Source organism: Litchfieldella rifensis (genome assembly GCF_042646605.1).
Taxonomy (GTDB): Bacteria; Pseudomonadota; Gammaproteobacteria; order Pseudomonadales; family Halomonadaceae; genus Litchfieldella; species Litchfieldella rifensis.
On sequence record NZ_JBHRUG010000031.1, the window covers coordinates 1 to 110,673 of the forward strand.

The 110,673-nt window shown below is 61.6% G+C and carries 111 protein-coding genes, 2 tRNA genes and 1 pseudogene (1 of these 114 only partly in view); 72 read left to right on the top strand and 42 right to left on the bottom strand.

Going from position 1 to position 110,673, the window contains the following annotated elements:
* Window positions 1-324 (top strand): transposase (locus tag ACFOEV_RS15665; RefSeq protein ID WP_386775604.1); only part of this gene is annotated, 324 nt, incomplete at its 5' end.
* A 571-nt stretch (window positions 325-895) separates the two neighbouring features.
* Here ACFOEV_RS15665 and glnA read toward each other — a convergent pair.
* Both glnA and ACFOEV_RS15675 read right to left on the bottom strand, forming a co-directional pair.
* Window positions 896-2,308: a type I glutamate--ammonia ligase gene (gene glnA, locus ACFOEV_RS15670; RefSeq protein ID WP_449280243.1), complete on the bottom strand. Its 1,413-nt coding sequence runs from the start codon at window positions 2,306-2,308 to the stop codon at window positions 896-898.
* A gap of 402 nt (window positions 2,309-2,710) precedes the next feature.
* Window positions 2,711-3,130 carry a RidA family protein gene (locus ACFOEV_RS15675; protein WP_449280244.1) on the bottom strand — a complete coding sequence of 140 codons (420 nt, stop codon included), beginning with the start codon at window positions 3,128-3,130 and terminating at the stop codon, window positions 2,711-2,713.
* Between the two features lie 143 nt (window positions 3,131-3,273).
* Here ACFOEV_RS15675 and ACFOEV_RS15680 point away from each other — a divergent pair, with 143 nt between their 5' ends.
* The 4 genes from ACFOEV_RS15680 to ACFOEV_RS15695 all read left to right on the top strand — a co-directional run bounded on the left by ACFOEV_RS15680 (window position 3,274) and on the right by ACFOEV_RS15695 (window position 6,357).
* Window positions 3,274-4,200: a LysR family transcriptional regulator gene (locus ACFOEV_RS15680; RefSeq protein ID WP_386775608.1), complete on the top strand. Its 927-nt coding sequence runs from the start codon at window positions 3,274-3,276 to the stop codon at window positions 4,198-4,200.
* Between the two features lie 290 nt (window positions 4,201-4,490).
* Window positions 4,491-5,036 (top strand): DinB family protein, encoded by a 546-nt coding sequence (locus ACFOEV_RS15685; RefSeq protein ID WP_386775610.1) that lies wholly within the window; start codon window positions 4,491-4,493, stop codon window positions 5,034-5,036.
* A gap of 158 nt (window positions 5,037-5,194) precedes the next feature.
* Complete coding sequence (locus ACFOEV_RS15690; RefSeq protein ID WP_386775612.1) at window positions 5,195-5,614, top strand: VOC family protein; 420 nt, start codon at window positions 5,195-5,197, stop codon at window positions 5,612-5,614.
* Window positions 5,615-5,748: 134 nt separating this feature from the next.
* On the top strand, window positions 5,749-6,357 hold the full coding sequence (locus ACFOEV_RS15695; RefSeq protein WP_386775614.1) for a SagB/ThcOx family dehydrogenase: 609 nt from the start codon (window positions 5,749-5,751) through the stop codon (window positions 6,355-6,357).
* 80 nt (window positions 6,358-6,437) lie between these two features.
* Here ACFOEV_RS15695 and ACFOEV_RS15700 read toward each other — a convergent pair.
* A pseudogene (locus ACFOEV_RS15700) lies at window positions 6,438-7,125 on the bottom strand (NAD(P)-dependent alcohol dehydrogenase); the annotation flags it as partial.
* Window positions 7,126-7,324: 199 nt separating this feature from the next.
* Between ACFOEV_RS15700 and ACFOEV_RS15705 the strand changes: the two are divergent.
* From ACFOEV_RS15705 to ACFOEV_RS15730, 6 genes are all read left to right on the top strand, one after another.
* Window positions 7,325-8,089 carry an NYN domain-containing protein gene (locus ACFOEV_RS15705; protein WP_386775616.1) on the top strand — a complete coding sequence of 255 codons (765 nt, stop codon included), beginning with the start codon at window positions 7,325-7,327 and terminating at the stop codon, window positions 8,087-8,089.
* A gap of 174 nt (window positions 8,090-8,263) precedes the next feature.
* A complete protein-coding gene (locus ACFOEV_RS15710; RefSeq protein WP_386775618.1) occupies window positions 8,264-8,680 on the top strand; it encodes a VOC family protein in 417 nt (138 codons plus the stop codon).
* 27 nt (window positions 8,681-8,707) lie between these two features.
* A complete protein-coding gene (locus tag ACFOEV_RS15715) occupies window positions 8,708-9,049 on the top strand; it encodes a YbjQ family protein (protein WP_386775620.1) in 342 nt (113 codons plus the stop codon).
* Window positions 9,050-9,087: 38 nt separating this feature from the next.
* Window positions 9,088-9,471, top strand: a complete 384-nt coding sequence (locus ACFOEV_RS15720; protein ID WP_386775622.1) for a nuclear transport factor 2 family protein — start codon at window positions 9,088-9,090, stop codon at window positions 9,469-9,471.
* Window positions 9,472-9,690: 219 nt separating this feature from the next.
* Window positions 9,691-10,107, top strand: a complete 417-nt coding sequence (gene tsaA / locus ACFOEV_RS15725; RefSeq protein ID WP_386775624.1) for a tRNA (N6-threonylcarbamoyladenosine(37)-N6)-methyltransferase TrmO — start codon at window positions 9,691-9,693, stop codon at window positions 10,105-10,107.
* A gap of 83 nt (window positions 10,108-10,190) precedes the next feature.
* Complete coding sequence (locus tag ACFOEV_RS15730) at window positions 10,191-12,554, top strand: DNA polymerase II (protein ID WP_386775626.1); 2,364 nt, start codon at window positions 10,191-10,193, stop codon at window positions 12,552-12,554.
* 55 nt (window positions 12,555-12,609) lie between these two features.
* Here the strand turns inward: ACFOEV_RS15730 and ACFOEV_RS15735 are convergent, their stop codons facing one another.
* Entirely contained in the window at window positions 12,610-13,926 is a 1,317-nt protein-coding gene (locus ACFOEV_RS15735; RefSeq protein ID WP_386775628.1) for a sialidase family protein, read from the bottom strand.
* A 188-nt stretch (window positions 13,927-14,114) separates the two neighbouring features.
* Here ACFOEV_RS15735 and ACFOEV_RS15740 point away from each other — a divergent pair, with 188 nt between their 5' ends.
* From ACFOEV_RS15740 to ACFOEV_RS15750, 3 genes are read left to right on the top strand one after another with little or no spacing between them, the layout of a single operon-like run.
* Entirely contained in the window at window positions 14,115-14,585 is a 471-nt protein-coding gene (locus ACFOEV_RS15740) for a DM13 domain-containing protein (RefSeq protein ID WP_386775630.1), read from the top strand.
* Between the two features lie 8 nt (window positions 14,586-14,593).
* On the top strand, window positions 14,594-15,106 hold the full coding sequence (locus ACFOEV_RS15745) for a GNAT family N-acetyltransferase (protein WP_449280245.1): 513 nt from the start codon (window positions 14,594-14,596) through the stop codon (window positions 15,104-15,106).
* A 6-nt stretch (window positions 15,107-15,112) separates the two neighbouring features.
* Window positions 15,113-15,433, top strand: a complete 321-nt coding sequence (locus ACFOEV_RS15750; protein WP_386776318.1) for a VOC family protein — start codon at window positions 15,113-15,115, stop codon at window positions 15,431-15,433.
* Window positions 15,434-15,498: 65 nt separating this feature from the next.
* Here ACFOEV_RS15750 and ACFOEV_RS15755 read toward each other — a convergent pair whose 3' ends face one another.
* Both ACFOEV_RS15755 and ACFOEV_RS15760 read right to left on the bottom strand, forming a co-directional pair.
* Window positions 15,499-16,803 carry a glycerophosphodiester phosphodiesterase family protein gene (locus ACFOEV_RS15755; RefSeq protein WP_386775632.1) on the bottom strand — a complete coding sequence of 435 codons (1,305 nt, stop codon included), beginning with the start codon at window positions 16,801-16,803 and terminating at the stop codon, window positions 15,499-15,501.
* 143 nt (window positions 16,804-16,946) lie between these two features.
* Window positions 16,947-17,972 (bottom strand): GlxA family transcriptional regulator, encoded by a 1,026-nt coding sequence (locus tag ACFOEV_RS15760; protein ID WP_386775634.1) that lies wholly within the window; start codon window positions 17,970-17,972, stop codon window positions 16,947-16,949.
* Between the two features lie 116 nt (window positions 17,973-18,088).
* Here ACFOEV_RS15760 and ACFOEV_RS15765 point away from each other — a divergent pair, with 116 nt between their 5' ends.
* On the top strand, window positions 18,089-19,156 hold the full coding sequence (locus tag ACFOEV_RS15765; protein WP_386775636.1) for an SAM-dependent methyltransferase: 1,068 nt from the start codon (window positions 18,089-18,091) through the stop codon (window positions 19,154-19,156).
* 42 nt (window positions 19,157-19,198) lie between these two features.
* Window positions 19,199-20,518 carry a selenium-binding protein SBP56-related protein gene (locus tag ACFOEV_RS15770; protein WP_386775638.1) on the top strand — a complete coding sequence of 440 codons (1,320 nt, stop codon included), beginning with the start codon at window positions 19,199-19,201 and terminating at the stop codon, window positions 20,516-20,518.
* 200 nt (window positions 20,519-20,718) lie between these two features.
* Here the strand turns inward: ACFOEV_RS15770 and ACFOEV_RS15775 are convergent, their stop codons facing one another.
* The gene (locus ACFOEV_RS15775) at window positions 20,719-21,426 is read right to left on the bottom strand and encodes a winged helix-turn-helix transcriptional regulator (RefSeq protein ID WP_386775640.1); all 708 of its coding nucleotides are present in this window, start codon (window positions 21,424-21,426) and stop codon (window positions 20,719-20,721) included.
* 256 nt (window positions 21,427-21,682) lie between these two features.
* Between ACFOEV_RS15775 and ACFOEV_RS15780 the strand changes: the two genes are divergently transcribed.
* The 3 genes from ACFOEV_RS15780 (at window position 21,683) to ACFOEV_RS15790 (ending at window position 24,873) form a co-directional block, all read left to right on the top strand.
* On the top strand, window positions 21,683-23,128 hold the full coding sequence (locus tag ACFOEV_RS15780; protein ID WP_386775642.1) for an FAD-binding oxidoreductase: 1,446 nt from the start codon (window positions 21,683-21,685) through the stop codon (window positions 23,126-23,128).
* 70 nt (window positions 23,129-23,198) lie between these two features.
* Window positions 23,199-24,197: an outer membrane protein assembly factor BamB family protein gene (locus ACFOEV_RS15785; RefSeq protein WP_386775644.1), complete on the top strand. Its 999-nt coding sequence runs from the start codon at window positions 23,199-23,201 to the stop codon at window positions 24,195-24,197.
* A 133-nt stretch (window positions 24,198-24,330) separates the two neighbouring features.
* Window positions 24,331-24,873, top strand: coding sequence for a cytochrome P460 family protein (locus tag ACFOEV_RS15790; RefSeq protein ID WP_386775646.1), 543 nt, complete (start codon window positions 24,331-24,333; stop codon window positions 24,871-24,873).
* A gap of 73 nt (window positions 24,874-24,946) precedes the next feature.
* On the opposite strand, the gene thiI is transcribed toward ACFOEV_RS15790, so the two are convergent.
* From thiI to ACFOEV_RS15810, 4 genes are all read right to left on the bottom strand, one after another.
* On the bottom strand, window positions 24,947-26,422 hold the full coding sequence (gene thiI / locus ACFOEV_RS15795) for a tRNA uracil 4-sulfurtransferase ThiI (RefSeq protein WP_386775648.1): 1,476 nt from the start codon (window positions 26,420-26,422) through the stop codon (window positions 24,947-24,949).
* 155 nt (window positions 26,423-26,577) lie between these two features.
* Window positions 26,578-27,048: an aminoacyl-tRNA deacylase gene (locus ACFOEV_RS15800; protein ID WP_386775650.1), complete on the bottom strand. Its 471-nt coding sequence runs from the start codon at window positions 27,046-27,048 to the stop codon at window positions 26,578-26,580.
* Window positions 27,049-27,180: 132 nt separating this feature from the next.
* Complete coding sequence (locus ACFOEV_RS15805; protein WP_386775652.1) at window positions 27,181-30,225, bottom strand: transglycosylase domain-containing protein; 3,045 nt, start codon at window positions 30,223-30,225, stop codon at window positions 27,181-27,183.
* 176 nt (window positions 30,226-30,401) lie between these two features.
* Window positions 30,402-30,848, bottom strand: a complete 447-nt coding sequence (locus ACFOEV_RS15810; RefSeq protein ID WP_386775654.1) for a nuclear transport factor 2 family protein — start codon at window positions 30,846-30,848, stop codon at window positions 30,402-30,404.
* A 238-nt stretch (window positions 30,849-31,086) separates the two neighbouring features.
* On the opposite strand from ACFOEV_RS15810, the gene ACFOEV_RS15815 reads away from it, so the two are divergent.
* The 5 genes from ACFOEV_RS15815 (at window position 31,087) to ACFOEV_RS15835 (ending at window position 36,196) form a co-directional block, all read left to right on the top strand.
* Window positions 31,087-32,226 (top strand): acyltransferase family protein, encoded by a 1,140-nt coding sequence (locus ACFOEV_RS15815; RefSeq protein WP_386775657.1) that lies wholly within the window; start codon window positions 31,087-31,089, stop codon window positions 32,224-32,226.
* On the top strand, window positions 32,223-33,296 hold the full coding sequence (locus ACFOEV_RS15820) for a serine hydrolase (protein WP_386775659.1): 1,074 nt from the start codon (window positions 32,223-32,225) through the stop codon (window positions 33,294-33,296). The genes ACFOEV_RS15815 and ACFOEV_RS15820 overlap by 4 nt, the downstream gene beginning before the upstream one ends.
* A gap of 91 nt (window positions 33,297-33,387) precedes the next feature.
* Window positions 33,388-34,830: a phospholipase D family protein gene (locus tag ACFOEV_RS15825; protein WP_386775661.1), complete on the top strand. Its 1,443-nt coding sequence runs from the start codon at window positions 33,388-33,390 to the stop codon at window positions 34,828-34,830.
* Window positions 34,831-34,927: 97 nt separating this feature from the next.
* Window positions 34,928-35,134, top strand: coding sequence for a DUF6494 family protein (locus tag ACFOEV_RS15830; RefSeq protein WP_386775663.1), 207 nt, complete (start codon window positions 34,928-34,930; stop codon window positions 35,132-35,134).
* 69 nt (window positions 35,135-35,203) lie between these two features.
* Complete coding sequence (locus tag ACFOEV_RS15835) at window positions 35,204-36,196, top strand: Vgb family protein (RefSeq protein WP_386775665.1); 993 nt, start codon at window positions 35,204-35,206, stop codon at window positions 36,194-36,196.
* Window positions 36,197-36,213: 17 nt separating this feature from the next.
* Here the strand turns inward: ACFOEV_RS15835 and soxR are convergent, their stop codons facing one another.
* Window positions 36,214-36,675, bottom strand: coding sequence for a redox-sensitive transcriptional activator SoxR (gene soxR, locus ACFOEV_RS15840; RefSeq protein ID WP_386775667.1), 462 nt, complete (start codon window positions 36,673-36,675; stop codon window positions 36,214-36,216).
* An 84-nt stretch (window positions 36,676-36,759) separates the two neighbouring features.
* On the opposite strand from soxR, the gene ACFOEV_RS15845 reads away from it, so the two are divergent.
* The 4 genes from ACFOEV_RS15845 (at window position 36,760) to ACFOEV_RS15860 (ending at window position 40,352) form a co-directional block, all read left to right on the top strand.
* Window positions 36,760-37,770 carry an ABC transporter ATP-binding protein gene (locus ACFOEV_RS15845; RefSeq protein WP_386775669.1) on the top strand — a complete coding sequence of 337 codons (1,011 nt, stop codon included), beginning with the start codon at window positions 36,760-36,762 and terminating at the stop codon, window positions 37,768-37,770.
* A complete protein-coding gene (locus ACFOEV_RS15850) occupies window positions 37,767-38,528 on the top strand; it encodes an ABC transporter permease (protein WP_386775671.1) in 762 nt (253 codons plus the stop codon). Before ACFOEV_RS15845 ends, ACFOEV_RS15850 begins: the two co-directional genes overlap by 4 nt.
* 91 nt (window positions 38,529-38,619) lie before the next feature.
* Entirely contained in the window at window positions 38,620-39,618 is a 999-nt protein-coding gene (gene yejK, locus ACFOEV_RS15855; RefSeq protein WP_386775673.1) for a nucleoid-associated protein YejK, read from the top strand.
* A gap of 197 nt (window positions 39,619-39,815) precedes the next feature.
* Window positions 39,816-40,352: a DUF1269 domain-containing protein gene (locus tag ACFOEV_RS15860; protein WP_386775675.1), complete on the top strand. Its 537-nt coding sequence runs from the start codon at window positions 39,816-39,818 to the stop codon at window positions 40,350-40,352.
* An 18-nt stretch (window positions 40,353-40,370) separates the two neighbouring features.
* Here ACFOEV_RS15860 and ACFOEV_RS15865 read toward each other — a convergent pair whose 3' ends face one another.
* Window positions 40,371-41,186 (bottom strand): CmcJ/NvfI family oxidoreductase, encoded by an 816-nt coding sequence (locus tag ACFOEV_RS15865; RefSeq protein WP_386775677.1) that lies wholly within the window; start codon window positions 41,184-41,186, stop codon window positions 40,371-40,373.
* 224 nt (window positions 41,187-41,410) lie between these two features.
* Here ACFOEV_RS15865 and ACFOEV_RS15870 point away from each other — a divergent pair, with 224 nt between their 5' ends.
* The 3 genes from ACFOEV_RS15870 to ACFOEV_RS15880 are packed head-to-tail and all read left to right on the top strand — an operon-like array spanning window position 41,411 to window position 42,737.
* Window positions 41,411-41,860, top strand: coding sequence for a tellurite resistance TerB family protein (locus ACFOEV_RS15870; protein ID WP_386775679.1), 450 nt, complete (start codon window positions 41,411-41,413; stop codon window positions 41,858-41,860).
* A 14-nt stretch (window positions 41,861-41,874) separates the two neighbouring features.
* Complete coding sequence (locus tag ACFOEV_RS15875) at window positions 41,875-42,468, top strand: exopolysaccharide biosynthesis protein (RefSeq protein ID WP_386775681.1); 594 nt, start codon at window positions 41,875-41,877, stop codon at window positions 42,466-42,468.
* Between the two features lie 47 nt (window positions 42,469-42,515).
* Window positions 42,516-42,737, top strand: a complete 222-nt coding sequence (locus ACFOEV_RS15880) for a DUF1049 domain-containing protein (RefSeq protein ID WP_386775683.1) — start codon at window positions 42,516-42,518, stop codon at window positions 42,735-42,737.
* Window positions 42,738-42,740: 3 nt separating this feature from the next.
* On the opposite strand, the gene ACFOEV_RS15885 is transcribed toward ACFOEV_RS15880, so the two are convergent.
* Entirely contained in the window at window positions 42,741-43,655 is a 915-nt protein-coding gene (locus ACFOEV_RS15885) for a YihY/virulence factor BrkB family protein (RefSeq protein ID WP_386775684.1), read from the bottom strand.
* A 134-nt stretch (window positions 43,656-43,789) separates the two neighbouring features.
* Here ACFOEV_RS15885 and ACFOEV_RS15890 point away from each other — a divergent pair, with 134 nt between their 5' ends.
* Together ACFOEV_RS15890 and ACFOEV_RS15895 are read left to right on the top strand one after the other, a co-directional pair.
* Window positions 43,790-44,197, top strand: a complete 408-nt coding sequence (locus tag ACFOEV_RS15890; protein ID WP_386775687.1) for a DCC1-like thiol-disulfide oxidoreductase family protein — start codon at window positions 43,790-43,792, stop codon at window positions 44,195-44,197.
* A gap of 70 nt (window positions 44,198-44,267) precedes the next feature.
* Complete coding sequence (locus tag ACFOEV_RS15895; RefSeq protein ID WP_386775689.1) at window positions 44,268-44,855, top strand: hypothetical protein; 588 nt, start codon at window positions 44,268-44,270, stop codon at window positions 44,853-44,855.
* A gap of 10 nt (window positions 44,856-44,865) precedes the next feature.
* Here the strand turns inward: ACFOEV_RS15895 and ACFOEV_RS15900 are convergent, their stop codons facing one another.
* A complete protein-coding gene (locus tag ACFOEV_RS15900) occupies window positions 44,866-45,810 on the bottom strand; it encodes a hypothetical protein (protein ID WP_386775691.1) in 945 nt (314 codons plus the stop codon).
* A complete protein-coding gene (locus tag ACFOEV_RS15905) occupies window positions 45,797-47,182 on the bottom strand; it encodes a glycine cleavage T C-terminal barrel domain-containing protein (protein WP_386775693.1) in 1,386 nt (461 codons plus the stop codon). The genes ACFOEV_RS15900 and ACFOEV_RS15905 overlap by 14 nt, the downstream gene beginning before the upstream one ends.
* A gap of 300 nt (window positions 47,183-47,482) precedes the next feature.
* Here ACFOEV_RS15905 and ACFOEV_RS15910 point away from each other — a divergent pair, with 300 nt between their 5' ends.
* Both ACFOEV_RS15910 and ACFOEV_RS15915 read left to right on the top strand, forming a co-directional pair.
* Window positions 47,483-48,670: a M24 family metallopeptidase gene (locus ACFOEV_RS15910; RefSeq protein WP_386775694.1), complete on the top strand. Its 1,188-nt coding sequence runs from the start codon at window positions 47,483-47,485 to the stop codon at window positions 48,668-48,670.
* Window positions 48,671-48,825: 155 nt separating this feature from the next.
* Complete coding sequence (locus tag ACFOEV_RS15915; protein ID WP_386775696.1) at window positions 48,826-49,701, top strand: hypothetical protein; 876 nt, start codon at window positions 48,826-48,828, stop codon at window positions 49,699-49,701.
* 26 nt (window positions 49,702-49,727) lie between these two features.
* On the opposite strand, the gene ACFOEV_RS15920 is transcribed toward ACFOEV_RS15915, so the two are convergent.
* The 4 genes from ACFOEV_RS15920 to ACFOEV_RS15935 all read right to left on the bottom strand — a co-directional run bounded on the left by ACFOEV_RS15920 (window position 49,728) and on the right by ACFOEV_RS15935 (window position 55,125).
* Window positions 49,728-51,464 carry a sensor domain-containing diguanylate cyclase gene (locus ACFOEV_RS15920; protein ID WP_386775698.1) on the bottom strand — a complete coding sequence of 579 codons (1,737 nt, stop codon included), beginning with the start codon at window positions 51,462-51,464 and terminating at the stop codon, window positions 49,728-49,730.
* Window positions 51,465-51,595: 131 nt separating this feature from the next.
* The gene (locus ACFOEV_RS15925) at window positions 51,596-52,690 is read right to left on the bottom strand and encodes an extracellular solute-binding protein (RefSeq protein ID WP_386775700.1); all 1,095 of its coding nucleotides are present in this window, start codon (window positions 52,688-52,690) and stop codon (window positions 51,596-51,598) included.
* Window positions 52,677-54,416, bottom strand: a complete 1,740-nt coding sequence (locus tag ACFOEV_RS15930; protein WP_386775702.1) for a chloride channel protein — start codon at window positions 54,414-54,416, stop codon at window positions 52,677-52,679. Before ACFOEV_RS15930 ends, ACFOEV_RS15925 begins: the two co-directional genes overlap by 14 nt.
* 76 nt (window positions 54,417-54,492) lie before the next feature.
* Window positions 54,493-55,125 carry a phosphoribosyltransferase gene (locus tag ACFOEV_RS15935; protein ID WP_386775704.1) on the bottom strand — a complete coding sequence of 211 codons (633 nt, stop codon included), beginning with the start codon at window positions 55,123-55,125 and terminating at the stop codon, window positions 54,493-54,495.
* Window positions 55,126-55,314: 189 nt separating this feature from the next.
* On the opposite strand from ACFOEV_RS15935, the gene apbC reads away from it, so the two are divergent.
* From apbC to ACFOEV_RS15950, 3 genes are all read left to right on the top strand, one after another.
* Window positions 55,315-56,115, top strand: a complete 801-nt coding sequence (gene apbC, locus ACFOEV_RS15940) for an iron-sulfur cluster carrier protein ApbC (protein WP_386776319.1) — start codon at window positions 55,315-55,317, stop codon at window positions 56,113-56,115.
* 83 nt (window positions 56,116-56,198) lie between these two features.
* On the top strand, window positions 56,199-56,765 hold the full coding sequence (dcd, locus tag ACFOEV_RS15945) for a dCTP deaminase (protein ID WP_386775706.1): 567 nt from the start codon (window positions 56,199-56,201) through the stop codon (window positions 56,763-56,765).
* Window positions 56,766-56,955: 190 nt separating this feature from the next.
* A complete protein-coding gene (locus ACFOEV_RS15950; RefSeq protein ID WP_386775708.1) occupies window positions 56,956-58,884 on the top strand; it encodes an autotransporter domain-containing protein in 1,929 nt (642 codons plus the stop codon).
* Between the two features lie 52 nt (window positions 58,885-58,936).
* Here the strand turns inward: ACFOEV_RS15950 and purN are convergent, their stop codons facing one another.
* Both purN and purM read right to left on the bottom strand, forming a co-directional pair.
* A complete protein-coding gene (gene purN / locus ACFOEV_RS15955; protein WP_386775710.1) occupies window positions 58,937-59,674 on the bottom strand; it encodes a phosphoribosylglycinamide formyltransferase in 738 nt (245 codons plus the stop codon).
* Window positions 59,671-60,762, bottom strand: a complete 1,092-nt coding sequence (gene purM, locus ACFOEV_RS15960) for a phosphoribosylformylglycinamidine cyclo-ligase (protein WP_386775712.1) — start codon at window positions 60,760-60,762, stop codon at window positions 59,671-59,673. The genes purN and purM overlap by 4 nt, the downstream gene beginning before the upstream one ends.
* A 144-nt stretch (window positions 60,763-60,906) precedes the next feature.
* Here purM and ACFOEV_RS15965 point away from each other — a divergent pair, with 144 nt between their 5' ends.
* Window positions 60,907-61,983 carry an AI-2E family transporter gene (locus ACFOEV_RS15965; protein WP_386775715.1) on the top strand — a complete coding sequence of 359 codons (1,077 nt, stop codon included), beginning with the start codon at window positions 60,907-60,909 and terminating at the stop codon, window positions 61,981-61,983.
* Window positions 61,980-62,681 carry a DnaA regulatory inactivator Hda gene (gene hda / locus ACFOEV_RS15970; protein ID WP_386775717.1) on the top strand — a complete coding sequence of 234 codons (702 nt, stop codon included), beginning with the start codon at window positions 61,980-61,982 and terminating at the stop codon, window positions 62,679-62,681. The genes ACFOEV_RS15965 and hda overlap by 4 nt, the downstream gene beginning before the upstream one ends.
* A 15-nt stretch (window positions 62,682-62,696) precedes the next feature.
* Here hda and ehuB read toward each other — a convergent pair whose 3' ends face one another.
* The 4 genes from ehuB to ACFOEV_RS15990 form a co-directional block, all read right to left on the bottom strand.
* Complete coding sequence (gene ehuB, locus ACFOEV_RS15975) at window positions 62,697-63,566, bottom strand: ectoine/hydroxyectoine ABC transporter substrate-binding protein EhuB (protein ID WP_386775718.1); 870 nt, start codon at window positions 63,564-63,566, stop codon at window positions 62,697-62,699.
* Window positions 63,567-63,667: 101 nt separating this feature from the next.
* On the bottom strand, window positions 63,668-64,093 hold the full coding sequence (locus tag ACFOEV_RS15980; protein ID WP_386775720.1) for a secondary thiamine-phosphate synthase enzyme YjbQ: 426 nt from the start codon (window positions 64,091-64,093) through the stop codon (window positions 63,668-63,670).
* Between the two features lie 63 nt (window positions 64,094-64,156).
* Complete coding sequence (locus ACFOEV_RS15985) at window positions 64,157-64,723, bottom strand: carboxypeptidase-like regulatory domain-containing protein (protein WP_386775722.1); 567 nt, start codon at window positions 64,721-64,723, stop codon at window positions 64,157-64,159.
* 52 nt (window positions 64,724-64,775) lie between these two features.
* Entirely contained in the window at window positions 64,776-65,360 is a 585-nt protein-coding gene (locus ACFOEV_RS15990) for an NnrU family protein (protein WP_386775724.1), read from the bottom strand.
* Window positions 65,361-65,732: 372 nt separating this feature from the next.
* On the opposite strand from ACFOEV_RS15990, the gene fnr reads away from it, so the two are divergent.
* Window positions 65,733-66,488, top strand: coding sequence for a fumarate/nitrate reduction transcriptional regulator Fnr (gene fnr, locus ACFOEV_RS15995; protein WP_386775726.1), 756 nt, complete (start codon window positions 65,733-65,735; stop codon window positions 66,486-66,488).
* A gap of 305 nt (window positions 66,489-66,793) precedes the next feature.
* Window positions 66,794-67,480, top strand: coding sequence for a helix-turn-helix domain-containing protein (locus tag ACFOEV_RS16000; protein WP_386775728.1), 687 nt, complete (start codon window positions 66,794-66,796; stop codon window positions 67,478-67,480).
* A gap of 61 nt (window positions 67,481-67,541) precedes the next feature.
* Here ACFOEV_RS16000 and ACFOEV_RS16005 read toward each other — a convergent pair whose 3' ends face one another.
* The 3 genes from ACFOEV_RS16005 to ACFOEV_RS16015 all read right to left on the bottom strand — a co-directional run bounded on the left by ACFOEV_RS16005 (window position 67,542) and on the right by ACFOEV_RS16015 (window position 69,870).
* Entirely contained in the window at window positions 67,542-68,099 is a 558-nt protein-coding gene (locus tag ACFOEV_RS16005) for a hypothetical protein (RefSeq protein ID WP_386775730.1), read from the bottom strand.
* A 250-nt stretch (window positions 68,100-68,349) separates the two neighbouring features.
* Window positions 68,350-69,372 carry a GGDEF domain-containing protein gene (locus tag ACFOEV_RS16010; RefSeq protein ID WP_386775732.1) on the bottom strand — a complete coding sequence of 341 codons (1,023 nt, stop codon included), beginning with the start codon at window positions 69,370-69,372 and terminating at the stop codon, window positions 68,350-68,352.
* Window positions 69,373-69,501: 129 nt separating this feature from the next.
* A complete protein-coding gene (locus ACFOEV_RS16015; RefSeq protein ID WP_386775734.1) occupies window positions 69,502-69,870 on the bottom strand; it encodes a phasin family protein in 369 nt (122 codons plus the stop codon).
* A gap of 186 nt (window positions 69,871-70,056) precedes the next feature.
* Between ACFOEV_RS16015 and ACFOEV_RS16020 the strand changes: the two genes are divergently transcribed.
* On the top strand, window positions 70,057-71,433 hold the full coding sequence (locus ACFOEV_RS16020; protein ID WP_386775736.1) for a class II fumarate hydratase: 1,377 nt from the start codon (window positions 70,057-70,059) through the stop codon (window positions 71,431-71,433).
* 38 nt (window positions 71,434-71,471) lie between these two features.
* On the opposite strand, the gene glpD is transcribed toward ACFOEV_RS16020, so the two are convergent.
* Together glpD and ACFOEV_RS16030 are read right to left on the bottom strand one after the other, a co-directional pair.
* The gene (glpD, locus tag ACFOEV_RS16025) at window positions 71,472-72,977 is read right to left on the bottom strand and encodes a glycerol-3-phosphate dehydrogenase (RefSeq protein ID WP_386775738.1); all 1,506 of its coding nucleotides are present in this window, start codon (window positions 72,975-72,977) and stop codon (window positions 71,472-71,474) included.
* Between the two features lie 193 nt (window positions 72,978-73,170).
* A complete protein-coding gene (locus ACFOEV_RS16030) occupies window positions 73,171-73,929 on the bottom strand; it encodes a DeoR/GlpR family transcriptional regulator (protein WP_386775740.1) in 759 nt (252 codons plus the stop codon).
* 209 nt (window positions 73,930-74,138) lie between these two features.
* Here ACFOEV_RS16030 and glpK point away from each other — a divergent pair, with 209 nt between their 5' ends.
* The 3 genes from glpK (at window position 74,139) to ACFOEV_RS16045 (ending at window position 75,916) form a co-directional block, all read left to right on the top strand.
* Window positions 74,139-75,632 carry a glycerol kinase GlpK gene (gene glpK, locus ACFOEV_RS16035; protein WP_386775742.1) on the top strand — a complete coding sequence of 498 codons (1,494 nt, stop codon included), beginning with the start codon at window positions 74,139-74,141 and terminating at the stop codon, window positions 75,630-75,632.
* A gap of 99 nt (window positions 75,633-75,731) precedes the next feature.
* Window positions 75,732-75,808 (top strand) — tRNA-Val (locus tag ACFOEV_RS16040).
* 31 nt (window positions 75,809-75,839) lie between these two features.
* Window positions 75,840-75,916 (top strand) — tRNA-Val (locus ACFOEV_RS16045).
* Window positions 75,917-76,094: 178 nt separating this feature from the next.
* Here ACFOEV_RS16045 and ACFOEV_RS16050 read toward each other — a convergent pair.
* From ACFOEV_RS16050 to ACFOEV_RS16065, 4 genes are all read right to left on the bottom strand, one after another.
* Entirely contained in the window at window positions 76,095-76,574 is a 480-nt protein-coding gene (locus ACFOEV_RS16050; RefSeq protein WP_386776320.1) for a GAF domain-containing protein, read from the bottom strand.
* An 83-nt stretch (window positions 76,575-76,657) separates the two neighbouring features.
* Window positions 76,658-77,485 carry a MetQ/NlpA family ABC transporter substrate-binding protein gene (locus tag ACFOEV_RS16055; RefSeq protein WP_386775744.1) on the bottom strand — a complete coding sequence of 276 codons (828 nt, stop codon included), beginning with the start codon at window positions 77,483-77,485 and terminating at the stop codon, window positions 76,658-76,660.
* Between the two features lie 64 nt (window positions 77,486-77,549).
* On the bottom strand, window positions 77,550-78,203 hold the full coding sequence (locus tag ACFOEV_RS16060; protein ID WP_386775746.1) for a methionine ABC transporter permease: 654 nt from the start codon (window positions 78,201-78,203) through the stop codon (window positions 77,550-77,552).
* A complete protein-coding gene (locus ACFOEV_RS16065) occupies window positions 78,184-79,227 on the bottom strand; it encodes a methionine ABC transporter ATP-binding protein (RefSeq protein WP_386775748.1) in 1,044 nt (347 codons plus the stop codon). Before ACFOEV_RS16065 ends, ACFOEV_RS16060 begins: the two co-directional genes overlap by 20 nt.
* 441 nt (window positions 79,228-79,668) lie before the next feature.
* On the opposite strand from ACFOEV_RS16065, the gene ACFOEV_RS16070 reads away from it, so the two are divergent.
* From ACFOEV_RS16070 to upp, 6 genes are all read left to right on the top strand, one after another.
* Window positions 79,669-80,295 carry a riboflavin synthase subunit alpha gene (locus tag ACFOEV_RS16070; protein ID WP_386775750.1) on the top strand — a complete coding sequence of 209 codons (627 nt, stop codon included), beginning with the start codon at window positions 79,669-79,671 and terminating at the stop codon, window positions 80,293-80,295.
* A 250-nt stretch (window positions 80,296-80,545) separates the two neighbouring features.
* Window positions 80,546-81,850: an NCS2 family permease gene (locus ACFOEV_RS16075; protein WP_386775752.1), complete on the top strand. Its 1,305-nt coding sequence runs from the start codon at window positions 80,546-80,548 to the stop codon at window positions 81,848-81,850.
* An 8-nt stretch (window positions 81,851-81,858) separates the two neighbouring features.
* Entirely contained in the window at window positions 81,859-82,404 is a 546-nt protein-coding gene (locus ACFOEV_RS16080) for an adenine phosphoribosyltransferase (RefSeq protein ID WP_386775754.1), read from the top strand.
* A gap of 40 nt (window positions 82,405-82,444) precedes the next feature.
* Entirely contained in the window at window positions 82,445-82,933 is a 489-nt protein-coding gene (gpt, locus tag ACFOEV_RS16085) for a xanthine phosphoribosyltransferase (protein ID WP_386775756.1), read from the top strand.
* Window positions 82,934-82,958: 25 nt separating this feature from the next.
* On the top strand, window positions 82,959-83,699 hold the full coding sequence (gene ung / locus ACFOEV_RS16090; RefSeq protein WP_386775758.1) for a uracil-DNA glycosylase: 741 nt from the start codon (window positions 82,959-82,961) through the stop codon (window positions 83,697-83,699).
* 102 nt (window positions 83,700-83,801) lie between these two features.
* Entirely contained in the window at window positions 83,802-84,431 is a 630-nt protein-coding gene (gene upp / locus ACFOEV_RS16095; RefSeq protein WP_386775760.1) for a uracil phosphoribosyltransferase, read from the top strand.
* A gap of 90 nt (window positions 84,432-84,521) precedes the next feature.
* On the opposite strand, the gene ACFOEV_RS16100 is transcribed toward upp, so the two are convergent.
* The gene (locus ACFOEV_RS16100) at window positions 84,522-85,103 is read right to left on the bottom strand and encodes a cupin domain-containing protein (RefSeq protein WP_386775762.1); all 582 of its coding nucleotides are present in this window, start codon (window positions 85,101-85,103) and stop codon (window positions 84,522-84,524) included.
* 216 nt (window positions 85,104-85,319) lie between these two features.
* Between ACFOEV_RS16100 and mobA the strand changes: the two genes are divergently transcribed.
* The 7 genes from mobA (at window position 85,320) to ACFOEV_RS16135 (ending at window position 90,712) form a co-directional block, all read left to right on the top strand.
* The gene (gene mobA / locus ACFOEV_RS16105; RefSeq protein WP_386775764.1) at window positions 85,320-85,907 is read left to right on the top strand and encodes a molybdenum cofactor guanylyltransferase MobA; all 588 of its coding nucleotides are present in this window, start codon (window positions 85,320-85,322) and stop codon (window positions 85,905-85,907) included.
* Entirely contained in the window at window positions 85,904-86,488 is a 585-nt protein-coding gene (gene mobB, locus ACFOEV_RS16110; RefSeq protein WP_386775766.1) for a molybdopterin-guanine dinucleotide biosynthesis protein B, read from the top strand. Before mobA ends, mobB begins: the two co-directional genes overlap by 4 nt.
* A complete protein-coding gene (gene moeA / locus ACFOEV_RS16115; protein WP_386775768.1) occupies window positions 86,485-87,753 on the top strand; it encodes a molybdopterin molybdotransferase MoeA in 1,269 nt (422 codons plus the stop codon). The genes mobB and moeA overlap by 4 nt, the downstream gene beginning before the upstream one ends.
* Window positions 87,750-88,547, top strand: coding sequence for a cyclic pyranopterin monophosphate synthase MoaC (moaC, locus tag ACFOEV_RS16120; RefSeq protein WP_386775770.1), 798 nt, complete (start codon window positions 87,750-87,752; stop codon window positions 88,545-88,547). The genes moeA and moaC overlap by 4 nt, the downstream gene beginning before the upstream one ends.
* Before the next feature lie 2 nt (window positions 88,548-88,549).
* Entirely contained in the window at window positions 88,550-89,002 is a 453-nt protein-coding gene (moaE, locus tag ACFOEV_RS16125; RefSeq protein WP_386775772.1) for a molybdopterin synthase catalytic subunit MoaE, read from the top strand.
* Window positions 88,996-89,988: a GTP 3',8-cyclase MoaA gene (gene moaA / locus ACFOEV_RS16130; protein ID WP_386776321.1), complete on the top strand. Its 993-nt coding sequence runs from the start codon at window positions 88,996-88,998 to the stop codon at window positions 89,986-89,988. The genes moaE and moaA overlap by 7 nt, the downstream gene beginning before the upstream one ends.
* 433 nt (window positions 89,989-90,421) lie before the next feature.
* The gene (locus tag ACFOEV_RS16135) at window positions 90,422-90,712 is read left to right on the top strand and encodes an H-NS family histone-like protein (protein WP_386775774.1); all 291 of its coding nucleotides are present in this window, start codon (window positions 90,422-90,424) and stop codon (window positions 90,710-90,712) included.
* A gap of 89 nt (window positions 90,713-90,801) precedes the next feature.
* On the opposite strand, the gene ACFOEV_RS16140 is transcribed toward ACFOEV_RS16135, so the two are convergent.
* Window positions 90,802-92,382: a ribonuclease J gene (locus tag ACFOEV_RS16140; protein ID WP_386776322.1), complete on the bottom strand. Its 1,581-nt coding sequence runs from the start codon at window positions 92,380-92,382 to the stop codon at window positions 90,802-90,804.
* Between the two features lie 226 nt (window positions 92,383-92,608).
* On the opposite strand from ACFOEV_RS16140, the gene purU reads away from it, so the two are divergent.
* Window positions 92,609-93,463 carry a formyltetrahydrofolate deformylase gene (gene purU / locus ACFOEV_RS16145; protein WP_386775776.1) on the top strand — a complete coding sequence of 285 codons (855 nt, stop codon included), beginning with the start codon at window positions 92,609-92,611 and terminating at the stop codon, window positions 93,461-93,463.
* Between the two features lie 16 nt (window positions 93,464-93,479).
* Window positions 93,480-94,151 (top strand): energy-coupling factor ABC transporter permease, encoded by a 672-nt coding sequence (locus tag ACFOEV_RS16150; RefSeq protein ID WP_386775778.1) that lies wholly within the window; start codon window positions 93,480-93,482, stop codon window positions 94,149-94,151.
* Window positions 94,152-94,160: 9 nt separating this feature from the next.
* On the opposite strand, the gene dinB is transcribed toward ACFOEV_RS16150, so the two are convergent.
* Complete coding sequence (dinB, locus tag ACFOEV_RS16155) at window positions 94,161-95,222, bottom strand: DNA polymerase IV (protein ID WP_386775780.1); 1,062 nt, start codon at window positions 95,220-95,222, stop codon at window positions 94,161-94,163.
* A gap of 20 nt (window positions 95,223-95,242) precedes the next feature.
* Complete coding sequence (lexA, locus tag ACFOEV_RS16160; protein WP_386775782.1) at window positions 95,243-95,899, bottom strand: transcriptional repressor LexA; 657 nt, start codon at window positions 95,897-95,899, stop codon at window positions 95,243-95,245.
* Between the two features lie 179 nt (window positions 95,900-96,078).
* Here lexA and ACFOEV_RS16165 point away from each other — a divergent pair, with 179 nt between their 5' ends.
* The 5 genes from ACFOEV_RS16165 to ACFOEV_RS16185 are packed head-to-tail and all read left to right on the top strand — an operon-like array spanning window position 96,079 to window position 99,726.
* Entirely contained in the window at window positions 96,079-96,747 is a 669-nt protein-coding gene (locus tag ACFOEV_RS16165; protein WP_386775784.1) for a TetR/AcrR family transcriptional regulator, read from the top strand.
* 4 nt (window positions 96,748-96,751) lie between these two features.
* Complete coding sequence (locus ACFOEV_RS16170) at window positions 96,752-97,270, top strand: L,D-transpeptidase family protein (RefSeq protein ID WP_386775786.1); 519 nt, start codon at window positions 96,752-96,754, stop codon at window positions 97,268-97,270.
* A gap of 55 nt (window positions 97,271-97,325) precedes the next feature.
* A complete protein-coding gene (gene nagZ, locus ACFOEV_RS16175; RefSeq protein ID WP_386775788.1) occupies window positions 97,326-98,351 on the top strand; it encodes a beta-N-acetylhexosaminidase in 1,026 nt (341 codons plus the stop codon).
* 22 nt (window positions 98,352-98,373) lie between these two features.
* Window positions 98,374-98,952, top strand: a complete 579-nt coding sequence (locus ACFOEV_RS16180) for a hypoxanthine-guanine phosphoribosyltransferase (RefSeq protein ID WP_386775790.1) — start codon at window positions 98,374-98,376, stop codon at window positions 98,950-98,952.
* A 45-nt stretch (window positions 98,953-98,997) separates the two neighbouring features.
* Window positions 98,998-99,726 carry an S-methyl-5'-thioinosine phosphorylase gene (locus ACFOEV_RS16185; protein WP_386775792.1) on the top strand — a complete coding sequence of 243 codons (729 nt, stop codon included), beginning with the start codon at window positions 98,998-99,000 and terminating at the stop codon, window positions 99,724-99,726.
* Between the two features lie 202 nt (window positions 99,727-99,928).
* Here ACFOEV_RS16185 and ACFOEV_RS16190 read toward each other — a convergent pair whose 3' ends face one another.
* Together ACFOEV_RS16190 and ACFOEV_RS16195 are read right to left on the bottom strand one after the other, a co-directional pair.
* Window positions 99,929-101,644 carry an AMP-binding protein gene (locus ACFOEV_RS16190; RefSeq protein ID WP_386775794.1) on the bottom strand — a complete coding sequence of 572 codons (1,716 nt, stop codon included), beginning with the start codon at window positions 101,642-101,644 and terminating at the stop codon, window positions 99,929-99,931.
* Window positions 101,645-101,716: 72 nt separating this feature from the next.
* Window positions 101,717-102,166 (bottom strand): MerR family transcriptional regulator, encoded by a 450-nt coding sequence (locus ACFOEV_RS16195; protein ID WP_386775796.1) that lies wholly within the window; start codon window positions 102,164-102,166, stop codon window positions 101,717-101,719.
* A 248-nt stretch (window positions 102,167-102,414) separates the two neighbouring features.
* Between ACFOEV_RS16195 and ACFOEV_RS16200 the strand changes: the two genes are divergently transcribed.
* The 5 genes from ACFOEV_RS16200 (at window position 102,415) to ACFOEV_RS16220 (ending at window position 108,252) form a co-directional block, all read left to right on the top strand.
* Window positions 102,415-103,581 carry an acyl-CoA dehydrogenase family protein gene (locus ACFOEV_RS16200; protein WP_386775798.1) on the top strand — a complete coding sequence of 389 codons (1,167 nt, stop codon included), beginning with the start codon at window positions 102,415-102,417 and terminating at the stop codon, window positions 103,579-103,581.
* A gap of 48 nt (window positions 103,582-103,629) precedes the next feature.
* Window positions 103,630-104,748, top strand: coding sequence for an enoyl-CoA hydratase/isomerase family protein (locus ACFOEV_RS16205; RefSeq protein WP_386775800.1), 1,119 nt, complete (start codon window positions 103,630-103,632; stop codon window positions 104,746-104,748).
* A 48-nt stretch (window positions 104,749-104,796) separates the two neighbouring features.
* Entirely contained in the window at window positions 104,797-105,696 is a 900-nt protein-coding gene (gene mmsB, locus ACFOEV_RS16210; protein ID WP_386775802.1) for a 3-hydroxyisobutyrate dehydrogenase, read from the top strand.
* Window positions 105,697-105,832: 136 nt separating this feature from the next.
* Window positions 105,833-107,017 (top strand): acyl-CoA dehydrogenase, encoded by a 1,185-nt coding sequence (locus ACFOEV_RS16215; RefSeq protein WP_386775804.1) that lies wholly within the window; start codon window positions 105,833-105,835, stop codon window positions 107,015-107,017.
* A 5-nt stretch (window positions 107,018-107,022) separates the two neighbouring features.
* On the top strand, window positions 107,023-108,252 hold the full coding sequence (locus tag ACFOEV_RS16220; protein ID WP_386775806.1) for a CaiB/BaiF CoA transferase family protein: 1,230 nt from the start codon (window positions 107,023-107,025) through the stop codon (window positions 108,250-108,252).
* Here ACFOEV_RS16220 and ppsR read toward each other — a convergent pair.
* On the bottom strand, window positions 108,249-109,082 hold the full coding sequence (gene ppsR, locus ACFOEV_RS16225) for a posphoenolpyruvate synthetase regulatory kinase/phosphorylase PpsR (protein ID WP_386775808.1): 834 nt from the start codon (window positions 109,080-109,082) through the stop codon (window positions 108,249-108,251). The two genes, ACFOEV_RS16220 and ppsR, sit on opposite strands and share 4 nt — an antisense overlap.
* Before the next feature lie 248 nt (window positions 109,083-109,330).
* On the opposite strand from ppsR, the gene ppsA reads away from it, so the two are divergent.
* Window positions 109,331-110,673, top strand: partial view of a phosphoenolpyruvate synthase gene (ppsA, locus tag ACFOEV_RS16230; protein WP_386775810.1) — the 5' portion only. It continues 1,030 nt past the right edge of the window; the window shows 1,343 of its 2,373 coding nt (coding positions 1-1,343); its start codon is at window positions 109,331-109,333; its stop codon lies beyond the right edge, outside the window.

Genomic DNA, 110,673 nt, shown 5'->3' on the forward strand with positions numbered 1-110,673 from the left:
TGGAGTTCAGCCTGCCCGAGCTGTTCAAGGAAGCCACAATGCACCACGGGGATATATCGACGGATCAAGCGCTGGGAACATGAGGATGTGCTCGAGTCGGCACATTATCGACTGGATCAGAAGCCGGAAATGATGCGTCTCAGGCGCCAGACAGTCGAGCACCCGTTTGGAACCCTGAAGGCCTGGATGGGGGCGACGCATTTTCTGACCAAAACCCTCAAGAACGTCAGCACGGAAATGAGCCTTCACGTGCTGGCGTACAACATGAAACGGGTCATGAACATCCTCGGCACCAAGCGTCTGATTCAGGCGATGCGGGCATAATGTGCCTGCTGCCCTTGTCGCTTCTATAGCGGGCTCTGCCGCTCTCCAGAGAAGCTTTCTCGGGGAACATTATTTTGAATAACCTCGGATGTGGCGATGATGGAGGCGCTAAGAAGCGTCTCGTTGGCCGCTGTGAGTGGCTTCATCGCCAAATACCGGTATAGGCGGTGGGCTTTTGTGTTTTCACACAGCCTCGGCCGAATGAGGAATATTGGCATATGTAGATGGATGGTTGAGGTAGTTGACGACCCCCAAGCGGGCATCCCGAAGATGCTGCACGCACGCTTGCATCAAGGATATAGCGCCGGCCTTGTGCGAACTCCATTGATCCGGACATTGTTCACATGTGGCCGCGAGATGAGATCGTTCCGGGGTCCCTCCGACGGCCGGTTAGCTCCAACCTGTGTGCCAGGCATGGCACAGAACTAGAAAGATGGAAGTTCTCATGCCAGGTGTTCGCAGAACCGGAGGCTAGGAGAAGGGCAGGGGCGTCACCGCGAAGCCCTCCATCTGCGACAGGGGTGCTTTATAAATCGGGCGTTCAAGAAAGTGGATGTCCTTTACTTTTTCTTTAGGCGTCGAAATAGAGGGCAAACTCGTACGGGTGTGGGCGCAGCCGCAGGGCCGATACCTCGTTCCGCATCTTGTAGTCGATCCAGGTGTCGATCACGTCTTCAGTGAAGACATCGCCCTTGAGCAGGAATTCGTGGTCTTCGCGTAGGGCCGCCAGGGCTTCTTCCAGGGATGCCGGTGTCGACGGCACATCCGCCAACTCCTCTGGGCTCATCGCGTAGATATCCTTGTCCAGCGGGTCACCGGCTTCCAGCTTGTTATCGATGCCGTCCAGTCCCGCCATCAGCATGGCGGAGAACGCCAGGTAGCCGTTGCACATGGGGTCCGGGAAGCGCACCTCGATGCGTTTGGCCTCGGGGTTGCCCTGATACATGGGAATGCGCACCGCCGCCGAGCGGTTGCGTCTGGAATAGGCGAGGTTGATCGGCGCCTCGAAGCCCGGCACCAGCCGACGGTAGCTGTTGGTGGTGGGATTGGTGAAGGCTGCCAGGGACGAAGCGTGCTTGATGATGCCGGCGATATAGTGCATCGCCAGCTGGCTCAGGCCCGCATAGCCTTCCCCCGCGAATAGGGGCTTGCCTGCTTTCCAGAGGCTCTGGTGCACGTGCATGCCGCTGCCGTTGTCCTGGAACACGGGCTTGGGCATGAAGGTGACGGTCTTGCCGTGGCGGTGCGCCACGTTCTTGACCGTGTACTTGTACCACATCAGGGCATCGCCCATCTTGTCCAGGGGCAGGTAGCGCATATCGATTTCCGCCTGCCCTGCCGTGGCCACTTCGTGGTGGTGAGCCTCTATCCGGTATCCCAGCTCTGCCATGGTGAGCACCATTTCGGAGCGTATGTCCTGCATCGAGTCAGTGGGCGGCACCGGGAAATACCCTTCCTTGTACCGGGGCTTGTAGCCGAGGTTGGGAAACTCCTCCCGGCCTGTGTTCCACTGGCCTTCGGCCGAGTCGATGAAGTAATAGCCGCAGTGCTGGTTCTGGTCGTAACGGATATCGTCCAGGATGAAGAACTCGGCTTCCGGGCCAAAATAGGCGACATCGCCGATGCCGGTCGACTGCAGGTACTTCGTCGCCTTGCGCGCGATAGTGCGGGGATCCCGGCTGTACTCTGCACGGGTAAAGGGGTCGATGATGTTGCAGATTAGCGACAGCGTCGGGGCGCTGGTGAAGGGATCGAGCACTGCGGTAGACGGGTCGGGAATCACCAGCATATCTGAAGTGTGGATGGCCTGCCAGCCGCGGATCGAGGAGCCGTCGAACCCTACACCTGCGTCGAACACGTCCTCGTCCAACTCGCTGGCGGGGATAGAGAAATGCTGCCACTGGCCCAGAATATCGGAAAATTTCAGATCTACGATTTCGCAGTGCTGGTCCTTGGCGAATTCAATGGCTTGTGTTGGAGTCATGGTCAAACCTCGGTATGGCTAGATACCACAGGTAGACGGGCTTATTTAATCGTAGTTCGAAATGACGTCGCTTGCCATTGGCCAGGGGACGGATTTATGCTTTTCACCCAACATTTGGCATAGGTAACCCCTTCGCTATGGGTGGCGTATCGCGAAATGGGAACGCGAAAAGGGCACTCACTTTCTTGCTGATTGTATAGCCTACTGGACGAATTCCTATGGTGCCTAGCCGGCCAAACGATCAGCGGAAGGGATCAAGAAAGCGGATGTCATTTTCCAGCAACAATTCGACATCGATGTCCTGATCGCCTGGTCCGGGAGCTCTGAAATGACCACCTTCCAGAGCTGCACCAGCAAGTATCCACGTCCCACGGCGGGGGCAGTGGTAGCTATCGGCGTGGATCAACTATCCACTGATTCTGGTAGCTTCGCTATCACCTTGATTTCGAACTGGAAGCCATAGAGCCAGGTGACACCGACGGCAGTTAACGTCGGGTGCGGCGCGTTACCCCAGAACTCTGGCACGACCTTCCAGATCGTCTCGAACTTCGATTCTGGATCGACCATGAAAACAGTGACATCAATCACGTCGTCGAATGTGCAACCGGCGGTTATCAGGATCGCCTCTAGATTCTTGAAGGCGAGCCTGACTTGCGCCTCGAGGTCGGGCTCCGGTGAGCCGTCTTCTCTGCTACCGACTTGTCCTGAGACGAATAGAAATCCATTGGATCGGATCGCCGGTGAATAGCGATTGCGCTCATACAGCGCTTGGCGACCGGCGGGGAAAATAACGTCACGCGTAGTCATGTCACGCTTGGTCATGTAGTGCCTCCATCAATGGGTCAAAGCGACCTTGAATCAACGATGGTGGTACTTTAAGCGCTGGTGATTGGCGGATAAACAAGCAAACCTACTCATCACTGTTTGTAAAATACAAACAATCGCAAGGATCCCTTGGGGAAGGTATGGACCGTTTCGATGCAATGCAGGCATTTGCGCGGGTGGTGGAAACCGGAAGCTTCACCAAGGCAGCCGAAACGCTTCACATGAGCAAGACCAGCGTAACGCAACTCGTGCAGCAGTTAGAGGCACGGCTGCGTGTCAGGCTGCTGAACCGCACGACGCGCAAGGTTAACGTGACGGCCGATGGGGCCGCCTACTACGAGCGCGTGCTACGGCTGCTGGCGGATTTAGACGACGCCGAGACTAGCCTGTCCAGCGCCTCGACGTTGCCGAGGGGTCGCTTGCGGGTGGATGTCCCTAGTCCGCTGGCTCGTATGATTCTTGTGCCGGCACTACCGGCGTTCCATGCCCAATACCCGGAAATCCAGCTGGACATGGGGGTCAGCGATCGCATGGTGGACCTTATCGATGAGAATGTGGATTGCGTCGTGCGTGGTGGCGAGCTCACCGATCAATCGCTGATGGCAAGGCGCGTCGGCGACTTGCAGCTTGGCGTTTATGCGGCGCCAAGCTACCTGGAACGCGCCGGTTCGCCCTCGCACCCTCGAGAGCTGGAAAATTCGCATCACCGTATCGTGGGCTTCCTATGGTCCCGCACCGGTAAAACCTTCCCCTATGCCATGCACCGCAATGAAGACAGCATCAAGGTGCAAGGCCGCTATGTCTTGTCAGTAGACGATGGCAATAGCTACCTTGCTGCTGGTCTGGCCGGTCTGGGCATACTTTGGCTACCGGACTATATGGCCAAGGAGCACCTTGCATGCGGTGAGCTAGTGCGACTGTTCGAAGACTGGCGCCTCGACCCGATGCCGTTGTACGTGGCGTTTCCGCCAAATCGACATGTAAGCACCAAGCTGCGTGTGTTCATCGAGTGGGTCGCTGAGCTGATGGCGCGGCATGCGCCTATCATTGACCGACATCATTCGTGACCAGAGCGTTTGAAATGCAGCGAGGCGATCCGGCACTGCGCTGCTTTGGCCATTGCCGCTTTATGGCCGGAAGCGGAAGTTTTGACTATGTTGATGCAATTGCTGCGGCAGCACACGAGTCAAAGGGGGACGCCCGGCAAACGTGAACGTGCCCGCACAATAAAGCCAATGACAGAGTGCGCTGCCTAATCAGTGGTAGGTCGCACAACAGCTAATGGAGTCAGCATGAAGGTCAAGCGAGTTGTTACCGATGTTTCTATCCAAGATCCGGCTGAGGGGGATGCATTCTAATGAGTCTGAAGCACCATTTTGAACTGATGGCTTCCTACAACCAGTGGATGAATTCAAAGGTTTATGAAGCGGCGAGTCGTCTCAATGAGACAGATCTCGTCAAGGATCGCAGTGCCTTTTTCGGCTCTATCCTGGGTACTCTAAACCATATCGTTGTCGGCGACACTATCTGGCTCAAGCGGTTTGCTACACACCCGTCCTGTACGACTTCCTTGCGCGAGGTTGCTGATCTTCCGAGCCCAACTAGCTTGGATCAGATTGTTTCCAATGATTTCCGTAGCCTATCCGAACATCGTGTTTTCTTGGATGAGAAAATTATCGATTGGATCAGTGAACTTTCCGATAGCGATTTGGATTATGTCCTCAGCTACCACAACACCGAAGGAGTAGCAGTGAACAAGCGATTTTCGAGCCTTCTCCTTCACTTCTTTAATCACCAAACTCATCACCGTGGGCAGGTTTCCACTTTGCTATCACAGGCCGGTGAGGATATTGGTGTCACGGACCTTTTGGAGTTGATTCCGGAGGAGGTTGCCGATGTATAACAAGGCGTCGTTGCCGGACAATTTTTCCACCGCTGATGGCAACCTCGACGGCGTACAAAAGAATGTCTCGTGCCTGTCGAAACCAAGACTGGCTGTTCGACTAGGAGAAGACAGCCCATGAAGCTGTCGTGTTATCAGCAACCTGGAGAAAGCGAACAATGTCCCGGATGATCTTCGTGAACCTGCCCGTCACCGACCTCGATGCGTCGATGGCTTTCTACAAGGCCCTCGGCTTCGAGAACAACCCGCAATTCACTGACGATACGGCCGCCTGCATGGTATGGAGCGAGGCGATCAACGTCATGCTGCTCACGCATGCCAAGTGGCGCACCTTCACCGACCGTCCCATCCCACCCGCAACCTCTAGCGAAGTGATGCTTGCCGTGTCGTGCGACAGTCGCGATGCTGTCGACGCCATGAACGAGGCGGCTGCCAAGCATGGCGGCACAGCGGATATCAACCCTGCCCAGGATCTTGGTTTCATGTATAACCGGAACCTGTCGGACCCCGATGGCCATATATGGGAGGCCATGTGGATGGATCTCGAGGCGATTCCTACCGACGATCAGGCAAGTTAAAAAACGCGGCGAGTGGCGGAAAGCCTGCGCATGACAATGCCTTGCCGCCGACCTACATTATTCCGCTACCTGCTTTCGGTCATCCGCTCCATGCGGTTGGCTGAAGGCCGGCATTATGCATAAGGAGTCAGTGCATGATCCTCGACCTACCTGCACCGGAAGCATATGAATCCGAGTCGTTGGTGAGTTGCATCAGAAGTCGTCGCAGTATCAGGGAGTATCCGGGCACTCCCATATCCATTGCGTCACTGTCACAGCTACTTTGGTCTGCCCAGGGGATCACGGGAGCGGATCAACAACGAGCCACTCCCTCGGCAGGTGGGTTGTACCCGCTGCACCTCCACGTTGTGGTCCGGCGGGTTTCCGAACTTGAGCCAGGGATTTATGAATACCAGTGTCATGGTCATTCGCTGAAGCTACTGGACAGACAAGTCCCGGATGCGGCGATCCAAGAGGCGGGAATTGGTGATCAGCCATGGCTGGGTGACGCTGCCGTCGTCATCGGGGTGGCGGCAAGACTCGAAGATTCGATCAGGCATTTCGAGTCTCAGCCACCTCAAGGAGAGCGCGGGGCTCGTTATGTGTATATGGAATCCGGTGCTTTAGCGCAAAACGTCCATCTCCAGTGCACGGCTCTGGGCGCCGGTTGCGTTCTGGTGGCCGGTTTCGATGACTCAAAAGCCCAGCAAGCGCTTGGGCTTCCCTCGAATCTGGCGCCTACGGCGCTACTTTGTATCGGGTAGCGGCGGAGTCATAAGCAGAGCCGAGGGCGGGGCTGCCCGATGGGGGCAGCCGGCCGATGGCTGTATGGCTTTTCAAGACATCAACTCGCGCCGTTCTCCTTCAACGTGGCCATGTCGATGACGAAGCGGTAGCGTACGTCGCCCTTTTCCATGCGCTCGTAAGCCTCGCTGATGTTCTTGATATCGAGCATCTCGACGTCACAGGTGATGCCATGCTCGGCGCACAAGTCGAGCACTTCCTGGGTTTCGGGAATGCCGCCGATCAGGGAGCCGGCCAGCACGCGGCGCTTGAACACCAGGTTGAAGGCTTCGATGGTTGGCTCGATGGGTTCGAGCAAGCCGACCAGGATGTGGGTGCCGTCATACTTCAGTGACGCCAGGTACGGGTTGAGGTCGTGCTGCACCGGTACGGTATCGAGCATGAAGTCGAAGGTCTCGGCGACGGCTTCCATCTGTGCCGCGTCGGTGGAGACCACCACATGGTCGGCGCCGTTGCGCTTGGCTTCGTCCACCTTGGCCGCGGAGCGGGTAAACACCGTCACCTCGGCACCGAGCACCTTGGCCAGCTTGACGCCCATGTGGCCCAGGCCACCCATGCCGATCACGCCGACCTTATGGCCCGCTTTCACGCCATAGTGCTTCAGCGGCGAATAGGTGGTGATGCCGGCACACAGGAGCGGTGCGGCAGAGGCGAGGTCGATACCTTCGGGCGGTCATGGTGAAGCCTTTGAGGCAGAACTGCTCGACGCCGTCTTTACAGGCTTGGCATTGGTCGCCGTTGCAGCATCGCCGTCAATGGCAGGCGGCGGATGCCGCCGAGGCGTGAGGTGCCGGTCCGCCGAGAAAACGTTGCTGTCTTTCCTCTGTCAGAATGCTCGCGATGGATTCTAGCTTCCCATCTCACTGAGGGCAGTGCTTCGATATCTCCATTGGTCCAGATGACACCAGGTCGGCAAGTATTGAGATAATGCATGATTATTCTTTTAGGGGGTATCTAGTGGAGAAAAATAACAACCTTGCCGTCTTGATTGATGCGGATAATGCCCAGCCAGGCATAGTGGATGGTTTGCTGGCGGAAATTGCGAAATATGGCGTGGCTAATGTCAAGCGAATCTATGGCGATTGGACAGGGCCACAGTTGAAAGGCTGGAAAGAAACACTACTGCAGCATTCTATACAACCAGTGCAACAGTTTGGATATACGAAAGGGAAGAATGCCACTGACAGCGCGTTGATCATCGATGCCATGGATCTTCTTTATACAGGGAATTTTACGGGGTTTTGTCTGATTTCGAGTGACAGTGATTTTACCAGGCTGGCCTCTCGGCTTAGAGAGTCTGGCCTCACTGTGTTTGGGTTCGGTGAAAAAAAGACTCCGCTTCCCTTTGTGTCGGCATGTGACAAGTTCATTTATACAGAGGTCCTTCGTGAGAGTGAAGAAGAAGGGCCTGGGACGACCAAGAGCTCTAGCAAGGAGTTGAAATCGGATACGAAGCTCGTTAACTCGCTTCGGAAAGCTGTTGAGTCGTCCTCTGACGAAACCAGATGGGCTCCCTTGGCTGCAGTCGGGAGTAATATGGTGAAGCAGTTTCCTGACTTCGATTCTCGAAATTATGGCTATAGAAAACTCGGCGATCTGGTTTTTGCGACAGGGCTTTTTGACATTGAAGAAAGGCCTTCAAGGGATGAGAGCTCAAAGGTGATATACATCCATGACAAGCGGAAGAAATGAGATTTCTAGCGATCCTTTACGCCAGTTGAGAGTGCGGGCATCGCGCGAGTCCGGCTGTTGATTGACTTTCTCACTGAGCGGGTTGGTGATATTCCTGGGATCGAGACGCCGCACCCCGGTTGACGATACCTACAATGACTATGTCTCAACACGGCTTGTGTAGGGAGGGCAGGTATGGCGATAACACTGAACCACACTATCGTGCATGCGAAAGACCCTGAGGCGACGGCAGCGTTCCTGACGGAGATTCTCGGTCTAGCACCACCGCGCCAACTGGGGCATTTCACGGTCGTGCAAGTCGGCGACACATCCTTGGACCTGATACGCGGCGACGAACCCATTTCTCCACGTCATTTTGCATTTCTGGTCAGTGAAGACGAGTTCGATGACATCTTCGATCGTCTGCGCCAACGCGGGCTTACCTACTGGGCGGATCCTTTCCATAAGGAGCCCAACCAAATCAATCACTGGGATGACGGGCGGGGCCTCTACTTCGATGATCCAAACGGCCACCGTCTGGAGATCATCACGCGACCCTATGGTAGCGGTGGCCTCGAGGCCAAGCATCCCAATCCATTGCTGTCACGCTGATAACGAGCTAAACACAGGGAGCTTCCAATGTCTGACCGTGTCATTCTCACCACCTCCTCGCATCTCGAGGGCTATCGCGTTACCGAACATATCGACATCGTCTCGGCCGAATGCGTTTTCGGTATGAACGTGCTGAAGGATATGTTTTCAAGCCTTCGCGACTTCTTCGGTGGGCGCAACAAGTCGTCCCAGGATGCCCTCCGTGAGGCCCGAGTCGCTTGTTTGAACGAACTGCGCCGAGAGGCGGAGTCGATGGGGGCCAATGCCGTGATAGGCGTCGACCTCGACTACAGTGAGATTTCGGGTGGCGGCAAGTCCATGCTGTTCCTGGTGGCCACCGGGACCGCCGTGAAGGTGGCCAAGGCCTGAACTGAGGTTTCCGAGACCTCAAGGAGACGAGAGGCGTCATGACGGACAACACCCTATTCAAGGAACTCGAAGCGGTTGAAGAAGCTTTCAACCAAGCGGTCGTCTCGAATGACGTAGCCGAGATATCGGCATGTATCTCGGAAGACTGGGTCCTGGTGACACCCGAGGCGGGGCCGGTATCCCGAGAAGGATTCCTGCAGGCAATAGGAGAAGGCGTTCTTAGTCATTCCAGCATGACCAAGGACCTGGATCGTGTCCGTGTATACGGCAATGTCGCGGTAGTTACGGGGCGTGGTCGAAACACAGGGATGTTCAAGGGAGCCCCCATCAGTGCCGACGAGTGGGTGACCGATGTTTATGTGAAAACGGAAGGGCGCTGGATATGCGTTCTCACCCATTTGACCCCTGTTGCTGGGAACTGATGTGACATGCCCCATTCAGTGAGCTACTTGTAGATAAGCAGTGCCAAGAGCACGGTTGCCCAGAAGGACGGGGCAGCCTTCCTGCCGATCACTGTGCTGACGCTGGTCGTGCTCTCCTGATCGCGGCTGAAGCCGCTCCTGCCGGGTGGTGTCATGCTGCTATTCTCGGTAAGCCAGCGTGGCAACGAAAGTAGCAAGGCGCTTGAACAGTGAGGGACCATGAACGAAACCGACTACACGATTGAACCCATTGGGGTGATTCGTTCTCCACTGACGAGTCGCAAGGAGGCGCCCCGCCAGGCAGACGAGGGCGCGCCGGAGGCGTGGCTGGAGGTTTTCGATGCGGTGGCGGAAGGGCTTGACGGCATCGAGGTTGGCGACGAGATTCTCGTGCTGACCTGGCTGCATCACGGGCGGCGGGACGTGCTCAAGGTGCATCCGCGCAGCAGGGTCGAGGCGTCGTTGATCGGGGTGTTCGCCACACGCTCGCCGGATCGTCCCAATCCGGTGGGGCTGCATCGGGTGTCGGTGCTGGAGGTTGCCGGGCAGCGGCTGAGGGTGGCTGCCATGGAGGCAGTCGATGGCACGCCGATCGTCGATATCAAGGCCGTGCTCAGGAATATCGATGAACGGTGATAGGTGGCTGGGCCGGTAGGGTTCGACGCCCCTCACTTGGCGGGTAAACTCGCACTCTGAAACAGGTTGTTGAGGTGGCAGCGGTGGATCTACAGCAGGGGTTCGTTCTGACCCGGCACTGGCGCGATACGCCCGCTGGCACGCAAGTCGAGTTCTGGCTGGCGACCGATGACGGTCCCCGGCATATCCGCCTGCCTTGCCAGCCCTCGGTGGCCTTCCTGCCTGTCGATCAGCGCGAGCTGGCCGAGTCGTTGCTGCGCGGTGAGCACGGCGTCGAGCTTCGCCCGTTGGAGCTGCGCGATTTCCACCACCGGCCCGTGCTCGGCCTGTATTGTCGGCAGCACCGCCAGTTGATGCACCTCGACAAGCGATTGAGGCAGGCGGGGGTCGATGTCTTCGAGGCCGATGTCCGGCCGCCGGAACGCTATCTGATGGAGCGCTTCATCACCGCGCCGGTGTGGTTCGGTGGCACGCCGCACGCCAGCGGCATACTGCTTGACGCGCAGATGAAGCCCGCACCGGAGTACCGTCCCCGCCTCAGGCTGGTCTCCCTCGATATCGAGACCAATGCCCGGGGCGAGCTGTATTCCATCGCTCTCGAAGGCTGCGGCGAGCGCCAGGTCTACATGCTCGGGCCGGCGAACGGGGAGGGGGCTGCGATCGGCTTCCGGCTCGACTACTGCGACACCCGGGCGCAACTGCTCGAAAGGCTGAACCAGTGGCTCGCCCTGCATGATCCCGACGCCATCATCGGCTGGAACCTCGTGCAGTTCGATCTGCGCATCCTGCACGAGCATGCCGAGCGCCAGCGGGTTCCGTTGCGCCTGGGGCGCGACGGTGGCGTGATGGAGTGGCGCGAGCACGGCAGCCGTAGCAACCACTACTTCGCGGCAGCGGCCGGACGCCTGATCATCGACGGTATCGAGGCGCTGCGTTCGGCGACCTGGAGCTTCTCGTCGTTCAGCCTCGAAAACGTCGCGCAGATGCTGCTTGGCGAAGGCAAGGCGATCGACACCCCCTACCAGCGCATGGACGAGATCGATCGCATGTTCGCCGAGGACAAGCCTGCGCTGGCGCGCTACAACCTCAAGGACTGCGAACTGGTGACGCGGATCTTCGCCAAGGCCGAGTTGCTGGACTTCCTGCTCGAGCGTGCCACCGTCACGGGGTTGCCCGCCGACCGCAGCGGCGGCTCGGTCGCGGCCTTCAGCCATCTCTACATGCCGTTGATGCACCGCCAGGGCTTCGTCGCGCCGAACCTGGGGGAGCGGATGCCGGAGGCCAGCCCGGGGGGCTTCGTGATGGATTCGCGGCCCGGCCTGTACGACTCCGTGCTGGTACTCGACTACAAGAGCCTGTACCCGTCGATCATCCGCACCTTCCTGGTCGACCCGGTGGGGCTGGTGGAGGGCATGCGCCATCCCGCGGACAGCGAGTCGGTGCCAGGCTTTCGCGGGGCGCGCTTCTCGCGCACCCGGCATTGCCTGCCGGCCATCGTGGCGCGCGTCTGGGAGGGCCGCGAAGCGGCCAAGCGCGAGAACAACCAGCCACTCTCCCAGGCGCTGAAGATCATCATGAACGCCTTCTACGGCGTGCTCGGCTCCAGCGGTTGCCGCTTCTTCGATCCACGCCTGGCGTCGTCCATTACCCTGCGTGGCCACGAGATCATGCGCAAAACGCGCGAATTGATCGAGGCCGAAGGCTATACCGTGATCTACGGCGATACCGACTCCACCTTCGTCTGGCTCCGGGCGGCACATTCGGAGGATGACGCGGCGCGTATCGGCCGGAGCTTGGTGCAACACGTCAACCAGTGGTGGCGCGAGCACCTGCAGCGCGAGTTCGGCCTGGAAAGTGCGCTCGAGCTGCAGTTCGAGACGCACTACCGTCGTTTCCTGATGCCCACCATCCGCGGCGCCGAAGCGGGCAGCAAGAAACGCTATGCCGGGCTGGTCAGGGGCGCGGATGGCAGCGACAAGATGGTCTTCAAGGGCCTGGAAACGGTGCGTACCGATTGGTCGCCACTGGCCCAGCAGTTCCAGCAGGGGCTCTACCTGCGCATCTTCAAGCGGCAGCCGTACCAGGATTATGTGCGCGACTACGTGCGCCGCACCCTGGCGGGCGAACTCGATGACCTGCTGATCTACCGCAAGCGGCTCCGGCGACGGCTGGACGACTACCAGCGCAACGTGCCGCCGCACGTCCGCGCGGCGCGCATCGCCGACGACTACAACGACCGGCAGGGCCGGCCGCGGCAGTACCAGAATGGCGGCTGGATCAGCTACGTGATGACGGTCGCGGGCCCGGAGCCCTTGGAAACGCAGCATTCAGCGCTCGACTATCACCACTACCTCACACGCCAGCTACAGCCGGTGGCGGACGCTATCCTGCCGTTCGTGCAGGACGATTTCGCGAGACTGATCGACCAGCAGCTCGGCTTGTTCTGAGCCTGGCCCTATGAGCTGACCTATTCCCACTCCGGCGCCCAAGCCATTCGGATTCTCAGCGTTCGAGATGTCCATGAATCCATCGCACAACACTCCTCTCGCCTTGCTGGAAGGTGCTGTTCACCACGGCGATGTCCCCGGCATCGTTCACGGCAAGCTTGCGCATCAACATCCCCTGCAGGCTGCCATTGAATCCCGAAGCCGACACCCCGCTGTGCGGCACGATCACTGGTGCAGCAAAGTGTTCGCCGCCATCCGTCGAGCGCGTCATGCCCAATCCTCGGGATCGATGGCCAAGGCGAGGGAACAACTCCCACAGCACGTATACGTTATTGCTTGAGACGGCGAGCGACGGGAAGCCAACACTGTCGAAGCGTTCCGCATGGGCGGTCGAAATGTCCTGTGTCGATTGGAAACCCTCGCCTGGGCGTGCCTGGGTATAGCGAATATGCGCTTGTCGCCACATGCCTTCCGGACTTTCGGCGTATACCAGGTGCACGATGCCGTCGTCGTCCACCGCGAGCTTCGGCGCGTCCGCATGGCCATCTGTCTCGTCGACGGTGCGAGGCGCGTCGAACGCGTCGCTCTGGCTGTCGAAAACCATGTAGTGGATATCGGCTGCCGTATCTTCGCCGACGGTCCATGCCAGATGTACTCGTCCGTTGTCATCCGCGGCGATACTCGGTGCGCGAGCGGGGAGGGCGTCGTTACCGGCGATATGCTTCGGTTCCGAGAAGGTGTGGCCGCCATCGCTGGAACGGCTGATCCGTAGCCTGCCTTCATACTCCGTCCAGGCCGCCCAGAGTCCACCGTCAGGCCCTTCCGCCAGATCCAGGCTGCCGTTATCCCAACGCCGGGCGGTCAGCCGCCCCTTGCCGGCTCCATTCTGCGTGTTGGAGAGGTTGACCGGCTCGCTGAACGTCTCGCCGCCGTCTCGTGATTGGGCGAAGAGGATCTCGCCACCGTGGGTGCCACCAGAAAAGATGATTTCCTGCCAGAGCACGTAGACGGTATCCGGCTCGTTGGCGGCCATGACCACGCGTGGGAGCCAGGAGAACGTATCGGCGCTGCGCGAGATATTGACCGGTGTATCCAGCTGTGGCTCTCCACTGCGATCGTAGCGCTGGAGAAATACATCCTGTCGTGTCTGATCGGCCCAGACGACCGCAGCCATGCCGTCCTCGTGCAGGGCCACCGAAGGGTCGTCCACGTAGCGGAAATCCGATTCGTTCATGCGCCAGGGGCCCATATGGGCCTCTCCGGTGGCCACTTCCCGGGCATCTCCCCAGACGATGCCGGCGTTTTCTTCAGAGCCTGCCATTGGCGACGACAGCGCAAGCGCCAGCACGGCGACAACTCGAGAAGTGGCCACCGCTCTTCCGCGAAGTGAAGAGGAAGGCGATTTCCGATGCTGGTTCTGATCCTCCTGCATCGTTGCTTACCCGGCATGTAGACAAGGAATTGGGTGCTGATCCAAGTGTAGCGTTGCCCTAAAGCGCGTTCCGGTCGAGTCAGTCGATTCGACTATTCTGTAGTTGTCATGGCTCGGACGATTGACGAATGAAAAAAATTCTATTGCTGGTGCTTTCGCACTTGCTGGTTGGGGTGGTGGGGTTCGCCATCGGCATCTACACGCTACCGATTCTGATCGCGCCACCTTCGCCGTCGGAGCAGGAACTGGAGGCTCGCAACGAGCAGGCTCTGTACACGGCAGAGTTCCGGCGTGATCTCGAGGGAAGCGACATGCTGCACTGGGGTGAGGGCACCGTGTCGATCGGGCGGCAAAGCATCACCTTCGTCGGCAAGCTTGCGCCGGGGCCGGACTACAAGCTCTACCTCTCGCCCGAGTTCGTCGAAACCGAGGAGGAATTCGAGCGCTTGAAGGATCGGATGGCGCGGGTTGGCGATGTCAGGACCTTCGAGAATTTCATCGTCGCCGTGCCCGAGTCGGTGGATGCGGAGAGCTATAACACCGTGATCGTATGGTGTGAGTCGTTTGCCCAGTTCATCACCGCTGCACGCTATCGATAAGGAAGAACATGACGATGCGCATCACGATACGCAGTGAAACCCCACGGGACATCGAGGCCATCGAAGCGCTGACCGCCCTGGCTTTCCTCGATGCTCCACATGCGAGCCATACCGAGCAGTTCATCATCAATGGATTACGCAAGGCGGGGCAGTTGTCGGTTTCACTGGTGGCCGAAGACCGTGATGGCATCGTTGGGCATGTCGCGCTATCGCCGGTAACCCTCTCGGATGGCAGTGTCGGGTGGTATGGCCTGGGCCCGATATCCGTCACGCCGGAGCGACAGGGGCAGGGGATTGGCTCCAGGCTCATGGAGCGGGTGCTGGCCATGTTGCGCGAGAAGGGGGCTTCAGGCTGCGTTCTGCTGGGGGACCCCAACTACTATTCCCGCTTTGGCTTCAAGGCCGAGCCTTCCCTCGTGCTGCCCCGCGTGCCCGCCGAGTATTTCCAGGCCATTGCGTTCCAGGGAGCCATACCCGCCGCTACTGTTTCCTTTCATGAGGCGTTCGATACCCAGGGCTGACAATCCATACGCTGTAGCTCCGGCACCACCGCCCTTAACGGTGAGCCGGTGTTCCAGTTCAACGAGGCGATCTCGTTGCAGATCGATTGCGAGACCCGGGAAGAGGTGGACCACTTCTGGGAGACGCTTTCCGAAGGTGGCGACGAGAGAGCCCAGCAGTGCGGCTGGCTCAAGGACAAATACGGCCTTTCATGGCAGGTGGTCCCCAGGGTGCTGATCGAGATGTCGAGTGATTCCGACTCGGGAAAATCGCAGCGGGTGTTCCAGGCGATGCTGGGGATGAAGAAAATCGAGATTGCCGAGCTGGAACGTGCCTATGGCGGATGAGTGATCGCCGGCGTTGACCGAATGAATGCGGGCCGCGCTCTTGCGCGGCCCGCTCCGTTGGCGGCTCAGGCGTCCGGATTCACGCAGTTGTCATAGAAGGTCACGGTGGCCGGCCAGTCGGAGAACAACCCGATGATGCCGACGTCACGCGCCAGGACATCGAGCGTGAGCAGCTTGTCGCCGTCGTTGCCGATCACATCGTCGGTGGTCTGGTAGTACCAGGCGCCATCCTGGCTCAGCGGTGCCGAGCGCTCGAACGTCCAGGTGATGATGTCGAGACCGGCGTCGCGGGCGTGTTCGGCGTAGACCGAGGGGACGATTCGGTTGCCGGTATCGCCGGCCTCGGCATTGGCGGCGAGCAGCATCCACATCGGCGGGGCAATGATGTTCACGCCCTGTTCCGCCAAGGCCTCCATGCTCGGCGACCAGGTGTCCGGGTTGGTGTGGTCGAAGCCTTCAGCGTCGTAACGGCCATCGAGATATACCGCTTGTTCGCCGAATTCGGGTTCGTTGGCTATCCAGTAGCGCACGTCGTCGAGATTGAACGACTGGGCGTAGACATTACGGGGTGGTACGTCGGCGGCCTTGTACTCGTCGATCATCTTCTGGGCGTAGTCTTCCTGGCTCAATCCGTCGAAAGGCATTGCCACGCTGGGTTCCTTGAGCTCCGGTGTCATCTTCACACCCAAGGCCTTGAATAGCTCGATGCTCTCGGCATGGGTCATCAGTGTGCCGCGAGAGGCGTAGAGGTCGGTGCGCCAGCCGGGAGTGCCGGCCAGATAGTCTTCGATGCTGCGCGCCTCGGTGTTGGCGCCTTCCATCTTGCCTTCGAGCGTCTGGAACTCGGCCACTGTGATGTCACTGGTGCAGCATTGAATGTCCGCCGCGTTCATCAGTTCGCCGGTCGCCGAGTCGAACTCCGGCGGCACGCTGCACTTCTGGGCCAGGTCCGTCTCCAGGATGTTGGTGGTGGCATGCAGGTCGCATTGCGAGTGCCGGCAGACGAGCTCCTGGTCGGCGGTAAAGGCCACATCACACTCCAGCACACCAGCCCCCATCTGGGCGCCGGCAATATAGGACTCGCGGGTGTGTTCGGGAAACTGCATCGCCGCGCCGCGATGACCGATCGAGAAATCCGTTCTGCGCCAGTTACGGTTGCTGGAAGCGCAGTGCAGTAGGTCAGTCTTGAGCTCACGCTCGCGTTGCGTGTCTTCGTCCATGTTCTGGACCAGATAGAACGGACGGGGCCCGAGGGTCACGGAATCGGCGGCGGGCATCGCGCCGTTTTGTGGGGCGGCCCATACCGGGGTCATGAACGCTAGCATCGAAAGCAAGCACAGGGGGAGAAAGATCGTGATGTTCTTTTTCATGGGGAGTCTCGCTGTTTTCTTCCTGAAAACCGGATGCGGGAACCCTGAGTATCACCGGTGGCGTGTTACAGGGTAGTGATATCGCGTTGATGGCCCCTAACAGGGTAGAAGCTTTCTTTCATCCCTGGCGTGACGTTTCCTGGCTACTGAAGCTGCTTGCCACTCGGTACGTTGAACTTGCGCCGGTGCGCGCCGGGGGTGATGCCCACCTGGCGCTTGAAAAGCCGCCGAAAGGAGGCCGGGTCCTCGTAGCCCACCTCCCAGGCAATCTCGTCAATCGAATGCTGCGTGCGCTCGAGCAGACACTTCGCCTCGTTCAGGCGTAATTCCTGCACATAATGAATCGGCGTGTGGCCGGTCGCCTTCTTGAACCGCCGCTTGAAACTGCGATCCGAGATTGCGCAGTGCGCGGCCATCTTTTCCACCGGCGAGGGACAACCCAGGTTCTGGGCGATCCAGTACTGAGCCCGTTCGATCGCCACATCACCGTGATCGAACGACGGGGCAAACACGGTGTACGGTGCCATGCCGTCGGTATGGAAATCGAACGCGAAGAACTTGGCTATGGCTTGCGACATCGCTGTTCCGAGATGCCGGGCGACCAGATAGAGCGCCAGGTCGTGCCAAGACGAGGCCGCGCCGGACATCACCAGCTCGTGGCGTTCGCCCTCGGTGATCAGCGCCTTGTCCAGGCGGAGAGCGACCGCCGGGAAATGGCGCCGGAAGGTGTCGGCATACGCCCAGTGCATGGTGGCCGTGCGACCGTCAAGCAGCCCCGTCTCGGCCAGCAGCAGGGTGCCGGAACACGCCGAACACAGCTCCGCCCCCGTGGCGTGCATCGCACCGAGCCAGTCCACCAATTCGGGATGACGGCCCGTGTGCCACTCGCCGTCCACCACCATGATCGACGGCACGATGATGATATCCGTATGTGCTACGTCATGGATGCTGCGCGGCTGCGGGAGCGTCAGCCCGCTGTTGAGCGATACGGGGGCATTGCCCGAGGCCACGATGTCCACCTCGAGCGGCGGATGCCGGCCCAGCGACTCGTCAAACCACCCCAGGGCCCCGAAGCAGTTGAAGACGTCATGCAGTCCTCCCAGGGTGCTGATCATGATGTCCGGCGTTGCGACCAGGCTGACGTGTTTGGCAGGCCATGAATCTCTCATATTTATAACATGTGGCAGATATGGACCGATTTTGCCACATCCTCCTCTCAAAGGGCCGCTTCCACTGCGCGATCCTGATCCTGGCCGTGAGCCAACACCGAAGAGGAGGGAGCAACATGAGTCTGAACCAAGCCAAGCACCAGCAGTTTATCGACCATGCCCTGGGCGATCTCAAGGGCGGCATGATGATGCTGATGACCTATCTGGGCGACCGGCTCGGCCTGTTTCGTGCGCTCGCCGAGCGGCCGATGGGCAGTCAGGAACTCGCCGACGCCACCCACCTGCAGGAGCGCTACGTACGCGAGTGGCTGTCCGCGATGGCCTGTGGTGGCTACGTCGAGTACCACGCGTCCAGCCAGCGTTTCACCCTGCCGCTGGAACACGCGCCGGTGCTGGTGGACAGCACTAGCCCAGTGTTCTTCGGCGGGCTATACCAGGAGATGTATGCGCTGTGGCAGGTTCTACCGCGCCTGATGGAGAAATTCCGCAACGGCGGAGGGTTGGCGATCGACGCCTATGGCCGCGAGTGGTGGGACGGCATGGAGCGGTTCACCGCCACCTGGTTCGAGAACTTCCTGCTGCAGGAATGGGTACCCAAGGCCGACGGCCTGAAAGCGCGCCTGGACAACGGTGCGCACGTCGCCGACATCGGCTGCGGCCGCGGCCAGGCCCTGGTGAAACTGGCCCAGGCCTTCCCGAAGATGACCGCCGTCGGCTACGACCTCTCCGACACCAACCTGGAAGGCGCCAAGCGCCTGGCGGAGAAAGCCGGCGTGACCGAGCGCGTCCGCTTTTGCAAGCACGACGTCCACGAGGGGCTGCCCGAGCCTTACGATATCGCGCTCACCTTCGATGCGGTGCACGATTTCAAGGACCCGCAGCGGGCCTTCGAGGCCATCCACGAGAGCCTCCACGATGGTGGCGCCTGGCTGCTGTTGGAGTTCCGCGTGGGCGATCGGCTGGAAGACAATATCGGCCCCATCGGCGCGATGTTCTACGCCTGGAGCGTGACCTATTGCATGACCACTTCACTGGGCATGCAGGGCGCCGGCTTGGGCACCTGTGGTCTGCCGGAATCGCGGGTCCGCGAACTGGCCGGCAAGGCCGGATTCGCCCGGGTCGAGGTCGTCCCGTTCGACAATCCCTTCAACAAGGTCTACGTGGCCGAAAAGACGGCGGCGTGACCCGAAGCGGAGGCGGGCCCCGCCTCCGCTAGGAGGCAGACCATGAGACATCGCAATCTTTCACCCAAGGCACTGGCGGCTCCAGTGGGCATGGCACTGGTCCTGGCAAGCGGTTTCCCCCTGGCCTCGGAGAGTACCGAGGAGCATGGCGACACGCCGCGCGAGGCGTTCCTCTATGTGGTCGCCATCGACACGGGCGATGGGAACAACCCGGACATGCTGGCCATCGTCGGCGCCGACCCGGACCGTGGGGACGAGTATGGCGAGATCATTGGGGTGGAGTCTCTCGCGCACGCGGGCGACAACGTCCACCATTGGGGCTACTCGCTGGATCAGGAGCGACTCCTCATCCCGGGATTGTTCTCCGATCGCTTCTACGTGTTCGACATCTCCGAAGACCCGCGGGACCCGCAACTCGTCCGGGAGGAGGAAGGCCTGCGGCCGGACAGCGGCTACGTCGCACCGCACACGGTGAGCCCGCTGCCCGGCGGCGTCGCATTGGTGTCGATGCTCGGCGCCGACACTCCCAGCACCGGCCCCGGCGGTCTGGTGCTGATCGACGACGAGACCGGCGGGTTTGTGCGTCACTTCGGTCCGGGCCCCGAGCGGGCGGCGGATGATACCGGCCCCGAGTTCATGTACGACATCGCCTACAACGCCGACCTCAACCGATTGGTCACCACCACCTGGGGATACCCCGGGGACGTGCTGGAGAATCCGTACGGACCGAGTGGCGACACCGTCTCCGTGTGGGACGTGGAGAAGGAGGAGGTCATTCAGGTCGTGCACCTCGGCGAGCAGAGTGGTGCCACGGAGGCGGACTGGTTTCACGCCCCGGACTCGCGCTATGGTTACACGGTAGGCACCTCCGGGAACGCCTGGCTGTGGGAGGACGAGGACGGCAACGGCCTGCTGGACTTCCACGTGGTGCTGAGCGACCTCGCCCTTCCCTGCGACATGACCCTCTCGCCCGATGACCGCTACCTCTACATCGCGAACTGGTTCGGCGACAACGTGCAGCAGTACGAGATTAGCGATCCCTACCAGCCGGAACTGGTGGGTGAGGCATCCGTGCCGCACCCGTGCATGATGCGCCTGAGCCCCGACGGGGAGCGGCTGTACGTCACCAACTCGGTGCTGAGCACGTTGGATGACGACCCGGAGTTCGGTCCCCGCAACGACGCCTACGGCATCTATCTGCTCGAGGTGGACGCCGAGCAGGGCGGGCTGTCGCACGTGACGGAGGACGGCAGTGCCTGGGCGGATTTCTCAAGCGTGCAGAAGGAGAATGGCATCGGCCCGGCCGGTCCGCACATGATCCTGTTCGATCCCGGCGTCCCAATCGAGGCAGGACACCACTGACTCGGTCCCGGTGCAAGGCGGGCCATGCCCGCCTTGCACCGGGGCAATCCGAAAGCTCGGCGCCGCTTTGCCGGCCTTACGACCGTTTTCAATGGCCCATCGATGGCGCTAGCGTTATAGCGGCGCCCGCTTCTCCCCCCGATACGCGCCAAAGCTGGATGGTCGAGGGGGTGGTCGGCATCCCCCTTACGCTAGCCAGGTCACGCACTCACCCGCTTGGTTTCCGCGGCGAAGGCGCTCAGTCCCAGCCAGGTCTGCATACTGGCCTTCAGTTTTCGGTCGCCGGTCAGCTTGAGCTTGCCGGTGTCGATGGCTTCCTGCACGGACATCAGACCCATCCAGATCGCGGTCATGCTACGCAGATCGCAGACCACGTACAGGTCGACATCATGGCCGGGGTCCTTCTTGCAGAGATCGATCGGGCCTTGCTCGGATGTGTTATTGACGACCAGCCACCACTTCGCCTGACCGCGTGTCACATCGTGGTACAGAAACTGTATCGTGACCCTGTCTCGTGGCAGTGGTGTGGGGTTCAGGTTGCGCCGCATGTCCCACATCAGTAGCGACGGGTCGAGATTCTTCATGGAGAGCTGCGACTCCAGCCAGCGCTGCCCCCAGCTTCCCATCGACATGATCACGGGGCGAAGTTCTTCACCGGCTTCGGTGAGCTCGTAGAGTGGCGTGCCGGTATCGGGGTCGGCTTGGCGTCTCACGACTCCCAGCGCTTCCAGTTCGCGTAGCCGTTTCGATAGCAAGGCGGGTGAGATGTGGGGTAATCCCCGGCGTAAGTCATTGAAACGGTGACTCCCGCACAGGAGTTCGCGCACCACCAGGATGGTCCAGCGGGTTCCCAGTACCTCGGAGGCCATGGCCACCGGGCAGAATTGCCCATATCCCCAATCAGCCATTGTATCTCCTCCCAAATCACTACCGGAATCGTTGCCGCGCCGGCATCACGGGAGAGGGATCTCATGCGCAGCGCGAGGGCGGTACAGATGGTGAATCCATGGCCATCGAACGGCGCTGCTACTGTTGACTATACCACTTCCCCCCACTGGCGAGACACCTGGTGCAGGGACGCATAGGCGAGGTGGTTGCCACTCGGGAAGGGGGGTACCAAGGACCATTGCATATCTCTAAATTGCTTCGAGAGGAGTCCTGACCATGAGAGCGAAAACGCTGGATGGCCTTGAGATTGACGTGAAACCGGATGTGCTCAACCGCTTGAAAATGCAGCTACAAGGACCGTTGTACACGCCAGGCGACGCGGGCTTTGAGGAATCACGTAGTTTGTGGAATGCCATGATCGATAGAAAGCCCGCCATTATCGTGCGCTGTCTCGGCACGGCCGACGTAATGGCGGGCGTGCGCTTTGCGCGCGAGCACAACCTGCTGCTGTGCATCAAGGGCGGGGGACATAACATCGCGGGCTTGGCCGCGGCCGATGGGGCGTTGATGCTCGACCTGTCGCTGATGCGTGGCGTATGGGTCGACCGCGAGAGCCGGGTTGCCCATGCGCAGGCCGGGTGCATCCTGGGTGATGTGGATCGCGAAACCCAAGTGCATGGGCTCGCCGCAGTTCTCGGTTTCGTGTCGACCACCGGCATTGCCGGCCTCACCTTGGGCGGTGGGTTCGGCTATCTGACGCGACGCTGGGGGTGGACCGTGGACAACGTGACAGGGATGGATGTGGTGACCGCGGACGGCCGGCTGGTACATGCAAGCCACGACGAGCATGCGGATCTGTTCTGGGGCTTGCGTGGCGGTGGTGGCAACTTCGGGGTCGTGACCGGCTTCGATTACCGGCTCCATGACGTTGGCCCGGAAGTCGTCGGCGGCCTCGTGGCCTGGCCGGCGAGCGAGGCGCCCGAGGTGCTCGAGCTGTACCGGACGCTCGCCGAGCAGGCGCCGCCTGAACTCACCCTGGTGGCAATCATGCGCAAAGCGCCTCCCGCGCCTTGGCTGCCGCTGGAACGGCATGGTACGCCGATCGTGGCACTGCTCGCCTGTTACAGTGGCGATCCGGATGAGGGCGAGAAGGTGGTGGCGCCGATCAAGTCGTTCGGCAAGCCCATCGGCGATGTACTCGTGCGGCGGCCCTACGCGCAGATGCAGACGCTACTCGATGCGACGCAGCCCAAGGGGCGGCGTTACTACTGGAAAAGCGAGTACCTATCGAGTATCGAACCGGCCTTCTGTGAAAAGGCAATCGAGCACGCGGCAAGCGTTCGTTCGCCCCATTCGTCGGTGATCCTGTTCCAGATCGGTGGTGCCTTGCATCGACTCGATCACGATCACTCGCCCGTTGGCAACCGCGATGCACGCTATGTGTTTAACGTGGCGGGTTCATGGGAGCAGCCGGACGACGATCAGGCGAACATCGAATGGGCGCGCAACGCGTGGCACGACATGAAGTCGTTCTCCACCGGCGGGACCTACATCAACTTCCTGACCGAGGACGAAGGCGCGGAGCGCGTCGAGGCAGCGCTTGGCTCGGCACTCCAGCGGCTCGGCAAGATCAAGTCTCGCTGGGATCCGCAGAACGTGTTTCGCATCAATCGCAATGTCAAACCCGAACAAGTGAGTCGGGCTTCGCAGATTGCCTCTTGAGCCTGGGCGCGATCATGCAGTGTTGACACATGGCACTGAACCAGTGGAAGCGATCAATAGCGGAGGGGGGATGTCCAAGTTCGCGGTCGCCTTGGCGTGTGGAGTCCTGATGATGGTCGGCTCCTCGGCGGTGAGCGCGGCCACTCGGTACCCCAGTAACCCCTGGCTTACCGAGCATGCCGTCTTCGTCTCCCATGAGGGCATTGCCCGAATCGATCGCCGTAGCGGTAAGACGGTATGGACGGCGCTGACGGGAGAGCAGACATTCGAACCGGTCATTGCGGCCGGTTGGCTGCTCGCCGGCACCAGCTCCGGACTCGTGGCGTTGTCACCACACAGTGGTGAGGTGATCTGGCGGCGGTTCACCGACGAAGTCGTGTTCTCGCCGAGCGTGGCCGACAGCCTGGCCTTCATTGCCGGACGGGACGGGCGCCTGCGCGCTCTCGACCTGCCGAGCGGAGAGATACGATGGACACGCCAGTTCGACGGCTGGGTCTATCCGCCAGCCGTGCAGGGCGGCGTTCTCATCACCGGAGGGCAGGGTGCCAGACTGTGGGCCCTGGACCCGGCGACCGGGACCAGCGTATGGGAGCGAGCCCTTCGACAGGAGCTCGTTTATCGGCCCATCGCCGGCAAGATGCTGGTGTACGTAACGACCTTCGCCGGTGAATTGCTAGCCTTGAACCCTACCGACGGCAGCATCCGCTGGCGTTATCACGATGACGGGGTGAGCACCAGCCCGGCGGTGGATGACCGCTTCATCTATCTAGGGCGGTTCGACGGCGTTCTGCAGGTTCTCGATCAGGCGACGGGTGAGTTGCGATACCGGCAGCGATTGGGTCAGGGGCCGCTACGCCCACCTCATGTGGGCGATGGCAGGATCGCAGTGGCCGACAGGGAGCGTCTTGTCACCGTACTGGACACCGAGAATTTCGAGATCGCATGGCAGGGCAGGTTGTCGACCCCGTTGCTGGCCAGTCCCTGGTTCGAGCACGACGAAGTCGCCATCGCCGGTCCCGGGTATCGCCGGGATACCTTTGTCCTTTCGCAAGACCCGGGGAGCCGCTGACTCGCAGGAGATTGCAGATATACCTCCACGTCGGCATCTCGTATGTCGAGAAAGAGTGTAAGGTTGCGGCGATTCCCGCAACTAAAACAATCAGGCATGAAAACCGTCAACGACACGCAAGGAGGAGATAACCATGAAAACAACAACGCTCCTAGGGTCTATCGGTATCGGGCTCATGACGACAAGTCTGGTGGCATGGGCCCAGCCGCCCTTTGGTGGCGAGGAAGATGTCACTTACGCCGAAGCATTGTGGGAAACCATGAAAGACAGCAACCTGGTGGGCGAAAAGCGCACCATGTCGGCCCCTTACACAGGGCAGCATCCGCATGGCGCCATTCTCGACACCATAGATGGGGAGATCTCAGTAGAAGGCACCACTGGACCGGTGATCGTCAAGCGCAACTATGGCGGTGACGGCGTATCCATGGAAGCCGTCTGGAACGATCCCGATCAGTACCTGGTAGCCGTGACCATCATGTTCCAACGCGAAGGTTATGACCCGGACAACAATGACTGGTTCTGGGCCAAGTATCTGCCGGACGGCAGTCTTGACACGAACCCGGAGGGCAGGCCATTGGCCGGAAGAGTCGCCAAGGGAATGGAGCAGGGATGTATTGCCTGTCACTCCACTGCTTCGGGCGACGATCTGGTGTTCGGTCACGACCGCTTCCAATGACCCAGCGATAGCACGGGCGCCACGGTGGCGCCCGTTTTTTTCGGGGGCTGCCCTCTAAGCGGTCATATCCCGCTTAATCTTCCTGATATACCCCGAAGTTGGTCAACCCCTGATCGGCGAGGTGCAGGGCTTGCATATGACTCATCACGCCTTGTTGGCAGTAGAGCAGGTACTGTCTGTCGCCGGGTAGCGACCTGGCCTTGTCCTGGAGTTCGTAGAAGGGAATTTCCAGGAGTTCGACATTGGCCACCTCCAGCGGGGTGGCATCGCGCTCATCGGGATGGCGAATGTCGATCACGCTGCAGTTTTCCTGGGCCGCCAGGGCTTGCGGCGAGTCGATGACCTTGACCTCGTCGAGTGTTGGCAGGCTTCTCTTCGGCAAATCGTCGACACGGGAGACGTCGGCGCTGTCGACTGCGCGGTCTAGCACCGCGAAATCGAACTCGGCTTCCGCGGCTTCCACGTCGTCGCGGCGTGCCTGGGTGTTGGGGCGCTTGGAAATCACTCCGCAGTATTCGGGCATGTTTTCGGCGAAATGTGCGGTGTCGATATGCCGGGCTTCATTGATGATGTCCTGCTTGTCGGTGGCGACCAGCGGACGCAGCACCGGACGTTTGGCCACGTCGTCGATCAGGCCCAGGTTGGTCAGGCTCTGGCTCGAGACCTGAGCGATGGCGTCGCCGGTGACCAGGGCCGGAATCCGTCCTTTGGCGGCGACTCTGCTTGCCGCACGCAACATCATGCGCTTGAGTACCACGCCCATCAGGCCATCGGGGATCTTGGTGAGGATTTCGTTGACGACGCCGTCGAAGGGCACGGAGATGAAATTGACCCGGTGCGAGGCGCTGTAGCGCTGCCACAGGTGGTAGGTGACCTCGCGTACGCCGGCTTCGTGAGCTGGCCCTCCCAGGTTGAAGAACAGGAAGTGGGTCTTGAGGCCGCGGCGAATCATGCGGTAGGCCGCGACCGAAGAATCGAAGCCGCCGGAAACCAACGCCAGTACGGCACCTTGCGTGCCCAGCGGATAGCCGCCGAGCCCCGGGCGACGCTGCGTGATCAGGGTCAGCCGACTGCCCTTGAGTTCGAGGGCGACCACCACGTCGGGGTGCTTCAGGTCGACGCGGGCGTGGGGAGCGTCGCGCAGCAAGACGCTACCCAGGTAGCGCTCCAGGTCTTCGGAGTTGAAGTCATGCTGACCGCGACGTTTGACCCGTACGCAGAAGCGCTTGTTTTCGATCTGCGGCAGCCACATCGGCAGCAGCCGCTCGGCCGTTTGTGCGAAGGACTGGAACTGGCAGTCCTCGACGGTCAGCACTTCATGGATGCCGGAGGTGCGTGTCATCACGTCTTCGAGGGTAGCCAGGGTATCCGCGGGCAGGTCGGCGCTGGGAGTGACATAGAGGGCGTCCCAGCCGCCGCCGACACGCACGCCGCTGTCGTAGCGGCGCAGGGTGTTGCGGATATTGGTACGCAAGCCGCGCACCATCTGCTGGCGTACGGTGCGAGATTTGATGGTGATTTCCGGGAAAAGCTTGATCAAATACTTCATTGAGGTTAAAAACATTTAAAAACAATTGGTTATTATAATAGCAACGCCCATCGATCAGAACAATCGATGGGCGTTGTTTGTCGTATCGTCAACGCTCAGGCACAGGCGGATGGCTTCGCCGCCTGGCGACGGAAACGGTGCGGGGGGCCGATGAATCACAAATGCCGGCTGAAGTGGCCGTGCTCGACGCCGCTCATCAAGCGGTTGAATTCGCGTCCGCTCATGTGCACCAGGGTTTCGTGGTCGCCGGCTTCGAAATAGATGTCCGGTTGGTTGCGCAGTTCGTCGTCGACGAACACCTGCAAGCCATATGCCTGGCCCAGTGGTGTCAAGGCGCCGGGATCGCAGTCATCGAAGCTGCGCTTGACCTCGTCTTCCGAGGCGAGCCCGATACGTTCGTGGAGCATGCTCGACAGCCTGTCCAAATCCGCTTCGCAGGTGCTGGGTAGCACTGCGACGCGGTAGCCGGATTCACCATTGAGCAGTACCGCCTTGGCCAGGTGGTTACCGGCAATGTGCGTCAATTCGGCAATGCGGTTGGCTGTCACTTCGCGGGGATGCTTGATCTCCTCATAGTCGATGTCTTGCGACCTGAGGTATTCCCGCATCGTCATTGCCATGGCCATGACACGTCCTCCTGCGGCCCGAGTGGCCGATATGGTCTCAAACGAGGCATCCATGCGGCACTTCTCCCTCGTCTCATAAGAATAGCTGGAGTGCGTGACCTATGCCGCTCGTCACGCTATGGCTTGCGTGGATTATCGTCCCGCGAGCTGAGTGGCAGGGAGAGGGGGCTGGCATAGACTATGCCGGCCTGGTTGCAGGTACGGCCGCAGGATGGGCTCCATGCCTTTGAGCACCTGTACCGGCAGGGCCGAGGTGAAGCGGAAGTTGTCCGACTGGCTGCCCGCCACATAGGCGGTCAGCGTGCCGAAGTGGTCCTCGCCCAGGTAGAACACGAAGGTGGCGGTGCGATTGCGTGCCCGGGAATCGATGACATGACCGGAACGAGTGACGGTCTCGATGCGGTTGTCACCGGTACCGGTCTTGCCGCCCAGCGTCAGCGGGGTGCCGTCTTCCAGCGTGAAGCTGCCTTGCAGGCGTCGCGCGGTGCCACCATCGACGACTTGCGACAGGGCGTCGCGCAGTACCTGGGCGACTTCCGGTGCCATTGCCCGGCTGCCGCGTGGGACGTCATGGACGAAACGGGTATCGTAGGGCGTGTCCTCCGCGAAGTGCAGGCTGTCGATGCGCAGCGTGGGCAGGCGTATGCCGTCGTTCAGGATGATGCCCATCAATTCGGCCAGGGCGGCCGGCCGGTCGCCGGAACTGCCGACGGCGGTCGCCAGCGACGGGACCAGATGCTCGAAGGGATAGCCCAGGCGTTCCCAGCGCTGCTGGATATCGAGGAAGGCCTCGACCTCGAGCATGGTGCGGATGCGCACATCCCGGGCACTGCGGTGGCGAGTCCGGAACAGCCAGCCGTAGACCTCCTGGCGCTCGTCCAGGCTGGCGTTGGCGGCTTCCTGGAAGTCCGCCTCGGGGTGCTCCAGCAGATAGCCGAGCAGCCATAGCTCCAGCGGGTGCACACGGGCAATATAGCCTTGATCGGAAAGGTCGAAGGCACCTGGCCCATAGCTTCGGTAGAGCTCGTCGATGCGCTTGTCGCCGAGACGTTCCTGAGGCAATCGCTGTCTGAGGAAGGTGGCGAATTCCTCACGGTCGGCATCCGGCATCAGGTAGCGATGCACGGCGGCGAGACGCACTTGGGTGGTGCGCAAGCCATCGAGGAAGATAGCGAGACGTTCCGAATTGTCCTTGTCCTGATACTTGCGCCAGAAGCGCAGTAGAAACACGCGCCCTTCACGATCGGCGAAGCGGCGCAGGTATTCCATGCGACGCGGGTCCTGGTCGTCCTCGAGCAATTGGGCGCGGTTGACATTCTGGTAAGTACTGTAGCGCACCAGATCACGCAGCAGTCGCACGAAGGGCAGGTTGATCGATTCGCGCAGGGCTTCGTTCAAGGTTGGATGACGGCCGTTGTCCTCGCGGCGGAAGTTGCTGAAGGTGTGTCGCCCACCGCCGGTGAAGAAGGCCTCGTGAGGGCTTGCCGAGTAGCGGCGCTCCATGGCGGCCTCGAGCAGCGTCGTCAGGGGGATGTCCGGGGTGGTGATCAGGGTGTCCAGCACCCAGCGGCTCAGCGTGTCCTGGCGGTCGACCGCGATCTGGCGTAGGTCCTCGACCGGCTTGGCGGCATAGCGCTGGTGCAGTTCGGCGATCACTTCCAGGTAGGTGGCGAGCACCCGCAGTTTGGCGGTCGAGCCGAGTTCCAGCTTGCTGCCTTCGTTGATATCGAAGGGCTGGCCGGTGTTGTCGGTCTGGACCCGGACACGAAAGCCGTCGTCACTACGCTCGAGCAGGGTGAAGCTATAGCGTACCTCGTGGGTCTTTTCCGGGGACAGCAGCCGTTCGCCGAACAGGCCGATCTCGTCGGCGAAGTCGGGATCGGCGAGGCGCTGCAGGTAGTCGGTCACCTGCTGTTGCAGCTCGCCGTTCAGGGTAGTGCTGGCGCTGAGGTCGAGGCGGTCGAGGTCGTAGAACGACAACCCGAGAAGGCTGCCGAGTCGGCTGCGAGCCGTCTGCACGCCCTTGCTGCTGTCAATCCTTGTCAGCGCCGGGTCCTGAGCGAAATGACGAAACGTCAGTGTTTGCTCCAGGGCGGCATCGCGTAGCGCGGGATCGATCACTTCTGCCTGAGCCAGTAGGCGCAAGTAGCTGTCGGTGAGCCGTCCCAGTGCCTGACGGCCGCTCGACAAGTAATAGGAGGGACGGCGCTGGGCAATCATCAGGGACACCACCTGACGCAGTGCGAGCCCTTGTTCCGCCAGTGAACTGTTGCGATTGAACGCCGGTTCCAGCAGCTGGTTGACGGTGTCGAAGTCGGAACCAAACCAGACCCACAACCCGTCGCCGATACCATGCACTTCGCCGTAGCCGGGAGCTGCCGACAGGGGGACCGAGTTGAGGTAGTCGAGTGCCACGTCCCGGCGCGCCTGCAGGGTCTCGGGACCTTGCCGGTAGCTACGCACGCTGGCCGACACCATCTGGCGCAGTTTTTCCATCGCCGACACGGTCAGCCCGTGAGGTGAGTGGCGGTATTTTTCCACTTGGGTGGCCAGGGTGCTGCCGCCGGCGGCTTGCTCTTGCACATCCAGTGCCTTGCCGACCTGGGTCATGGCGGCCTTGGCGAAGCGAGGCCAGTCCACCGCAGGGTTGGTGAACGGGTGGGTATCGTCGAGCAGTTCGCGATTCTCGATGAACAGCAAGGCTTGCAGCACCAGCGGTGGAATCGCGTCGAAGTGCGGATAGTGACGCTGTGGGTGGTGGAAGCGATAGAGCGGCTCGCCGCGACATTCGCTGATGGTCAGCCCGGCTCGGGTCTTCTCCGGATAGGGGGGGAAGAAGCCACGCTGGGTATAGTCGAGCAAGGCAGGAGAAAAGCGCGCCTGGCGCTCGACGATGAAGTCGTGGCGTGACAGACGCTCCTGCAAGGCGGGAAGTTGCGTATAGCCAAGGCGGGTGTCGAAGGGACCGTGCTTGGGGAAGATGAGGCTGTTGCTGGGACCGGGTCCGACACTGAATGTCAGTGTGTCGGCGTAGCGCGAAAACTCATGGGCCTGCAGGCGTGACGTACGCGCCTCGGCAACCAGCAGTGTCGCCATGATGGCCGACAGCGATGCCAGCAGCCATAACGTCAAGGCACGCAGGCGAAGACGCGATTTCGTTTCGGGAAGCGTAGGCAAAGGCTGTCGCAGTATCTCCTGGTGGGAGAGATCGGGCGCCCTACGCGCTGAAGAATACTCGAATGCGCCCATACGCCACCCTCCAGCGCGGCTCCCACCATGACTCTCTAATTAAAGAGTAGCCGGGTGAGGCGGAAAGGGTGAGGGGGCCAGAATAATTTCTTTCCACGGTTTCTTTACACGCTCGGGTGACTTTCCCGCCCTGCCACTTGTTCGATCCAGTCATTGAGATTGTAGTAGTTGGTGACACGAGCCACCTTGCCATGACGGATGTCGAAGAAGGCGCCGGCAGGCAGTTCATAGGTCTGTCCCGCGGCCGGGGGCAGGCCCTCGTCGGTGGCCAGGTATTCACCGTGGACCACGAACTCAGCGGCACCGCGGCTGCCATCGGCGTTGACCATGATCACCATGTCGCTCAGCCGCTCCCGGTAGCAGTGGTTCATATGGGCCATGAAGTCGGCGAAGGCGGCCTTGCCGATCTGGCGTTCGCCCTGGTTGATGTCGTGGACCACTTCGTCATCGAGCAGGGCGAGGAACGTGTCCATGTCACCGGCATTGAAGGCCGTGTAATAAGCTTGGATCAGGTCATGGGAGGTCATCGCAGTATCGCCTTCCTTTATCATGGGTTGGACTCATGGTAGGACAAATCCGGCGAGGCAGGCTTGCCCCGTTGCGGCGTCGGAATCCTCCATGGCGTCCGTCGACCCTTTATCTCTTTTGACTCGGCTACGCTGGTACGGGAATTCTCGCAAAACCATCGAGCGATGGTACCCACAATCCTCTCTAGGCATAATCTCTGGATCGAGGAGCCCTATTTCCCGCCACAGTGGAAGGGACGGGGCAAGGCAGGGATGACATGGCATGGCAGAGCTTCAGGCGGGACGTGGTGGCCTACTTCTGACGACCCTGAGGGCTCGGCCCCACTTGCCAACCGGAGGAGGGCGAATCGAGGCCATCGATCTGGCCCGGGGGATTGCCATTGCCTTGATGATCCTGAGCCATGGCGTATCCGGCCTGCTGGGCATTCGCCAGGTTCCCGACTGGGGCATGGTGCCGATTCATCTGATCACCAAGTTCTCGTCATCGTTGTTCATCATGGTGTTCGGCATCGCCCTGGCAGTGGCCTTCCTGCCCTATACCGAGACGGAGGGCTGGCCTCGGCGACGGCGGAAACTGCTGCTGCGGGCGCTGGTGGTGTTGTTCTGGTACAAGCTGTTGACCATCGTCGAGATGCTGCCGGTCTACGAGCCCCAGGATATCGTCGATACGCTGCTGTATCGGCGTTTCCCGATCTGGGTGGAGATCCTCGGTTTCTACGCCATCGCCTTGCTGTGGGTGCCATTCGTTCTGCCGCTGTGGAAGCGTGCCCCACTGTGGCTGCGTCTGGCCAGCCCACTATTGATGGCGTTGGTGGCCTACCTGGTGGGCCGTTATGGCCCTTTCGGCGACAATGAACCGCTGCAGGCGATCCTGATCGAGCATGAAGACCACTACACCTGGGGCCAGTTGAGCCGCGGGCCGCTGGTGCTGGTGGGCTTGCTGATCGGTGAGTGGGTCTTGCGTTGCTATCGACAGCCCGAGGCGCGACAGCGGTTGGTCGCGTGGCTGGCGTTCGCTGGTGGCGCCTCGCTATTGGTCTTCCTGGTCCTGGCGTTGCCCTCTCTCGAGGAGCAACTGGAGGCGGTGGCGAGTAATGTCGGCAAACATCCGCCGGCGCCGATGTTCATGCTGTTCAGTGTCGGTGGGGCGCTGCTGATATTGGCCACGGTGCTGCTTGGCGGCGAACGCCTGGCGGCCTGGCTGCGTCCGGTCACCCTGGTCGGGTCGGATGCGCTCAAGGCATTCGTCTTCCATATCGTGGTGATCTTTCTGGTCATGCGCTACTTGCTTGGATATTGGCAGGTCTTCAGCTACCCGCAGGTACTGGGATTCAGCCTGGCATTGATCCTGGCCACGGGGCTGTGGGTCGGGCTGACCGCTTGGATACGGGTTCGTTCATGATGGCGAGGCCATGGCGCGTGGCGGCGCTGGTGGTGGGGTTGATCCTGCCCATGGTGGCCACTGCCACGTCTTCGCCGTCTTCCCCAGGGTGGCGTGAAGCCCTGCGTCAGCGCTTGGAGGCGTTGGCAGCCGATCATCCCGGGGAACTGGGCGTTTACGTCAAGGATATGCACAGCGGCGAGACGCTGTCCTTTCGCGGCGACGAGGTGTGGTACCTGGCGTCATTGATCAAGGTACCAGTGGCCATCGCGGTACTGCGCGAGGTCGAGCGGGGAGAACTGGCGCTGGATTCGACGCTGCGCCTGGAAGTGGCCGACTATGTGGATGGCGCCGGCGATACCAACTGGCAGCCACCGGGAAGCGAGTTGCGCATCGACTTTCTGCTCGAGCAGATGCTGACCGCCAGCGACAACACCGCTGCCGACATGCTGATGCGCCATGTCGGCCTCGTGGAGATCAACCGCCTTGTCCAGGCGCTGGTGCCGGAAGGCCTCGGCCCCATTTCCACGCTGATCGATGTGCGCCACCACGTCTACCGCCATCTGCACCCTCGTGCCTTCGAGCTCGACGGCATGGATTTCATCACCTTGCAGAAGGCCGCCGATGATCGGCAGCGGGTGGAGACCTTCCGCGAATTGTTGGGACTCCGCCGGGAGGAGTTGCAAATCGAGGATCTGGATAGTGCCTTCGCCGCCTACTATACCTCGCATCTCAATGCCGGCTGGTTGAGTGCCTACGGCCGGCTGCTCGAGGCGCTGGTCGAAGGGCGGGCATTATCGGCCGACGCCACGGCTTATCTTCTCGCGACGATGCGCCGAACCACCACCGGCGAGGCGCGGCTAAAGGCGGGGCTGCCATCCGATGTGGGGCTGGCGCACAAGACAGGGACACAACATCGTCGTGCCTGCGATGCCGGCATCGCCGAGCGGGGACGAGGAGCCGCCGCGCGCCGGGTGATCATCGTGGCCTGTGCCCGCGGCAGCCTGTCGACGCCGCAATCGGAAGCGTTACTGGCAGCGGTGGGGGCCGCGGTCGCCGCTTCCGGGGTGCTGGAGCCAGATCTTCGTTGATGTCTGCTACACAAGAACCGGTCGAGCATTTTCCAAGGAGGGAGAAGTGAAAGGGATTCGCGATACATCACCAGCCAGTCAGAGGTGGGACGTGTGGATAGGGTCATTGCTGGCCATGGGGTTCGCTGCCTATCTGGGCATGGCGGCCTATCAGGCATTCAAGCCGCTGCCACCGGGATTGAGCGTGGCCACCCCGTTACGCGAGGCCGGCGATATCGCCTTTCTCGTCGACGGAACCTACCGCGACGACACGGGGGCGCGCCGATTCGACCAGGCAATCTTCGATGAAGTCCTGGCGCTGGTCGGACAGGCCGAACGCCTGGTGGTGATCGACATGTTTTTGTTCAATGACTTCGCTGGCGCCGCGGAGGGCGACGATTTTCGGCCGCTTTCCGGGGAACTCGCCGGGGCGTTGATCCGCCGCAAGCAGGAGCGCCCCGATCTGACCGCGGTGGTCATCAGCGATCCGCTCAATACTCTCTACGGCGGTCTCGAGCTCGAGCATTTCCAGGCGCTTCGCGAGGCCGGGGTGAGCGTGATCCTGACCGATCTGACCCAGCAGCGGGCGTCCAACCCGGCCTGGTCGGGGCTTTGGCACCTGTGTTGCCGCTGGTTGGGCAATAACAGCAATGGCGGCTGGCTGCCCAATGCGCTGGGGCCGGGCAAGGTCACGCTGCGAAGTTATCTGAACCTGTTGAATTTCAATGCCAACCACCGCAAGACGCTGGTGGTGGACCACGGGAAAAGGTGGGTAGGACTTGTCACTTCCGCCAATCCACATGATGCGAGCAGCCGGCATGGCAATGTGGCGCTGCGTTTCGCGGGGCCGACGGCGTTGGATCTGTTGGGCACCGAGCGTGCCGTGGCGGCCATGTCCGGCGCCGGCATCGACTTTCCCCAACCCGATGCCATGCCGGGCATGGTGGCGCCGGCCAGCGACGAGGAACGAGCGCTCCTGCAGGTCCTGACGGAAAGCAAGATCCGCGATGCATTGCTGGCGGCCGTGGCGAGCACGAAGGCGGGAGACCGCCTGGACATCGCGGTGTTCTATTTCGCCCATCGGCCACTGGTAGAGGCCGTGATGGCAGCGCACCGGCGCGGGGTCTCGATCCGGCTCCTGCTCGACCCAAACAAGGATGCTTTCGGGCTGGAGAAAAACGGCATTCCCAACCGACAAGTCGCCCACGAACTGCATCAGGCCGGTATCCCGGTACGCTGGTGCGATACCCAGGGCGAGCAGTGCCATAGCAAGCTGTTGCTGAAAACCGCCGCCAGCGGCGAGTCGGAGCTGATCCTCGGCTCAGCCAATTATACGCGCCGCAACCTGGACGATCTCAATCTGGAAACCAGCGTGCGCCTGCTCGCCGATCGTCGCCACTCGGCTATCGAGGATGCCGGGCGCTTTTTCGAAGGTCACTGGCACAATCGCGACAGACGGCATTCCAGCGTGGATTACGCGGTGTTTGCCGACGACTCGCGCCTGCGCTACTGGCAGTATCGGATCATGGAAGCCTCAGGCCTCTCTACGTTTTGAGGCGACGTTCTGAGCGGCGCTCGTCCCGTGGCGCTCTCGACTACGCTTACGGTGAGTCGGTTACGCTTATTGGTGAGTCGTGGGAGGAGGACCAACGATGAACGAAGAAACCTTCAACCTCAGTATCCGCAAGTTCCTGAAGCAGGTCGGTGTCAGTTCTCAGCGCGAAATCGAGCAAGCCGTGGACAGGGCCATCGACGAGGGGGACATCGATGGGACGGAGTCTTTTCCCGCGGTGATGACCCTGGAAGTCGAGGGACTCAACCTGCGGGTCGAGTTCGACGGTGAAATCCGGCTCGAATAGCGATCGCTGCCGTGCATTCTCGGGCCATGGCAGCAACAGCGTGGCTTGATCGCGGTACGGGAGGTCGTGATGAAAGGCATTGCTTCTTTGGCGATGGTGCTGATGGTCGGTGGGCTGTTGGCCATGCCCGAAAACTCGCAAGCGGACTCGTGGGGTGAGCTCGAGATCACCGAATGGCGCGTACCCTGGAAGGCGTCGCGCCCGCGGGATCCATGGGTCTCGAGCCCGGAGCGGGTCTGGTTCGTTGGCCAGCAGGGCGACTATGTGGCGGCTCTCGATCCCGGCAGCGGTGACTTCCAGCGCTATGACCTCGAGACGGGGACCGGCCCGCATACCGTCATCGCCGATCACCGTGGTGTCTGGTATGCCGGTAACCGTGCGCAGCATATCGGGCGATTGGATCCCAGTAGCGAAGAGATCGAAAAGATCATGCTACCGGCGCCCGGGGATGCGCACAGCATGGATTTTACCCGACAGGGCGATATCTGGTTTACCCTGCCCAGAGCCAACCAGCTTGGCTTTCTGGACGCCGGCAACCGGCAGGTGACCCTATACGATGTGCCCACCCGGGGCGCGTATCCCTATGCGATGATCGTGGGTACCGACGATCGTCCCTGGTCAGCCCTGCTGGGTACCCACAAGCTGGCGACAGTGACCCGCGGAAAGATCGAGGAGATCGAGCTGCCACGTGCCGAGGCGCGCCCCAGGCGTCTGGCGGTGACCTCGGATGGTAGCGTCTGGTACGTGGATTATGCCGGTGGTTACCTGGGACGCTACGATCCCGACAACGGGGAGGTCGATGAGTGGCGGGCACCGGCGGCTGCCGATTCCAAGCCGTATGCGATGGCCGCGGACGATCGAGGGCGGCCGTGGTTCGTGGAAACCGGGGTGCAACCCAACCGCTTCGTGGGCTTCGACCCCGAGACCGAGACCTTCAGCGAGCCAGTCGACATCCCCAGTGGGGGAGGCACGGTACGCCACATGGTCTTCGATGCCGAGAGCCGGAGCTTCTGGTTCGGCACCGATGCCAATACCATTGGGCGGGCGCGTCTGGCCGAGTAAACTTTAGCCAGGCGGAGTCACTCCGGGTCCAGCAGTCGCGGCCCCGGCCCCTCTTCGGACAGCTCGTCCCAGGGGTTGCGCAGCGGGCAGTCGTCCAGCGACAGGCAGCCGCAGCCGATACAACCGCTGAGCTGGTCGCGTAGCTTGGTCAACCGGGCGATCCGGTCATCCAGTTCCGCCTTCCACTGGGCCGATAGCTGGCTCCAGTCATCGGTGGTCGGGGTGCGCTCGTCAGGCAGCGTGCGCAGTGCCTCGCGGATCGAGGCCAGGGGGATACCGGTGCGCTGTGCGACCTTGATGACGGCCACACGACGCAGTACATCGCGGGGATAGCGTCGTTGATTGCCGGCATTGCGGCGACTCTTGATCAACCCCTTGGCCTCGTAGAAGTGAATCGCCGATACGGCGAGGCCACTGCGCTTTGCCACTTCGCCTACACTGAGCTCCTTATGGAGACAACTTGGTGCAACTCTAGCCATCTTCGTACCTTCACTTGACCTCAACTTAACCTTAGGTTTTACGCTAAGGATCTTCGTTGAACAACCTTCAGGGATCAAGAAGCGATGACCAGCAATCTCGAAGCTCCCCTCCGACGCGCCGAGCGCGACACCGGGCGGGAGGTGGCGCCACCGATCGTGTCGGTGGAGAACCTTTCCAAGACCTATGCCTCCGGCTTTCATGCGCTCAAGGATGTCGACCTGGAGATCCGCCGCGGCGAGATCTTTGCGCTGCTGGGTCCCAACGGTGCCGGCAAGACGACCCTGATCAGCATCATCTGTGGATTGGTCAACGCCAGTCAGGGGCGGGTGCTGGCGGATGGCTTCGATATCGTGCGCGACTATCGGGAAGCGCGCTCGCGTATCGGCCTGGTGCCTCAGGAATTGACCAACGAGGCCTTCGAAACCGTATGGGCAACCGTCAGTTTCAGCCGCGGCCTGTTCGGCAAGCCACCCAATCCCGACCATATCGAGCGAGTGCTCAAGTCGTTGGCACTGTGGGACAAGCGCAACAATAAGCTGATCACGCTTTCGGGCGGCATGAAACGTCGCGTGCTGATCGCCAAGGCCCTGTCCCATGAACCCCGGATCCTGTTTCTCGACGAGCCCACCGCCGGCGTGGATGTGGAGCTGCGGCGCGAGATGTGGGAGGTGGTGCGGGGCCTGCGCGACAGTGGCGTGACCATCATCCTCACCACCCACTATATCGAAGAGGCGGAGGAGATGGCCGACCGCATCGGGGTGATCAGCAAGGGCGAGATCATTCTGGTGGAAGAGAAACAGGAACTGATGCGCAAGCTCGGCAGCAAGCAGTTGACGCTGCACCTTCAGCAGCCACTCGAGACGATACCCGAGTCGCTGGCAGCCTACGACCTGGAGCTGGCGGCCGACGGCAAGGAGTTGATCTATCACTATGATGCCAGCCGCGTCGTCGACTGCGAGGGTGGTGACGATGCGTCGGGGATCACCGCCTTGCTGGGTGATCTCGATGCGGCGGGCATTCGCTTCAAGGACCTCCACACCAAGCAGAGCTCGCTGGAGGAAATCTTCGTCAGTCTGGTGAGGGAGCGCCAATGAATCTCTATTCGGTTCGTGCGATCTATACCTTCGAAATGGCCCGTACCGCGCGCACGCTGTTGCAGAGCATCGTATCGCCGGTGATCTCGACCTCGTTGTATTTCGTGGTCTTCGGCGCAGCGATCGGTTCGCGGATCACCGAGATCGAAGGCGTCAGCTACGGGGCCTTCATCGTGCCGGGGTTGATCATGCTGATGCTGCTGACCCAGAGCGTGTCCAACGCGTCTTTCGGCATCTTCTTTCCCAAGTTCAGCGGCACGATCTATGAGCTGCTGTCGGCGCCCGTGTCGTCGTTCGAGATCGTACTGGGTTATGTCGGTGCCGCGGCGACCAAGTCGATCCTGCTGGGCCTGATCATCCTGGCCACGGCGGGCTTCTTCGTGCCACTCCAGATCGCCCATCCATTCTGGATGCTGCTGTTCCTGGTGCTCACCGCGGTGACCTTCAGCCTGCTGGGCTTCATCATCGGCATCTGGGCGGACGGCTTCGAGAAGCTGCAATTGGTGCCGCTGTTGGTCATCACCCCACTGACCTTCCTTGGCGGCAGCTTCTACTCCATCGACATGCTGCCACCATTCTGGCAAGGCGTGACGCTGTTCAACCCGGTGGTATATCTGGTCAGTGGCTTCCGCTGGAGCTTCTACGGCATCAGCGATGTGAGCCTGATCGCCAGCCTGGCCATGATCCTGCTGTTTCTGGCGTTGAGCCTGGCGGTGGTCAGTTGGATCTTCAGGACCGGCTACCGGATCAAGCCTTAGCAGGATTGTGCCCGCCTTGGGCACGAGAAATCCGTTACCATGACGCCTCGCGGCCTCGTTGCCATTTTTTCGTCCGAGCCTAGAGGCGTTCATGCCGATTCTGCACAGCATCGTTCATCGTATCGACAAGCCGTCCGACGAACAGCCGGCGGCATTGCAACTGGCCGAAGCCGAGCCTGCCGACTCGGATGCCATGGACAGTTTGCTGACCACCGTCAATGATCGTTACAACACCAAGCCCAAGGCCTGGGGGCATTTCGCAGAGACCGGGTCCGTCCCTTTCGCTGGCTGGTTGATGGCCTATGTAGAGAACGAGAGCGACTTCGTGACCTTTTCACACCGAGCCGCGGAAGGTTTCACGGCGCTGATCGATGACCAGTTGTCGGTGGGTGGGTACCTGTTGTTCGCCCATTATCAGCAGGGCGACGTTCAGTACTTGACCATGGCGCTGCTGCACCAGCGCCATGGTGTCGGCATCAGTGACGCGTTGGAGGCGGTAGCGGCACCACAGTTGAACCTGGGTCAACTGACGTTGGCGGCGCGTATCAACCTGACACAATGGAAAAGCGACACGCCTTCCCAGCAGTACCTTTCCTTTATCAAGGACCGCGGCGGCAAGCAGCTGGCCGAGCGCTTTGGTGAATGGCTGGGATGCCAGGAGGGAGTCGACGCTACGAGTGAAACACGGACCTTGTTGAAGGCCTTCAGCGATTACGTCGAGAGCGAGGATCTGGCCGAGGAGCAGACCCGCGAGAAAACCGATGCGCTAATCGAGTACGCCAGCGACCAGGCGCGTCGTGGAGAGCCGATTACCCTGGATGAACTGTCCGAACTGGTCGATGAGCAACAGCCGAAGGCCTTCTACGACTATATCCGGCATCAGGATTACGGTCTGTCCCCCGAGATCCCGCCGGACAAGCGGACCCTGAACCAGTTCCGGCGCTTCGCCGGTCGTGCCGGCGGTGTCTCGATCAGTTTCGACTCGCACCTGCTGGGGTCAGGCGTCGAGTATGACGAGGAGCGTGATCGGTTGATCATCAAGAAGGTCCCGACGCAGCTTCGCGATCAGATCAAGCGACGCCAGGAATGACCCTGCCGAGGCCCAGGGGCAATCGGTACTTGCTGACATAGCGAATATCGACAACCTTATTAGGGAGTACCTCAACAAGCGGGTTACGAGGATGTCGCGACATTACAAGACGAGAAACGAGAGAAGGAGATGTTGCACAGGGTAGGTCGTGTGCCTTGTAGTGCAGCTGCGCCCGCTTCGTGATAGGAGGGCGTAACATGAAACGCTTGTACTTCCTGACCCCTGATCTGGATACGACCGTCAATATCGCTCACGAATTGAGTGATCTGAACCTGACCAAGGACGAAGTTCATGTCATGGGGAGGGACTGGAAGCACCTGGAAGAACGGGGTGTCAACAACGCGACGCTCCGGCAGACCTCGGATGTCGTCAATGCGGCGATGCGTGGTCTCAAATATGGCGTTCCTCTGGGTGGCGTATTGGGAATGCTCGTGTACTTCATCCTCGGCGATGAAACCGGCGGCTTGGGTATCGTTTCGCTGACCGTTGGCATGGGGGTATTCGGGGGGCTGTTCGGTATCTGGACCAGCACCATGGTCGGGGTATCGGTGCACGATGTGAAAGTCGACAAGTTCGAGCGCGATATCAACAACGGGGCCTTTCTGATGATGGTGGACGTCCCCAATGACCGTGAGCGCGAGATCTATTCGGCCATTCATCGCCACCACCCGGAAGTGGTCATCGATAAGGTCACCCCTCAGGAACGCCGGCACCACTGGGGGGCCGGTGCCTGAGGGACGGGGCACGGGCACCTAGCCGAAGAAGGCCAGGGTGCGGACCTCGATGCTCTCGCGCGGTGGCGCATCCGGCGGTGTGGTCGGGTCCTGAAAAGCGGTATGTGGCGTAAAGCGGGCGCGACCGTCGCGACGGGAATCGTAGCCCTTGATCAGCAATGCCTCTTCACGACGCATGTCCGGGAAGTAGTACCAGCATTGCCGGGGGTGATAGGCCAGATGATAGATTTCCCCGACTCGCTGCGGATAGACCAGATCGGTGGCGAGCAGGTCGCTCGGATCGAGTGACGAGGCATCCAGCAGTGCCAGCGGGGAGCGCTTGACCGGTCCATGGATCGGACGCCAGAGATTGATCTGGGCTACCGGAACATCCGCCAGCGCCGTGGCCTGCTCCTCGCCCAGCACGTCGCGGATACGTTCCGGGCCGGAGTGCTCGGTATAGTCGTTGTGCGCGCGGCTGGCAGGGCCACGGATATTGCGTTGCTCGGCATCGGTGCGACGGGTGTGGTCGAAGATGACGACCCGAGTCGCGCCGGTGGCTTCCTTGATCAAGGCTTCGACCTCGGCGTAATAGTCGCGCTCGACCGCCGCATCGTCGTAGAGATCGGCGACCGCCGTGTCGTGCTGATGCAACTCGAAGCCCTGCTTGTCCAGGGAAAGAGTGCCTGCCAATGGACGGCCGTCTTGTATCGTGACCTCGTGCTCCCTCATCTCGGCGAAGTAATGCGGCTCACCGGCGCCGGTCAAGGCCTCGGTATGCACATAGGGTTTGCCGTGGCCCTTGACCATGTAGGTCAGCGTCGTGGCGACGGTGGCTGTCTGGCGGTCGTTCATGTGTCGTCCCTCCAGGAATGTTGGTAGCCACCCGACGAGGGTGGATACGACAGCCTGTTCAGGCTCTCTTTACCTGTATATGGTCTTGATCTCTCACTTTCAAATCGCACAGCAGTTGGCCGCTGGGTCGCCCGCCATCGCGAGGCGTGTCAATCACGGGCTGGTGAACCGCCTGTCCCGGACCAGTGTCGGATACTGATAAATGCTCAAGGAGACCGCTGACGATGCTCGATGCCATACAGCAATTCTTCCACCAGACCCTGGCCGACCCCACTACCACGCCCGATCGCACCTTGACCTTGGAGTTGGCCACGGCAGCCTTGCTGTGTGAGGTGATCCGTGCCGATTATCACACCGGCGACGCTGAGCTTGCAGCGCTCAAGGACATGCTGTCGCATCGCTATCATCTGAGCGAGGAGGCGGTGCAGGAGTTGATGGACCTGGCGGAACAGGAGGTCGAAGCGGCCGTCGATCACTACCAGTTCGTCAGCCTGATCAAGGAACACTACGGCTATGACGACCGGGCGGAGCTGGTGCGCTTGATGTGGGAACTGGCCTATGCCGATGACGACCTGGACCCGCTGGAAGAACATCGCATTCGGCGCCTGGCCGATTTGCTGTATGTCAGCCACCGGGATTTCATCCGCGCCAAGCTGCACGTTCGGTCGCAGTAGGGAGGTGTCGTGTCGTGAGCGAGCACGATCGTCCCGTCAGCCTGGTCCAGCTTCTCGAATGCATCGAGCATGCCGAACTTGGCCGCGATCGCGTAACGCTGGGCGAGATCCTCGATGCGGTGGGGCGCCGGTCGTTCGGCCCCTTGCTGCTGGTCGCCGGGCTTGTCACCTTGGCCCCCGTTATCGGCGATATCCCGGGGATGCCGACACTGATGGCCTGCATGGTGTTGCTGGTTGCCGGGCAATTATTGTGGCGACGCGAGCATTTCTGGCTGCCTGCCTGGCTACTCGAACGCTCGGTGTCGCGCACCGCCCTGGACAAAGGCATGAACTGGTTGTATTCGCCGGCCCGCTACGTCGACCGCTTGTTGCGGCCCAGGCTGACCCGCTTGGTCGGGGACGCCGGGGTGTTGGTTATCGCCTTGTGCTGTGTATTGATCGCCCTGGCCATGCCGCCGATGGAAGTGATCCCGTTTTCGGCCAATGGCGCCGGCTTGGCATTGACGCTCTTCGGCCTGGCCTTGATTGCCAGTGACGGGTTGATGGCCCTGGTGGCTTTCGCACTGACGTTCACGACCTTCGCAGTGATCGCTTTCAACCTGTTTTGAGGGGTTAGTGTCAGACACCGGTTGGTTACGGTAGGGAGAGCGAGACAATGGATAAGGTATATCTGGTTCTGAAGGCCGTCATTGCGTTGGTCGTGGTGATCCTGTTCGTGCAGAACATCCGCGTGGTGGAGGTCAACTTCCTGACCTGGAGCCTGTCATTGCCACTGGCGTTGTTGTTGGTGGTGATCTATGTGCTGGGCATGGTCAGTGGCAGGAGCCTGTGGGCGTTGATACGGCGCCTGCGTCATGGACCGCCTTCTGCGCGGTGACGCCTATTCCACAGACGTAACGGCTTGTCGACGAGAGTCGACATACCAGGGCAGTCCGGCCTTGGCATTGCGCTCCAACTCGGCGATCACCTGCCCTCCCAGGAGCAGGATGATGGCACCGATTTCCAGGCTCAACAGCAGGATGACGATGGTCGCCAGTGAGCCATAAACGGCGTTGACGAAGGAGATGTGGGCGAAATAGAACACCAGCAGCAGTCGTACTCCCTCCCACAGCAGGGCCGCCACGAAGCCGCCCACCAAGGCGCGATGCAAGGAGATCCTGACCACCGGCAACACCTTGTAGACGGCACTGAACAGTACGAACATGCCGATGAAACTCAACAGGTTGAGTAGTGCCACCGAGGCACCCGCCAGGGGCAATTCGCGGTCGAAGATGGCGATCACCAGATCGTTGAGGGCATCGGCCAGCGACACGATCAACGTCAGTGCCAGCAGCCCCACTCCCAATACCAGCATGAAGGCGTAGGGCAGCAGCGCCGAGACCCAGATGCTGCGTTTGGTGGAGTCATCGGGCTGATGAAAGATGATCGCCATGGCATCTTCCAGCATGCGAAAGGCGAAGGAACTGAATACCAGCAGCACCAGGGTCCCGACCACGCCGATCACGTCGCGGGAGTCGAGTATCGCGCGCACCGCATCGAGCAGCACCTCGGCGTGGGCCGGCGCCAGGTGCCGAGCCTGGATGGACATCACATTGAGTAGGTGCTGCTCGTCGACCACATGGGTCAGCATGACGCAGATCAGCGCGAACAAGGGCACGATCGACAGCAGAATGTTGTAGCCGAGACCACCCGCCAGCAGGATGCCGCGGTTGCGCAGGAAGGCTCCCAGTACGCGGAGCGCGAAGTGCAGGGTGCGTCCCGTCAGTGTGGCCGGGATCGGGTGGTGCCGGTTCATTGACAGTCCCTGCCCAATTGTCCTGCCATCGTCGAAGCCTCGCCATCGGCATTGGTATCCTGCTCATGATAGGCCCCGGGCAGGATGCGATACCATGATCATCGATGGTGCATCGAGGGAGGAGTTGTTTAGCGATGACCCGACAAGAGATGCTGCTGGTCTACGACAAGCAGTGCCCGTTCTGCGACCACTACTGCCGCCTGGTGCGGTTGCGCGACTCGGTGGGCTCGCTCACCCTGGTGGATGCTCGCGAGGACACCGAGATAAGGGACGAGATCACCGCAGCGGGGCTGGATATCGATCAGGGCATGGTGCTGAAGATCGGTGACCGGCTCTACTACGGCGACGATGCCATTCATGTCCTGGCCCTGATGAGCAGCCGTACCGACGCCTTCAATCGTATCAATTACTGGATCTTTCGCTCTTCCCGGCGGGCACGGTGGCTGTATCCCGTGCTGCGCTCCTGCCGCAATTTTCTGCTAAAGCTGTTAGGCAAGACGAAGGTGAATAACCTGGCGTTAAAGGACAATGAACGCTTCTGAGCGCAGTCTTGAGAAGGCCGGGAGTGCATGCCAAATAGCGTATCACTGGGTTTTTTCCCGAGTGTCTGACGTGAGGCGTGCTCTACGCTTGGGTGGATGGCTCGGTTTGCTGCTGCTCGCCGGCTGTGCCGGCCGTCTGATCCCTCCGTCGGACTTGAACGACCCGGTCGATTTCTATCTGGTCGATCATGGCCGCCATTCCAGCCTGGTGTTGCCGCGCGAGGAGGGCGTGGTGCGTTATGCCTATGGGGAGTGGCGCTGGTATGCCGAGGACCGCCGTGGCGTGCTGGCGGGCATGTCGGCGATGCTGTGGCCGACCCGGGGGACTCTGGGGCGAAAGGTGTTTCCGGATACCGACCCGACACCCTTTCCTGATCAGGTCGCGCCGGAGGGCGTCGAGGAGGTCTTTCTACTGCAAGCGGAAGCGACGCGGGTGACGCACCTGCAACGCCACCTGGATGCCATTTTCGACCAGCAACGTGATTCCCTGACCTATCATCCTAGCTATGATCTGGAATTCGTCTCCTATCCCCGTCCTTATTGGCTGATGCACCAGTCGAACGTGGTCACCGCCCAGTGGCTCGAGATGCTGGGCTTCGAGGTCAGTGGGCTGGCCTGGTTGTCGGATTGGCATATCGAGGAGGCGAATGCCCCATAGGCGATTTTCCTCAGGCGTCCACGGTGATGTTGCGGTGCTCGGCATCGACCCGGAAACGGCCCGCTTCCAGTGCCTGGCACCAGGCCAGGGTCTTGTCGATGCCACCGAAAGGATAGAAATGCAGCCTCAGGTGCCGGTCGGCATGGCTGGCCAGTGCCAGGACCTGGTCGACCGGCGGCCGTGGGCGCGCGAGTTGGAACATGCGGCTGCCCTGGTGCTGCAGCGCGGCCACCGAGGCGCCGATGCCGCAGGACAGGGCGTATTTCCAGAGCGTGGCCAGGTTCGCCGGTCCCGGCAGGCCGACACGCACAGGAACCTCGATACCTTGATGCCGCAGCCGTTGCCACCAGTCGAGCAACGGCTCGGCATCGAACAGGAACTGGGTGACCAGCCAGGCTTCGAGCTCCTCCCGTTCGGCATGGGCGAGTTTGGCCACCAGAGCCTGGTCGAGCGTCTCCTCGTCGGCGTGAGGATGTCCCTCCGGGTGGCCGGCGATCGCCAGCCGACGGATGCCGTGCTCGGCCAGCGAGACGTCATCGAGCAGGGCCAGGGTGTCGGCATAAGGACCGAGCTGCGTGGCCAGACTACCGGCGATCAGCAATACCGCATCGGCGCCGGCCTCGCGTGTCAGCCGGTCTAGCCAGTCGGTGAGTGTCTGACGGTCCGGCACCGCGCGTGCGACCAGATGTGGAATGGGGTCGTAGCCATGGGCCTTGAGCCAGGCCGCGGTGGCGATGACGTTCGCATAGGGCTGGCCGGGCAGGTGCGTGATATACACCTGGGTGCCCGCCGCCGGCGGTGACTCGATCGTTTCGAGATACGCGGCGGTCTTCGGCGTGACCTCCAGCGACCAGCCGTGGCACAACTGCTGGATTTGCCGCTCTAGGGTGCCCGTCTCCGCCGCCGCGGGCCTCGCTTCGAGCGGTTCGCTGTCGGCATGTTCAGCTTGAAGCATCTTGCCCCCTGGCTCTGGCGACTTCACGGGCGTTGGGGTTCACCGAGGTACGGAACGGCATCTCGACCACCTGGGCATCCACCGGGACTCCCGGCGTCTCGGCATAGGGATCCGGCAGCCAGACCTTGAGGCGAGTGCCGAGAGCCTGTAGTTCCACCGGCACATAGCCCATGGCGATATTGGTGCCGAGTTCCGGCGAGTACCACGGGGAGGTGACATAACCGACCGGGTCGCCGGCGTTCTCGTCGGAGATCAGCCAGAAATCCGGCGCGTAATCGTCGATCGGATTGCCGCCGAGTACCATGCCGACCAGGACATTGCGGAACGGGTAACGGCCCTGGTCGAGTTCGGCGCGCACCCGTTCCAGGGCGGCACGGCCGATGTAGTCGGCGTCCTTCTGGCGCGGGACCTGGTACCCCAGGTTGCACTGGAAAGGCAGGGTTTCCTGATCCAGGTCCTGTCCCCAGGACAGGATACCGGCGGCGATGCGCCGATGGTGGGCCGGCGCGATGACCCTGAGATTGTGCTTCTTGCCGGCCTCGAGCACCGCGTTCCACATATCGTCGGGGTAGAGGGTGGCGTTCTTGAGGTAGATCTCGTAGCCCTTCTCGCCGGTGAAGCCGGTCTGGGAGATGATCACGTCGCGCCCGCCGACCTTGGCCTCCATCAAGCCGTAATAGGGAATATGACGCACGGCGTCGCCGACCAGATCGACCATCAGTGCCTCGGACTTGGGGCCTTGGATCTGGACCGGTGCGACATCGATCTCGCCGATGCTGACGTTAAACCTCTTGCCGACATTGACGCCTCTCAACCACCATTCGAGGTCGCTGTCGGAGATCGAGAACCAGAACTCATCTTCGGCAACCCGCAGCAGCACCGGGTCATTGAGAATGCCGCCGTCCTCATTGCACAGGATCACGTACTTGCCATGCATCGGCTTGATGGCCGAGGCGTTGCGGGTGATCACATAGTCGACGAAGGCCAGGGCATCGGGCCCCTTGACCTGGATCTGGCGCTCTACCGCCACGTTCCACAGGGTGACGTCATTGACCAGGGCATCGTATTCGACCATGGCGCCGCCGTCTTCGGGGCGTACGTAGCCACGGGGATGATAGACCCGGTTATAGACGGTAGCCCGCCAACATCCCGCCTGATGGGACAGGTGCCAATAGGGAGACTTGCGTACCCGCGTGGAGATCAGCATCTCGACCGGCGTGGGACCGGATTGACGCAGGTTGACAGGTACCCGACGTTCGCGCTGGTCGACCGACGGGCATTGGTGGGTGGTGAAGTTCTTGACGATGGCATCGGTTCCAGGCATCGGGATGACACTATCGCTGGCTGACGTGGTGGGGTGGCGCGAACTCATGACGGCAGTCCTCCTGCTCAACGAGTACGTATCTCAAAAAGCAGTGTGGAAGTGAATGCTGCCGTGCTCCATGCTGTTTACGACGCGGCTTTCGGCAAAAATGTTCAGAAAGCGACAGGCACGAAATTAAGGGGTACGCGATCTGAGCGACAGGCAGCGCTCTCGAGAGCAAGAAGAACCTGGTCAGAACAGGTGGCTACGTGACAAGGTCGCCAGCTGGGCAGCCCCGTTGACGGCCACGAACCGCGTATCGTATCGGGTGGCTATATTGGGGATAGCGTTCATCCGTGCGGAGGCTTCATGAACCATCACGACTATCGCGCCATGTTGCAGAATACCCTGGCCGGCAGCGAATGCCCTTTCCCGGAGTCCGAGTTCCAGCGCCGGCACGTGGCGCTCAGCGAGGCGATGCGTGCCGAGTCGCTGGATGCGCTGCTGCTCACCGACCCGTCCGATATCTACTATCTGACCGGCTACAACACCTTCGAAGTGGCGGTACACACGGCGTTGGTATTCACACCACAACGTCAGGTGCTGCAGGTGCCATCGATCGAGACCGGGCCAGCGGTAGCCTGCACGCGTGTCGACGAGATTCTCGACTATCGCTGGGAGGGCGTCGAGGAGGTGCTGCTGCCGCTGGCCGAGGTGCTCGCCGATTGTGGCTCACGGATAGGCATCGACCGTTGGCACGGGTCGCTGCGATTCGGGGTGATGAGCGACCTGCTCGAACGCCTGCCCGGACATCGTTTTGTGGATGCCGGGCCGCTGATGGACAGGGTCCGTATCGTCAAGAGCGCTGCGGAACTGGACTGCCTGACCGAGAGCGCACGGATCACCGGGCTCGGCATCGAGGCCGCGGCAGCAGCGGTGCGGCCAGGAATCACCGATAGCGAGATCGCCGCTGTTGGCGCTCGGGCCATGCATGAGGCCGGCAGCGAATTCATGAGCATGCAACCGATCGTTACCACCGGCCGGCGCATCAGTATCATCCATACCAACCACCAGCGTCACCGCATCGCCGAAGGCGACCCGGTGTTTCTTGAATTCGGCAGCTCCTGGAAGCGCTATACCGCACCGATGATGCGCACGGTAGTCGCCGGGCGTCCTGCCGAGAAGATGCAGGCCGTCTTCGCTATCTGCCAGCGCCTCTACGCGACCTTGCTCGACACGATGCGGCCAGGGCAACGCTTCGATGACGCGGCACGGGCCGGCGAGCAGGTGCTGGCACCCGTGGCCGCGGAGGCCTTCTTTTCCGGCGTGTTCGGCTATACCGTCGGCGCCCAGTTTCCCCCCTCATGGGTCGAAGGGTCGGGCTTCATCGCCCGCGGTCAGATGCAGCGCTTCGAGGTCGGCATGGTCTTTCACCTGCCATTGTGCCTGCGTCTGCCTGGGCAATGGGGAATCGGCTGCAGCGATACCGTCCGCGTCACCGAGCAGGGGGCTGAACCGATCACAGCCAACCCCTGGCAACTGAGCGGAATCGAGTAAAGGACGGCGATGACGCTGGGTTTTTGTCGGTGAGAGGTAAGGAGATGTAGCGTGCTACCGTGTTTGCGTTAACGGACTATGCTGAGAGTGGAGTCACCTTTTGATACCGCCTGTATCGGGCGGTATCGTTTCGTAATCAAGTCGGGGGGAGTCCCATGCCGAATATATCGATGGCCGAGCTATCCAAGGACAATCGCGTTCGCGTCCTGGGTGCGATTGCGATAGTAGCGGTCATTTATGCGCTATTCGTCAGCGCCAATGCCAATTCGGCTCGCGAAGAGCGGGATCAACTGCAAGCGCGTGTCGAGACACTGGAAGGCGAGAATCAAGCGTTATCCCAGGAGGTGGATACCTTCAGCGAACGCTATGCAAGCATCGAGGAGGCCGAGGCCGAGCTCCAGACGCTACAGGAGCGGCGGGATTCCGCCGAGGCTGAATTGGCCAATGTCGAAGACCAACTGGCGAAGACCGAAGAGCGCCTGGCGACGCAGCAGACAGCGATCGAGGAGCAGCAGGCACGGCTGACCGAGATCGAGGAGCGATACGCGCAGCATCGGACGGAGTTCGAGACGCTCGAAGGGCAGGTCAGCGAGGCCCAGCAGGCTCGCGACGAGGCTCTACAGGCGCGCGACGAAGCGCAGGCAGCGCTCGACGAGATCGAGGCCGCTCGCACCGAGGCCGAGGGACGCCTTACCGAACTGGAAAGCCAGATAGAGGATCGGGAGTCGCGCCTCGAGTCATTGGATGCCGAGATCGAAGAGCGCGAAACCCGGCGGGACGCGTTGGATGCCGAGATAGAAGCCTCCCAGCAGACCTTCGACCATGTCGAGAAGGGCCTTGAGCAGACGTTGAACGAGTACGAAGGAACCCAACGGGAGTTGGAGAGCACCGAGACACGGCTTGCCGAACTGACCGAGCGTGCGCAGACACGCCGCGATCAACTCGATCGCCTCGACGCCCAGTTGGCCGAATGGCGTCAAGCATTGAATACCATGGAAGTCGGTACCGAGGAGGCGACGCAATCTCGATAGGCTGACGAGAAGAGCCGGTGTCCCCTCTAGGCATGGAGGATCGTGCAGTTGCGGTTACTGGCCTTGGCTCGATAGAGCGCATTGTCGGCACGGATCAAGGCGTCCTGCAGGCTCAACTGCTCGGTGTCTGTCAAGGCGGCGCAGAGGCCGATGCTGAGGGTGTGAGGAATGCTGCGACCCTGGTAGTGGGTGGGGGTATTGGCGAACTCCTGGCGAATGCGTTCCGCCACCTGACGTGCGGTTTCCTGATCGGGGACTTGCAGCAGCAGGGCGAATTCCTCGCCACCGAGGCGAATGCAGACATCGCTGACGCGGCTATGATGCCTGAGAATCCTGGCCAGGTCCCTCAGGATGCAATCGCCGGCATCGTGGCCGAAGGTGTCGTTAATGGCCTTGAAGTGATCCAGGTCGATCAACAGCAAGTAGGTCGGTATCCGCTGCTGTGGGAAGCCTTGCTGCCGGGTCGTATATTCCTGCGCCAACAGGCGGCGATTGCCCAGATTGGTGAGCGGATCCTGGGTGGCCAGCAGGATGGCCTTGCGGCGGTCCCCTTCGCGTACCGTCAAGCGCTCTGCCAAGGCCACCAGTAGCATCAGCGACTCCACCAGCCCGCCTATCTGGGTATAGATGAGAGGCTCCATGCCCCACGAGAAGACACTGCTGTAAGCGCTGGCGAGGCTGGCGATCAGCCCGACCGAGTAGAACAGCCAGGCCATAGCGAACCAGCGGGCATAGCTCACACCCCGGCGGTAAGACGACCAGCCAAGCGCCGGCAGCAGAAGTGACGGGATCAACAGGCCGAGAAAGGCGAGATGCAGGACCAGCGCGTATTCGCCGGCGAAACGCATGCCGATTCCCAGGGCCATGACAGCCTGGCAGCCGAGTATCACGCGATCACAGCGAGGGAACAACCGGCGGGTGTGCAGGAAGGCTCGTGAGAATTGCAGGGCAGCGATGCTGAATAGCAGGTAAAGAATGTGGAAGCCTTCGTTGTGCCAGAAGACCGCCGCGGGCCAGAGATACTGGAAGGCATAACCGTTGATCAGGGCCCACATCAAGGCACTGACTATCAGGAACAGGCCGTAGTACAGGTAGGTTGCTTCGCGCATCACGAAAGTGAACAGGAAGGTGATGAATATCAAGGTCAGCATGATGCCGAAGTAACCGCCGTACAGCAGGTTCTCCCAACGCACGCTGTCCTCGAACGCCTTTCGCTCCCAGAGGTGGACATTGAGGCTGATGGAGTCGGCCTCGTCGAAGTGGAGGCGTAGATAAAGATCGGTCCATTCCCCGGCCGGGGTCGTATGGTCGAAGGCGAGCTTGCGGTAGCCGAAGGGGCGGTCGTGGAATGGCACCCGGTCCGAGAGCGCGATGCGTTGGACCGGCTGGCCGGCGTCGGCGAGATAGATCGTCATGTTGTCGAGGTAGCTGGTTTCATGGTGCATCACCCAGCCGCGGTCCTCGGACGAGCCAGCATTGCTCAGGCGCAGCCGGAGCCAAAAGGTGCGGTCGCTGATGCCCTGGTTGACGTGCTGGCGGGTCAATGGCCTGAAATCACGAGGGATGATGTCTTCCAGGCTAGAGAGTTCCTCGGTTATCAAGAAGGCGGTCGGTGCGCGCAGCAACCGATGCTCCAAGTCGGCAATCCCCACGGTGCCCAGTGTGTGAGGCCCCGCCTGTGCCGCGGAAGCGAATAACACCAACAGCCAGGCCCAGGCATGGTAAAGGGGTGGTGGAAAGGGGCGACGACGGCTCTTGGTCACGTGGGCTCTTCAGGAAAGCGACGACCATGCCAGCATGTTGTCATGGTTGTCCCAGGTCAAAGGGGGACTTCAACGTTAGCCGGGGTTGTCGGTTCAGGGTAACGTAACATGATGATTATCCCGTTCGATGATTACGGCGACAACCACTCATGGAAGAGCTGTGAGACACGCTCATGGGTGCGGGCATACCAGTCATCGTCCTTGGTCACGGCGCGTTCGGCGTTCAACGGGTGGGTGGGTATATGCAGACGCATGTCCCTGCCGCTGCCGTGATGGGTGGTGACCTGCATGGCGGCTGAGTGGCGGGCCGGACCATAGGGGATGCGACGGGCGAGCTCGGCGAGCCGCTCCGTGCTGGTGGCGAAGCGGATGAAGTCCCTGGCGGCTTCGGGATGGCGGCTACCGCGCGGGATGACCCAGGTTTCGTGTTCCTGCACCTGGCCGTCCCACAGAATCTCGATGGGCACGTCGCGATTGACCATGGCATCGAAGAAACGCCCGTTGTAGCCCGAGGCCATCACCACCTCGCCATCGGCAAGCAACTTCGGCGGAACATCGCCTGCCTCCCACCAATGAATGTCGTCGAGACTCGCCAGGCGGCTCAGCGCCAGGCGCAGGCCACGCTGGGTGCTGAGCAGACCATAGAGCTCCTCGAGAGGCACACGATAGGAGAGAAGCGCCCATTCGAGGTTTGCCACCGGTGTGCGCTGCAGGGCGCGAGGCCCGGGGAAGCGCTGCTGGTCGAAGAGATCGGCGATCGAGGTGGGGCGCTTGCCGGGAAAGGCGTCGCGCCGGTAGGCCACCACCGTGGCGAAAACCGTATGGGTGATGCTGCAACGGTCGAAGGCGCCGGAAATGAAGTCCTGCTCAGGTGGCGTGCCGTCCGGGGCCGGTTCCACCAACGACGCTTCCAGGGGCAACAGCAGCCCTTCCTCGCAGGCAGCCAGGGCATCGCTGCGAGTCATGTCGATCACATCCCATGGCACGTCGCCGCTATCGACGGCGTGTCGCAAACCGTCGAGTCCGCCGTCATAGCGGGCGACCTCGACTGCCATGCCGGTGGCATCGCTGAAAGGGGAGAACAGCGCCTGCTGCTGGGCCGTTTCATAGGCGCCTCCCCAGCTCAGCACGGTCAAGGAAGCGTGCTCATTGCTTCCCACCGGTGCTGTCAGGCTGGCCAACAGCACGATCAGCGCTATCCGATAACCTCGCTCAACTCGTGCCATGCTCTTCCTGCCGTAGTTCATTGCTGTGTTGCAGGTAGGCGCGCGCGATGCTCGCTTCGTAGACCACTCCCAGGAAAGGCGCGTCGGCCGTGTCGTCGACAATGGCAATGGCTTCACCGGTGAAGTCCTGTAGCCGAGCCATGGCTTCCCAGAGCGACGTATCCGCTCTCAAGACCGGACGCTCTGGTTCCGCGTATTCGCTGGCTGCGTCCTGACCATGGCCATCTTCGCGGGCGGCTTCCAGGGTTGCGAGAGTGGCGCTGCCCTGGTAACGACCATTCCGATCGATCAGATGGGCCTCACCGTGACCGGCATGGCAGAGGGTGGTCACCGCCGCAGTGACGCTGACCTGGGGAGGCAATATCACGCAGTCGCGGGTCAGGTAATGGCGTACCGGTGCCTTCTGCAGCACCGCTCGACCTCGGCCGGCCGAGAGGTCCAAACCGCGGGTATTGAGCTGGATATCGAACAGTGACCGCCCGAAGAGCTGCGCGGCGATGGGACTGGCGAGCGTTACGCTGGCCAGTGCGGCGGTGGTCAGCGCGTAGCTGCCGGTCAGCTCGAAGACGATCAGCAAGCTGGTCAGAGGCGCACCGATCACCGGCGCAGTGACGGCTACCATGCCGCATACGGCGTAGAATACGAAGGTGTCTCGGGGCACGCCGGCCAGCTCGCCCACTAGGGTGCCGCACAGTGCTCCGAACAGGGTGCCGACCACCAGGGCGGGGCTGAAGACGCCGCCACCGAATCCCATGCCGAGGCATAATGCCGTGGCGGCGATCTTGAGCACCAGCACGACGCCCAGTTCGACGCTGCCGAAGGCGCCGGCGATGGTGGCGAAGCGCAGGGTTTCCTGGCCCATGCCGAGGATATCCGGTACCCACAGCGCGGTCAGCCCCAGCAAGGCACCGGCCAGTGCCGGACGCAGGGCGGGGCTGAGGGGCAAGCGCTCGGCCAAGCGTCCGACGCCCAGGATCGAGCGCATGTAGGCACCGGCCACCAGGGCTCCCAAGCCACCGACCGCGATGAAGACGGCGAACTCCCAGGGCGGGGGAATGGCAGTGTCGGTGACGTGAAACAGGGCTCCGCGCTCGAGCACGGTGGTGGCGATCACGTAGCCGACGAGGGCGGCCGCAGCCACGGGCGCGAAGGCGCGCAGGGCATAGTGGCGCAGCACCACCTCATGGGCGAAGACGATACCGGCCAATGGGGCGTTGAAAGCCGTCGCGATGGCCGCCGCCACGCCGCAGGCGATGGTGATGTTGTCGTCCGAGCGCCCCAGGCGCAGCCAGCGGGCACCCAGCGATCCCAGGGTTGCCCCCATGTGTACCAGCGGACCATATTGGCCAACCGAGGCTCCGGCGCCCAGCGAGACCAGGCCGCTCAGTGCCGACAGGCCTCCGGCTTTGGCCGGCAGGCGGCCGCGACGGGTCTGTACGGCAGCGATGACATCGGCAGGATTATGCGGGCGGTGTTCGGGGATTTGCCGGTGCAGGAGACCCACGATCAGGCCCCCCAAGGCGGGCACGGCAATGGTGGTCGCGATCAGGATGCCGGGGTGGGCGAACATCATGCGGCTGCGCGGCGAGATCAGCAGGACATCGTTGAGCCACAACACCGCAGCGACGAACCCCACCGCACAGAGCGCAGCGATAGCGCCAATCACCGTCCCCAGGATGACCAGCCCCAGGAATCGGACGACCGATAAAGGCCCCTTGGACGGCATCCTGTCTGCTTGGGTTGCGTCCATTCTCAAGGTGTAGGCGCGATAGCCGGTCAGGGCAAGCCCGGCCAAAAGCCCACTAGGCAGTTCCCAGCAGCTCTTTCACCTCGTCATCGCTGGTCTGACCGAAGTGCTGATACCACTGTCCCACCGAGCCGAAACCGGGTGGCTGCATCAAACACACGACTTCATCGGCGTAACGTTTCATGTCATCGGCGCTATCGGGGGGCGAGACGGGAACGGCGACAGTGATGCGTGCCGGCGATTGCTCGCGTAGTGCCTGAACGGCGGCTTGCATGGTAGCTCCGGTGGCCAGGCCATCGTCGACCACGATCACGGTACGGTCCTGGATGCGTGGTTTCGGGCGATCGCCGCGATAGGACGCTTCGCGGCGCTTGAGCTCCGTTGTCTCGTCGCGCACGATGTCCTCGATCTCGTCCTCGGGAATACGCAGCGAGCTAACCATGTCATCGTGCAATACGCGCACGCCATTACCGGCGATAGCGCCCATCGCGAGCTCCGGCTGCCAGGGGACGCCCAGCTTGCGCACCACCAGCACATCGAGTTCGGCATCTAGCGCCTGGGCCACTTCCCAGGCCACCGGTACACCGCCCCGAGGCAGAGCGAGTACCAGCAGGTCGGGTGTCTGGCGATAGGATGACAACGCCTCGGCCAGACGTTTCCCGGCATCATGGCGGTCCTTGAACGACATGGGTATCAACGGGTTCCAGGGAATTTTCTTCAGCTTAGGCCAGGGACGACGGCTTGGGCAAAGTTGAGCGTCGCACTTGGTTATCGGCCGCGGCGGCGGGTTATACTGCAGGCAAGCAAGGCATCGGGTAGCCTGTCGGGCATGACGGGCTGCGGGTGCCCATGAAGTCCGAGACAGGAGTGAACCGTGATCGAAGGTGTGAAGCATATTGTCGCCGTGGCGTCCGGCAAGGGTGGCGTTGGCAAGTCTACCGTGACCGTCAACCTGGCCCTGGCGATGGCCGCCGAAGGGTATCGGGTAGGCCTCCTGGATGCCGACATCTATGGTCCCAGTCAGGCGCAGATGCTGGGCATCGGCGAGGGCGTGCGCCCACAGCAGGCAGGGGAGAACCAGTTCAAACCGCTCGAGGCCCATGGCATTCAGGCCATGTCGATGGCGTTCATGGTCGATGTGACCGAGCCCATGGTGTGGCGTGGGCCCATGGTGTCCGGTGCCTTCCAGCAGCTTCTCAACCAGACCGCCTGGGATGACGTGGACTATCTGTTCATCGACATGCCGCCGGGCACCGGTGATATCCAGCTGACCCTGGCACAGAAAGTGCCGGTGTCGGGGGCCGTGATCGTCACCACGCCCCAGGACATCGCGCTGCTGGATGCTCGCAAGGGCATCGAGATGTTCCGCAAGGTCAATGTGCCGGTGCTGGGAGTGGTCGAGAACATGAGCCTGCACGTATGCTCGAACTGCGGCCATAGCGAGCCGATCTTCGGCGAGGGGGGAGGCGAACGTATTGCCAACCAGTACCAGACCAAGCTGTTGGGGCAACTTCCCCTGACCATGGCGATTCGCGAGCAGGCCGATGGGGGCCGGCCGACGGTGATCTCCGAACCGGATGGCGAGGTGGCCAGGACCTTCCGGGCCGTGGCTCGGTCGGTGACCGAGGGCGTCGAGAGCCAGGGGGACGAAGGGCCGACCATCTCATTCGACGAGTGACGTGGTGCTTTTCGCCGTGCAGAAGGGCCGTTATGATAACGGCCCTTATTTCGTCAATTCCCCGCCGTATTCAAGGACGCCCCATGAGCATCAAAGCCGACAAATGGATTCGCCGCATGGCGGAAAGCCAGGGCATGATCGAGCCCTTCGAGGTCGACCAGGTTCGGTACGTGGAGGGCGAGCGGGTCATCTCCTACGGGACGTCCAGCTACGGCTACGACGTGCGCTGTTCCGACGAGTTCAAGGTTTTCACCAATATCCACTCGGCGGTGGTCGACCCCAAGAGCTTCGACGAGAAGAGCTTCGTCGATATCAAGAGCGACGTCTGCGTGATCCCGCCCAACTCCTTCGCCCTGGCGCGCACCGTGGAGTATTTCCGTATTCCGCGTAATGTGTTGACCATCTGCCTGGGCAAGTCGACCTACGCGCGTTGCGGCATCATCGTCAATGTCACGCCGCTGGAGCCGGAGTGGGAAGGGCATGTGACCCTGGAGTTTTCCAACACCACCAACCTGCCGGCCAAGATCTACGCCAACGAGGGCGTGGCGCAGATGCTGTTCCTGGAATCCGACGAGGTCTGCGAGATCTCCTACAAGGACCGCGGCGGCAAGTACATGGGCCAGCGTGGGGTGACGCTGCCCAGAACCTGAATCCTCCTCTCTCCGGCCGAGCCATCATGGCTCGGCCGTGCTTGTGGTCGCAGCGCGGCCAGCCGGGGGAAGTGTCGTCATCTTTGTGTGGCGAATAGCCGGTGTTCTTCTACGCTGGAAATGACATGGCGCAGCGTGTCACAGCCATGGGTGTTCTTCCCGCTTGAGGCACCGTGCCATGATCTTGCCAATGCATTTCCGCACAGCACTCGCCGATAGCCGCTGGCGACTGGGAGGCCGGCGCCTGTTTAGCGTACTCGTTGGGTTGGCACTGTTTCCCGGCATGGCTTCTGCCTATTCGCAACTGATCGTGTTCGGTGACAGCCTGAGCGACTCGGGTCAATTTCCCGATGTCGAGAGTATCGCCTTGGGCGAGATTGGTAGCTTGCGCTTCACCAACCGGCTAGGGCCAAGCTATCAGGCTCCTTCGCCCTTTGGCGAGGTGAGCACCCAACGCCTGGCCGATGCGCTGGGACTGGCGCCATTGCTACCTTCCACTTCGATCGTACGCGGACAGTTGGGCCTTCCCGATGGTACCAACTATGCAACCGGGGACTATACGACCTCGCAGATACTGGGCTCGATCACTCAACCGGGTGGCTCGGTGGTCGACGCCGATCCGGTATCGCGCACGCGGGACGGTTATCTGGTCGAGGTAGGGACAGCCGACCCCGAGGCGCTGTACTACCTCAATGGGGGCGGTAACGATTTCCTCGATGGCCTGGTGACTGGCCCTGCTGAGGCAGCGGCAAGCGCAGGGACGTTGGCCGATGGCATCGATGCGTTGGTGGCGGCAGGCGCACGGACGATCGTGGTCTCGAATTTGCCGGACGTGGGAGCGACGCCGGCCGGGTTAGGGAGTGGGCAGCGAGACGCCTTCTCGACCTTGGTCCAGGTATATAACCAGGCGTTGGGCGAGCGCCTGACACGTTACGACGGCCAGGTGGATATCATTCGCCTGAACGTCGGCGCGCTGTTCGACGAGGTAGTGGCGGCACCGGCAGACTTCGGTTTGGCTACGGGCGTGCCGCTGACCGATGTCTGTTTCAGTGCTCCCGGCTGCGATGTCACGCCCTTCGGCCTGGCTTCGAACAATCCCGACCCCAGCAAGCTGCTCTTCAATGATGGGGTACACCCGACCACGGCAGGGCACCAGATCCTGGCCGATTACGTCTTCACGCTGCTCGAGGCCCCGCGCACCTTGGCGCTGGTCGACGAACTGACGGTCGGTGCCTTGAATGCTCAACAGCGGTCTATCGCCAGCGAATTGCGCCCGGGCGTGCAGAGTGAGAGCGTGCGTGTGTACGTTCACGGTGACCATCATGGCGACCAGCGCGACGGCTTTAGCGATAATGGCTTTAGCGAAGCGGGAAGTCGCGAAGCGTCGCAAAGCGGGGCCGGGGTGGGTGTGGTGGTGCCGGTCGGGCAAGGCTGGCTGGGGGCGGCGGTCACTCAGCGCCGTGCCGAGTTGGAGGCGCCGGCGGAGTTCGAGCTCGATGGCCAGGCGTTCAGCCTGTTTGTCCGCCAGCATCTGGGACCCGTGGGCGTGCAGGCCATCGCCAGTGGCGGCGATTTCGAGCTCGATCTGCGCCGCCATGTGACGCTGGGGCAGGCCGAGCGCACGCTGAAGGGCGAGACGGAGGCCGAGGGATGGGCCGCCGAGCTGCGTGCCGATTACCGGCTGACGTCGAGCGACTCGACTTGGTACACCGCCCCGTTCATCGCCTATCGCCATATTGACGCCGAGATCGATGGCTACCGTGAAGCGGGCTCGGTGGCCAATGCGTTGATCGTCTCGGATCGGGACGTCGAAGACCGCCAGTTGGAGGTGGGCCTGATGATGGATCGTTCACTGGCGGGCAGTTTCGGTGTCTTCGGCGAGTTTGCCTGGGGCGAGTATCTGGATGATGAGCGGGAGGGTGCCGAGGTGAGGCTGGCCTCCCTGCCGACCAACCGTTGGTCGGGTGAAGCTACCGAACGGGAGGATGACCATTACCTGCGCTTCGATACGGGGTTGCGCATTCCGTTGGGCAATGCCGTGCTGCAGGCTGGCGCGGGCGTGCAGGGCTGGGACTCGCTGAACCCCCATTTTCAACTGGGGGCTGGCTTCACCTTCTGACTTTTCACCCTGGCCGAGTGGCGGCCCCACTAACGGGGTGGCATCGGCGTGCTCATTCATCGTCCTCGTCCAGCTCTTCGGCGGCGTCGGCATGCGACAGGCGCAGGCCCTGGGGCGGCAGCGGTGTGCCGTCAAGCGTCGGGCCATTGACGCCGAGCTGCAGGCGGCCCTCGAGGAACCAGCGCACGGCGATGGGGTAGATCAGGTGCTCGCGGGCATGCACCTTATCCTTGAGGCTTTCCTCGGTATCGTCTTCGGTGATGTCCACCGCGGCCTGGATCACGACGGGGCCACCATCGAGCTCTTCGGTGACGAAGTGCACGCTGGCGCCATGCTCCCTGGCGCCGTCGGCCAGGACCCGGGCATGGGTGTTCAGACCCCGATAAGCCGGCAGCAACGAAGGATGGATATTCAGCAGACGGCCGTAGAAGCGTTGCACGAAGATCGGCGTGAGCATGCGCATGAAACCAGCCAGCACGATCAGGTCCGGCTCGTGGCGCTCGATGACCTTGATCAGGGCACCATCGAAGGCCTCGCGGCTTTCGTACTCGCGGTGTGGCAGAGCCACGGCGTTGATGCCGGCATCGCGTGCGCGCTTGAGTCCATAGGCGTCGGCCTGGTTGGAGACCACGGCAATGATCTCGCCGCCCAGCTCGTCATAGGACTGGGCATCGATCAGTGCCTGCAGGTTGCTGCCGTTACCGGAAATCAGCACCACGACGCGGCGTGGTTCGGTGCTTTCCGGGGTGAAACCGTTGAGGGTGTCGCTAGTGTACTGGTCATCGCTCATGCGTCGAGATTCTCCAGGCGGACCTGTTCTTCCGCTCCGTTACGCGTGACGATATCACCCAGGCGGTAGACGCTCTCGCCCTGCTGCTCGAGATGGGCCTTGGCGGCATCGGCGGCGTCGGCGGGCACCACGACGACCATGCCGATACCACAGTTGAGGACACGATGCATTTCATGCTCGGCCACGTTGCCCTGTGCCTGGAGCCAGTCGAACACCGCCGGACGTGGCCAGGCATGCGTATCGATACGCGCGGTGAGTGTCTCCGGCAATACCCGCGGGATATTTTCCAGTAAGCCGCCACCGGTAATATGTGACAGGGCGTGCACCGCAACGCCGCTTTCCTTGAGCAGCGACAGCAGCGACTTGACGTAGATGCGTGTCGGAGCGAGCAGGGCGTCACGCAGTGTCACACCGTCGAGTTCGGTGTCGAGATCGGCATGGCTGATCTCGAGAATCTTGCGGATCAGCGAATAGCCGTTGGAATGCGGGCCGGAGGAGGCCAGCCCAAGCAGGGTATCGCCCTCGGCCACCTTGCTGCCGTCGAGAATCTCGGACTTCTCGACCACGCCGACACAGAAGCCGGCCAGGTCGTAATCGCCACCCTCGTACATGCCGGGCATTTCCGCGGTCTCGCCGCCAACCAGGGCGCAACCGGACTGGGCACACCCCTCGCCGATACCGGTCACCACGTCGGCGGCGATGTCCACATCGAGCTTACCCGTGGCATAGTAGTCGAGGAAGAACAGCGGCTCGGCACCGGCCACCACCAGATCGTTGACGCACATGGCGACCAGGTCGATGCCGATGGTGTCGTGCTTGTCGAGATCCATGGCCAGGCGCAGCTTGGTACCCACACCGTCGGTACCGGATACCAGGACCGGTTCGTGGTAGCCGGTGGGTAACTGGCACAGGGCGCCGAAACCGCCCAGGGTGCCCATCACTTCGGGGCGAGCGGTACGCTTGGCGACACCCTTGATGCGTTCCACCAACGCATTGCCGGCATCGATATCCACGCCGGCATCCTTGTAACTGAGCGATGGTTGTGGCGTGGACGAAGAAGGGGAGGAATCGGACGTGCTGCGGGTCATGACGAGTCCTGTCGAAAGCGGCAAGGAATGAGGAAATCGAGAGCGCCAATTGTAGCACCCCCGAACGAGGCTCGCATCGCTGTCACATGAGCAATGAATCGGTCATCGGAATGCGGCGCACGGTATGAAGCAAAAGGAGATGTGATGCGCAGACAGTGGTGGATAGTGGCCGGATTGGCGGGCCTGGTATGGCTGTTGATCAGCCTCCAGCCGATCCTGACCCCGTTCTTCGTCAGTATGGTGCTGGCCTATCTCGGCGATCCCCTGGCCGATCGGCTGGAGGCCTGGGGACTGTCCCGGCGCCTGTCGGTGTCGGTGGTGTTCCTGTTGTTGTTCATGCTGCTGGTGTTGGTCCTGCTGCTACTGGTGCCGACCCTGGGGCGCCAATTGGGCCAACTGGTGGAGTCCCTGCCGGCGGTGCTCGGTTGGCTGCAGGATTCGGTGGTGCCGCGGATCCAGGCGCTGACCGGCATGGATCTGAGCACCGACTTCGATCAGATGCGCCAGGCCCTGATGGCCAACTGGAAGGAAACCGGGACCTTTGCCGCCACACTGCTGGCCCAGGTGTCGCGCTCGGGACTGGTACTTGCAGCCTGGGCGGGCAATCTGGCGTTGATTCCCGTGGTGACCTTCTACCTGTTGCTCGATTGGGACCGCCTGACCGCTAATTTGCGGGCTTCGCTACCACGTCAGTGGGAGCCCACCGTGCGGCATCTCGCCGTGGAATGCGACGAGGTACTGGCAGCCTTCCTACGCGGCCAACTGATCGTGATGCTGTGCCTGGGGGTGATCTATGCCGTCGGCCTGACGCTGCTCGGGGTACGCTTCGGCGTATTGATCGGGTTGCTCGCCGGCTTGGCGAGCATCGTGCCCTACCTGGGCGTGATCGTGGGCATTTCGGTGGCCGCCCTGGTCGCCTTCTTCCAGTTCGGCGAGATCCTCCCGCTGCTGGGCGTGATCGCCGTCTTCGCTTTCGGGCAACTCGTCGAGAGCACGGTGCTGCAGCCCAAGCTGTTGGGTGACAAGATCGGCTTGCATCCGGTGGCGGTGATCTTTGCCGTGCTGGCGGGTGGCAACCTGTTCGGCTTCACCGGGGTCTTGCTGGCGTTGCCGGTGGCAGCGGTGATCATGGTATTATTGCGTGAGCTCAACGACCGCTATAAAAACAGCACCTTATACGATGCTGCTCACAATGGCAGCCAAGACGAGGAGTCCCAATGAGTCCCGGGCCTGCGCAGCTTCCGCTCGGCGTGGGCTTGCGCGACGATGCGACCTTCGCCAATTATCTGTCCAGTGGCAATGCCACCCTGGTGGACAGGTTGCGTGCCCAACTCGATGAAGCTGGCGAGCCGTTCCTGTTCCTGTGGGGTGGCGAGGGCGTCGGTCGCAGCCATCTGCTGCAGGCGGCTTGCCACGAGGCCAGCGATCGCGACAAGCGCGCCCTCTACCTGCCGTTGGAGGAACTCGGCCACTTTCCACCGCATATGCTCGAGGACATCGAGCGCCTGGACCTGCTGGCCATCGACGACCTTGACCGTGTCCTGGGCCGCAAGCGTTGGGAAGAAGCGCTGTTCCACTGCTTCAACCGGCTGCGTGACGCCGGCAAACGCCTGGTGATCGCGGCGGGGGCTTCCCCCCGTCAACTGGATATCGGGCTGCCCGATCTGGCGTCACGATTGACCTGGGGCATGACCTTCCATGTCAAACCGCTCGACGATGATGGGCGGGTCGAGGCGCTCAAGTTGCGGGCACGCGTCCGCGGCATGCAACTCCCCGACGAAGTCGCCCGTTATATCCTCCATCGCGGTCCGCGGCGGCTGGGCGAGCTGTTCGAGGCACTCGAGACCCTGGATCGTGCCTCGCTCTCCGCCCAGCGCAAGCTGACCATTCCCTTCGTCAAGCAGGCACTGAACTGGTAGCGACGTCTCGCGAGTTCATTCGCTGCAGAGTTGTTCGGTGGTGTACTTGAATGAACTCAGGATGTCGTCCTTGGTGAAGCCGTACTGTGTCAGGGTCTGTTCCCAGGCTTCGGTGTTCTTGTAAGCGAGAAGCTGCTGATTGAAGGCATCACGCAGGGACTCGGAATCCTGGGCGAAGGTGAAGCCTCCCCAACTGCGCACTTCTTCGCCATTGAGGATGGGGTCGACGAAATTGAGCGCGACCTCTACCTGCGGGTCCTGCTTTTCCAGTTCGGAGACCGTCAGGCCCGTGCCCGCATAGGCATCGGCACGTCCATTGGTGATCGCCTCGATGGCTTCCGCATTCTCCTCGATGACCACCAGTTGCGAGTCGGGAACTCCCAGTGCTTGAAGTATCTCGCGCTGGTCGGCCCCCCCGAGGATCGCGACCTTGATATCGTCACGCTCGGCGAAATCGCTGTAGGCATGAATCTCCTCGGGGTTGCCGGCGGCTACCAGGAGCCCCTCGCCATAGGAGGTATTCGGCTCGGAGTAGATCACTCGTTGGCAGCGAGCGGGGAGAATGGCCATCTCTGCGGCGACCATATCGAAGCGATCTTCCTCCAACCCGGGAATCAGGTCACTGAACGCGGTCGATGTCCATTCGATCGTGTCGATGCCCAATTCCTCGAGAATCGGTTTGGCGACATCGGGGCCCGCCCCTGCGGCATCGCCGTCCTCGTCCAGGTAGCCATAGGGAACTTCGTTGGCGACCGCAATGCGGATACTGCCCTGGTTCTGGACTTCCTCCAAGGTCGCAGCATGGACGACGGCACAGGATAAGCCGGAAAATAACGCGGAGGCAGTCAGTGCCGCCATCATCCGCTTCTTGGTGTTGTATCGCATCGCCTGAAATCTCCCTTGCCATGATGGGCCTGGCCCGTGTCGATTTCTCTCATGGCCTAAACATAGGTGGCTAGACAAGAGGTTGCCAACACGTTGCCGACTCAGCGTGGCTCTCCATTCAGCGTGGCGATCAGCTTGCGTTCGCCACCATGGTCGCGATGCTCTCCTAGCCAGATACCCTGCCAGGTGCCGAGCACCAAGCGTCCCTCGCTTACTGCCAGCGTCAACTGGGTGCCAAACAGGCTGGCTCCGACGTGGGCTGGCATATCGTCCGGCCCTTCCAGGGTATGGCGGAAATAGGGCAGGTCGCCGGGGACCAGGTGACGAATGAAGGCCTCCATGTCATGGCGTACATCCGGGTCGGCATTCTCGTTCAGGGTCAGCGATGCCGAGGTATGCAGAAGCTGCAGGTGCAACAGCCCTACCTTCAGTTCGTTCAGGCGTGGCAAGGCCTCGATGACTTCGGTCGTGACCAGGTGAAATCCTCGCGAACGTGGTGTCAAGTGTATGGTTCGTTGATCCCACATCGTCGAGCGGCCTCCTGAAATGGCTGGATGAGGTTCAGTGTCGGGACTCGTCGATCGCATCGTTCAACGACTCAGCGTCACGCGTGCGGTCTGACCGGTACCGACGTGTACCTGATGGATGATGATGGGGCTACGCTGGCTGGTGCCCGGAAGACTGACGCTGCCTGCGACATAATAATCTCCGGCCGGCAAGCCGTTGACCGTGAAGTGTCCCTGACTGTCGGTACGCGCCTGACGGGTGAATGCCTGCGCTCTTGGGTCGGCGGGCTCGACGGCCCGGCCGGCCAGCGCCACTTCCGCGGCTTCGGCCGAATAGGTGGTCACCGGTGCGACCGAGATGGTTTCGTTGGCTCCATAGATCCGGTCGCCGCTGCGTGTCGTGAAGTACAGACGTCCGCTGATCGTCGCGTTGCCATGCTTGGACAACGCCGCGTATTCCTGTTCCGGGAAGGGCACTTGCCTGGCGACGCGTCCCGCTGGTGGAGAGGGGCGGGTGCCTGGCCCGGCAGCACGTTCGGTGTTCCGGTCGATGATCTCGATCCGCCGAGATGTCGAATCCACCCCGGGGCCCATGACTTGGCAGCCGGCAACCATGACCCCGATTACCATCAAGGCTAGCCACTTGTGCATGTTCGTTTCCTTCCTTACGTCCTTCTGGAGCATTCTATCCCTCCCTTTTTCCTTACCCTAGTGCCGGTACGCTGGTGATCCACACATGCAGGTGGAAAGCGAACAGAAAATAAAAAGCCAGGCCTACCACCACGGCAATCACGTCGCCACGAAACCGAGCCACCACGGGCCCCTTGCCGGCGGCTCGGTTTCGCTGGCGCGCGGCGCGAAATGCGACGATCGACCAGATCAGGAAGGCCCCGAAGAACAGGATCTCTCCGAAGTGACCATTGACCAGCAGATGGCTCAGCGCCCACAGCATGACGCTGAGCAGCATGGGGTGGCCCAGGGTACTGCGAATATGGTTGGCCGGACTGTAAGTGGCGACCAGCAGGATGAAGGCAGGGATCATCAGCAAGGCCACCACGTGCTGGGTCCACATCGGCGGGACCCAGATCACGATGGGGTCAGGGCTCATGCGCATTGCGCCGAAGCCCCAGATGGCCAGCGTCAGTCCGACAATGGAAACCAGTGAGTAGGCAATTCTCCAGGTGCGCTCACCGAAGCGTTCGATTTGTTCGCGACGCCAATCATCGGCAAAGACACGCACGGAGTGCATTCCCAGAAACAGCAGCAGGCCGAGAAGCATTACCGTCATGGTAGAGAAATCCTTTTGAGTCGGCCGATGGCAGGGGCGCCCGGCAGAGCAATTCTAGCCTATTACGAATGCCCTCACTGTGCCTTCGTCATGCCTTCTGCCACCTCCTCAGTCTGTCCTTTGACAACGGTGTCGCTTGCGTATGCGCCACCGCCTCGTAGGCGCCGGTGCTATCACCCCGGCGTGACTTCAACGTTGCGAATATCCGCAATATGCCGGCATCACCGCCATGACGAACCTCAAGCCGGGTAGGGATGCCACCAAAGGACCAGGTTTCCAGCTGGCGGACATGGCGGATCTCAGTTCGCGATTGCCCCGGGATTCTTTCATATTGAAGGAGGTGCCTCTAAGCTTATTTTGGGAGGTGTGACTATGACGAATCCCAGCAACGTAGTGAGCTTTGCCAGCCAGCACGGTGTGGATTGCCGGTCCTGTCACTTGAGTTCCCTGTGCTTGCCGCGGGGGCTGCCTCTGGAAGATATCGCTGAGCTCAACGGCATCGCCCAACCGCTTGCCCCAGTGAGGAAGCGCGAGGCCCTGTTTCTACAGGGCATGCCATTCACCAGCCTGTTTGCGGTACGCTCCGGGAGCCTCAAGCAGGTCACCACGACCGAAACCGACGAATACCTGGTCACCACCTTCTTCCTGCCGGGCGAACTGGCCGGCCTCGATGCCATCGCCGAGGGAAGCTATCCGGGCAGTGCCGTGGCCCTGGAGACCACGACGGTGTGTGAATTGCCTTTCGAGCAACTCGACGCTCTGTGCATGCGCGTGCCGGAGCTAAGGCAACGTGTCTATCGCAACCTGAGCCAGGATGTGCATAACGAGCGCCTGATGTTGCGCCTGTTGCTGCGCAGGACCGCCGACGTGCGGCTGGCCTGCTTCTTCGTTGCCATGTCGGCCCGTTTTCGGCGGCGCGGCTACTCGCCCTATCGCTTCCAGCTAGCGATGTCGCGCGGCGACATTGGCAACTACCTGGGCCTGACGATGGAAACCGTGAGCCGGACGCTGGCGCGTTATCAGCAGCAAAGACTGCTCGACATTCGCGGTCGTGACTTCCATATCCTCGATCTGGAGGCGCTTACCCGTTTTGCCGAGGAAAGCGGCCGGCGCGGGGTGAACGGTTGAATGCCGACCAATCCCCAGGCACCCGCCAAGGTGCCTGGCGGTGCCGCTTGCCACATGGCTGAGGACGGCGATTCCGGCCATGAACGGCATCAACTTTCGTGGCGGATGCCGCATAATGTCCCTCCGTTTCGGTCGTTATCCAGAATCAGGATGATAACCGTCAAGTTGCGAGACGAAAGGTGCTCACAAAATGCCACATTTGAGGCATGGTATAGGGCGTCTATGGGGCTCTCCCGCAGCGGGTGCCGCGTTGCGCGCCGCGAGGGCCTAAGCAAACCGTTCTTGGAGTTGAAGTATTTGCCAATATGAGCTGCTTGTGCCTGCCCATGGGGCTGCCTCTGGAGGACATTCCTGAACTCCACGATACCCACACGTTCACGCTGCTAAGGAAGGGCGAAGCGTTGTTCAGGCAGGGAATGCCGTTTACTGGTTTATTTCTGGTGCGCTCCGGCAGCCTCAAGCAGGTGTCGACGACCAGTACCGACGAGTCCCTGGTCACGGCCTACGCGATGGCCGGGGACTTGGTGGGGCTCGATGCCATCGGGCAGAGTCTCTATCCTGGTACTGCTATGGCGCTGGAAACCACCACCGTTAGCGTGTTGCCGCAAGAGCGACTCAGCGAACTCGGGGCGCAGCTGCCCGCGTTGCGTCAGCAGTTGTGCCGCAACCTGAGTCAGGAGGTGCACAACGAGCGCCTGATGTTGCGCCTGTTGCTGCGCAGAACCGCCGAGGCGCGTCTAGCGTATTTCCTTGTCGCCGTGTCGGCGCGTTTTCAGCGCCGCGGTTACTCGGCCTCGCGGTTTCGGTTGGCGCTATCGCGCAGCGACATCGGCAGCTACCTGGGGCTGACGGTGGAGACCGTCAGCCGCACCTTGGCACGCTTCCACAAGCAGGGGTTGCTCAAGGCCAACGGGCGCGACTTCCATATCCTCGACCTGGAGACGCTTTCCCGGGTTGCCGGGGCCAGCGGGCGGCGAGGAATGGGTGGTTGAGCACTGGCAACTCCCACCAGGCATTCGCCAAAGGTGCCTGGTGGGAGGTTGCCCTATAGGGTTAGCCAAAGGTGGAGAGATTCAACCGAGCGACTCTCGCGCGATGATGAGCTTCTTCAGGCCTTGGCCGTTGACCGCTGGCCAATCTCCATTGTTCTTGGCATTCCTGGAGGACACGGCATGCGACATGCTTCTGTCTGGCGAAAGTCAGGAAAGGCTCATGCAACTCCGGTGTGGCATTGGTCTCCAGCAGTCGATCGGAGAAGTGCCGTGAGTGGTGAGCGGCCTCCAGGGCTTGTTTCAGCGTCTGGTCTGCCATGACGTCATCGGTGATGAAGAAATGTCGCTGGGCGGCGGTGGCGGGAAGAGAGTGGTCATTCCTGGCCTCGGTCGTCGTGAGGCAGGCGCTCAGTCCCAATCGTTCGGCCACGTGACCTAGCGTGTCGAGCCGCTGTTCACACTCGCTGCCCAGTGCTGCCATGAGGCGGCTGATGTAGGTGGCATTGGGCAGAAAGCTCAGAGCGAGCCTCCGATAGCGATACATCTCCTGGTTTTCGTGGGTACTGGCCAGAACGAGTTGCTCCTGTGGCAAGAGGGTGAGGGGCGTCAAGTCGATCATGTGCTGTTGTCTCGCTGTCAAAGTTAGAGAGCCGGATGGCGTCAACAGCGCTCAGTGTAGGGAGGAAGCCGTAAACCCCACCTTGATTTGCATCAAATCGCGGTACGGATTCCCGCAAGGGGCGGCCATTCTTGATGGGTATCAAACAACGGTATGGCGCCGAGCGATGGACTGGCTATTCCAGGCAGGCGGGAGTGGCGTAGAAGTGTCCAGCAGAGGGGTGTCCGAGGTGGGGCATGAGACGAGGTACTCAACCCGGGGCAATGAGTTCCGCCATTTCCAGCCGGTTGCGTCCATTACGCTTGGCTAGCATGAGCATGGCATCGGCCCGGCTGAGCAGCTCGTCCAGGCTTTCATCTGTCGCCTGGCGCTGTGCTAGCCCCAGGCTGATCGAGCAGGACGTGGTGGCCTGCACGGCTGTGCGTAGCCGCTCGGCACTTTCTCTGGCGCCGGCAAGCGGGGTTTCCGGTATCAGGATCATGAACTCGTCGCCGCCATAGCGCCCGACCAGGTCGCTGTCGCGAAGCGTTTCCCTGATGACTTTGGCGACCTGGCGCAGGACGTGGTCGCCGGCGGCGTGCCCACAGCGGTCGTTGATGCCCTTGAAGTCGTCGATATCGAGCATCAGGGCGCAGAGCGGCAGATCGTAGCGGTTGGCACGACGCAGTTCGGCTTCGGCGAGTGTGACCATGTGTCGTCGGTTATAGGCATCGGTGAGAAAGTCGCGGGTGGCCAGGATCGCGAGGCGTTCATTGACCGCAAGCAGTTCCGCTGTACGTTCCGTGACGCGCCGTTCGAGTTCCAGGTTCTGTCGCTCGAGGGCTTCGCGTGCCAGGCGTAGCTCGGTGAGGTTTTGTGCGACGCCGAACAGGTGGGTGATAATGCCACCCTGGTTCTTGATCGGCACCAGCAGTGTCAGCCAGTGCCCATGCTGCCGAGTGCCATCGCTATCTATGAAAATACCGCTTTCCTCATAGCGAATCGGCGTACCGGCTTCGACGCAACGAGCGTAATTACGCAGCACATCGTGCCCGATGGGTCCAGGCAGCAAATCACCGATACGTTGGCCAAGGTTCTGAGTGGCTATGCCGATCGAGGTCTGCTGTGCCGGGTTGATCGCTTCGATGATGAAGTCTTCGGGACCTTCGACCCGAATGATGAACATGCGCTCGGGAAAGTGTTCCCAAAGTGTCCTGACGAAATGAAGACCTGCGTGAGTATCGAGCAGGGCGAGGAAATCGGGTGTGAGTGTCGGTGCTTGCTCCATGCGCATGGCTCGAGTGACCCCCAAGGCGGTATCACACAGCGTAGTCCAGCGACATCACGTCAACAGGCCGCCGATCGGGGATCGGCGGCCTGTTGACGACGGTGCTGACTGGCCGGAGCCAGCGGATACCGCGACTTACTTGCTTGCTTGGGTTGCAGCCTTGGAAGCGGTCTTGACGTTGTCTTCGACCATTTTCTGACCTTTCTGGACGAATTCCTGGTTCATGGCGACCACTTTCTCGGCATCGCCCTTAAAGCGCTCGCCCAGCTCCTTGACGACCTTGTTCTGGTCTTCGACGTAGGCACGCAGGCCGTCGGCATCCTTGATGTCGAAGAGGGCGCGCGCCTGCTTCAGGCTAGCGTCCGTGTAAGCCTGGGTGGCTTCGAACTGGGCGCTGATCAGCTTTTCGCTGTAATCGATAGTCAGGGCCGCATAGGCGCGGGCCGGACCGAAGAAAAGGGTTTCGAACTGTTCGGTAGCTTTTTCGAAATTGACGTTGCTCATGGCACACCTCCGTAGGTTTCTGGATTACGAAGGATTTCGACCTTCGCTGCAGTGCACAATAACAAACTCTTTGTTGCAGTGCAACAAGGGTTTTTCGCTACGCTCAAGAGGCTGTCCTTGAAAGCCCAGGCGCCGGGCGCAATCCTTTAGTCATGAGGCCTTGACACACAGGAGCAGGAGACGCTCATGAGTGATACCCGTATCGAACGCGATAGCATGGGGGAACTGGAGGTGCCGGCCAGTGCCCTGTACGGTGCCCAGACACAACGCGCGGTCAACAACTTTCCGGTGAGTGGCCAGCCGATGCCCAGTGCCTTCGTGCATGCGGTGGCACGCATCAAGTGGGCGGCAGCTGAGGTCAATGCGGCGCTTGGCCTGCTGGACGCCGCGCGTGCCGAGGCGATTGCCGCGGCGGCGCGGGAAATCGTCGAGGGGCAACACGACGACCAGTTCCCCATCGACGTGTTTCAGACCGGTTCGGGTACCTCGACCAACATGAACGTCAACGAGGTCATTGCCCACCTGGCCTCCGACGGACTGGAGGTGGGGCCCAACGACCATGTCAACATGGGGCAGTCGAGCAATGACGTGATCCCTACGGCGATTCATCTGGCGGCGGCCTTGGCGGTCAAGGACACCCTGTTGCCGGCGCTGAACCATCTGCGCTCGGCCATCGATGCCAAGGCGAGCGAGCTCGATGGCGTGGTCAAGACCGGCCGTACCCACCTGATGGATGCCATGCCAGTGCGCATGAGCCAGGAACTGGGAGGATGGTCCAGTCAGGTAGGGCAGGCCATCGAGCGTTTGGAGGATGGCCAGGTGCGTCTGGGACGGCTCGCTCAGGGTGGCACGGCCGTGGGGACCGGTATCAATGCCCATCCCGAGTTCGCCAGTCGCATGGCACAGGTCTTGAGCCAGCAGACCGGCCTGCGGCTCGAGCCCAACGACAGCTTTTTCGCCAGCCTGGCATCCCAGGATGCCGCCGTGGAGTTGTCCGGGCATCTGCGCACCTACGCCTGCGCGGTGATGAAGATCGCCAATGATCTGCGCTGGATGAATTCCGGCCCCTTGGCGGGACTCGGCGAGATCGAGCTGGAGGCCTTGCAACCGGGCAGTTCGATCATGCCGGGCAAGGTCAATCCGGTGATCCCCGAGTCCGCCGCCCAGGCGGCCGCCCAGGTGATCGGGCTGGATACTGCGGTGACGGTGGCAGGGCAGAGCGGCAACTTCCAGTTGAACGTGATGCTGCCGTTGATCGCCAATAACCTGCTGACCTCGATTACCCTGATGAGCAATGTCAGCCGGCTGTTGGCCGATCGCGCCATCGCCACCTTCAAGGTGCGCGAGGATAACATCCAGGCCCCATTGGCGCGAAACCCGATCCTGGTGACGGCGCTGAATTCGGTGATCGGCTACGATGCTGCCGCGGCCATCGCCAAGCAGGCCTACCAGGCCGGGCGGCCGATCGTCGAGGTGGCCGAGGAGGAGACCGACCTCTCTCGCGAAGAACTCGAGCGGCTGCTCGATCCGGCACAGCTTACCCGGGGTGGCATTCCGGAATGACGTGCCGGGGTGGCTTTGACGATGTCGAGATGGCGATTCTATGCCGCCATGACCTGACGGTGAGCGGCGATATGCGCCGCCAGGTGCTGTTGCTGGGCTTGATCGAGGCGTAGACCGAGCTTGGTGCGTCGCCACAACACATCGTCGGCCTCACGCGCCCACTCATGATCGGTGAGGTAGTCGACCTCGGCTTGTGTCAGGCCGGCACCGAAATCCTTGCCCATGTCTTCGGCCTTGCGACAGCCTTCGAGGAAGGTCAGGCACAGGCTGCCGTAGCTGGCTGCGTAGCGGCGGGCACGCGCCTCACCCAGGAAGGGATAGTCGCGCACCAGGCGTGTGGCGAAATCGTGCTGGTTACCGATATCGCCACCGGGCAGGGGCCGTGTGGCGGTCCAGGGTACGCCCATTTCGGGAAGCCTGTCGTGCAGTTGGGCAAGGGCGGCTTCAGCGAGCTTGCGATAGGTGGTGATCTTGCCACCGAAGACCGAAAGCAGCGGGGCGCTCTGGGCATCCAGATCGAGTGTGTAATCGCGGGTCATGGCCGACGGATCGGCGGATTCGTCATCGCACAGGGGGCGCACGCCACTGAAGGTGGCGACGATATCGTCACGTTTGAGTTGTTGCTGGAAGTGGGTGTTGACCACTTCCAGGAGGTAATCGGCTTCCTCGTCGCTTGCAGCGACCTTGTCGGGATCGCCGGTGTGGCGTCGGTCCGTGGTGCCGATCAGGCTGAAATCCTGCTGATAGGGCAGGACGAAGACGATGCGGCCGTCCCGATTCTGCAGGATGTAGGCGCGTTCGTCGGTATTGAGGCGCGGCACGATGAGGTGGCTGCCCTGAATCATGCGAATGCCATAGCGCGATTCACGCTGGGTCTGGCCACGAATGAAGCGTTCCACCCAAGGGCCGGTGGCATTGACCAATACCTTGGCGCGCCGTATTTGCCGGTGGCCGGTATCGCGATTTTCCAGGGTGATGATCCAGTGGCCGTTTTCCTCCCGGGCCTCGATGCAGCGCGTGCGTACCAGGATTTCCGCTCCCTGTTGCTGGGCCTGCAGCGCATTCAGGAGCACCAGGCGGGCATCGTCGACCCAGCAATCGGAGTACTCGAAGCCTTGGGTGATCTCGGGCTTGAGGGGGCTTGTGGTATCGAGGCGCAGGCGACGCGAACCGGGCAGGCTATCGCGCTTGCCCAGGTGATCGTAAAGGAACAGGCCGGTGCGAATCATCCAGGCCGGACGTAGGTGCGGTTGGTGCGGAAGGATGAAGCGCAGTGGCCAGACGATATGCGGCGCCTTCCTCAGCAGCACTTCGCGCTCACGCAGTGCCTCGCGTACCAGTCGAAATTGATGGTGCTCGAGATAGCGCAGCCCGCCATGGATCAACTTGCTGCTGGCCGAGGAGGTGGCGCTGGCAAGGTCGGCCTGTTCGCACAGGCCGACCTCGAGACCGCGCCCCGCGGCATCGTTGGCGATGCCGGTACCGTTGATGCCGCCCCCAATGACATAGAGGTCAAGCAGCTTCGGGGAGATCGCAGCGGACATGGGGTGCCCCTCCGGGAAAGGTTGGCGATTGCCTGGCATTATCGCAGCCGGCAGTTCATTCGATGTTTGAAAACGAACATAGACTAATTAAAATCGAACATCAAGGGGCGAGTGCGAACATCAAGCGATCGTCGAGCAGACCTGCTGCATGGGCGAAGAGCGTTGGAGGGTTGCGAGGATCGGGTGGCCAGACTCAGGCGAGGTACAGGGCGACGTCGTTGGCGTCCAGCAGGTGGCAGATGGGCTCAGGGGGACGGCGGTCGGTGAACAGGGCATCGAGTTGGGCGATGTTGCCCTGGCGGACCACCGGATTGCGATGGAACTTGGAATGATCGGCGGCGAGGAAGACCTGGCGGGAATTGCGGATGATGGCTTGGGCGACACGTGCTTCCTGGTAGTCGAATTCCAGTAGCGAGCCGTCTTCGTCGATGCCGCTGATGCCGATGATGCCGAAATCGACCTTGAACTGATTGATGAAGTCGATCGTCGCCTCGCCGATGATGCCACCGTCGCGGGAGCGTACCTGGCCACCGGCGATGATGACATTGAAGTCTTCCTTGTGCTGCAGGCTGGCGGCGACATTGAGGTTGTTGGTGATGACTTCCAGGCCCTGATGGCGCTCCAGTGCTGCGGCGATGACCTCGTTGCTGGTGCCGATATTGATGAACAGTGAGGCATGGTTGGGGATATGCTCGGCAATCCGGGCGGCGATGCGGTGCTTGGCCTCGAGATTGAGTGTCTTGCGGGTGCTGTACGCGGTATTGACGGTACTGGACTCCAGGCCGGCGCCGCCGTGGACTCGGCGAATCAGGCCTTCGCTGGCCAGGGCATTGAGGTCGCGGCGGATGGTCTGTGGGGTGACGGCAAAATGCTCGGTCAGTTGCTCGATGGCGGCATACCCCTGGCGTTTGACCAGTGCGACGATGGCATCCTGGCGTTCCTGCTGTGTCATAAGGCCTCCTGATGGCATGTCATGATTCTACGGCATTTTTCGCTGCTTGCGGCACTTTGGCGGGGCATGTCTGCGACTAAGGTCTTGGGAGTAGAGGGGCCTTTGCAATTGAGGCGACGCCATGGCTGGTTTAGTCTGAAATTATCGAAATCGAACATTTCTGTTTGAAATCGAACATTTTTGTTTGACCGTTATCGAGGAATCATGCCATGGCCTCTTATCTGCTCGCCATCGATCAGGGGACGACCAGCTCCCGTGCCATTCTCTTCGACCGCGGGGCCAATGTGGTCGCGGTGGCTCAGCAGGAGTTTCCGCAACATTTTCCCCAAGATGGCTGGGTCGAGCATGATCCCGAGGATATCTGGGCCTCGGTGGTCTCGACCTGCCGGGACGTCCTGGACCGCGCGGATACCGGTGCGTCGCAGGTGGCGGGCATCGGCATCACCAACCAGCGCGAAACCACACTTCTATGGGACCGCAAGACCGGCGAGCCGCTGCACAACGCCATCGTCTGGCAGGACAGGCGTACCGCCGAGACCTGCCAGCGACTGCGCAACGACGGCCATGCGGCCATGGTGCAGGAGCGCACCGGCCTGCTGATCGACCCGTACTTCTCGGCGACCAAACTGGCCTGGCTGCTGGAGCATGTGGCAGGGGCTCGCGAGCGCGCCGAGCGCGGTGAGCTGGCCTTCGGCACCGTGGATACCTTTCTGATGTGGCGTCTCACCGGCGGCCGCGTGCATGCCACGGACGCGACCAACGCATCGCGTACGGCGCTGTTCAATATTCACACCCAGCAGTGGGACGACGAGCTGCTCTCGCTGTTCGGGATTCCGGCTAGCCTGCTGCCCGAGGTCAAGGACTCCAGTGATGATTTCGGGCGTACCCGGGCTACGCTGCTGGGAGGCGAGATCCCCATCGCCGGCGTGGCCGGTGACCAGCAGGCGGCGCTATTCGGGCAGGCCTGCTTCGAACCAGGCATGGGCAAGAGTACCTATGGCACCGGCTGCTTCTTGATCCTCAATACCGGTGACAAGGCGGAGGTCTCGCGCAATCGTCTGCTGACCACGGTGGGCTATCGGCTCGACGGCAAGCCGACCTATGCCATGGAGGGGAGTATCTTCGTTGCGGGGGCGGCGGTGCAGTGGCTTCGCGATGGTCTCAAGCTGTTCGCCGATGCCGCGGAGACGGAGTCACTGGCTCGCCAGACCCGCAGTGGCCATAGTGTCTATATGGTGCCGGCCTTCACCGGACTGGGGGCTCCGCACTGGGATCCCCAGGCACGAGGAGCGATCTTCGGCCTGACACGCGACACCGGTATCGCCGAAATCGTCGCGGCGGGCTTGCAGGCGGTGTGTTATCAGACTCGTGACCTGCAGGTGTGCATGAACGATGATGTGGCCGCGACTACCGGTACCTTGCGCGTCGATGGCGGTATGGTCCGTAACAACTGGGTCATGCAATTTCTGGCGGACATGCTGGGTGTGTCGGTGGATCGTCCCACCGTCCTCGAGACCACGGCGCTGGGAGCTGCCTATCTGGCGGGGTTGCGTCTTGGTTGGTACCAGAGTCTCGACGAGATCGCCGGCTTGTGGCGCTGCGAGCGGACCTTTGTGCCGCAGATGCCCGAGGAGGAGCGAGAACGCCTCTATCGAGGCTGGCTGGATGCCGTCGAACGGGTGAAGTGCGGTCCAACTGATTGATTGGCTGGAATTTTTAATCAAGACTTGCATTCACGGTGCGAATACGTAAAATACGCATCCGTTGCCGGGGCAAGACATATTGGGCTTGCGGCGGGCTGTAGGACCATAGCTCAGTTGGTTAGAGCGCCACGTTGACATCGTGGAGGTCAGCGGTTCAAATCCGCTTGGTCCTACCAGATTTTCACCTCCCGGCAGCCAAATCGAGACAGGACCATAGCTCAGTTGGTTAGAGCGCCACGTTGACATCGTGGAGGTCAGCGGTTCAAATCCGCTTGGTCCTACCAAATACCTGGACGCCCCGCAGCTTTGCTGTGGGGCGTCTTTCGTTATGCTGATTCCGGGCTTCGGGCTTCGGGCTTCGGGCTTCGGGCTTCGGGCTTCGGGCTTCGGGCTTCGGGCTTCGGGCTTCGGGCTTCGGGCTTCGGGCTTCGGGCTTCGGGCTTCGGGCGTCGGGCGTCGGGCTTACAGCTTACCGCTGGTATCGAGATCGGTGTGGTGCTGGAACACTTCGACCAGTTGCTCGATGCCGGCTTGGTCCGTGGCGCTGAAACGTCTCTCGAGCGGGCTGTCGAGGTCCAGGACCCCCCATAGCCGGTCATCGACGACGACCGGTACCACCAACTCCGAGCGCGAGGCCGCATCGCAGGCGATATGATCGGCCACGGCGTGGACATCGTCGATGCGCTGGGTCTGGCGCAGGCGCGCTGCGGCACCGCACACCCCCTTGTCAAAGGGAATCGGGTTGCAGGCGGGCTTGCCTTGAAAGGGGCCGAGTACCAGGGTGTCGGGTTGGCGCTGGAGATAGAAGCCGGCCCAGTTGAGGTCGGGTATCTCCTGCATGATGAAGGCGCAGGTCTGGGCCATGTTGGTCAGCACGTCACGAGTGTCCAGCAAGGCTTCGAGTTGGCGAGCAAGCAGGGCATAGTCGGGTTGGGCATGCATCATGGCGGACTCCTCAACGAGCTGGGCCGGCGTAGTGCGCCGGCCCAATCAAACATGTTCTTGCAAGAAAATGCCGGTTTACGTCACTTCCAGCCGGGAATCGCCGACCCTTTAAACAGCTCATCGGCCTTGGCGACGACTTCCTCGCTCTGGTAGGCGTCGACCAGTTGGCGAATCGCCTCGCGGTCCTCGTCCCCGTCGCGCACCACGATCAGGTTGACGTAGGGCGACTCGGGGCCTTCCTTGATCAGCGCGTCGTCGAGGCTCAGGCCGGCCGGTTGGGCGAAGGTGTTGTTGATGAAGGCCATGTCCACGTCGGGAAGCACGCGCGGAAGCTGGGCGGCCTCGATCTCACGGAAGCGGAAGTCCTTCGGGTTTTCAACCACATTGATCGGTGTGGCTTCCAGGTTGGTTGGGTCGTCGAGCTCGATCATGCCCTTGTTGTGCATCAGGATCAGTGCGCGCCCTTCGTTGGAGGGGTCATTGGGCAGGGCGATGATGGCTTGTTCCGGCAGTTCCTCGATGCTGTCGTGCTTCTCGGAATAAGCCCCGATGGGGTAGACGAAGCTGCGACCGGCGATGGCGAAGTCGTAGCCACGGTCCTCGACCATGCTTTGCATGTACGGCTCGTGCTGGTAGGCATTGGCATCCAGGCTGCCGTCGGCGAGGGCCGCGTTGGGTGAAACGTAGTCGGTGAACTCGACGATCTCGACGTCCAGGTCGTGCTCTTCCTTGGCGATGCGCGCTGCCACTTCCATGACCTCGGTTTCGGGCCCGGCGACGGTGCCGACCTTGATCGAGCTTGTTTCGGCCCCGCCGCTACCGCAGCCGGCCAGCGCGACAGTGCCGAGCAGAGCGGCGGCACCCAGCAGCCGAGCGGGGCGTAGAAGATGAGCCAACGGGTTCGTCATAGTGATGCTCTCCTTGAAGGTTCGCGATGAACCGGGTGTTTGAGGAATAAAGGGCGTTACCCGCTTATTTATGGTCGGCCTTGCGCACCAGGTGATCGCCCAGGCTCTGAAAGCCTTGGACCATGACGACCAGGATTGCCACGGTGATCAGCATGATCATCGGATCGAAGCGATTGTAGCCATAGCGAATACCCAAGTCGCCCAAGCCTCCGCCACCCACGGCGCCGGCCATGGCCGAGTAACTCACCAGGGTGACCACGGTGATGGTCAGGCCGGTGATGATCCCGCCCTTGGCTTCGGGCAGCAGTACCTTGGTGATGATCTGATAGGGCGTGGCACCCATCGACTGGGCGGCCTCGATCAACCCGGGAGGTACCTCATTCAACGCGCCTTCCACCAGACGTGCGACAAAGGGGATGGCGGCAATGGTCAGGGGCACGATGGCGGCATTGGTCCCGATCGAGGTGCCGACGATGGTACGCGTGAAGGGAATGATCGCCACCATCAGGATGATGAAGGGCACCGAACGGCCGACGTTGGTGACCACGCCCAGCACCTGGTTGGTAAGCGGCTGGGCCAGGATCTGGCGGGGCCGGGTAACATACAGCAGCACCCCCAACGGTACCCCGAGCAGGGCGGCGATCAGGCCCGAGACGCCCACCATGTAGAGCGTGTCGAGAGTCGCCTGGAGAACCAGGTTAAGCATCGCGCTGGACATGGCCGAGCACCTCCACATGCAGATCGTGGCTTTCGAGATAGGTCAGCGCTTCGCGGGTCTTTTCTCGGGGGCCGATCAGTTCGGCGATCATCAACCCCAGGGTACGGTCCTGGATCGACTCGACCTTGGCCTGGAGAATGCTGACGTCGACATTGCAGTCGCGCGCCAGTCGCGACACCAGCGGCGTGGATACGGCATCGCCGGTGAACGCCAGGCGCACCACCGGATGGGTGTACTCGCCGGGACTCGCCTCGAGGCGTTCGACCAGGGCCTGGGGGGGCTCGAGTTCGAGAAAGTCGTTGAGAAAGTCGCGGCCCAGACGCGTGCTCGGAGCAGTGAAGAAATCGCCGACATCGGCCTCTTCGACCAGTTCGCCGGCGGAGATCAGCCCGACTCGATGGCAGATGGCCTTGACCACCTCCATCTCATGGGTGATCAGCAGAATGGTCAATCCCAGCTTGCGATTGATGTCCTGCAGCAATTCGAGGATCGAGCCGGTGGTCTGGGGGTCGAGTGCCGAGGTGGCCTCATCGCACAGCAGCACCTTGGGCCGGCTGGCCAGCGCCCGGGCAATGGCGACGCGCTGTTTCTGGCCCCCGGAGAGCTCCGCCGGATACTTGTCGGACTTGTCTTCGAGGCCGGTCAGTTCGAGTAGCGGCATCACTCGCTGGCGTATCTCGGCCGTGCCCATGCCCATCAGCTCCAGGGGCAGGGCGATATTGGCGAACACGGTGCGCGAGGCCAGCAGATTGAAGTGCTGGAAGATCATGCCGATCTGATGGCGCGCCTGATTGAGCTGGGGGCCGGACAGCGCGGTCAGCTCCTGGCCGTCGACGACGACGCTGCCCGTCGTCGGGCGTTCGAGCAGGTTGACGCATCGAATCAGCGTCGACTTGCCGGCACCGGAAAGCCCGATCACACCATGGATGCTGCCCTGAGGCACGTGCAGGTCGACGTTTTTCAGGGCGGCAATGGCGTTGGCGCCGCTGCCATAAGTCTTGGAGACGTTGGTGAGTCTGATCATGGTCCTGTCGGGTCGCTGGGCAGATTCGTTCCGGTCGCGGGCAGAACCGAAAGGGCGGTCGGAAGCAGTCTCGGTGTCCGGGTGAAAAAAAGGCCACCCTGGCGGGTGGCCATCAACGCTGGACACACCCTTTTAGCTGCACTTCCCGCCGACCATGGCGAAGGTACGCGATGATCGGCGAGGGCGCCCGCAATCCGGGTACAAATCGGCGCCTGAATAATGAGCGCAAATGGTAGGCTTCAGCTAATCCAGTGTCAACGATAATGGTGCATGTTTCGGCCTATCAGGTTGATGATCAGGCAATATCACTGCGTAGTTGGCTGCCGGCGTAAAAAATAGCCTAAACGGCATATCCGCGTGGACGACCCGGCCAGGCTTTCCTAGACTGGCGTCTTCGCTTTGATCAGTGCTCCCTTGAGGCGCACATATCGGGAGTCCGGCATGTTTACAGGTATCGTTCAGGGCACGGCGACCTTGGTATCGGTGGTCGAAAAGGCCGAGTTTCGTACTCATGTGGTCAGCCTGTCGCCAGAACTACGTGACGGGTTGGTCCTGGGGGCCTCGGTGGCGCACAACGGGGTCTGTCTGACGGTGACCGCCATCGACGGCGATCGTGTCAGCTTCGATCTGATGCGGGAAACGCTGCGCCTGACCAACCTTGGTGCATTGAATATCGGCGATCGCGTCAATATCGAGCGTGCCGCGCGCTTTGGCGATGAAATCGGTGGCCACGCGATGTCGGGGCATGTGATTGGCATGGCCGACTTGGTCGAGCTGGAGGAGACTCCCGACAATCGCCGTCTGTGGTTCGAGTTGCCCGAGGAGTATGGACGTTTCCTGTTCGACAAGGGCTATATCGGTGTCGACGGCATCAGTCTGACCATCGGCGAGGTGCTTCGCGGTGGAACGGGGCGAGTTCCGCGCTTTTGCGTCAACCTGATTCCCGAGACGCTTTCGCGTACTACCCTCGGAGAGCGGGGGCCCGGGGACCGCGTCAATATCGAGATCGATCCCCAGACCCAGGCCATCGTCGAAACCGTCGAGCGGGTGTTGGCCAGCCGTCCGTGAGCACGACGAGCAAAAGACCCTGACCGCTTCGTCAAGTCTTCGTTGGTGACAAATCTAGCATATGGCGCATGGCTTGCTTATATCTGTAGAGCTTATATAGCGAATTCTACCGGAATGCGCAGGACAAGATGCTACCCGACCAGGGTCGCCATGAGCCCGAAAAGCGTCTCGCGCCGTGCGGCGCCTTTGGGTACCATGTGCGGCTTTTCTCGCACCCAGGACGATACCGTCCGCGCGAAGGACCGAGCCGATGCTGACACGATTACTCGACGACCACTTCAAGCTGGCCGAACACAACACCAATATCCGCACCGAGGTCATCGCCGGGATTACCACCTTCCTGACCATGGCCTACATCATTTTCGTCAATCCGAGCATTCTCTCCGAGACGGGGATGGACTACGGCGCCGTGTTCGTCGCCACTTGCCTGGCAGCGGCCATCGGTACGCTGATCATGGGGCTCTGGGCCAACTATCCGGTCGCTCTGGCACCGGGCATGGGCCTCAATGCCTTCTTCACCTATGGCGTGGTGCTAGGCATGGGATACTCCTGGGAAGCGGCGCTGGGTGCGGTATTCTTCTCCGGTGTGATCTTCTTCCTGCTGAGCATCTTCAAGGTGCGGGAGTGGATCATCAACTCCATCCCGCAATCGTTGCGCCTGGGCATCGCGGCCGGTATCGGTCTGTTTCTGGCAATGATCGCGCTGCAGAATGCCGGCATCGTGGTCGATAACCAGGCAACGCTGGTTTCGTTGGGTAGCCTCACCGAGCCGCCGGCGATCTATGCCCTGCTGGGCTTTTTCGCGATCTCGGCACTGGCGCATCTGCGCGTCACCGGTGCGGTGATGATCGGCATCCTAGCGGTGACACTGGTGGCGACTCTGCTCGGTCACAACGAATATGGGGGCATCCTGTCGATGCCGCCATCGTTGGCGCCGACCTTCCTGGCCCTGGATCTCGCGGGGGCTTTGGATATCGCAATGCTCAGCGTGATCTTCGCGTTCCTGTTCGTCGACCTGTTCGACACCTCGGGTACCCTGATAGGGGTGGCGCAGCGTGGCGGGCTGCTCGACAAGGACGGCAAGCTGCCACGCCTCAAGAATGCCCTGATGGCCGACAGCAGCGCTTCGATGGCCGGTTCCTTGCTGGGCACCTCGACCACGACCAGCTATATCGAAAGCGCCTCGGGAATCGCCTCGGGTGGACGTACCGGTCTCACCGCAGTGGTGGTGGCGGTGCTGTTCCTGGTCAGCCTGTTTTTCGCCCCCCTGGCGGGGTCGATTCCAGCCTTTGCCACAGCCGGTGCACTGCTCTATGTCGCGGTATTGATGGCCGGCAGCCTGGCCCATGCCAACTGGGACGACGTCACCGATGCCGGCCCGGTGCTGATCGCTGCCCTGGCCATGCCGTTGACGTTTTCGATCGCCGAAGGCATCGCGCTTGGTTTCATCAGTTATGCTGTCATCAAGACGCTGTCCGGTCGCTTCAGCGACCTCAACCCGGCGGTGGTGGTATTGGCGATTCTCTTCGTGCTGAAATTCCTGTTCCTGGATTGAGACCTTAGATGAGCATTTACGGCGATTACATCAAGTCTGTCATACGCACCGTCCCCGACTGGCCACAGCCGGGGGTCAACTTCCGCGACATCACGCCGCTACTGCAGAACAGAGGCGCCTTTCGCAAGCTGATCGACAGCTTCGTGCATCGTTACCAGGAGATGGAACTGGATGCCATCGCCGCCATCGATGCGCGGGGTTTCATCATCGGGGCGCCGGTGGCCTATGAACTGGGCTGTAGCTTCGTTCCGGTGCGCAAGAAAGGCAAACTGCCATTCAAGACCATCAGCGAGACCTATACCCTGGAATACGGGCAGGCCGAGGTGGAGCTTCACTCCGATGCCTTTCGCGAGAACGATCGCATCCTGATCATGGACGATCTGATTGCCACCGGGGGAACCATGCTGGCCGCCGCCAAGCTGATCTCGCGCACCGGTGGCGAGGTGGTGGAAACCGCCACCATCATCGAGCTCCCTGAGCTTGGCGGGGCGCAGAAGATCCGTGATGCCGGCTATGGCGTCTTCGCCGTGTGTTCCTTTACCGAAGACGAGTGACCCTCGTCTTCCCCATCATTTCGCTATCGGTATCGTTACCATGAGTGCCAACCGTTATCAGCAGCACTTCACCGTCTCCTGGGACCAGCTGCATCGCGATGTGCGAGCCCTGTGCCACAAGCTGGTGGAGCGTGACTTCCAGGGTATCCTCGCCATCACTCGTGGTGGGCTGATCCCCGCTGCCTTGATCGCCCGTGAACTCAATGTGCGGCTGATCGACACCGTCTGTATCAAGAGCTACGAGCACATGGATCAAGGCGGTCTGGAAGTGATGAAGGGCGTCGAGCATGACGGCGCCGGTTGGTTGCTGGTCGATGACCTGGTGGATACCGGCAAGACCGCTCGCGTCGTTCGTGACATGTTGCCCAAGGCCCATTTCGTCACCGTCTACGCCAAGCCGGAAGGCCGGCCGCTGGTCGACCAGTGCCTGACCGAGGTGGCCCAGGATTGCTGGATACAGTTTCCCTGGGACATGGGGATTGCCTATGTCGAGCCGCTGGTCGACCAGGTTCGCAGTCAGACTCCTTAAGGACTCATTTCCCAAGGACTCAGCAATGCATGACTCACCGCTTCCCGATAGCTGGAACCGCTACCTGGGTGCCGAGTTCGACGCGCCCTACATGCAGGAGTTGCGCGAGTTTCTCGTGCGAGAGAAAGCCGCACGCAAGGTCATCTATCCGCATTCTTCGCACTGGTTTCGTGCCTTCGAGCTGACGCCGCTCGACCAGGTGCGGGTGGTGATTCTGGGGCAGGACCCCTATCACGGGCCGAATCAGGCCCATGGCCTGTGTTTCTCGGTGCGACCCGGCGTGCCGGCGCCGCCGTCATTGCAGAATATCTACAAGGAACTGGCCCAGGACGTGGGGTTTACCCCCGTGAATCATGGGTTCCTGGAGAGCTGGGCGCGCCAAGGGGTGTTGTTGCTCAACACCTCCCTGACGGTGGCGCAGGGGAATGCCGGCTCCCATCGCGGCAAAGGCTGGGAAGCCTTTACCGACCGCGCCATTGCCGCCGTCAGCGAGCAGGGTCTGCCTACGGTATTCCTGCTATGGGGCAGCCATGCTCGACAGAAAAAGGCGCTGGTGGACACTCGGCGCCACCTGGTGCTTGAGTCGCCGCACCCGTCGCCGTTGTCGGCTCACCGTGGCTTCTTCGGCAACCACCACTTTTCCCGCGCCAATACGTTCCTGGCCGAGCATGAGCGCGGAGCCATCGACTGGCAATTGCCGGCCGAGCCGGTTGAGTCAGGGCAGGCTCCCGTGAATATGCCCTGCTCGCGCGGCGGCTTAACCTGAATGCCCGATCAGGCTAGAATAGCGCGCAATTTGTTGCCCGCCATCGCCGGCGATTCCGGCGAGAGAGCAGCGTACCGTCTATAGAATCGAGGGCCGTCAGCCATGAGTGTTCATGCCATCAACCATCCCCTGGTCAAACACAAGCTGGGGCTGATGCGTGCCGCGGATATCAGCACCAAGAGCTTTCGTGAGCTCGCCGGGGAAGTGGCCAAGCTGTTGACCTACGAGGCGACCCAGGATCTCGAGGTCGAGGCCTCGAGTGTGGAAGGCTGGAGCGGCGAGCAGGTTCCGGTGGAGCAACTCAAGGGCAAGAAGGTTACCGTGGTGCCGATCCTGCGTGCCGGCCTCGGTATGCTCGACGGCGTCACCGATCTGATCCCCAGTGCACGCATCAGCGTGGTGGGGCTTTATCGCGATGAGGAAACCCTCCAGCCGGTGCCGTATTTCGCCAAGTTCGCCAATGACATCGAGGAGCGCCTGGCCATCGTCATCGATCCGATGCTGGCGACCGGTGGTTCGATGGTGGCGACGCTGGACATGCTCAGGGCACGCGGGTGTCCGCAAATGAAGGTGATCGTGCTGGTTGCGGCACCGGAGGGCATCAATCGCGTTCAGGAGGCCTATCCGGAGGTCGAGATCTACACCGCCGCCATCGACGATCACCTGGATGAGAATGGTTACATCGTTCCCGGGTTGGGCGATGCCGGTGACAAGATCTTTGGTACTCGATAAGTAGATCGTGGCGTGAATCCTGCCCCTTGCACCGTCGACGTTGGGGGCATTTGAAACGAAGCCGAATACGACAATGGCTGCGTGATGATTTCAGGCATGGTGCTGGGCATTCCCGCCGTCCGAGAAGGAGGGCGGGTTATTGGCGCTGACGATGATGCACTCACTGTCGCTGACGTTGCGGAAGCGATGCGGCAGGCGTGAGTCGAAGTAATAGGCGTCGCCCGTCGTCAGTAGCCGGACTTCTCCGCCCACGGTGAGTTCGATGGTGCCGGAGATGATGATGCCACCTTCCTCACCGTCGTGCTCGAGCATGTCTTCGCCGGTATCGGCGCCGGGAGGGTAGCGTTCGTGAAGGATCGACATGCTGCGGTTGGGGCGTCGCGCGCCGATCAAGCGCCAGGACAACACGCCATCGCCGATTTCGGTGAGTTCGTCGGCGCGATAGAAGACCTGCTCATGCGAGATCTGCTCGCCGGCGAAGAACTCGCTGATCGATACCGGCAAGGCATCGAGGATCTTCTTCAGGGAGCTGACCGAGGGGCTGACGCTGTTCTGCTCGATCAACGAGATGGTGCTGTTGGTCACTCCGGCACGCTTGGCCAGCTCGCGCTGCGAAAGGTCACGCTGCACGCGCAGGTACTTGAGCCGGCTACCGACGTCGAATCCGCTCATCAATCAGCCTTTGTCATCGTTGTTGAAGATCTTTGACATCATCATACCGGCTTGTCGCAACCGGGAAAACTTTCGTCTTGATTCAGTCGCTTGGCGCTGTGAGCGAGAGGCCGCCTTGAGGTAGGCTAGACTTGGGGCAGTGGGCCGAATTGACCACTTGGACAAATCCGGGGTGTTGCCCGTATTATCCTATTCATAGCGTCCGGAGATGTTGTCATGCTCCCAGAGCAAATTAGCGGCCTGATTCTCGCCGGTGGCCAAGGACGGCGCATGGGCGGTCGTGACAAGGGCCTGGAACCTTTCGCCGGGCAGGCGTTGATCGATCATGTGTTGTGCCGTCTGCAGCCACAGGTCGCCGAGGTGCTGATCAACGCCAACCGTCACCTCGATGCGTATCGGCGTCTGGGACCACGGGTGGTCAGGGATCGCGAGGGAGGCTATCAGGGGCCGCTGATGGGCATCTGGAGCGGACTGTCGGTGGCCACGACACCGTGGGTGGTGGTGGTGCCTTGCGACAGTCCGGCCCTCCCGGAGGACCTCGTGGCAAGGTTGGTGGCAGGGCACGATGGGCACGCTATCGCGGTGGCGCATGACGGCGAACGTGCCCATCCCGTGGTGGCGTTGATCCGTCGCGACCTGGTCGAGGACCTCGGTGAGGCCCTGGCCGCCGGGGAGCGCAAGATCGACCGCTGGTATGCACGCCATGCCTGGTGTCATGTGGATTTCAGCGATTGTCCGCAGGCCTTTGCCAATCTCAATACCGAGCAGGACAAGGCTCGGCTCGAACAATACTTGAAATCATGATGCAGTCGTCCCCGATGCTCGACAACGAACCATTGCCGCTACTGGGCATCGCCGCCTGGAGTGGCACCGGCAAGACGACCTTGCTCGAGGCCTTGCTGCCACGGCTAAGGGAGCGCCACCTGCGGGTCGCGGTGATCAAGCATGCCCATCATGGCTTCGACGTCGACCAGCCCGGCAAGGATAGCCATCGTCTGCGCCAGGCCGGTGCCAGCCCGATGCTCGTCGCCTCGAGAGCACGCTTCGCGCTGATGATGGAGACCCCGGATCAGGATGAGCCGGATCTGATGGCGATGGTCGAGCAGTTGCGCCCACTGGCGCCTGACCTGGTACTGGTCGAGGGCTTCAAGGCGTGGCCACTGCCCAAGCTGGAACTCCATCGTGAAGCGCTCGGCAAGCCGTTGCTGGCACCGCAGGATCCCTGGGTGCGTGCCGTGGCCAGTAATAGCGCGCTGGTGTTGCCGCACGGTGTCGAATCGCTCGACCTCGATGATGTCGCAGGCCTGGCCGACTGGATCGCCGGCTGGCCTGAGCGGTGGCCTCGTATGCGGCTGGCTCCCAGGCCCATGGAGGCGAAGCCATGAGCCTGTCCTGCTTCGATCTCGGTGAGCGGATGCTGTCGGTGGACGAGGCCCTGGCGGCATTGAGGGGCTTCACGCCGACGATGCTGGAAAGTGAGTCTCTGGCACTGGAGGCGCTACCGGGACGCGTGCTGGCCGAGGACATTCACGCGTTGATCGACGTTCCCCAGAATACCAATGCCGCCATGGACGGTATCGCACTCGCCTGGCCGGATGGCGAGGCGACGCCTGTCACGCAATGGCGGCTGGTGGGCGAGGTGCTGGCCGGCCATCATCGCCCGGAGCCGGTGGCGCCGGGCTGTGCCGTGGCGATTACCACCGGGGCGCCGCTACCGCCGGACACCGATACGGTCATCATGCGTGAGCAACTGCAGGAAACGTCCCGAGAGGGGCAGGAGTGGGTGGCGATCGAGCGTGCGGAGACGGTTCGCCGTGGCCAGAACGTGCGCCGGGCAGGCGAGGACATCGCACGCGGCAGTCTCGTGTTGGCACGTGGCACACGGCTGAGGCCCCAGCATCTGGGCTTGCTGGCATCGCTGGGGGTGGCGGGGGCGAAGGTCCAGCGCCGCCCGTTGGTGGCGATATTCTCCACCGGCGATGAAGTCACGGCACCCGGTGAGGCTCTGGACCGTGCCGGTATCTTCGATGCCAACCGTTTTTCATTGCGTGGCCTGTTGACCGGGCTGGGCTGCGAGATTCGCGACCTGGGCATCCTCCCCGATGATCGGGCCAGCATCCAGGCCGCACTCGAGGCGGCCGCCCGACAGGCCGATATGGTGATCACCAGTGGTGGCGTATCGGTGGGGCAGGCCGATTGGATCCGGCCAGCCCTGGCCGACAGTGGTGATCTCGGCTTCTGGCGCATTGCCATGCGTCCCGGCCGGCCGCTGGCCTTCGGTCGCCTGGGGCTTCGCCAGGTGCCCTTCTTTGGCCTGCCCGGCAACCCGGTGGCGGTCATGGTGACCTTCCTGCAGTTCGTGCAGCCCATGTTGCGTCATCTGCAGGGTGAGGCGAACTGGTCGCCACGGCGGCTGACGGCATTGGCCGAGGCGCCCCTGGCGAGCCGCCGTGGACGCGTGGACTTCCTGCGTGGTGTCTATCATGCTGATGACAAGGGACAGCTCTGGGTGCGCAGCACCGGTCGCCAGGGCTCGGGGATCCTGTCGTCGATGGTCGCTGCCAACTGTCTTATCGAGATCACGGCCGACCGCGACGGCGTCGCGCCCGAAGAGCCTGTGATCGTGCAACCCTTTGGTGAACTGACATGAGCCTGACCCATCTCAATACCCGCGGTGAAGCCCATATGGTGGATGTCGCCGACAAGTCGGAGAGCCGACGCGAAGCGGTGGCCAGCGGTCACATCGCCATGCACCCCAGCACGTTGGCGCTGCTCTCCGAAGGCGGTCTGCCCAAGGGTGACGTGTTGGCGACTGCCCGAATCGCCGGGATTCAGGCGGCCAAGCGTACCCATGAACTGATTCCGCTGTGCCATGCCCTGGCGCTGTCCAAGGTGGCGATCGACTTTCGTCTCGACGAGGAGGCCTCGCGGGTGGAAGTTACCGCCACCTGTCGCCTGAATGGTCGCACCGGGGTGGAAATGGAGGCATTGACGGCGGTGTCGGTAGCCTGTCTGACGCTCTATGACATGTGCAAGGCGGTCGACAAGGACATGCAGATCGGCGCCATCCAACTGGACTCCAAGACGGGTGGCAAGTCGGGCGACTACCATCGCGTTGTGGAGGAGGCGCCGATCGTCGCCGCTGAATGTCGCAGCGGTGAGGTGAGCGTGGGATTGCGTCCCTTGGTGCCGTGCGTGCGTGTCAAATGCCTGGCTGAATTGCGCGAACGCCTCGGGGTGAGTGATCTGGACGTACCCTTCGATAGCCTGGCGTCGCAGAACGTGGCTGGCTTGAAGGCCGCATTGAAGGAGCAGGACGTGCGTTTTGCCAAGCTCGATGATTCGCGCACGCTGTGCGCCGTCAATCAAGTCATGGGTAGCGATGTCACACCACTGACTGCCGACGATGAAGTGGCGTTCTTCCCTCCGGTCACGGGAGGTTGACGATGATTCGCGTGCAGCACGAAAGTTTCGACCCGGGACGAGAACAGCAGGCTCTGGTCGGTGGGCGCCGCGATATTGGGGCGGTGGTGAGTTTCACTGGCTTGGTGCGCGATTTCAACGAGCGCCCCGAAGTCGAAGCGCTGACCCTGGAGCATTATCCCGGCATGACCGAGTCGGCTCTGGGTGATATCGTCGAGGAAGCCGAGGCTCGTTGGCCGCTACAGGGGGTGCGTCTTATCCATCGGGTTGGGCGCTTGGTGCCGGGAGACCCGATCGTGCTGGTGGTGGTCGCCAGTGAGCATCGCCGGGCGGCCTTCGAGGCATGTGACTTCATCATGGACTACCTCAAGACCCGCGCTCCTTTCTGGAAGAAAGAACATACCGCCACGGGCCAGTATTGGGTGTCCGAGCGAGCAAGCGATCATCAAGACGTCAGGCGCTGGGAGGAATCATGACAACCCTGATCGACGATTTCGATCGCCGGGTGCGCTATGTGCGCATCTCGGTCACCGACCGCTGCGATTTTCGTTGTGTCTATTGTATGAGCGAAGACATGACCTTCTTGCCACGGGCACAGGTATTGACCCTGGAAGAATTGGCGATGGTCGCTCGGGCTTTCACCGAACTGGGAGTGGAAAAGGTACGCTTGACGGGAGGCGAGCCTCTGGTGCGACGTGGCATCGAGCAACTGGTCGGTGAGATCGGCACGTTACCGGGGCTCAAGGATTTCGCCATGACCACCAATGGAGCTGGATTGGTCAAGCATGCCCAGGCGCTACGCGATGGTGGTCTCAGGCGTCTCAATATCAGCCTGGATTCGCTGGACGCCGACAAGTTCCGCCAGCTGACTCGTACCGGCGATCTGAACAAGGTGATTGCGGGGATTCGCGCCGCTCGCTCAGCTGGTTTCGAGCGTATCAAGCTCAACGCGGTGATCCTGAAGAACCGCAACGATGGTGAAGTACTCGACCTGGTCGAATTTGCCCGTGGCGAGGGGCTGGATATCAGTTTCATCGAAGAAATGCCGCTGGGTGACGTGTCCGACCACTCACGTGCCGAAACCTATTGTTCCAGCGACGAGGTGCAGTCGATCATCGAGCAGCGTCATGCGTTGCTGCCAACTACCGAAACGACGCTGGGGCCATCGCGGTATTTCCGCATGCCCGATAGCGAGACTCGGGTCGGCTTCATTTCGCCACATAGCCATAACTTCTGTTCGACCTGCAATCGTGTGCGAGTCACGGTGGAAGGGCGCTTGTTGCTGTGCCTGGGCAATGAACACTCAGTGGATCTTCGTGCCGTCCTGCGTCATCATCCTGGCGACATGGAGGCGCTCAAGACGGCGATCATAGAGGCAATGCCGCTCAAACCCGAACGCCATCACTTCACCACCGATGGTGACGTTCAGGTGGTGCGTTTCATGAACATGACTGGTGGTTGAGGATATTTCCTCGGCAATGCCCCGGCGGTGTCCGGGGCCGCTTGCAGATGGCTTCCCTGCTGGCTGTTAGTCGTTTCCCTTCTTGTCCATGCTTGCCCGATAAGGGCGTTTTTGCACTCGAGCCAACGCGGTTCGAGTGTCGCATGCTATCTATATTGTTAGTCAGGAAAGTGTCTTTTGGCAGCCGCGAACAACCATATTCTTCTGGTCAGAGAAGGCAATGGGTGGCTATGCTATTATTGATCCAAGTCGGTTTGCGGGCGATATGCCAACCCCATACCTTTGGCTTTCCGTTCTTTTCGTTCGAAGTGGATCGTCGTTGTGGGGCAAGTTATTGATGTGATTTTCTTGCCAAGTTGGTATAGATACATATACTTTTTACGATAAAACTGTAGTACCCCCTTTTTCCCGACCCTCAGAATGGAGGAGGCCAATGTCTTCCGAAACCTTGGAACGCATCGCTCGCAACAAGAACGTCGCCCGTGCCGCGGCACGTCAGCTCAGCATGGAACAGTTGCACAAGCTGGCGGAAGTGATTGGTGAAGTCATCGAACAGAAGCAGGAAGAAGAAAAACAGCGCCAGGAAGAGGAGGCACTCAAGGAGCGCAAGCTGGCGGAAATTCGCGAAGCGATCAATGATGCCGGCTTGTCATTGGATGACTTGGTTTCCGAACAGCCCAAGCGTCGCCGTGGTCGGCCACCGAAGAATGCCAGCAAGTCCTGACGTGAGCCGGTGTCACATTCACCGGAAAAAGCGGACTTGAGTCCGCTTTTTTCTTGGTTATCACGGTAACAGCCGTGGCCGGATTGTCATCAAGGAGGTTCGGCTGCCAGAAGGTGCAGGTGTACCGCTGGCATATGCCGTAGGCGCTGCGTCAGGTACTGCATCAGCGGAGGATGCAGTTGGTGGCGTAGCTCGATAAGGCTTTCCGCCGACAGGTTGGCCAATCGTTCATCGAGCCAATCGGAGAAGGCGTCTTCATCCAAGGTGGTGGAGGCGCTGGAATCGAGCAATAGGCGCCCGATACGTGTCCATCCCCGCTCGAGAGGAGCCACTGGCAGGGCGAGAAAGATGTTGCCATGCCGCTCGTTACGGTGGTCATTGGCGTTGGCAAGAGCGGGTAAGGGGGCCACGGCATCCTGGCTGACAATGCAGGGGGGTTGAGGATGGCGGACTTCGCACGTTAGGCCCTCATGGTCGAAACGGATCATGTCGCCATTGACCGGTATCAGGGGCGCATGAATGCCGCGGCTTTCGGCCAGTGCGCAGTGGGCCTGCTGGTGGCGATATTCACCATGTACCGGCAATAGATGACGTGGTTTGACCCACTCATAGAAGGTATGGAGTTCGTCTTGTGCCGGATGCCCCGAAGCATGAAGCTCGGGATGTCGCTGCTCATCGTAGAGCGTGACGCCCAGACGCTTGAGGCTGTGCTGCAGGCGCCTGATCAAATGCTCGTTACCGGGAATGGCCTTGGCAGAAAATATCACCGTGTCATCCGCCATTAGTTCAAAATGAGGGTGACTGCCTTGTGCGAGCCGTGACAGGGCGGCCCGGGGTTCACCCTGGCTTCCGGTAGCGATCACCAGCACCTCTTGTGGGGGGAGGTAGCCCAGGTCGCGGACAGGTACCAGTGGCGGGAGGTCATCCAGATAACCCAGGCCACGGGCGATACCCACCATGCGTTCCATGGATCTCCCCATCAGGCTGACGCGCCGGCCACATTGCGTTGCGGCCCGCGCCGCAGCCAATACCCGCGCCAGGTTGCTGGCGAAGCAGGTCACGATGACGCGGCCTGGGCACGCGGCCAAAGTGCGTTCCAGCGCCCGTGCCACCTCGCCTTCGCTGCGTGAGTGACCTGAAGATGGGGCATTGGTGGAATCGCCGACGAGCAGGTCGACGGGGGCCAGGGCACGAAAGGTTTCCTCATCGATCGGGGGGCCGATCAGTGGCTCCGGATCCAGTTTCCAGTCACCGGTATGCAGCACCCGGTGATGGGGAGTGGCGATAAGCAGAGCGCAGCTCTCGGGTATCGAGTGTGTCAGCGGCAGGAAGCGCAAGGTGAAGGGAGCGCATTCCAGCGCTTCGCCGGGCTCGATGATCTGGATGGCGTCGGTGGCCAGACCGCGGTCATGGAATTTGGCGCGCAGCAGACCGGCGGCCAGTGGCGTGGCATGAATGGGACAACCCCAGTGGGGCCACAGCCAAGCCGCGGCTCCGATATGGTCTTCATGGCCATGGGTAATGATCAAGGCGCGCGGGACAATTCCCAAAGGGCCGAGACTCGACAGGTTAGGCACCTGTAGGGGGCTGTCGGGTAGGTCCTGACGAATCATCATGCCGCAATCGACGGCGATCCAGTGCCCATCGTAGCCATACAGATTGAGGTTCATGCCGATCTCTCCGCAGCCGCCCAGCGGCAGGAAATGCAAGGGAGGGTGGCGGCGGGGACGAATCTGTACGCGGGGTTGCAACATGGTCGGCACGGGCCTGTGAACGAGGGTGTCATCATACGGGAAGGGGGGGAGGGGGCACAACGCATGTCCCTGACGCGCATGTCCCGACACTGCCGAATTCGCTACACTAATGGCCCCTCTCCATTCCTTCAGCGGTTATGCGATGTCACATTATTATCGTCTAGTGGTGTCCTGTCCTGATCGTGTGGGTATCGTGGCGCGTGTCTCTGGTTTCATCGCCAGTCAAGGCGGCTCGATCACCGAAGCGAACCAGCACTCCGACCTGGCTACCGGCCGCTTTTTCATGCGCTATGAGATCCTGGCCGACTCCGTGGCGCTGGATGCCGAAGCGCTACGGCGTGCCTTCGCGCCGATTGCCGCAGAGTTCAGCATGGACTGGGCACTGACCGATACTGCCAGGCGTCCACGGGTGGTACTGATGGTTTCCAAGGCCAGCCATTGTCTGGTGGATCTGTTGTACCGCTGGACGGCTAGAGAACTCGATTGCGATATCCCCTGCGTGATTTCCAATCACGACGATATGCGAGCATTGGTCGAATGGCATGGCATTCCCTATCACCATGTTCCCGTGGAGGCCGATGACAAGTCGGCAGCATTCGCCAAGGTGGAGAGTCTGATCGAGTCAGCCGAAGCCGATACCATCGTGCTGGCTCGCTACATGCAAATCCTGCCGCCCGGACTCTGCGAGCGCCATGCTGGGCGAGTGATCAACATCCATCACAGTTTCCTGCCGTCCTTCGCCGGTGCCAAACCCTACCATCAGGCCTATGAGCGTGGCGTCAAGCTGATCGGAGCCACCTGTCACTATGTCACTCAGGAGCTCGATGCGGGACCGATCATCGAGCAGGATATTCACCGTGTCAGCCATTGCCATACTGCCGATGACCTGGTGCGTTTCGGGCGTGACGTGGAGAAGTCGGTGCTGGCACGCGGCCTACGCTGGCATCTGCAGGACCGCGTCCTGATTCACGGTAATAAGACCGTGGTCTTCGCCTAAGCTCGAGTTGTCCGTCATGACCTTCTCCGAGGTGGTGCTGGCGCCCTGGATGTTGGGGGTATGCGCCTTGTTGAGTCTGGTGACCTTGGGGCTGGCAATGAGCCGGCGGCCATGGCGGCTTCTGGCCGCGAACCATGCCCTGCAGCATCGTCTGATGGCCGCCGGGGTGGCGGTCATGCTGTTGTGGCAACTCCGGGCTCAGGCGGTGGACTGGTTGAGTCTGCATCTGATGTTCACGGCGCTGCTCACGTTGGTGTTCAAGGCACCGTTGGCACTATCGATCAACCTGACGGTGAACCTGGCCATGGTAGCGATCGGCAGGGTGGCGTGGCCGATGCTGGGGGTCAATCTGCTGATCAGCGGCGTGGTGCCGGCCATGGTCATGGTCGTGGTCTGGCGTCTGGTGGATCGGTATCTGCCCGACAATTTGCCGGTCTTCCTGTTCGTGTGCGGGTTCTTCGGTAGTGCGATGGCCACGCTGGCTAGCGGTCTGACGATGGTCGTCATCGTGTGGCTGGCGGCCGTCGATGCTCAGGTGCTGTTCATGATCCGCGAGTATGCGCTCTTCCTGCCGCTGCTGATGCCGTCCGAGGCCTTTATCACCGGCATGTTGTTGAGCTTGCTGCTGGTGTATTACCCGCACTGGGTCGCGACCTTCAATCGCCACCGCTATATCGACACCAAATGACAGCTTCCTTTACTGCGATGACAGCGGCAACGTCAATTGACGCCGTGCATCGCGAGACACCAGGCGAACGCCTACGCCGAGCAGGCGCACTGGCCGTCTGGCGCGTTGCCAGGCCTGGGCGAGCAGCAATACAAAGCTTTCGCGACTGGTGGCGTGTCCGCTGGTCTCCAGCGTGGTCAGGCTGAAATCGTCGAAACGGACCTTGACGAACAGTTTGTCCAGGGACGGATGACCATGCTGTTGCAGGCGTGTCTCGAGGCGCTCGACGAGCGGTGTCAGTGCGTCCTTGCAGGCCTCGAGATCGGGCAGGTCACGCTCGAAGGTGGTCTCGACACTCACCGACTTGCGCTCATGCTCGACCTTGACCTCGCGGTCGTCGATGCCGTGCGAGAGTTCGTGGAGCCGCTGGCCGAACTTGCCGAAGCGGGTGATCAGCGACTCGAGGGACCAGGCACGCAGGTCTTCGCAGGTCGTGATGCCCATGGCATCGAGCTTGGCGGCGGTGGAGGGGCCCACTCCATGCAGACGCTTCACCGGCAACCGGCGCACGAAGTCATCGACCTGATCGGGAGCGATCACGAACAGTCCATCGGGTTTGTTCCAGTCGCTGGCGATCTTGGCGAGAAACTTGGAGGGGGCCGCACCCACGGAGATGGTGATGCCGGTGCGCCGTAGCGTCTCCTCCTTCAGCCAGCGTGCCATCCAGGTGGCGCTGCCTTGAAAGCGATCGACGTTGCTGACGTCGAGGAAGGCTTCATCCAGGGAGAGGGGCTCCACGAGGGGGGTGAGTTCGGCGAAGATGGCCTGGATTTGCCGGGATACCGCCCGATATCGGTCGAAGTCGCCCGGCAGCAGGACCAGCTCGGGACATAGACGCAGGGCGCGGGCGGTGGGCATCGCCGAGCGCACTCCGTAAGCGCGTGCCGGGTAGTTGCAGGTGGCGACGACGCCGCGTCGCTCGACGCTGCCACCGATGGCCAGCGGCACTTCGCGCAGTGCCGGGTTGTCACGCATCTCGACTGCGGCATAAAAGCAATCGCAGTCGGCATGCAGGATCTTCCTCGTGTTCATGGCGGACAGCGACAGTCGCGCTAGTTGAGGGCTTGGCCATTGCCACCGCGAATCACGCCCACACCGATCCCTTCGATTTCCAGTGCCTGATGGCGCAGGTCGATCTCGATCGGCGCGAACTCGGTATTCTCGGCGATCAGCCACACCCTGTGACCTTGGCGCTTGAAGCGCTTGACGGTGACGTCATCCTCCAGGCGCGCCACGACGATCTGGCCGTCACGCACGCGGTTGGTGCGATGCACGGCCAACAGGTCTCCTTCGAGGATGCCGATATCCTGCATCGACAGGCCGCGCACCCGTAGCAGGTAGTCGGCCCGCGGGGTGAAGAAGTCCGGCGAGAGAGGGCAATGGCGGTCGATATGCTCTGCGGCCAGGATCGGGCTTCCCGCCGCCACATCGCCAACGATAGGCAAGCCATTGGCGTTCGCGGTATCGGTCTCGTCGCCGCCGCTCTCGTTCTCCTGGCTGGCCAGGCGAATACCGCGAGAGGTGCCGGCAACCATGCGGATCACTCCCTTCTTGTTGAGGGCGCGCAGGTGTTCTTCGGCGGCATTGGGCGAACGGAATCCCAGCGCCCTGGCGATCTCGGCTCGGGTCGGGGGATAACCCAGCTCATGCATGGTCTTGACGATGAAGTCGTAGACGTTCTGCTGGCGTGGCGTGAGAGGGCGGGTCATGCGGCCTCCGCTTCGATGTTGGGATTTGTTCAAGTATACAGCATGTGTTTACATCCAGTAATGGTCATTTGCACATACGCAGCTTCGTTTTAAACGGGGCGGATTGTGACAATCGGCAATGCAGCGTAAACTCTACAATGTTTAAAACAGATGTTTATAGATAAGCAAGAGGCTAGCCGATGGCCCAGACCGATACCGTGACGCGGATTCTCGATACCGCCGAAGTACTGTTTGCCGAGCGTGGCTTCGCCGAGACCTCACTGCGCAATATTACCAGCAAGGCCAAGGTCAACCTGGCGGCGGTGAACTATCATTTCGGCTCCAAGAAGTCGCTTATCCAGGCAGTGTTCGCGCGTTATCTGGATCCTTTCACCGAACGTTTTCACACCGCACTCGATGAGCTCGAGGCCAAATACGAAGGGGAGGTCATCCCCCTGGAAGAACTGCTCGAGACCATGGCGCGCTGCGTGCTGGAGGTGCCTGCCGAACGCAACAGCCTCAAGGTCTTCATGAAGCTCCTGGGGTTGGCCTACAGTCAAGCGCAGGGTCACCTGCGACGCTATATTCAGGAACACTACGGCAGTGTCTTCACCCGTTTCACCGGGTTGGTACGCCAGGCCACCCCGGATCTGCCCGATGCTGAACGCTTCTGGCGCCTGCACTTCATGCTGGGTACGGTGATCTTTACCTTGTCGGGGCTCGACGCCTTGCGTGATATCGCCGAGCAGGATTATGGCGAGCATGTCAGTGTGCGCGACCTGATTCGCCGTCTGCGGCCAGTGGTGGTGGCCGGGATGAATGCTCCGATACCGGCGTCGAGTGGCGATATGCTGCCGGCAGCGGGGTGAGACGATGCACACGCCGAGGCTTGCCGAATTGCCGCCGCGCGATGCCCCATGGGTGGAGATCGACCTCAGTCGCCAATGTCTGGTCATGTGGCGGGGCGAGGAGAGGGTGGGGCAGCATGCCATATCCAGTGGCCGTGCGGGGGCGGGGCAACGCGAGGGCAGTGGTCAGACACCGCTTGGCTGGCACTACGTGCGGGCCGCGATCGGCGACGGCCTGCCGCGTGGCACGGTGTTCCGCGGACGGCGACCCACCGGCGAGATCTTCGATGAGACGCTGGCAGCGGCCCATCCCGAGCGAGACTGGATCCTGACCCGTATCCTGTGGCTGTGCGGTCTCGAGCGGGGCATCAACCGAGGCGGCGACCGTGACTCTCAACGACGCTATATTTACCTGCATGGCACCCCTCCCGGCGAGCCGATGGGAATGGCGGCTTCGCACGGCTGCATTCGGTTGCGTGACGATGCCTTGCTCGAGGTCTTTTCCCTGGCGGTGCCAGGCACGCCGGTATGGGTGCACGATTGAGTGCCGCTGTGCCGGGCGCTAGAATCTCCCTCCTTCAAAGCCAAGGAAGCAGACCATGACCCAACCTCTCGGCCCGGTGATGCTCGATCTGGAGGGGCCCAGCCTCAAGCGTGCGGAGCGTGAGTTGCTCCAGCACCCCGAGGTGGGTGGCGTAATCCTTTTCGCTCGCAACATCGAAAGTGCCGCTCAGGTGCAGGCACTGTGCGCGTCCTTGCGCCGCTTGCGTCCCGACCTGCTGTTGGCCATCGATCAGGAGGGCGGTCGGGTCCAGCGCCTGCGTGAGGGCGTGACGCGTCTGCCGGCCATGCGTCGCCTGGCCCAGGGCTATGACGATGACCCGCATGCTGCCGTGCAACGCTGCCAGGACGCCGGTTGGCTGCTGGGCATGGAAATGGCTGCCTGTGGCCTGGACCTGACCTTCGCCCCGGTACTGGATGTCGACGGCGGTGCGTCGACGGTGATTGGCGATCGCAGTTTCTCCGCGGACCCCCGGGCCGTGGCGGTGTTGGGGGGCGCGTTCATCGCGGGCCTGCACGAGGCCGGCATGGTGGCGGTGGGCAAGCATTTTCCGGGCCATGGCGGGGTGGCCGCCGACTCACACCTGGAACTCCCGGTCGATCCACGGCCCCTCGATGACCTGCGTCACCATGACCTGGTGCCCTTCACCGAGTTGGCCTCGCGCCTGGATGGCGTGATGCCGGCGCATGTGGTGTATTCGGCCTTCGATGACCGGCCGGCCGGTTTTTCTCCCAGTTGGCTGGGTTTTCTACGTGAGGACCTGGGATTCAAGGGAGCGATCTTTTCCGACGACTTGTCCATGGCCGGCGCCGCGCTGGCGGGGGACCCCGCCAGCCGTGCCCTGGCGGCATTGAACGCCGGCTGCGACATGGTGCTGGTATGCAATGATCGCGACGCAGCATTGGCCGCCGTGATCGCTTGCCAAGGACGCGCCAGCAAGCGCCACGCCAAGCTGCGCTATGGGCGCGCTCGCCCCCAGCTCGATGCCTTGGCGGCGCTGTCACGCTGGCGCCGCGTGCATGCCCATATGGAAGCGCTGGCTGGCCACCCTTCCTCCACCTGATCTGCTGTTGATGATGGATTCCATGCCTAAACTCGATCCCCAGTTCCATGAATCGCTGACCACGATGCGTGGTGTCATGGAGCACGCCGACTGCTTGATTTCCCAGACCGAGGTCGAGCGTGCGCTCGATCGCATGGCCGAGGAAATTACCGCCCATCTGGGTGACAAGTTGCCAGTGTTCTATTGCGTGATGAATGGTGGCCTGATTACCACCGGCCACCTCTTGACGCGACTGGGTTTCCCTCTCGAGGTCGACTATCTTCACGCCACCCGTTATCGCGGCGGCTTGCGTGGCGGTCAACTGTTCTGGCGGGTGTCGCCGGAGATTCCCATGGCCGGGCGTCATGTGGTGATCGTCGATGACATCCTCGACGAGGGGACGACGCTCGCCGCCATTCTCGACTATTGTCGCGAGGCCGGGGCAGCGAGCATTTCCACTGCGGTACTGGTCGACAAGCGCCATGATCGCAAGGCCGTGCCGGGGCTCAAGGCCGACTACTGCAGCCTGGAGGTCGCCGACCGTTACGTGTTCGGGTTCGGCATGGACTACAAGGGCTACTGGCGTAATGCGCCGGGTATCTTCGCCCCCAAGGGGTTGTAGGGTACCGAACGCAAGCTATTCGTGGTGCAAACAGGGAGCTTCAGTATGCTGGCGATTATCGGCGGTACCGGCTTGGCCGAAATGGAGGGCCTGGAGATCATTCGGCGACATGGTGCCGAGACACCGCTGGGGGCGGCATCGTGTGGGGTCATCGAGGGGGTATTGAATGGCCATGAGGTGCTGTTTCTGCCGCGCCACGGTCAGCCGCACAAGCTGCCGCCGCACCGGGTCAATTACCGGGCCAACCTATGGGCGCTCAAGCAGGCCGGCGCATCGCGCATCGTCGGTATCAATGCCGTGGGCGGGATCGATCCCGAACTGGTGCCTGGCGCGTTGGTGGTGCCGGATCAGGTGATCGATTACACCATCGGTCGTGAATCGACGTACTTCGATGGTCGCTTCAAGCCACTGGCGCATATCGACTTTTCCTGGCCCTATGACGCTGAGTCGCGCCAGACGCTGTTGATGGCCGCGCAACAGGCCGGTGAAGCGATGGTGGATGGGGGCGTCTATGGCTGTACCCAAGGCCCTCGCTTGGAAACCGCCGCCGAGATCGCCCGCATGGCTCGCGACGGCTGTTCCCTGGTGGGCATGACCGGAATGCCGGAGGCCGTGTTGGCCAGGGAGTTGGAGATTCCCTATGCCTGCCTGGCGCTGGTGGTCAATCCCGCCGCCGGCGTGGTCGATACCGAGATCACCATGGCCGAGATCGAAGCCGTCCTGGAGAGCGGCCTCGAACGGGTCAAGAAGGTGATACGGGCGCTGCTCGGCTAGTTATTATGGGCTACGGGCTACGGGCTACGGGCTACGGGCTACGGGCCGCGAGCATGCTAGCCATAAAGGCAACCAGCCATCACAATCCCTGCTCGAAGCTCGAAGCTCGAAGCTCGAAGCTCGAAGCTCGAAGCTCGAAGCTCGAAGCTCGAAGCTCGAAGCTCGAAGCTCGAAGCTCGAAGCTCGAAGCTCGAAGCTGCCGTCAAAGCCCTAACTCGTGGGTGGCTTCCTCACGCATCTTGAATTTCTGGACCTTGCCGGTGACGGTCATCGGAAAGGCGTCGACGAACTTCACGTAGCGCGGGATCTTGTAATGGGCGATCTTGCCCTTGCAGAATTCCTTCAGTTCCTCGGCGTCGAGGGTTTCGCCGTCGCTGAGCTTGACCCACGCCATGATTTCCTCGCCATATTTCTCGTCGGGTACGCCGATCACCTGGACATCGGAGATCGCCGGGTGGGTGTAGAGGAAGTCCTCGATCTCGCGCGGGTAGATGTTCTCGCCGCCGCGGATGATCATGTCCTTGATGCGCCCCACAATGGCCACATAGCCGTCGTCGTCCATGGTCGCGAGATCCCCGGTGTGCATCCAGCCGGCGGCATCGATGGACGTGGCAGTGGCCTCCTGGTTTTCCCAGTAGCCGAGCATCACGCTGTAACCACGGGTGCACAGCTCGCCTTTCTCGCCGCGTGGGACCACGGCGCCGGTAGACGGGTCGACCAGCTTGACTTCCAGGTGGGGGTGGATGGTGCCCACCGTGGTTACACGCTTGTCGAGCGGCGCGTCCATCTGGGTCTGGAAGCTCACCGGGCTGGTTTCGGTCATGCCATAGCAGATGGTCACGCCATCCATGTGCATCTTGTCGATGACCTGGCGCATCACCTCGATGGGGCAGATGGAGCCGGCCATGACGCCGGTGCGCAGCGTGGAGAGGTCGAACTCCTGGAAGCGCGGGTGTTCGAGTTCGGCGATGAACATGGTCGGTACGCCATACAGGGCTGTCGCCTTCTCGTCGGCAACGGCCTGCAGGGTCGCCTCCGGGTCGAAACCGTCGCCGGGATAGATCATGGCCGCGCCATGCGTCATGCAGCCCAGGTTGCCCATCACCATGCCGAAGCAGTGATACAGCGGTACCGGGATCACCAGCCGGTCCTGCTCGGAGAATCCCATGGTACGGGCGACGAAGAAACCGTTGTTGAGGATGTTGTGATGCGACAGGGTGGCGCCCTTGGGCGCCCCGGTGGTGCCGGAGGTGTACTGGATGTTGATCGGCTCGTCGAACTGCAGGCTGGCCTGCAGTTCGGCCAGGCGCGCGGCCTCGACTTCGTCGGCGCGCTCGAGCAGTGCCTGCCAGGTCAGCATGCCGGGCAGGGCGCGAGCGGCATCCAGGCAGATCACCCGCTCGAGAGAAGGCAGGCGTGAGCAGGAGAGCCCATGCGCACGCTGCTGGGTGAGTTCGGGGACCAGTTCCGCCACCATCGCCACGTAGTCGGAGGCCTTGAAGGCGCCTTGCAGGATCAGTGTCGAGGTGCCGGACTGCTTGAGTGCATATTCCAGCTCGTGGGTGCGGTAACTGGGGTTGATGTTGACCAGGATGGCACCGATCTTGGCGGTGGCGAACTGGGTGATGGCCCATTCGGCACAATTGGGCGACCAGATGCCGACCCGGTCGCCTTTCTTCACTCCCACCGCCAGCAGGGCCCGGGCAGCCTCGTTGACAGCCGTCTGCAGTTCACGCCAGCGATAGCGCAGGTTCTGCTGCAGGCTGAGCAAGGCGTCGCGCTCGGGAAAGCGCTCGACCGTTTCGTCGAAGCATTCACCAATGGTCTGGCCCTTCAGCGGGGTATCGCTGATGCCGCTGACATAGCTGTTGCGAGGGGCGTGCGGAGAGCTGTCATAGGGTGAGTTCTGGCGTGGCATGGTGTTTCTCATCTTGTTGTCGGTCGATAGCGGATGGTGAGCGACACGCTGAGAGACATGGTCGGCCGTCCTTCAACGCGATGGTTGTCGGCGCAGGTTATCGAGCGCCTCCTGGCAGCGTATTTCCACATCATCGAGTTCACGTTGCATCAGGCGGATGTCCTCGAGCTGACGCTCCATGTTGGCGCGCTTCTCGGCGAGAATCTCCAGCAGGCGTTGCAACTGTCGGGCATTGCCGTCGGGCATGGCGTCGTAGAGTTCGATGACTTCACGAATTTCCGCCAGCGAGAACCCCAGTCGCTTGCCGCGCAGGGTGAGCTTGAGCCGGACGCGGTCCTTGTCGTGGTAGATTCGAGTCTGTCCGCGCCGTTCCGGTTCCAGCAGGCCTTCCTGCTCGTAGAAGCGGATGGTGCGCGGTGTGACTTCGAACAACTTGGCCAGTTCGCCGATCGAGTAGGTGCGACGTTGCCGTGCCGGTGATGGCGCATCGGTCAGCATGGCTTCCCGGGTGGGGTCGTTCATGGCGGAATTCCTTTACGAGGCCGGGACGAGAAAGGAATGATCTCCGATCCCAATCGTGCCTTCCAGCCTAGTTGTAGTTGACGTTTACGTAAAGTGCCTGTAGACCAAGGGCTGACTTGCCCCGAACCAAGCAAGTGCTAGGTTGGTGGCATCGAAACCAGTCCTTACGCAGGATGGCCCTGTTGGCCCCTGCCATGAACGATCGCTTGCGGGCGTGCCGTCCGCTCAAGGCGAGAGAGGAGACCGACATGGATTTTTCCCTATCAGACGATCAGCGAGCGCTGCAGCAGGCGGCAGCGGATTTCTCCCGTGCCGAACTCGTCGAGCACGCCGCGCGGTGGGATGCCGAGTCTCACTTTCCCGTGGATGTCATCAAGCGGGCCGGTGAAGCGGGCTTCCTGGGGATCTACATTCCCGAAGACCGTGGTGGGTTGGGGTTATCGCGTCTCGATGCCGCATTGATTTTCGAGCAGCTCGCACAAGGCTGCATTTCGACCACGGCGTATCTGACCATTCACAACATGGCAAGTTGGATGGTCGCCAACTGGGGGAGCGAGGCACTGCGCGAGACCTGGTTGGCACGGCTGATCAGCGGTGAGCTGTTGGCCTCCTACTGCCTGACCGAGCCGGGCTCGGGGTCGGACGCCGCCAACCTGCGGACCAAGGCGGTGCGAGAGGGTGACGAGTATGTGCTCAGCGGCTCGAAGATGTTCATCTCCGGCGCCGGAGCCACCGACATGCTGGTGGTGATGGCTCGCACCGGCGCGGCGGACAGCGGTGCGGCGGGGGTTTCGACGTTTCTGATTGCCGCCGACAGCCCCGGCATCGAATACGGCAAGAACGAGGACAAGATGGGCTGGAAGAGTCAGCCGACACGCCTGGTCAGCTTCGACGGCGTCCGGGTACCGGCCGGTAATCGCCTCGGCGAGGAAGGAGAGGGCTTCAAGATAGCCATGAAGGGCCTCGACGGGGGGCGGCTGAACATCGCCAGTTGCTCGCTGGGGGCGGCCCAGCAGGCACTGACGCTATCGCGCGACTATCTGCGCGAGCGTCGTCAATTCGGTCGGGAGCTGGCCAGCTTCCAGGCTTTGCAGTTCAAGATGGCCGACATGGCGACCGAGCTGACCGCGGCCCGCTGGATGGTACGCCAGGCCGCCTGGCGGCTGGACCAGGGCGACCCCGAGGCCACCGCTCATTGTGCCATGGCCAAGCGCATCGCCACGGACATGGGCTTTCAGGTCTGCAACGAGGCCCTGCAGCTACATGGCGGCTACGGTTATATCAAGGAGTATCCACTCGAGCGCCTGGTGCGCGATACACGGGTGCACCAGATTCTCGAGGGAACCAACGAGATCATGCGCGTGATCGTCGCACGCCGCCTGTTTACCGATGGCATGATCGAGTCACTGCAGTAACGAGTCACAGTAGTAATGGGTGCACCGCTATCACAAGGAGACCTGTGAATGTCAGGACTTGCCGTACGCTTCGATGAACTGCCGACCCGCGACGGTGGCTATATCGGGATAGCCACTCTCAATGCCCCGAAGACACTCAATGCCCTGTCGCTGGAAATGATCCAGCAACTCGACGTCAAACTGAAGAACTGGGCGGCGGATCGCAACGTGGTGGCCGTGTGGCTGGAAGGCGCCGGCGACAAGGCGTTCTGCGCCGGCGGCGACGTCGTCGCCTTGTATCGCGCCACGACCGATGATGCCAAGGAGGTCAACGCCTTCCCCGAGACGTACTTCGCCGCGGAATATCGCCTCGATTACCGGATCCATCGCTATCCCAAGCCGCTGCTGGTATGGGCTGACGGGATCGTCATGGGCGGTGGGCTGGGGCTGATGGCCGGCGGTGGACACCGCCTGGCGACCGAGACCAGCCGTATCGCCATGCCCGAGATCACTATCGGCTTGTATCCGGACATCGGCGCGAGCTGGTTTCTCAATCGCATGCCGCCGGGAGTCGGGGCTTATCTGGGGTTGACCGGCGCCCAGCTCAATGCCCGCGATGCCCTCGACCTGGGGCTAGCCGATCGCATCGTGCCACGTGACCGTCGCGAGGCGCTGCTGGGCGCACTGGAAGAAGCCGATTATGGATCGCGAAGCCTATGCGACCTTCACTCGGGAGTGCATGGCGTGCTGAACCGTTTCGAGAATCGCGAGATTGCCCCGGCCGCTCAGGTATGGCCGCGTCTCGATCATATTCAGTCGCTCACGGCCTGTGCCGATGCCGCCACGGCGACGCGGCGCATCCTGGCCGACCGCAGCGACGATGAGTGGCTCGTGGCCAATCGTGCGCGGCTCGAGGTGGGGTGTCCGCTGACGGCGCAACTGGTATGGCGAATGCTTGCGCGACACCGTCATGGCAGCCTGGCCGACGCCTTCCGCGACGAGCTGACGCTGTCGGTGCAGTGTTGCCGACGGGGCGATCTGGTCGAGGGGGTCAGGGCGTTGCTGATCGACAAGGACAAGAATCCGCGCTGGTCGCATGTCAGTGTCGCGGCGGTGCCGGAGGCCGATATCGAGGCCATGCTGGCGCCCTTGTGGTCTCCGGACGAGCATCCGCTGCACGACCTCTGAGTGTCATGCCTCATCCTTACCAACAATAACGCTACACAGGAGTCCGCTATGCAAATCGCCTTTATCGGTCTGGGCAATATGGGAGCCCCCATGGCCACCAACCTGATCAAGGCTGGCCACCAGGTCAGCGTCTTCGATCTGGTGGAAAGTGCCATGCAGGCACTCGAAGCCGAGGGCGCCCACCGCGCCAACAGCGCTGAACATGCCGCTTCCGGGGCCGAAGTGGTGATCTCGATGCTACCTGCCGGCCAGCATGTGCGGCAGTTGTACCTGGGAGACGACGACGCGCCGGGCTTACTCGATCGGCTTGAGGGCAAGCCACTGATCATCGATGCCTCGACCATCGCCCCGGATGATACCCGCCTGGTGGGCCTGCGGGCCGCCGAGCGGGGTCTGACCTACCTGGATGCGCCGGTGTCGGGAGGGGTCGGTGGTGCCAAGGCCGGTACCTTGACCTTCATCGTCGGTGGCTCGAGCGAGGGGTTTGCCGAGGCGAAGCCGGTGCTCGAAGGCATGGGCAAGAACGTCTTCCACGCCGGTGACATCGGTGCCGGTCAGGTCGCCAAGATCTGCAACAACATGCTGCTCGGTATCCTGATGAGCGGCACCGCCGAGGCACTGGCCCTGGGGGTCAGGAATGGCCTCGATCCGGCGGTGCTGTCCGAGATCATCAAGCAGAGCAGCGGCGGCAACTGGGCGCTCAACGTCTACAATCCCTGGCCGGGAGTGATGGAAAAGGCGCCGGCTTCCAACAACTACCAGGGCGGTTTTCTCACCGATCTGATGGCCAAGGATCTGGGCCTGGCCTGGGAGCTGGCCTTGAAGTCGAAGTCGACGGTACCGATGGGTTCCCAGGCGCGCAATCTCTATGCGCTGCATGCCGCGCAGGGCAATGGCGGCCTGGACTTCTCCAGCATCCAGAAGCTCTACCGAGGATTGGAGGAGTGAGCAGGGACATGCTGCCGTCGTAACGGGGAATTTCCGACCAAAGATGGGGAGGCAAGGCTAGCAATCGATGCGCAATTGATCTACATTTCGTAAAAATGTAGAAATTATTGTCTTGCTGACCCCTTGGAGTCCAACCATGAGCCAGATTACCCCCATCACCTGGGACGACCCCTTCCGGCTGATCGATCAGCTCGGTGAAGACGAACGCATGGTGCAACAGACTGCCCATGACTACTGCCAGGACAAGCTGCTGCCACGCGTGCTGGAAGCCAACCGCTACGAGCGCTTCGATCGCGAGATCATGAACGAGATGGGCGAGCTGGGCCTGCTCGGGGCAACCATCGACGGCTATGGCGGTGCCGGCCTCAACTATGTCAGCTACGGGCTGATCGCTCGTGAGGTCGAGCGTGTCGATTCCGGCTATCGCTCGGCCATGAGCGTGCAATCGAGCCTGGTGATGTACCCGATCCATGCCTTCGGCAGCGAAGCGCAGCGCGAGAAGTATCTGCCCAAGCTTGCCAGTGGCGAGTGGGTGGGGTGCTTCGGGCTGACCGAACCCGACCATGGTTCCGACCCCAACGGCATGAGCACCCGCGCGGTGAAGGTCGACGGCGGCTGGAAGCTCAACGGCACCAAGACCTGGATCACCAATTCGCCGATCGCCGACGTGTTCGTGATCTGGGCCAAGGACGACGAGGGCGTGCTGCGGGGATTCATCCTCGAGAAGGGCATGAAGGGCCTTACGGCACCCAAGATCGAAGGCAAGTTCAGCCTGCGAGCCTCGCTCACCGGCCAGATTGCCATGCAGGACGTGGAAGTCAGCGACGATCAGCGCCTGCCGGGCGTAGAGGGGCTCAAGGGGCCGTTCTCATGCCTCAACCGGGCGCGCTTCGGTATTGCCTGGGGCAGCATGGGGGCTGCCGAGGCGTGCTGGCATGCGGCACGGCAGTATACGCTGGACCGCAAGCAGTTCGGGCGTCCCTTGGCCGCCAACCAGTTGATCCAGAAGAAGCTTGCCGACATGCAGACCGAAATCGCCCTCGGCTTGCAGGCAGCGCTGCGGGTGGGACGCATGATCGACGACGGCCAATTGGTCCCGGAGGTGATCTCGCTGATCAAGCGCAACAACTGTGGCAAGGCGTTGGATATCGCTCGTGTGGCGCGCGACATGCACGGCGGTAATGGCATTGCCGATGAATACCATGTGATTCGCCATATGATGAACCTCGAGGCGGTCAACACCTACGAAGGGACGCACGATATCCATGCGCTGATCCTGGGTCGCGCCCAGACCGGGATCCAGGCCTTTTCGGCGGATTGAGTGCGATGCCAATGTCTAAGGAGATGGTCACGCCGGGCCCCCTGAAGGGACGGCTGGTGCTGGATATGTCGCGAGTGCTGGCTGGCCCCTGGGCTGGTCAGCTGCTGGCCGACCTGGGGGCGCGGGTGATCAAGATCGAGCGTCCCGAGCGCGGCGACGATACCCGTGGTTGGGGGCCGCCGTGGCTGGAAGATGTCGTCGGCGACCCGGTGGAGGCGGCCTATTACCTGTGTGCCAACCGAGGCAAGCAGTCGCTGGCCGTCGACATCACCCACCCCGATGGTCAGGTGTTGATTCGTGAATTGGCCGCTCGCGCCGATATCCTGCTGGAGAATTTCAAGGCCGATGGCTTGCGCAAGTACGGCCTGGATCGTGCCAGCCTGGCCGAACGCAATCCGCGCTTGATCTACTGTTCGATCACCGGCTTCGGTCAGGATGGCCCATATGCCCACCGCGCCGGCTACGACTTCATGATCCAGGCCATGGGCGGATTGATGAGCGTCACCGGCGATCCGGATGGCATGCCGATGAAGACCGGGGTGGCGATCACCGATGTGATGACCGGGCTCTATGCCACCATCGGCGTGCTCGCGGCGCTCGACGAGCGTGAACGCACCGGTCGCGGACGTCATGTGGACGTGGCGTTGCTGGACGTCCAGGTGGCCTGCCTGGCCAATCAGGCACTCAATGCCCTGGTCGCGGGGCGCGACCCGCAGCGGCACGGCAATGCCCATCCCAATATCGTGCCTTACCAGGCCTTCGCCTGTGCCGATGGCTACCTGGTGCTGACGGTGGGCAACGATGCCCAGTTCGCGCGGCTGGCCGCATTGCTTGGCCGCCCCGAATGGGCCAGTGATCCGGCCTATGCCACCAATGGAGCACGGGTGGCCAATCGTGAACGGTTGGTACCCTTGATCGCTGAGTGTCTGCTGTGCCGGGAGCGTGATACGTGGTTGAGCGCGTTTGAGGAGCAGGGGATCCCCGCGGGGCCGATCAATACCGTGAGTGAGGCCCTGAACGATCCACAGGTGCGCCATCGCGGCATGGTCGCCTCGCTCCAGCGAGACGATATCGCCATCCCTCAGGTGGCCAATCCCTTGCGCTTCGACGGCGACTCCCGGACCAGCCCAATGCCACCCCCGGCACTGGGGCAGGACAGCGATAGCGTGCTGCGCGAGATGGGATTGTCGGATGACGATATCGCCCGGCTACGGCGCGAAGGTATCGTCGGTTAACGAGGGGAGAAGCGGCGTTGTAACCCCGCCTCGGCGATCATCCGCGTGGAGATCTCCTCGATGGAGAAACGCGTGGTGTCGATATAAGGGATATGCATCTGGCGGTACAACGCCTCGGCCTGCTGGATTTCCTGCAGGCATTGGTCGAGCGAGCAATAGCGGCTGTTGGGGCGGCGTTCGTTGCGGATTGCCGACAGGCGCCGGGCATCGATGGTCAAGCCGAACAGCTTGTGGCGGTAGGGGGCCAGGGCGCGAGGCAGCTTGAGAGTGCCGTCATCGTCCAGATCGTCTTCGGTGAACGGGTAGTTGGCGGCACGGATGCCGAACTGCAGCGCCAGGTATAGCGAGGTCGGCGTCTTGCCGCAGCGCGATACCCCCACCAGGATGATATCCGCCTTGTCGTATTGATGGGTGCGCGCGCCGTCGTCGTTATCCAGCGCGAAGTGGACCGAGTCGATGCGGTTCATGTAGACGTCGTCACGACCGATCGAATGCGTGCGACCCACGGTATAGGTCGAGTGGGTCGCCAGCTCTTCTTCCAGGGGCGCCAGGAAGGTCGAGAAGATATCGATCTTGAACCCCGGTGCCCGGGTGATCACCTTGCGAATGGCCACATCGACGATGGTGTCGATGATGATCGGTTGTTCGCCATCGCGCGCCGCCGTGGCCGTGATGATCTCGACCAGCGCCTGGGCCTTGTCGGTGCTGTCGATGTAGGGCTTGGTGATCATGCGGATCTCGACTTTCTCGAACTGGGCCAGCAGGCTTCGGCCCAGGGTTTCGGCGGTGATGCCGGTGCCGTCGGAGATGAAGAAGGCGGTGCGGGTCATGGCGGGTCTCATCGGTAATCGTCATGCTGGAGTGTTGTGCCGATTGTCGGGGCTGTTCCCCTATCCGGCAAGCGCCCAGGTGAGTCGACTACAGGAATGCAGAGAATTCGCCGATTGTTGTAAAAATTCTCCACTGACTTCGCTGTTAGACCAATGGCGAATATGGTCCCCGCTTGGTAGGGTTACGAGCATCTGACGACGGCGCCCATATGCCTTGCATCGGTGTCGAATGAAACGAAGGGGGTCTCGTGGAACCGTATATCCTGTGGTTCGATCAGCTCGGTATGGACGACGTCGAGCGTGTCGGTGGCAAGAACGCCTCGCTCGGCGAAATGATCTCCAATCTGGCGCATGCCGGGGTCAGCGTGCCTGGCGGTTTCGCCACCACCGCGCATGCCTACCGCGAATTCCTCGCTCACGAGGGGCTCAACGAGCGCATCAATGCGGCACTGTCGGCCCTCGATGTCGACGACGTCGCGGCCCTGGTCAAGACCGGTGCCGAGATTCGCCAGTGGGTCATCGACACACCGCTGCCGCCGGCCTTCGAGGCCGAGCTGAGGGATGCCTACCAGACGCTGGCCACCAAGCACCCCCATCTCAAGGCTGCGGTACGCTCCTCGGCTACCGCCGAAGACCTGCCGGACGCGTCCTTCGCCGGTCAGCAGGAGACCTTCCTCAATATCGAAGGCTTCGACAACATCAAGCGCGCCGTGCACGAGGTATTCGCTTCACTGTTCAACGATCGCGCCATTTCCTATCGTGTGCATCGTGGCTATGCCCACGAGAATGTCGCGCTTTCCGCAGGTATCCAGAAGATGGTGCGTTCCGAGACGGGGGCGAGTGGCGTGATGTTCACCCTGGATACCGAATCCGGCTACCGTAACGCCGTGTTCGTCACCGCCTCCTGGGGGCTGGGTGAGACGGTCGTGCAGGGGGCGGTCAATCCCGACGAGTTCTATGTACACAAGCCGACACTCGCCGCTGGCCGCCCGGCGGTGTTGCGCCGCAACCTGGGTTCCAAGCTGATCAAGATGGTCTATACCGACGACGCCAGTGCCGGCAGGTCGGTGGCTACCGTCGACGTGCCGCTCGCCGAGCGCGGTCGCTTCTGCATCAGCGACGACCAGGTGATGGATCTCGCCCGGCAGGCAGTGATCATCGAGCAGCACTATGGTCGCCCCATGGACATCGAATGGGCGCTGGATGGCGACGATGGCAAGCTGTACATCGTGCAGGCGCGCCCCGAGACCGTGGTGTCCCAACAGGAAGGCGGCAAGCTCGAGCGCTTCCAGTTGAAGGAGAAGGGCCGCACCCTGGTGGCCGGCCGGGCCATCGGCCAGCGCATCGGCCGTGGGGCGGTCAAGGTGATCCTGACATCCGACGAGATGGACAAGGTCAATGCGGGCGACATTCTGGTCACCGACATGACCGACCCGGACTGGGAGCCGGTCATGAAACGTGCCTCGGCCATCGTCACCAACCGCGGTGGGCGCACCTGTCATGCAGCGATCATCGCCCGCGAGCTGGGCATTCCGGCGGTGGTCGGTTGTGGCGATGCGACATCGGTGCTTGCCGACGGCCGCGAGGTCAC

What these genes read in the sequence shown, in the direction of transcription:
- ACFOEV_RS16215 (WP_386775804.1), top strand. Translation starts at nt 105,833, where the DNA reads ATGAGCCAGATTACCCCCATCACCTGGGACGACCCCTTCCGGCTGATC.
- ACFOEV_RS16140 (WP_386776322.1), bottom strand. Translation starts at nt 92,382, where the DNA reads ATGAACCTCAATCTGTATGGCTACGATGGGCACTGGATCGCCGTCGAT.
- ACFOEV_RS15835 (WP_386775665.1), top strand. Translation starts at nt 35,204, where the DNA reads ATGAAAGGCATTGCTTCTTTGGCGATGGTGCTGATGGTCGGTGGGCTG.
- ACFOEV_RS15845 (WP_386775669.1), top strand. Translation starts at nt 36,760, where the DNA reads ATGACCAGCAATCTCGAAGCTCCCCTCCGACGCGCCGAGCGCGACACC.
- ACFOEV_RS15745 (WP_449280245.1), top strand. Translation starts at nt 14,594, where the DNA reads ATGACGATGCGCATCACGATACGCAGTGAAACCCCACGGGACATCGAG.
- mobA (WP_386775764.1), top strand. Translation starts at nt 85,320, where the DNA reads ATGCTCCCAGAGCAAATTAGCGGCCTGATTCTCGCCGGTGGCCAAGGA.
- ACFOEV_RS15685 (WP_386775610.1), top strand. Translation starts at nt 4,491, where the DNA reads ATGAGTCTGAAGCACCATTTTGAACTGATGGCTTCCTACAACCAGTGG.
- glnA (WP_449280243.1), bottom strand. Translation starts at nt 2,308, where the DNA reads ATGACTCCAACACAAGCCATTGAATTCGCCAAGGACCAGCACTGCGAA.
- ACFOEV_RS15915 (WP_386775696.1), top strand. Translation starts at nt 48,826, where the DNA reads ATGCCGAATATATCGATGGCCGAGCTATCCAAGGACAATCGCGTTCGC.
- ACFOEV_RS16055 (WP_386775744.1), bottom strand. Translation starts at nt 77,485, where the DNA reads ATGACGAACCCGTTGGCTCATCTTCTACGCCCCGCTCGGCTGCTGGGT.
- ACFOEV_RS15715 (WP_386775620.1), top strand. Translation starts at nt 8,708, where the DNA reads ATGTCTGACCGTGTCATTCTCACCACCTCCTCGCATCTCGAGGGCTAT.
- ACFOEV_RS16075 (WP_386775752.1), top strand. Translation starts at nt 80,546, where the DNA reads ATGCTGACACGATTACTCGACGACCACTTCAAGCTGGCCGAACACAAC.
- ACFOEV_RS16150 (WP_386775778.1), top strand. Translation starts at nt 93,480, where the DNA reads ATGACCTTCTCCGAGGTGGTGCTGGCGCCCTGGATGTTGGGGGTATGC.
- ACFOEV_RS16190 (WP_386775794.1), bottom strand. Translation starts at nt 101,644, where the DNA reads ATGCCACGCCAGAACTCACCCTATGACAGCTCTCCGCACGCCCCTCGC.
- ACFOEV_RS15860 (WP_386775675.1), top strand. Translation starts at nt 39,816, where the DNA reads ATGAAACGCTTGTACTTCCTGACCCCTGATCTGGATACGACCGTCAAT.
- ACFOEV_RS16205 (WP_386775800.1), top strand. Translation starts at nt 103,630, where the DNA reads ATGTCAGGACTTGCCGTACGCTTCGATGAACTGCCGACCCGCGACGGT.
- ACFOEV_RS15925 (WP_386775700.1), bottom strand. Translation starts at nt 52,690, where the DNA reads ATGGCACGAGTTGAGCGAGGTTATCGGATAGCGCTGATCGTGCTGTTG.
- ACFOEV_RS15800 (WP_386775650.1), bottom strand. Translation starts at nt 27,048, where the DNA reads ATGGCCATGGCAATGACGATGCGGGAATACCTCAGGTCGCAAGACATC.
- yejK (WP_386775673.1), top strand. Translation starts at nt 38,620, where the DNA reads ATGCCGATTCTGCACAGCATCGTTCATCGTATCGACAAGCCGTCCGAC.
- ACFOEV_RS16220 (WP_386775806.1), top strand. Translation starts at nt 107,023, where the DNA reads ATGCCAATGTCTAAGGAGATGGTCACGCCGGGCCCCCTGAAGGGACGG.
- dcd (WP_386775706.1), top strand. Translation starts at nt 56,199, where the DNA reads ATGAGCATCAAAGCCGACAAATGGATTCGCCGCATGGCGGAAAGCCAG.
- ACFOEV_RS15905 (WP_386775693.1), bottom strand. Translation starts at nt 47,182, where the DNA reads ATGAGTTCGCGCCACCCCACCACGTCAGCCAGCGATAGTGTCATCCCG.
- ACFOEV_RS16080 (WP_386775754.1), top strand. Translation starts at nt 81,859, where the DNA reads ATGAGCATTTACGGCGATTACATCAAGTCTGTCATACGCACCGTCCCC.
- ACFOEV_RS16065 (WP_386775748.1), bottom strand. Translation starts at nt 79,227, where the DNA reads ATGATCAGACTCACCAACGTCTCCAAGACTTATGGCAGCGGCGCCAAC.
- ACFOEV_RS15810 (WP_386775654.1), bottom strand. Translation starts at nt 30,848, where the DNA reads ATGATAAAGGAAGGCGATACTGCGATGACCTCCCATGACCTGATCCAA.
- ACFOEV_RS16170 (WP_386775786.1), top strand. Translation starts at nt 96,752, where the DNA reads ATGCACACGCCGAGGCTTGCCGAATTGCCGCCGCGCGATGCCCCATGG.
- ACFOEV_RS15930 (WP_386775702.1), bottom strand. Translation starts at nt 54,416, where the DNA reads ATGCCGTCCAAGGGGCCTTTATCGGTCGTCCGATTCCTGGGGCTGGTC.
- ACFOEV_RS15900 (WP_386775691.1), bottom strand. Translation starts at nt 45,810, where the DNA reads ATGCTTCAAGCTGAACATGCCGACAGCGAACCGCTCGAAGCGAGGCCC.
- tsaA (WP_386775624.1), top strand. Translation starts at nt 9,691, where the DNA reads ATGAACGAAACCGACTACACGATTGAACCCATTGGGGTGATTCGTTCT.
- ACFOEV_RS15890 (WP_386775687.1), top strand. Translation starts at nt 43,790, where the DNA reads ATGACCCGACAAGAGATGCTGCTGGTCTACGACAAGCAGTGCCCGTTC.
- ACFOEV_RS15785 (WP_386775644.1), top strand. Translation starts at nt 23,199, where the DNA reads ATGTCCAAGTTCGCGGTCGCCTTGGCGTGTGGAGTCCTGATGATGGTC.
- ACFOEV_RS15695 (WP_386775614.1), top strand. Translation starts at nt 5,749, where the DNA reads ATGATCCTCGACCTACCTGCACCGGAAGCATATGAATCCGAGTCGTTG.
- ACFOEV_RS15705 (WP_386775616.1), top strand. Translation starts at nt 7,325, where the DNA reads ATGCATGATTATTCTTTTAGGGGGTATCTAGTGGAGAAAAATAACAAC.
- ACFOEV_RS15865 (WP_386775677.1), bottom strand. Translation starts at nt 41,186, where the DNA reads ATGAACGACCGCCAGACAGCCACCGTCGCCACGACGCTGACCTACATG.
- ACFOEV_RS16180 (WP_386775790.1), top strand. Translation starts at nt 98,374, where the DNA reads ATGCCTAAACTCGATCCCCAGTTCCATGAATCGCTGACCACGATGCGT.
- ACFOEV_RS15815 (WP_386775657.1), top strand. Translation starts at nt 31,087, where the DNA reads ATGGCAGAGCTTCAGGCGGGACGTGGTGGCCTACTTCTGACGACCCTG.
- ACFOEV_RS15985 (WP_386775722.1), bottom strand. Translation starts at nt 64,723, where the DNA reads ATGCACAAGTGGCTAGCCTTGATGGTAATCGGGGTCATGGTTGCCGGC.
- mobB (WP_386775766.1), top strand. Translation starts at nt 85,904, where the DNA reads ATGATGCAGTCGTCCCCGATGCTCGACAACGAACCATTGCCGCTACTG.
- moeA (WP_386775768.1), top strand. Translation starts at nt 86,485, where the DNA reads ATGAGCCTGTCCTGCTTCGATCTCGGTGAGCGGATGCTGTCGGTGGAC.
- ACFOEV_RS16185 (WP_386775792.1), top strand. Translation starts at nt 98,998, where the DNA reads ATGCTGGCGATTATCGGCGGTACCGGCTTGGCCGAAATGGAGGGCCTG.
- ACFOEV_RS15910 (WP_386775694.1), top strand. Translation starts at nt 47,483, where the DNA reads ATGAACCATCACGACTATCGCGCCATGTTGCAGAATACCCTGGCCGGC.
- lexA (WP_386775782.1), bottom strand. Translation starts at nt 95,899, where the DNA reads ATGACCCGCCCTCTCACGCCACGCCAGCAGAACGTCTACGACTTCATC.
- ACFOEV_RS15830 (WP_386775663.1), top strand. Translation starts at nt 34,928, where the DNA reads ATGAACGAAGAAACCTTCAACCTCAGTATCCGCAAGTTCCTGAAGCAG.
- moaE (WP_386775772.1), top strand. Translation starts at nt 88,550, where the DNA reads ATGATTCGCGTGCAGCACGAAAGTTTCGACCCGGGACGAGAACAGCAG.
- nagZ (WP_386775788.1), top strand. Translation starts at nt 97,326, where the DNA reads ATGACCCAACCTCTCGGCCCGGTGATGCTCGATCTGGAGGGGCCCAGC.
- ACFOEV_RS16165 (WP_386775784.1), top strand. Translation starts at nt 96,079, where the DNA reads ATGGCCCAGACCGATACCGTGACGCGGATTCTCGATACCGCCGAAGTA.
- ACFOEV_RS15885 (WP_386775684.1), bottom strand. Translation starts at nt 43,655, where the DNA reads ATGAACCGGCACCACCCGATCCCGGCCACACTGACGGGACGCACCCTG.
- ACFOEV_RS15755 (WP_386775632.1), bottom strand. Translation starts at nt 16,803, where the DNA reads ATGAAAAAGAACATCACGATCTTTCTCCCCCTGTGCTTGCTTTCGATG.
- ACFOEV_RS15775 (WP_386775640.1), bottom strand. Translation starts at nt 21,426, where the DNA reads ATGGCTGATTGGGGATATGGGCAATTCTGCCCGGTGGCCATGGCCTCC.
- dinB (WP_386775780.1), bottom strand. Translation starts at nt 95,222, where the DNA reads ATGAACACGAGGAAGATCCTGCATGCCGACTGCGATTGCTTTTATGCC.
- moaC (WP_386775770.1), top strand. Translation starts at nt 87,750, where the DNA reads ATGAGCCTGACCCATCTCAATACCCGCGGTGAAGCCCATATGGTGGAT.
- ACFOEV_RS16030 (WP_386775740.1), bottom strand. Translation starts at nt 73,929, where the DNA reads ATGACACAGCAGGAACGCCAGGATGCCATCGTCGCACTGGTCAAACGC.
- ACFOEV_RS15980 (WP_386775720.1), bottom strand. Translation starts at nt 64,093, where the DNA reads ATGTGGGATCAACGAACCATACACTTGACACCACGTTCGCGAGGATTT.
- soxR (WP_386775667.1), bottom strand. Translation starts at nt 36,675, where the DNA reads ATGGCTAGAGTTGCACCAAGTTGTCTCCATAAGGAGCTCAGTGTAGGC.
- purU (WP_386775776.1), top strand. Translation starts at nt 92,609, where the DNA reads ATGTCACATTATTATCGTCTAGTGGTGTCCTGTCCTGATCGTGTGGGT.
- ACFOEV_RS15710 (WP_386775618.1), top strand. Translation starts at nt 8,264, where the DNA reads ATGGCGATAACACTGAACCACACTATCGTGCATGCGAAAGACCCTGAG.
- ACFOEV_RS16070 (WP_386775750.1), top strand. Translation starts at nt 79,669, where the DNA reads ATGTTTACAGGTATCGTTCAGGGCACGGCGACCTTGGTATCGGTGGTC.
- ACFOEV_RS15690 (WP_386775612.1), top strand. Translation starts at nt 5,195, where the DNA reads ATGTCCCGGATGATCTTCGTGAACCTGCCCGTCACCGACCTCGATGCG.
- hda (WP_386775717.1), top strand. Translation starts at nt 61,980, where the DNA reads ATGAGTCCCGGGCCTGCGCAGCTTCCGCTCGGCGTGGGCTTGCGCGAC.
- ACFOEV_RS15675 (WP_449280244.1), bottom strand. Translation starts at nt 3,130, where the DNA reads ATGACCAAGCGTGACATGACTACGCGTGACGTTATTTTCCCCGCCGGT.
- ACFOEV_RS16200 (WP_386775798.1), top strand. Translation starts at nt 102,415, where the DNA reads ATGGATTTTTCCCTATCAGACGATCAGCGAGCGCTGCAGCAGGCGGCA.
- ACFOEV_RS15850 (WP_386775671.1), top strand. Translation starts at nt 37,767, where the DNA reads ATGAATCTCTATTCGGTTCGTGCGATCTATACCTTCGAAATGGCCCGT.
- ACFOEV_RS15720 (WP_386775622.1), top strand. Translation starts at nt 9,088, where the DNA reads ATGACGGACAACACCCTATTCAAGGAACTCGAAGCGGTTGAAGAAGCT.
- thiI (WP_386775648.1), bottom strand. Translation starts at nt 26,422, where the DNA reads ATGAAGTATTTGATCAAGCTTTTCCCGGAAATCACCATCAAATCTCGC.
- mmsB (WP_386775802.1), top strand. Translation starts at nt 104,797, where the DNA reads ATGCAAATCGCCTTTATCGGTCTGGGCAATATGGGAGCCCCCATGGCC.
- ACFOEV_RS15950 (WP_386775708.1), top strand. Translation starts at nt 56,956, where the DNA reads ATGCATTTCCGCACAGCACTCGCCGATAGCCGCTGGCGACTGGGAGGC.
- glpD (WP_386775738.1), bottom strand. Translation starts at nt 72,977, where the DNA reads ATGTCCGCTGCGATCTCCCCGAAGCTGCTTGACCTCTATGTCATTGGG.
- ACFOEV_RS15990 (WP_386775724.1), bottom strand. Translation starts at nt 65,360, where the DNA reads ATGACGGTAATGCTTCTCGGCCTGCTGCTGTTTCTGGGAATGCACTCC.
- ACFOEV_RS16135 (WP_386775774.1), top strand. Translation starts at nt 90,422, where the DNA reads ATGTCTTCCGAAACCTTGGAACGCATCGCTCGCAACAAGAACGTCGCC.
- ACFOEV_RS16100 (WP_386775762.1), bottom strand. Translation starts at nt 85,103, where the DNA reads ATGAGCGGATTCGACGTCGGTAGCCGGCTCAAGTACCTGCGCGTGCAG.
- purN (WP_386775710.1), bottom strand. Translation starts at nt 59,674, where the DNA reads ATGAGCGATGACCAGTACACTAGCGACACCCTCAACGGTTTCACCCCG.
- ACFOEV_RS15740 (WP_386775630.1), top strand. Translation starts at nt 14,115, where the DNA reads ATGAAAAAAATTCTATTGCTGGTGCTTTCGCACTTGCTGGTTGGGGTG.
- upp (WP_386775760.1), top strand. Translation starts at nt 83,802, where the DNA reads ATGAGTGTTCATGCCATCAACCATCCCCTGGTCAAACACAAGCTGGGG.
- ACFOEV_RS15790 (WP_386775646.1), top strand. Translation starts at nt 24,331, where the DNA reads ATGAAAACAACAACGCTCCTAGGGTCTATCGGTATCGGGCTCATGACG.
- ACFOEV_RS15760 (WP_386775634.1), bottom strand. Translation starts at nt 17,972, where the DNA reads ATGAGAGATTCATGGCCTGCCAAACACGTCAGCCTGGTCGCAACGCCG.
- ACFOEV_RS16060 (WP_386775746.1), bottom strand. Translation starts at nt 78,203, where the DNA reads ATGTCCAGCGCGATGCTTAACCTGGTTCTCCAGGCGACTCTCGACACG.
- ACFOEV_RS15765 (WP_386775636.1), top strand. Translation starts at nt 18,089, where the DNA reads ATGAGTCTGAACCAAGCCAAGCACCAGCAGTTTATCGACCATGCCCTG.
- gpt (WP_386775756.1), top strand. Translation starts at nt 82,445, where the DNA reads ATGAGTGCCAACCGTTATCAGCAGCACTTCACCGTCTCCTGGGACCAG.
- ACFOEV_RS15965 (WP_386775715.1), top strand. Translation starts at nt 60,907, where the DNA reads ATGCGCAGACAGTGGTGGATAGTGGCCGGATTGGCGGGCCTGGTATGG.
- purM (WP_386775712.1), bottom strand. Translation starts at nt 60,762, where the DNA reads ATGACCCGCAGCACGTCCGATTCCTCCCCTTCTTCGTCCACGCCACAA.
- ACFOEV_RS15770 (WP_386775638.1), top strand. Translation starts at nt 19,199, where the DNA reads ATGAGACATCGCAATCTTTCACCCAAGGCACTGGCGGCTCCAGTGGGC.
- ehuB (WP_386775718.1), bottom strand. Translation starts at nt 63,566, where the DNA reads ATGCGATACAACACCAAGAAGCGGATGATGGCGGCACTGACTGCCTCC.
- fnr (WP_386775726.1), top strand. Translation starts at nt 65,733, where the DNA reads ATGACGAATCCCAGCAACGTAGTGAGCTTTGCCAGCCAGCACGGTGTG.
- ppsR (WP_386775808.1), bottom strand. Translation starts at nt 109,082, where the DNA reads ATGACCCGCACCGCCTTCTTCATCTCCGACGGCACCGGCATCACCGCC.
- ACFOEV_RS16020 (WP_386775736.1), top strand. Translation starts at nt 70,057, where the DNA reads ATGAGTGATACCCGTATCGAACGCGATAGCATGGGGGAACTGGAGGTG.
- ACFOEV_RS16050 (WP_386776320.1), bottom strand. Translation starts at nt 76,574, where the DNA reads ATGCATGCCCAACCCGACTATGCCCTGCTTGCTCGCCAACTCGAAGCC.
- ACFOEV_RS16000 (WP_386775728.1), top strand. Translation starts at nt 66,794, where the DNA reads ATGAGCTGCTTGTGCCTGCCCATGGGGCTGCCTCTGGAGGACATTCCT.
- ACFOEV_RS15680 (WP_386775608.1), top strand. Translation starts at nt 3,274, where the DNA reads ATGGACCGTTTCGATGCAATGCAGGCATTTGCGCGGGTGGTGGAAACC.
- ACFOEV_RS16010 (WP_386775732.1), bottom strand. Translation starts at nt 69,372, where the DNA reads ATGCGCATGGAGCAAGCACCGACACTCACACCCGATTTCCTCGCCCTG.
- ACFOEV_RS15780 (WP_386775642.1), top strand. Translation starts at nt 21,683, where the DNA reads ATGAGAGCGAAAACGCTGGATGGCCTTGAGATTGACGTGAAACCGGAT.
- ACFOEV_RS16005 (WP_386775730.1), bottom strand. Translation starts at nt 68,099, where the DNA reads ATGATCGACTTGACGCCCCTCACCCTCTTGCCACAGGAGCAACTCGTT.
- ACFOEV_RS15935 (WP_386775704.1), bottom strand. Translation starts at nt 55,125, where the DNA reads ATGTCGTTCAAGGACCGCCATGATGCCGGGAAACGTCTGGCCGAGGCG.
- ACFOEV_RS16195 (WP_386775796.1), bottom strand. Translation starts at nt 102,166, where the DNA reads ATGAACGACCCCACCCGGGAAGCCATGCTGACCGATGCGCCATCACCG.
- ung (WP_386775758.1), top strand. Translation starts at nt 82,959, where the DNA reads ATGCATGACTCACCGCTTCCCGATAGCTGGAACCGCTACCTGGGTGCC.
- ACFOEV_RS15870 (WP_386775679.1), top strand. Translation starts at nt 41,411, where the DNA reads ATGCTCGATGCCATACAGCAATTCTTCCACCAGACCCTGGCCGACCCC.
- ACFOEV_RS16015 (WP_386775734.1), bottom strand. Translation starts at nt 69,870, where the DNA reads ATGAGCAACGTCAATTTCGAAAAAGCTACCGAACAGTTCGAAACCCTT.
- ACFOEV_RS15820 (WP_386775659.1), top strand. Translation starts at nt 32,223, where the DNA reads ATGATGGCGAGGCCATGGCGCGTGGCGGCGCTGGTGGTGGGGTTGATC.
- glpK (WP_386775742.1), top strand. Translation starts at nt 74,139, where the DNA reads ATGGCCTCTTATCTGCTCGCCATCGATCAGGGGACGACCAGCTCCCGT.
- ACFOEV_RS15880 (WP_386775683.1), top strand. Translation starts at nt 42,516, where the DNA reads ATGGATAAGGTATATCTGGTTCTGAAGGCCGTCATTGCGTTGGTCGTG.